Here is a 114,402-nt window from a genome sequence, read left to right as displayed (position 1 = left end):
TGCCTGCATCGTCGCAGAGGACACCAGCGGAAGCACCGGCCAGCGCAGTACCGGCAGGATCAGTGCCCAAGGCCTCAGCAGCGATGAGGCCTGCACCGGCACCGGCAACGCCGCGCTCCAGATCTGACTCAAGGCAGCCAGCAAGGCCCAGAACAGCCACAGCGGCGAGGATGATCGAAGATTTTTGCATTGTTTCTTACCTATTTGTAGATTTTTGATAGCCCCGAACATGGAGCAGTTCGCACGCAACTCAATAGCTAATACACCGTGATATCCAATAACAGCAGTGTTATTGCCCGAAAATAGGCGGAAAAATGAAACCGGCCTGCCCTCTATGGGGGCAGACCGGTTCGGGGAAGGGTAACGGTGTAGACGATTTGCAACAGCGCGCTTGCTGGGACACGCTGCCACGAGACCGACAATGCGCGAACAAAACCTGTCTGAAAAGCGGTCTGATTTATCCGGCCCAAAATGAGCGGTTTCCCGCTTAGATTGCAACGGAATCCCAGAAATCACGCCAAAAGACATCATGTAAACGCCTCTGGAAAGCTGACTCGCGCGACATCTACGTCGATGCGCAGCAGGGCGTCATAGCTCGAGGGGTCGAACGGGTCTTCTGCGGGAATCACCTCGCGTCCGAACAGCCAGCTTAACCGGCCCGCGTCCAGATTACCGCGCACAAAGGGCTGATCCCCAAAGCATTGCCACAGCGCCAGCATGAAACCCGCATCGGCACGCCGGTCCGGCGGACGACGATCCGCAAAGCGCGGGCGTTCAGTCAGTTCAGTTGCGCCCTCTTTGTTGGCGCGTCGGATCAGGAATTGAAAATCTGTGCCGGGCAAACGCCCCGGAAAGCCGCGATGCTTTTCCATTCAAACGCCCCCCTGCAACAAAGGCGTGCGGCGGACGCGCCCGAAGGCCCGCCCGCACAGCAGGTCACTCGATCGTTTAACGCTTGAAGTTGGATGGCTGAGCGTGCGGGGCGTCAGGTGTGAATCCGCCTTCTGCGCGCCCTTGGCTTCCCGACACAGCAACCAGCGCCATAAGCGCTGCCACTGCAAATGCCAAAAGTCCTTGTGCCATTCTTGTTGCCTGCCTCTGTCTGTGCGGGGTCGTAGGTTGGGTGAAACCTGACGATCCTGCGAGGGCGCGATCCCATGTTCGCGTCCTTTAAAGATAAGCGAGACATTTTGATTTAAATATAAGGCGCCGCAACCGCTCCTGCCCTGTGACGCCCTCGCATCATAGGCAAAACTGCGCTGAGCAGCAGACGCAACATCTGGATTCCCGCCCACACGCAAAACAACATTTGGTAGTGGCGCGCGATTCCAAGAGGCGCACGGGATTGCGGCAAATCCGGCAGGCTTTTGCCGTATGGCGGAAACTGGCCGCGCATCATCGTCGCGGCGGCGATCATATGCACAGGCAGTGCGCTGCCCTGCCCCGCGTTTATGCGGCAGATCAAAGTGGAATATTGTCATGTTTCTTCCATGGGTTTTGAAGTTGCTTGCCCCGCAGTGACGCAAAAGCCCGACAGACACGCTTGCGCGTCGAATGCGGCATGATCACCTCGTCGATAAACCCACGTTCGGCGGCGACAAAGGGATTGGCAAAGCGGTCTTCATAGTCTTTCGTATGCTGCGCGATCTTTTCGGCATCGCCCAGATCGCCGCGGTGGATGATTTCAGTTGCGCCCTTGGCCCCCATCACCGCGATTTCCGCCGTGGGCCAAGCATAGTTGAAATCGCCGCGCAGGTGCTTGGACGCCATCACATCATACGCGCCGCCATAGGCCTTGCGGGTAATGACGGTTACTTTGGGCACCGTCGCCTCGCCATAGGCGAAAAGCAGTTTCGCCCCATGTTTGATGACACCACCATATTCCTGACCGGTCCCCGGCAGGAAACCGGGCACATCGACCAGCGTCAGGATCGGGATTTCAAAGGCATCACAAAAGCGGACAAAGCGGGCCGCCTTGCGCGAGCTGTCGATGTCCAGACACCCTGCGAGCACCATTGGCTGGTTCGCCACCACACCAACGGTGGAGCCTTCCAGCCGGATGAAACCGGTCAGGATATTCTTGGCGAAGTCTTCCTGAATTTCATAAAAATCCCCCTCGTCCGCCAGCTTTCCGATCAGTTCCTTCATGTCGTAGGGGCTGTTCGGGTTGTCGGGGATCAGCGTATCAAGGCTGTCTTCAATCCGGTTCACATCGTCAAAGAACGGGCGCACCGGTGGTTTCTGGCGATTGTTCAGCGGCAGGAAATCGACAAGACGCCGCACTTCTGCCAGTGCCTCTACATCGTTTTCAAACGCGCCATCAGCGACCGAGGATTTTTTCGTATGGGTGGCAGCCCCGCCCAGTTCCTCTGCTGTAACAACCTCGTTCGTGACAGTCTTGACCACATCAGGCCCGGTCACGAACATATAGCTGCTTTCCTTTACCATAAAAATAAAGTCAGTCATCGCGGGGCTATAGACCGCCCCGCCCGCACAAGGGCCCATAATCACCGAAATCTGCGGGACAACACCGCTGGCCATGACGTTACGCTGAAAAACCTCGGCATAGCCTGCCAGTGACGCGACCCCTTCTTGAATGCGTGCGCCGCCGGAATCATTGATCCCAATCACCGGCGCGCCATTTTGCACGGCCATATCCATGATTTTGCAGATCTTCTGCGCATGGGTTTCGGACAGCGACCCGCCAAAGACCGTGAAATCCTGACTGAAGACATAGACCATGCGCCCGTTGATCGTGCCCCAGCCGGTGATGACACCATCGCCGTAGGGGCGGCTTTCTTCCATACCAAAATCAGTACAACGGTGGGCGACGAACATGTCGAACTCTTCAAACGAGCCTTCATCAAGCAGCAGCGAAATACGCTCGCGCGCGGTCAGCTTACCTTTGCCATGCTGGGCGGCGATCCGGCGTTCGCCACCGCCAAGTCGCGCCATATCGCGGCGTTCTTCCAGCTCTTGCAACACGTCCATGATTTTCCACCTCCGCCAGTTGTTGGACCTTCTTATCGCGACGCGCACGCCTTAAGAAGAGGGAAGGCGCATATTTGCAAAAACACTGCTTCACCATCAGTCAAAATTGCAAATCTGCAAAGTCGCGCGTGCGGCCGTCCGGGTTATGGACAATGCAAGCAGCGCACCTTACCTCTGGGCAATGACATCTTTGCCAGTCGTCCGTTTTCTGGACCGTACCACACCACCGCATATTCTGACCCTTGTTCTGATCTCGGGTATTTCTGCGTTGAACATGTCGATCTTCCTGCCATCGCTGGCAGGCATGACACAGTATTTCAAGACCGAATATGCGATCATGCAGATCGCGCTGTCGGGCTATCTGGCCACGACCGCAGTGTTGCAGATTTTCGTCGGGCCCTTGTCGGACAGGTTCGGGCGGCGGATCATGGTTCTGGGGTCTCTGGCCGTTTTTGTCGGCGCGACAATCGGTGCGGTCTTGGCGCAGACCGTCGAAACATTTCTGTTCTTCCGCATCCTTCAGGCCGCCGTCGCCACATGTATGGCGCTAAGCCGGGCCATCGTGCGCGACATCGTCCCACAGGCCGAGGCCGCGTCCATGCTGGGGTATGTCACCATGGGCATGGCGCTGGTGCCGATGGTCGGGCCGATGATCGGCGGGGCACTAGATCAAGCCTTCGGCTGGCACGCGACCTTTGTCTTTTTAGCACTGGCAGGTTTCGGGGTGATGGCGCTTTGTTATTTCGACCTTGGTGAAACGCTTTCGACCGGCGGCTTGAGCTTTTCCGAGCAGGTCAAAGGATACCCCGAACTGCTGCGCTCTTTCCGGTTTTGGGGGTATGTTCTGTGTTCGGCTTTCGGGTCGGGGGCATTCTTTGCGCTGCTGGGCGGCGCGTCCTTTGTGGCCGATAGCATTTTCAACCTGACCCCGTTCTGGGGTGGTGTCGCCTTGGGCGCACCTGCGATTGGATATGCCTTTGGCAACTTTCTGTCGGGGCGGTTTTCAGTGGCGATGGGGATCAACAAGATGGCACTGATAGGCACGATCATAACCCTATGCGGACTGAGCGTTTCCACCCTGCTGACATTGACGGGGATTGATCAGCCGCTCACCTTTTTTGGCTTCTGCACGTTCCTTGGGCTAGGCAATGGGATGATGCTGCCTAATGTGATGGCCGGGTCGATCTCTGTCAGGCCGCATCTTGCGGGCACGGCCAGCGGGCTGGGCGGGGCGATTATGATCGGCGGCGGCGCGGGGCTGTCACAACTGGCGGGCAGCATTCTGACGGTGGAAACGGGCACCTTACCATTGCAGCTGCTTATGTTGATCGTGTCACTGCTGGCGATGCTGGCGATCCTCTTTGTTATCTGGCGGGAAAAGCAGATCGCTTGACGCTTTCTTCGCAGCGGCTAATCTTTGCCAGCAAATCTGCAAAGGAACCCGATGGCTGTCCAGAAACTCTATGCCGGTGCCAAGCTGCGTGAATTGCGCGGGCGCGTGGCGCTGACCCAGAAAGCCTTTGCCGATAAGCTGGGTATCTCGCTGCCTTATCTCAACCAAATGGAGAATAATAACAGACCCGTATCCACCACTGTGGTGCTGGGTCTGGCGCAGGAATTTGGCTTTGACGTGACCCAGTTGCAGGCTGGGGACGAGGCGCGGCTGGTCAGTGATATGCGCGAGGCGCTGGCAGATCCGGTCTTTCCCGATGCGCCGCCCGCACTGGCCGATTTACGGCTTGCTGCGTCCAATGCGCCGGGGCTGGCGCGGGCGTTCCTTGATCTGCACGCCGCCTACAGGCAAACCCATGAACGGCTTGCGTCCCTGGACGAGGCTCTGGGGCGTGAGGATGCCCGCCTGCAACCCAGTCCATGGGACGAGGTGCGCGACTTTTTTCATTACTGCGACAACTATATCGACGCGGTGGATCGCAGTGCCGAGCGTTTCGCGACGACACGCAAACCCGGTGAATCCGTGGCAGAGGCCGCGATCCGCGCGCTGTCGGCCCATCAGATCACCACAGTTTTTAGTGAAAACGGCCCGATCCGGCATTATGACGCGGCCAGCAAGACCTTGACACTGTCCCGGCTGGTGCGCCCAGCAACACAGAGTTTCCAGCTTTTGCTACAGGTCGCGCTGGTTACGCATGGCAAGCTGTTGGATGCCACGCTCGACCTTGCACGGTTCCATTCGGAAGAGGCGCGGGGGATCGCAAAGGTCGGTCTTGCCAATTATTTCGCCGGTGCTGCGCTGATGCCCTATGGCGCATTTCACAGCGCCGCGCAGGAAACGCGCCATGACCTTGAGATCCTCGCCACCCGGTTCGGAGCATCGCTGGAACAGGTCGCGCACCGGCTGTCCACGCTACAACGCCCAGGGGCCAAGGGTATCCCGTTCTTCTTTGTCCGGGTCGATCAGGCCGGGACGATCACCAAGCGTCACTCTGCCACGACGCTGCAATTCGCGCGCTATGGCGGCGCCTGCCCGCTTTGGAATGTGCATCAGGCGTTCGAGCTGCCGGGGCAGTTCCTGCGGCAACTGGCTGAAACCCCGGATGGCGCGCGGTATTTCTGCCTTGCGCGGGATGTGAGCAAATCAGGCGGTGCCTATAATGCCCCCACCCGGCGCTATGCCATCGGGCTAGGGTGTGAGCTGCGACATGCCCCGGCGCTGGTCTATGCCGACCACATGGATATCAACGCGCCCGAAGCCTATGAGCCCATCGGGATTTCCTGCCGGATCTGCGAACGCCGAAATTGCCATCAGCGATCCGTGCCCCCGCTGGAACGGCAATTACGGGTCGACCCGGACATGCGAGGCACCCTGCCCTATCAGCTGGATTGAACGGCGCGATTGCAGAATCTGCAAAAATACCTTAAGGTGTATTGTATATTTTATACATTTTGGAGTTGTTACCATGAATTCTTGGTCCATTATTGCGCTCACCGTTTTGGTCATTGCCGGGCTCTCTGTCATTGGGGGGCTTTGGGCGTTGATGAAGCAACAGGTTGTCGTTGACGACAAGGGCAACGTCAGCGCAATTGAAATCCCGTTCTTTGGTAGACTGACAACAAACTATCCGTCCCTTGTCGCCATTTTTCTGGGCGTCGCGCTGTCTGCCTTCGTTTTTAACAAAGTGACGATTACCGTTGATCGTGTTCCGCTGAACGCAAATCTGCGGGTAAATGCGGGGATCAACGGGCAGCACCTGATCGTGGGGGCCATCCCAACCGGCTATATGAAGGTCAGAACCATTGATTTGGGTAGCGATTCGACGTTTCAGATCGATGTCGACGGGGCTTCTGAATATAATATCGTCGCGTTCACGCTAAAATCCATCGAGGATGGCACGCCCGTTTATACGCTGGCGCAAGGTCCAGCACCGCGTGCGCTCGATACGGGCGGCTTTCTGTTCGAAGGTGATCTGGGGGATAAACTGCAATGAAACACTTTGCCTGCATGCTAACAATCGCGGCCGCGCTTTCTCATACCGCGGTCCAAGCCGAGGATATCGGCACCATCGTAACGCCCTCCGGTGACCCCATCGCCGGGCTGCCGGTCGTGATTTCAAAGGTCGGTGCGCCGGGTGATAGCTTTGTCTCTTTGACCGACCAATCGGGCACCATTATTGTCACCGGCATCCCCGATGGCGAATATGAGGTCGCCCCGATCAACGGGTTGGGGACTGCATCCAAGTTTTCCGTCACAAGCACAAAGCGCTGTCTGCTTTTTCAGTCCGTCTGCGCCACGACCTCTACCCAAGTGACTGGTGTTGGTGACATCCAAGTGCCGGAGAACTGGGAGATGAATACACCGATGATGCGATAGTACCGCAGTTCAGGATCAGCTAGACCCGCGCAGCGCCGTTGCGATCTGATCCTTCAATTGCATCCGCTCCTTGCGCATGTCCGCCATATGCAGGTCATCGGTCGGGTTAATATCCGTTTCGGCCCGGTGAATGGCCCGGTTCACAACGTGGTATGCGTCAGCCAACCGGGCAAAATGCGCATCCGTTTCCTTTAGCCGTTGCAGTGTGGCGTGCTGATCGGGGAATTCCTCGGTCAGTTCGTGCGGGGTATGTGTCATTGCGCGCTCCTTTTGCGTTATCTGCGCAACCCTTATCCCGCAGGCGGCAGCGGCACCTTGATGCCAATCAACTCAGGTGCCGCAGGCGTCGATATTCTCAAAAAACTGGACCAAGGCACCTTCTGCGTCGTGATGGGCGCGGTTTAGACGGTATCTTGTAAATTCATCATCCCACTGCTGGACATTCTGCGACTGACGCAGATTACGCTTCGTGGCATGGTATCTTTGCAAAATTTGGCCAAACTGATGATCAACAACCTGTATGGGTGGGTGATCTTGGTCCGCGTCTGTCTCGCAGCGCTTCTGTTGTTTCATCATACTTCAATCCCTCGTTAATATATGTCTTCGTCTTTGCCTTCGCATCGGGTTCGCTTGGGCGTGCAGCTTTGCTGCTTATCGAAGAACGTAAGGCTGGCGCGCCTTACGTCAAAAAAAACTGTAGTGAAGCCTGACCTTTGGCTCTGTGCGAAATATCACTGATGGCTATAGCTATAGATAATTCAGGCTTTTTGCAGAACGCTTTAACGACGCGCCGCACGCCATCCTGCTGCCTCTGCGGCACCTGCAGAGCAGAACCAGCGTTCACCGGCGTCGATATTGATGCTGGTCCGGTCATAATGCGCATTGCCTGGAACGTGGTAAATCCGGCCAGAGGCCGAGATATTCCCTTTGATCACGCAGTTTCCCGTTGGCGCATTCCGTGCCGCTGTCTGGGCCGCGCGGTATGCATCGGGCATCTGCACGGCGACCGCCCAAAGCCCCCGTTCAGCAACCGCAGCCGATTTTTCCTGTAGGTCGTAATCCGACGAATATGCGCGGTAAGCCCAAGCCAGCCCGGATTGTACGATCTGTGCCCCCATATCGGCACCGTTGACGGTGCAGCGCGCAACAATACGCCCGTAACGATCTGTATCGACGCGTGTGCAACTTGCATGGCGGCCTTCGTAGTGTGCCGCGACCGCATCGCGGACCCAAGCCCCGCAATCCCACTGCCGCCCATTCGCACTGCACGGCTGCCCCATTTCAGGCGCATCAATCCCGAACAAGCGCACGCGGGTGCCGCCCACGTCAATCGTGTCAGCATCAATCACATGGATCGTGCCATTCGGCGCAGCTATTGCCGTGCTTGTGCAGAGGCACACTGCCATCAAGGACCAGAAGCGGAACATGAGGCCGGGGTAATCGTTAACAGCGCAGCAAATCAAGCCGCGCTGTTAAGAAAGGTTAACGCTGTGATGTTTCCCAGTTCGCATTGATCCAGGGCTGATCGTTCAACGGGGCCAGCGGGTTGCGCTGCAACACCAGATCCGACACTTTTTCGCCCACCATGATCGACGGCGCGTTCAGGTTGCCGTTGGTGATCCGAGGAAAGATAGAGCTATCGGCGACCCGCAGCCCTTCGACCCCGATCACCCGCGCTTGCGGGTCCACAACGGCCATTGGATCATCTGCCGCACCCATTTTGCAGGTGCCGCAGGGGTGATAGGCGCTTTCGGCATGTTCGCGGATGAAATCATCCAGTTCTGCGTCGCTTTGCGCCGCATCGCCGGGCTGAATCTCATGCCCGCGATATTCTGCGAAGGCAGGCTGCGCAAAGATTTCGCGGGTCAGACGGATGCATTTGCGGAAGTCCTCCCAATCCGAGGGCTCTGACATATAGTTGAATGCGATTTTCGGATTGTCATTTGGATCGCTTGACCGCAGCGTGACCTGCCCGCGCGATTTTGATCGCATCGGGCCGACATGCGCTTGGAAGCCATGCCCTTCCGGGGCCACTTTGCCATCATAGCTGACTGCAATCGGCAGGAAGTGGAACTGGATATCGGGGTAATCGACACCTTTGTCAGACCGGATAAATCCAGCGCTTTCAAACTGGTTTGACGACCCCAGCCCGGTTTTCCACAGCAGCCATTCCAACCCGATTTTCGCTTTGCCGCGCAGGTTCCAATGAGAAAACAGCGTGACAGGTTTGGTCGCGGCTTGTTGGATATAAAGCTCCAGATGGTCTTGCAGGTTTTGCCCAACGCCGGGGCGGTCTGCGACCACGTCGATCCCGTGTTCGGCCAGATGCGCCGCCGGACCGATACCTGAGAGCATCAGCAGTTTTGGTGAGTTCAGCGAGGACGCGGCGACAATTACTTCGACATTTGCTTTGATGACCTCAACCTTATTGCCGCGGCTGACCTCCACCCCGATGGCGCGGCCGTTTTCGATCACGATCCGGCGGGCAAAGGCGCGGGTCAGGGTGCAATTGGGGCGCTTGAGCGCAGGCCGCAGATAGGCCGATGCCGCCGACCAGCGATACCCCTTGTAGATCGTCGCATCAAAGGGGCCGAACCCTTCTTGCTGTTCCCCGTTATAGTCACCGGTGACAGGATATCCTGCTTGGCGCCCTGCCTCGACAAAAGCGCGGGTCAGCGGGTTTTTACGGGGGCCCCGCGTGACATGCAGCGGGCCATCCGTGCCGCGCCATGCCGGGTCGCCGCCATGGCCGCCATCGTGCCAATGTTCCATCCGTTTGTAATAGGGCAGCACATCCGCATAGGACCAACCCTGCGCGCCGCTTTCGGCCCAATGATCAAAGTCACGCGCATGGCCGCGTACATAGATCATTCCGTTGATCGAAGACGATCCGCCAATCACTTTGCCACGTGGCGTGACGAGGCTGCGCCCTCCCAGATGCGGCTCTGGCTCTGTCTTGAGACCCCAATCATACATCGCCATATTCATTGGGTATGACAGCGCGGCTGGCATCTGGATGAACGGCCCGCGATCAGACCCGCCATGTTCGATCACCAGCACCTGCTTGCCTGCCTCGGCCAGCCGGTAAGCCATCGCACAACCGGCAGAGCCTGCGCCAACGATCACATAATCCGCACACATTGTCATGAATTCAAATACCCCAATGTCAGAGAGATAAACGCGCCGAGATGAACAATCATGATTGCCCGGTCTTTCCACATGAGGCCGACAGCAAACCAAAGGATGATGCCCACAACGAATGCGAACACATTCCACGGCACAATGTTCATCCCGGTTAGCCCATAGCCGATCAACTGGACCACGGTGGCGATCCATTTGACATAATCGACAGGCTGCAATGGGAATCGGGTCGTCGTTTCCATGCTATTAGCTTTCTTTAGAATGGTGCTTCGACGTCGCCCATTGCGACATAGACGCCCTTGATCTGGCTGTAATGTTCAATGGCCGCTTTGGAGTTTTCGCGGCCCACGCCGGACATTTTAGATCCGCCAAACGGGGCTTCGACCGGGGCGAGGTTGTAGGTGTTGATGTAACAGGTTCCTGCCTCAAACCCTGCCGCCATCCGATGCGCGCGGGTCAAATCTGCGGTGAACACGCCAGCGGCCAACCCGAATTCGGTTGCGTTTGCGCGGGTCAGCGCCTCTTCTTCGGTTTCGAAATCCAGCACCGCCATGACTGGGCCAAAGATTTCCTCTTTGGCGATTGTCATCTCATCCGTGACATCGGCAAAGACGGTCGCCTCGATATAGAAGCCGTCACCATCAACGCGCTTGCCGCCGGTGACCAGCGTCGCGCCTTCTTCCACGCCCTTGGCGATGTAGCCTTCGACGATATCGCGCTGACGTTCAGAGACCATCGGGCCAAAGTTCACATCCGGGTCTTGCGGGTCACCCATCTTGATCCCCGCCAGACGTTCGGTCAGGCGTTTCAGGAACGCATCCTTGATACCCTTTTGCACAAACACCCGCGTGCCGTTGGAACAGACCTGTCCGGTGGAATAGAAATTCGCCAAGATCGCGCCTGACACTGCGTTTTCCAGATCAGCATCGTCAAACACAACCATCGGGGATTTGCCCCCCAGTTCCATCGTGACATGGCGCATGCCTTCGGCGGCGGCGGCATAAACCTTGCGGCCTGTGGGCACGGAGCCGGTGAGCGAGACTTTGTCCACGCGCGGATCGGTGATCAGCGACGCCCCGACCGCGCCATAGCCTTGCACGACGTTGAAGACCCCCGCAGGCGCGCCTGCTTCAACCAGAATTTCCGCGACTTTCAGCGCGCAAAGCGGTGTCATTTCAGACGGTTTGAACACCATCGCATTGCCGCAGGCCAGCGCAGGCGCGGCTTTCCAGCAGGCGATTTGCGTGGGGTAGTTCCACGCCCCGATACCGACGCAAACGCCCAGCGGTTCGCGGCGGGTATAAACGAAATCGTCGCCCATCTGGATATGTTCGCCGGTGATGCTGGCTGCCAGCCCGCCGAAATATTCCAGCGCATCAGCGCCCGATGTGGCATCGGCCACGCTGGTTTCCTGATAAGGTTTGCCCGTGTCATAGGTTTCCAGCACCGACAGGTCGTGGTTGCGGTCACGCATGATATCCGCAGCACGGCGCAGTACCCGGCCCCGTTCTGTTGCGGTCCAACCCGCCCATTCCTTTTGCGCGCGTTTTGCGGCAGCCAGTGCCTTGTCCACGATAGCGGGGGTTGCGGCGTGCAAAGTTGCGACCACCTTACCGGTGGCGGGGTAGATCACGGGGATGTCGCCCCCTGCGGTGTCTTCGACATATGCGCCGTCAATGAAATGGCTGGCGGTGGGTTGTATATTCATTTTGCGTGCCTCCGGCAGGCGTTTAGGAAGGAAAGGAAGAGGTCATTCGCCGCGCGGGAAGCGGGCGTTTTCCTCGACGGTGTTCAGGTCCATGTGATTGCGCATAAAGCGTTCGGACGCTTTCTTGAGCGGTTGATAATCCCATGGGTAATAGTCGCCGCTGCGATGCGCGTCATAGACGACCCAGCGGCGGGCTTGGCTTTCGCGAACCTGCGCATCGAACTGATCCAGTTCCCAGCGCGCATCCGCCATCTGTGCAAATTGCGCATGGGTGTCAGCATAGGCGGTGTCCGCGGCAAGGTTTGTCAGCTCCTGCGGATCATCGGCCAGATTGAACAGCTGGTCGGGATCAAGCGCGCAGCGATTGTATTTCCAATCGCCCATCCGCAGCGACACCATCGGCGCATAAGATGCCTCTGCCGCGTATTCCATGGCAACCGGCGTGTCACGCTGACCGCCCTGCCCCAAATGCACGAGACTTTCCCCGGCGGTCCAAGGCATCACCTCATCCATTGAAATACCGGCCAGATCGCAAAGCGTTGGCGTCACGTCGATATTCGAGACCGGATCAGTCACCAGCGCCGGCTTCATCGACGGGGCCGAAATCATCAGTGGCACGCGGGCCGAACCTTCGAAGAAGGACATTTTGAACCACAAGCCACGTTCGCCCAGCATATCGCCGTGATCAGAGACCATGATGATGATCGCCTCTTGCCGGGTGCTTTCCAACGTCTCAAGAATCTCACCGATCTTGTCATCCAGATAGGAAATATTGGCAAAATAGGCTTGGCGGGACCGGCGAATGTCTTCTTCGGTGATGTCGAAGTCACGCCAGTTATTCGCATCGAATATACGCTTTGAATGCGGGTCGTGGTCCGCGTAATCCATGGCAGGCACGGCGGGCAGCAGATGTGCGCAATCTTCGTAAAGATCCCAGTATTTTTTGCGCGCCACATAAGGATCATGCGGGTGGGTAAAGCTGACGGTCAGCGCCCATGGCCGATCATCCTTGCCACGGGACAGGTCGCGGATCTTGGCCACCGCTTCGAACGCGACCTCGTCATCATATTCCATCTGGTTTGATGTTTCGGCCACCCCTGCCCCGGTGACAGAGCCCATGTTGTGATACCACCAATCAATCCGCTCCCCCGGTTTGCGGTAATCGGGGGTCCAGCCAAAATCAGCCGGATAGATATCGGTGGTTAGCCGATCCTCAAACCCGTGAAGCTGATCAGGGCCGACGAAATGCATCTTGCCGGACAGGCAGGTGTAATAGCCGGACCGGCGCAGGTGGTGGGCATAGGTTGGGATATCCGCCGCGAATTCCGCTGCGTTGTCATAGACCCGCGTGCGCGACGGCAATTGACCAGACATAAAGCTCGCCCGGCCTGGCGCGCACAGCGGCGATGCGGTATAGCAATTTTTAAATCGGGTCGATTGCGCGGCGAGTTTCTTGAGGTTTGGCGCATGCAGCCAATCCGCAGGCCCATCGGGGAACAGCGTGCCGTTCAGCTGGTCCACCATCAGGATCAGGATATTTGGTTTGCTCATTGCGCCATCTTCTTTAGCTCGCTTTGCAGCAGACACATGACCTGCCCGGCCGCGTCAGACTGTTCGACCTGATCGCGCGCCAAGCCCTGCCGCAGGTACAGACCGTCAATCAACCCGGCGATCTGGCCTGCTGCCCGGTCAGCGCGGTCCCCGATCAGCGGGCGCAGATCATGGACCAGATTGCTGTGCAGCCTGCGCTGATAGATACGCAGCAGCCGGTGCGCATCGGCAGAGCTTTGCGCCAGCACGTAAAAATTCAACCAGGCCGCAATCACTGCGGGCTGAAAATTAGACGATGCAAAGCTGGCCATAACAATCGCCTCAAGCCGTGCCTTGTGCCCGCGGGCTGTCCGCAACGCCGCACGAACCTCTGCACTGTACATGGACAGCGTGTGACGCATCGCGGCGAGGAAAATCTGTTCTTTCCCGCCAAAGTAATGGTGCGCTAAGGCAGAGGACATGCCGGCACGCTTCGCGATCCGGCTCACCGTCACGTCAAGGTTCCCGACCGCCCCGATTTCATCAATCGTGGCTTTCACTAAGGCGGCGCGGCGGATAGGTTCCATCCCGAGCTTTGGCATAAAATCCCCATTGGATGTTGTCATCGCAGGTAAAACGTTCTTTATTGACTCGTCAATCAAGAAAAAACAGGGAGACACCTATGATCTTGAAAACTGCCATTTCGGCCCTTGCCGTCTGTGCCGCACTGCCAGCCATCGCCGATTGCGATACGGTCACCTTCTCTGATGTTGGCTGGACCGATATCACCGCGACCACAGCAGCGACCACCGTCGTGCTGGACGCGCTGGGATATGAGACAGACATCAAAGTTCTGTCCGTGCCTGTCACCTATATCTCGCTCGCCGAAGGTGACGTGGATGTATTCCTTGGCAACTGGATGCCCACGATGGAAGGCGATATTGCCCCCTATCGCGAGGCTGGAACCGTCGACACCGTCCGCGCCAATCTGGAAGGCGCGAAATACACGCTTGCCGTCAACAAAGCGGCTGCCGATATGGGTATCGCCACATTTGCCGACATCGCGGCTAATGCGGATGCGCTTGAAGGCAAGATCTACGGGATCGAGCCCGGCAATGACGGCAACCGCCTGATCATCGACATGATCGCAGACAATGCATTCGGTCTGGGTGATGCGGATTTCGAAGTGGTCGAATCCTCTGAGCAAGGCATGCTGGCGCAGGTTGATCGTGCGTCTGGCCGGGACGAGCCTATCGTGTTCCTTGGCTGGGAACCGCACCCCATGAACGCCAGCTTTGACATGTCCTATCTGGAAGGTGGCGATGACTGGTTCGGCCCCAACCTTGGCGGGGCGACGGTCTATACCAACACCACCGCAGGCTTCGCCGAAAGCTGCCCAAATGTGGGTACGTTGCTGGCAAATCTGGAATTCTCGCTCGCCATGGAAAACGAAATCATGGGCGCGATCCTGAATGACGGCGAAGATCCTGCTGACGCGGCAGCGGTATGGCTGTCTGCCAATCCAGACGCCTACACGGCTTGGCTGGATGGTGTGACCACCAAAGACGGTGGCGACGCTGTCGCGGCGGTCGCAGCTGCGCTGGACATGTAAGCCAGCCCGTTGCGGCAATCATCATCATATGACAGGGGCCGGTTATCCGGCCCCTTGTTGCGGCATCAGTGCGTTGTCTTTTTCGGTGGCGCGCTGCCGGGCCGGACGTGCGTCAAGCCGCGCGATATAGTCCGCAAAACCCGGACGCAGTTCCATCGTTTTGAACCCGACGCTCCACGCGATTTGGGACCCCAGATAGACGTCAGCGGCAGAAAAATCGTCACCCAGCACAAAGCTGCGGCCATCGGCAAAAAGCCCTTCCAATGTATCTGTCACATGCGACAGCGACCCGTAACCAACGGTCTGTTCCTTTTCAGTCGGAAGCGTGAAACCCATCGCGTTGTTGGTCACCGCCGTCTCAACCGGGCCTGCGGCGAAGAACAACCAACGATAATAGGCGCCCCTGTCCGGCAGTGCGGGCGCCAGACCGGCATCCGGAAATGCATCCGCCAGATAGGCGCAGATCGCGGCACATTCGGTGACAACCGTATCCCCATGACGGATCGCGGGCACTTTGCCCATCGGATTGATCGCAAGGTAGTCCACCCCCTTCATCGTGGTGCCGAAATCGAGCAGCACCGCCTCATAATCGCATCCGACCTCTTCAAGCATCCAGCGGGCGATACGCCCCCGGGACATCGGATTGGTGTAGAACGTCACATCGGCCATCGCGGTCATTCCCCCCTGATTGAAAATACAGTTATGAAATTTCCAGAGAAAGCATACAGATGGATTGGCTAACCGAAAACAAGATTCCCATCGGTGCATGGGCGAAATCCATTTTTGACTGGCTAAACAGCAATCTGGGATTTTTCTTTGACTGGCTGTCAGACACGATGGAGGCGCTGATTGACGGCATTCTCTGGGTGCTGGAAACGCCGCATCCGTTGATCATCATTGCAGTTTTTGCCGGGCTGACATGGCTGTTGCAACGTAACTGGAAGACCCCGCTTCTGATCGTCCTAGGCTTTTTGTTCATCATCAATCAGGATTACTGGGAAGAAACCATGCAATCGCTGACGCTAGTACTGTCGGCCTGTGTTGTCTGCATGGGGGTTGGCGTACCCATCGGGATCGCAGCTGCACACCGCCCCCGGCTTTACCGGTTCATGGCCCCGGTGCTGGACCTGATGCAAACCCTGCCCACCTTTGTTTATCTGATCCCGGCCATCGTGTTCTTTGGGATTGGCATGGTGCCGGGGCTGATCGCGACGGTGATTTTCGTGCTGCCCGCCCCGATCCGGCTGACGCATCTGGGCATATCGTCAACACCCACCGCCCTGCTAGAGGCCGCGCAGGCCTTTGGTGCCACCAAGAACCAGGTGTTGTTCAAGGTCGAACTGCCCTCTGCCTTGCCGCAGATCATGACCGGGCTGAACCAGACGATCATGCTGTCGCTGTCGATGGTGGTCATCGCGGCCCTTGTTGGGGCCAGCGGGTTGGGCGTGCCGGTGATCCGGGCGCTGAACACGGTGAACACCTCCCTTGGGTTTGAAAGCGGCTTTGTCATCGTCGTAGTCGCCATCATGCTGGACAGAATGCTGCGAGTGAATTCCAAATGAATGCTGTTGAATTTGATAATGTGTCGATCGTTTTCGGGAGCCGCCCGAAAAGTGCCCTGCCCCTGATGGACGAAGGGCTGGAGCGGCCTGAAATCCAAGAGCAGACCGAACAGGTGCTTGGGGTGCACGACTGCTCGCTCAATGTGAAAACAGGGGAAATCCTTGTGTTGATGGGCTTGTCTGGCTCTGGCAAATCCACATTGTTGCGCGCCGTGAACGGGCTGAACCCGGTGATCCGGGGCGAAGTGCGTATACATGACGGCGATTGGTCATGTGCTGTCGGCACATCCTCGGCCGCTGATCTACGCCGCGTCAGGCGTGAATGCGTGTCCATGGTGTTCCAGCAATTCGGCCTGCTGCCTTGGCGGACTGTGCGCGACAATGTGGGGCTGGGCTTGGAACTGGCCGGGATGACCAAAGCAGAGCGGAGCAAGCGCGTTGACCGCGAGCTGGAAATGGTCGGATTGAATGACCGGGCCGATGCTTTGGTGGGTGAATTGTCAGGCGGTATGCAACAGCGCGTGGGCCTTGCCCGCGCCTTTGCCACGGATGCGCCGATTTTGCTGATGGACGAACCTTTTTCTGCGCTGGACCCGCTGATCCGGACCCGGTTGCAGGATGAATTGCTTGGCCAGCAGAAACAGCGCAACAAGACGATTATCTTCGTCAGCCATGATCTGGACGAGGCCTTCAAGATCGGCAATCGCATTGCAATCATGGAAGGCGGGCGCATCGTGCAAATCGGCACCCCGCGCGAGATTTTTACCAATCCCGCCAATGAATATGTCGCCGATTTCGTCGCACATATGAACCCGCTGGGCGTTTTGACCGCGCGTGATGTGATGACGGAGGGCACCGCTGACGGGCAAAGCTGCGATGTTGAAACCCCGGTGCGCGACATCATTCAGGCGGTCGAAACCGGCCCGCTGACTGTCACCGAAAATGGTCTGCCCATCGGGAAAATCACGCAGGCGTCCGTGCTTGCGCGGCTGGCACCGCAGAGTTAAGCGCGACGCGCCGCCTGCTGTGCCTCAAACCGCGCCCAGACATCCATCCGCCCTTTCTGCCGGGCATCAGCAAGCCAAAGCTTACGGCGCGCATCCGGCGTTTCCAGATACCGATACCGGCCGCCGGAAAACTTGGGCCAGTCCAGTGCCAACCCGCATTTGACCATCTCGGCAGACAAATCTCGTCCATCGGGCAGCGAACAGATCGCGACGGTCCGACCAAAGTGATCTTTGCCTGTCACCTCTGCCCGAATGTGCTGCCCCTTGCAGAGCCACATCAAGGTGCGTTTTGCACGGATGCCGTAGGGGTGGTTCTGTTCAGGGGCGTCGATGCCAAATAGACGAATATTGGCCTTGCGTATGATCAGCCCGTCTCCATCCGTTACATAGGCGGGGCCTTGAATGATAATTGGCGCGGGTCGCGGGGCGGCGACGGGCGGTCTGGACGGTCGCGGGGGTACGAGCGGTCGTCGGGCGGGTCCGTGCGGCACCGGCGGGCGCGGTGGCCCAACAGGTGGTCCGACAAGCACATAACCGATGCGCGGCACGCGACGCACCCTGATGGCAGGCACGGTAAAGCAGATCGCAATCCAGAGCGGCAGAAAAACTTCCATGAATAGGCACCTGAAAAAATCTCACGCTAAAACTGTGTGACAGAAGGTCCTTTATGGCAAGTCCTTGTTTCTTTGTCGTAAAAATACCCCGTTAGGCGCTATCAGACTTTCGTCGCAGGCACGGGCGGTGTCACGCTGCGCCGGGCCACAGCCTCGCGCCATGTGATGAAACTGATCGAGGCCATGATGATTGCGCCACCAAACACGACCCAGCCATCCACCGCTTCGCCAAAGGCCAGCGCGCCTAAAAGGACCGCCCAGACCAGTTGTAGAAAGGTCACCGGCTGGGTGACCGTCAACGGGGCGGCAGCAAAGGCCAGCGTCATCGTGTAATGTCCCGCTGTGGCAAAACAGGCCACAAGGAACAGCCAGCCCAGCTGCGGCAATGTCGGCGTGACCCAGACCGGCAGCGCAAAGGGCGCAAGGCCGATGGTCACTGTGACCGAAAGCATGCCGACGATCACAATGGGCGACACCTCATCCGACAGTTGCTTGGCGATCAGATAGCCCGCCGCGAAACATAGCGCCGTGCCCAGCATGGCGATATGGCCCGGTTCAATCACCTTCACCCCTGGGCGCAGAATGATCAGCGCGCCGATAAGGGCAACGACCACAGCGGCCAGACGCCGGGGGGGCAGTTTTTCACCCAGAAACAACGCAGCGGCGAGCGTCACATAGATGGGCGACAGGTAATTCATCGCCGTAACCTCGGCCAATGGGATGCGGGCCATGGCAAAGAACCACAAGATAACCGCAATCGTATGCGCCATCCCCCTTGTCACGAACAGGCCAATCTGTCGGCGGGTCAGCCGCGCCGCCAAGATCGGCTTGATCATCGGCAACAGAAACCCAAGACCCAGAACATAGCGCAAGAAGGCAGCCTGCGCGGCGGGCAACACATCACCCACATGTTTGACAACGGCGGTCATTGCCACGAACAAAAGCCCGGTGACGACCATCCACATGATGCCCACCACGGGCCGCGCATTCTGAGAAACCTGCATGGCGTCTCCGTTGCATCTGAACAGGGTAAAGACAAGCCACGCCCGTAAAAATCTACTGGCGATCACGCGCGTCACGTCATAACACTATGCCATGAAAATTCTCTTTCTTGGCGACGTCATGGGCCGTGCTGGCCGTGCTGCAATCACCGCAGACCTGCCACGGCTGCGCGCCGAATGGCGGCTGGATTTCGTTGTGGTCAACGGCGAAAATGCAACATCTGGCATGGGGTTGTCCGGCGATCATGCAAAGCTTTTGTTTGATGCTGGGGCGGATGTGGTCACCCTTGGCGATCACGCTTTCGACCAAAAAGACATGCTGACCTATATCGAAAAGGAACCGCGCCTGATCCGGCCGCTGAACTTTTCCAAGGCGGCGCCCGGTGCGGGCGCAAGGATTTTTACCGCAACGGGCGGGCGCAAGGTCCTTGTAGCGCAGGTGCTGGGGCAGGTTTTCATGAAGCGCGCCTTTGATGATCCGTTTTCAGCGCTGGATGCGGTGCTGCGGCAATATCCGATGGGCGGTCAGATCCAGGCCAGCCTGATTGATATTCACTGCGAGGCGACGTCCGAAAAAATGGCCACCGGCCATTTCTGTGACGGTCGGGCCAGCATTGTGGTCGGCACGCATACCCATGTGCCAACGGCAGATGCGATGATCCTGCCCGGCGGGACAGCTTATCTAAGCGATGCGGGTATGTGCGGCGATTACAATTCAGTCATCGGGATGGAAAAGACCGAACCGCTGCGCCGCTTTATCACCGGTATGCCCAAGGCACGTTTCTCCCCCGCAACGGATGCGGCGACGCTGTCGGGGTTCTATGTCGAAACCGACGACCGCAGCGGCAAAGCCACGAAAATCGCCATGGTGCGACAAGGTGGCCGTCTGGCCCCCGCAGGACCTGCATGAGGGCGCTTGCCCTGCACAAAGCAACCCCTAAGATTGCGTGCCATGGGTGAACTGATCCAACTGACACAGATGCAAGAGGCCCTACTGACCATGGCCGTGGTCGCGGGTATGTTTGTTCTGTTCCTGCGCGACAGCTACCCGACAGAGGTTGTAGCGATGATCGGCATGACGATCCTGCTGGTCACCGGCGTATTGCGCTATGAGGCCGCAATCGCAGTGCTATCCAACCCCGCCCCCTGGACCATCGCGGCCATGTTCATCATCGTGGGGGCGCTGGTGCGCACCGGCGCGCTGGATGCGATGACCCGTCTTGCCCAGCAACAGGCCCGCAAAAGCCCGGCACGGGCCATCGGCGGCGGGCTTGTCTTTGTGGCGCTGGCCAGTGCGATCATGAACAACACGCCGCTTGTCGTCGTGATGATCCCGGTCTTTGTGCAACTGGCGCGCACATTGGGCACCTCTGCCTCCAAACTGCTGATCCCGCTTAGCTATGCGGCCATTGTTGGGGGAACGATGACCTTGCTTGGCACCTCGACCAACTTGCTGGTCGACGGGGTGGCGCGGGCATCAGGGATGGAACCTTTTGGCATCCTTGAAATTCTGCCCATCGGCGTTGTCGTGGTCATCTGGACCTTTGCCTATCTTTATATCATGGGGCCGCGTCTGCTGCCCGACCGGTCCAGCATCGCCACGATGCTGTCAGACCGATCCAAGATGCGGTTCTTTTCCGAGGCCGTGATCCCCCCCGGCAGCAACCTGATCGGACGCGAGGTCACCGGCGTGCAATTGTTCAAACGCGAAGGCGTGCGGCTGATTGACGTGATCCGGGGCGATACCTCGCTCCGGCGGAACCTGAAGGGTGTGACCCTGCAACTGGGCGACCGGGTCGTGCTGCGCACCGCGATGGCGGAGCTTTTGTCACTGCAAAGCAATAAAGAACTGCGCCGGGTCGATCAGCTTTCCGCGGTCGAAACCACAACGGTTGAGGTGCTGATCACACCGAACTGCCGCATGGTTGGACGGCGCATGGGATCGCTGCGGCTACGGCGGCGCTATGCGGTCTACCCGCTGGCGATGCACCGGCGGGACGCAAATATCAGCCAGCAAATGGACGATATCGTGGTGCGGGTGGGTGACACGCTGCTGCTTGAAGGCACCCCGGAAGATATCCAGCGACTGGCAGAGGATATGAACCTGGGCGACGTGTCCAAACCATCCCAGCGCGCCTATCGGCGCAACCACGCGCCCTTGGCAATAGGGGTGCTGCTGGGCGTGGTGATCCTCGCCGCGCTTGGGGTCGCCCCGATCCTGATGCTGGCCATGATCGGCGTCACGCTGGTACTGGCGACCGGCTGCATCGATGCAGAAGAGGCGTTTTCCCATATTGATGGCCGCCTGCTCGCACTGATTTTTGCGATGCTCGGGGTGGGGTCGGCGCTGCAATCGTCAGGAGCAGTCGCGATGATCGCCGACACGCTTTCCCCCGTGATGATGACGCTGCCGCCGTTTTTCATCGTGCTTGCGGTCTATCTGCTGTCCAGCATCCTGACAGAGCTTGTGTCAAACAACGCGGTCGCCGTGGTGATGACACCGGTTGCCATCGGCTTGGCAACTGCGCTGGGGGTTGATGCAAGACCACTGGTTGTTGCAGTGATGATCGCAGCCAGCGCCAGTTTCGCGACCCCCATCGGCTATCAGACCAACACGCTGGTCTACGGGCCGGGGGGATATAAATTCACAGATTTCCTGAAATTCGGCATCCCGCTGAACCTGTCGCTCGCGCCCATCGCATCATTCGTGATCCCGCTGATTTGGCCGCTGTGAGGTTGGGTTTAGCGAACGACGATTGAGGCACGAAAGACCTCGTCCCAAACCATCACAGCCGCGCTTTGAGCACATCAACACTCAGATGTGGAACCGGTTAAAGCTCTCTCGGCGCTGCTGAATTTATCACGCAATTACAATTTCTTACCCCTGCTTTCTTCAAAGTAAGAGCAAGGATTGCGCGCAATCTTTCAAAAGACAAAAAGAAAGCCCGCTTATCAGAACGACGAACCCAATTGAAAGCACCTTTGCCAGCGTCCGCCCTGACGGCTCACGAACAAGTCGAATCTGCTTCTATCATGCCAAGCGTTTCCGCCCGAGACGTAGTGCTGGTACGTGAGTGGCCCGTAAGTGTGTTAAGAAAAACCCAATACAGACACAGCGTTGAAAGAGGGTTTTCAAAGAGAGCTATGCCGTTTCTAGGCACGCCGGTTTCTAAAGCTGTTGCTCACCGAGCATCCGCGATCTCTTCTGACTCTGCCAACAAGCGTTTCGCGGCGGCCCCTGGTGCGGTGCCCCAAACGGCGATCCAGCGGTAGAAGATGGGTGTCAGGAACAGGGTGAAGACGGTTGCAAAGCCAAGCCCGCCCACAATGACCCAGCCTACGGCGATACGCGCCTCGGCGCCTGCGCCGGAGGTCAAGATCAGGGGCAAGCCGCCAAAGACTGTCGATACCATCGTCATCAGCACGGGCCGGATGCGCAGCCGCAGGGCATCGCGGATGGCGCTGTCGATGTCCGCACCGGCTTCGCGCAGCTGATTGGCGAATTCGACGATCAGGATCCCATTTTTGGCCATCACCCCAATCAGCATCACAAGCCCGATTTGGCTGTAGTAGTTCAAGGATCCACCGGTCAGCGAGATCGCCAGAATGGCGGCGGCAAGGCCGAAGGGGACCGTCATCATGATAACGACCGCGCTGGCGAAACTTTCAAACTGCGCGGCAAGCACCAAGAGCACCACAATCAAGGCCACGCCAAACACGGCATACATGCCCGTTGCGGTGTCATCCAAGGTTGCGGCCTCACCGGTGAACGTGATCCCCATGCCATCGGGCAGTACGTTTTCTGCGATGACCAGCAGTTGCCCCATTGCGGTCGACAAATCGACGCCATCGCCCAAGTTTGCCTGTAATGAGACCGCCAGTGATCCGCCCAGACGTTCGATCTGCGCTTCACTGACCACCGTAACCAATGAGGCCACTGCGGAAAGCGGTATATAGGCGCCGCTGTCAAGCCGGATCGACATAGAGGCAATGTCAGAAGGGTCGTCGATGGGCGGGCCGCCCGGCACAACATTCACGTCAATTTCGGTGTCATTGAAAAAAACGCTGACAGGGACGTTGCCTTGCACCAAAGCCCGCACAAGGCTTGTCACGTCAGTGCTGTTCAACCCCATGTCGCTGGCCGCGACGTCATCAACTGTGACCTCAAGCTGCGCGTCGACGCTGTCGTTTGAGAGCTGCGGGTTCAGGAAGGTGTCGTCTTGTGACATCGCCGCGACAAGATCATCAGCGGCGGCGGTCATATCGGTGACGTTATTGCCAGTGACGGCAAAGCTAAGCCCGCCACCCGCGCCCCGAATGTTCAGGCTGTTGGTTGACCGTGCGCTTACCTGTACGCCGGGCACCGATGACAACTGGCCACTGATTTCGGTGATCAGCTCTTGCTGGGTGAACTCGCGGTCCTCCCAATCGGGCAGGCGCACCACGATAAAGGCGCTGGTGCCGCCGCCCACGCCAATGATGCTTTGCACTGCGTCAATCTGGCCGTTTTCGATATAAGGCGCGAGGGTGTCCTCGACCAAGATGATCTGCGTGTCGAGGTAATCAACGGTCGTGTCCGAGGCCCCGCGGGCCTGTACGAGGAAAAAGCCACGGTCTTCGGTTGGTGTCACGGTGGACGGCAATGTCATGGCCGCGCCAAATGCAATCATCGCAAAACCCATCGCCACGGCGAGTACGATCATTGGCGTGCGAATGGCGAAATCCATCACCTTGTCGAACCCACGTGCAAGGGAGCCTTGCTTGGCTTCTTGCGCATCGGCTTGCGATTTTCCGGGGTCCAGCAAGGCGGCTAGAACGGGCGCAAGAGTGAGCGCGGTGAATGACGACAATGTCACAGCAAAGGCCAGCACAAAGCCGAATTCGGAAAACACGCCGCCCGCCTGTCCGGGCAAAAAGGAAATCGGGATGAACACGGCAGCCAATGTTGCCGTTGTCGAAATCACGGCAAAGAACACCTCGTTCGTGCCAGCGGCGGCGGCGGCAAAGGCACCCATCCCGGATTTGCGTTTGCGCACGATGTTTTCGATCACAACGATGGCGTCATCCACAACCATCCCTGTCGCCAAAACCAGCGCCAAGAGGCTGATTGTGTTGACAGAAAATCCCGTTAGCCAGATCGCGGCCAGTGTGCCGATCAAGGCCACAGGGATCGTGATGGCGGGGATCAGCGTGGCGCGGGGGGAGCGCAGGAACAGGAAAATCACTGCGATGACAATCACGGTCGCCATTAGGATGGATTTCACAACCTCGTTGATCGAACCTTCGATGAATATCCCGTCATCGGAGGTCACCAATAGTTCTACGCCATCGGGCAGCTGACTGCGCAATTCGTCCACGGCGAGACCGACATCGCGCGAAATTTCGAGCGTGTTGCCGACGGATTGCCGCGTAATATCAAGACCAACGGCCGTAACCCCATTTACGCGCGAATAGACGCTTGTATCTTCGGGGATCAGTTGGACGAATGCGATATCGGCCACTTGTGTTGTATCATTCACCGGCAAATCGTTGATCGTCGCAACGGTGACCTCTTCGTTGCCAACCCGCAATGCAAGGGTCTGGGTTTCTGTGGAAAGTGAACCCAAGGCGGTATCGTCACGCAGTTGCGCCAAGGCATTCGAGACGTCAAAGATCGTCAAACCGCGGCTTAACAACGATGGTATGTTCAGCGAGACACGGAATTCATTGGCCCGATTTCCACGCACGGAAACCTCGGCGATGCCGTCGATCAGGGACAGGCGTTCATAGATCGTGCCCTCGGCGATCTGTGTAAGCTCATCAAAGCTGGCGTCGCCCAGTAGGGCTAGCCGGATGATCGCATCCGCGTTGCTGTCGCTTTTGCTGACGCTTGGGTCGTCGATATCGTCAGGCAGCGACCGCAACGTATTGGACACGATTTCGCGCGCCTCATTCGCGGCCACATCTACATCGGTGCCATCAGACAGATCAATCGTGATCCGGCTTGATCCCGTGCTCGAGGTCGATTCAATATAAGACATGCCCTCAAGCGCGCTGAGCGCATCCTCGAGCACTTGGGTGACTTCGGTATCGACCGTGCTGGCGACCGCCCCGTCATATTGGGTGCGCACCGACAAAACCGGCTGATCCACATCGGGCATTTCGCGAATATCAACGCTGTTCAACGCGGCAAGGCCTGCAATGATAATCAGCAGATTCAAAACGATCCCAAGGATCGGGCGCGCGACGAATGTGTCGGCGAAACCCGCTTTACGCGCGCTCTTTTCGAAGCTCATGCGCCTTCGCCCCTGCCGGTTTGTGTCGTTTCGATCTGCGCCCCATCCCGCAGTTTGGACGCGCCTTCGGTCACGATCTGCGCACCGATGGGCGCGTCCGTTTCAACCCAGACCTGATCGCCGTCGCGGTAACGGATGGTGACAGGCACCCGGCTGGTTGTGCCATTTTCAGCAACCCAAATGCCCGCGCCAGTGCGATCCCAGGTGATCGCTGTGGATGGGACCACTGGCATGGGGGCTGTCTCTTCTGTCATACGCACGGCAAAGGTCATACCGGACAGTAACATGCGATCGGTATTGTCAATTTCGGCCTGTACCGTTGTGCTGCGGGTGACGCTGTCAAGGCGGCTGTCAAAGGACGTGATCGTCCCTTCGAATACGCGCCCCGTGAATGTGGGGGTCGATACGAAAACCGGTTTGCCTTCGGCCAATAACCCGATGGAACGTTCAGGCACTTCGAATTCCGCCAAAAGGGTTGTAGAATCATCAACCGTCACGATCAAATCACCGGTCGATACCCTGTCGCCGACGTTGATGTCACTCAGCCCAAGGCGTCCGGAAAACGGCGCGCGGATTGCGCGGTTCTCAAGCGCGATTTCGGCCAGGCCGACGTTGGCCTCTGCCAAGCGCAAGGCGACTTCGACCTCTGACAGGGCCACATCGGTGACAACAGAGCTTCCATTGCTATGCAACCCTTCGTAGCGTGTGACAGTCGCCTGCGCCTGATCACGGTTGGCCTGTGCAATTTCGAGGGACAGCCGTTCTGACCGGTCATCAAGTTGCAGGATGACATCGCCTTTCGCGACCTCTGCATTCGCGCGCAGTGCGGTTTCGACAACCTCACCGGCCTCTGTAGCGATCACATCGACGCGGCGCAACGAGACCGCGCCGCCAATTGTCCGCAGCACGAGGGTATAACTGCGCTCTTCAAGCGGGGCGACGACAACCGTTGTCGTGCGGCCTTGGCCCCGCGGCCCCGCGTCCGGCCCACCCGTTCGGCGCGCATCCTCGGCCTGTGCGCCGCCCCAGATTTGCGTAATCTGGTCAGGAATGCCGAAAGCCACATTATAGGCACCTGCCAGTACACCCAGTGAAAGAAGGATAACAGTGAATTTCTTCAAAATCTTACAAGCTCCGAAAGTTTTGCCGCTCTGCGGTCAGCGTAGGGTGAATTGAGGTGTCGTCTGGTTCACGCCATGCGTTCCATGACGCCGTCTTTTTGGATCATCCGGTGATAGACGACTGCAAACAAAATATGCCCAAGGATAACAGCAGCGAGGGTCCACCCCAGTTCGCCGTGCCATTCAGAAACGGCCTGCGTCCACGCAATCGCCGTTTCACGGGCGGGGACGATAGACATGCCAAAGTAGCTAAGCCCCCGTCGGCCGCCCGCAGCCGCGACAATCCGGACCAGAGGCACGACGACCATCAGACCGTAAAGAACAACATGACCCGCCTTCGCGGCCCCGCCAATCTGCCCGTCATGCGCAGGCCGGTTACGCAGGTTCCACAGCCCCCACGCGCCGCGCAACACCACCAACACGAAAAGCGTGATGCCGAGATCGGTATGAAAGCTCCATAGCGTTTCGCGCAGAGTGTTCTCACGCGGCAATGCCCAGTGTGCCGCAGCAGAAGTAAATTGAGCGGCGAACAATGCAGCCATGCCCCAGTGAAAGACGCGGCTAATAAGCCCAAACCGATCTGGGCTGTCTGATAAATTGGTCATGCGCGTGTTCACCTAAGGTTGCTTTGGTTGTTCTACGGACGCGTAGACCCTTTCCGTCGCTCTAACCCAACTTTTTTCGAATTTTCTGACCTTACTGCGATGGGCGGAGGTGGTCGCGAAAATTCGGACCAGTTGTGACCACCATTCTTTAAAAATTTTTGCACAATCGAGTTTCTGAAGAGTAGCGGACTGACAAAGAGACATCTCAAGCTTTAACTGAAACGGTAGCCCTTGCCGGCCTGTCTGCGTGTCCAGTTAATCTCTTGGTGCGTCATCCCAACGCTGGTCGAGAATACGGTGACGGTCCCCTTCGGTATCTTCGTACTGTGACGCCCGCATGGTCCACAGAAAGCCGACCAAGCCAAGAAGACCGAGGCTGACGGAGACCGGGATCAAGACGACAAGGACGTTCATCGAAATTTCCTCAGGGCGTTGAGTGAAACAGTCACCGAGGACGTAGACATTGCAATGGCTGCGAGAAAAGGGGTCGCGAGCCCCGCGAGTGCGATAGGCACGGCGATGATATTGTAGACAGCGGAGAACCAGATGTTCTGCCGCATTCGCCGAACGCCCGCTCGGCTGACCCGCAACAGGTCGGCCAGCTTCGTCAGTTCTGCTGTCAACAGAACCACGTCTGATGCTGCTCGCGCGGCATCAAGCCCCGAACCGATCGCAGCCGAGGCATGCGCGACTGACAGCGCGCCGGTGTCGTTCAACCCGTCGCCCACCATCAAAACGCGACGCCCTGCAGACCGCTGGGCGCGAACCCATGTTGCCTTGCCATCGGGGGCCAACGCGCATTCGACCGCATCAAATTTCAAGTTTCTGGCGACCCGGCGACAGGGTTCTTCGCTGTCGCCTGACAGTAGGGCGACCGCCAGACCTGACTGGCGCAGCTGAGCGATAGCAGAGGCTGCATCTGCGCGAACTTCTTCACGGAATGCGAAGAGAACAGTATTGCCGTCGCCCTTGTCCAATCCCACACCGTCGCCCGTGACCCCAATCCAGGAAGGGCGACCAAGGCGGACCTTTCGACCCGCAAAGGCCGCTTCGATCCCAAGGCCGGCCTGCTCGACGATATCGCTGGCGTCGACCGGCGCGATGTTCCGGGCTTTCGCTGCAGCGACAAGCGCTTTGGAATAGGGGTGCGCCGATGTTGCTGCCAGTGTGACCGCGAGCGCCAGATCTGCATGGTCGTATGTCCCCTCCAGACGGGCTTCACCTGTCGTCAGCGTGCCTGTCTTATCGAACGCGACCAAGTCGATCTCTGCCAGTCTTTCGAGCGCCGTCCGGGACTTAACCAGCAGGCCCTTGCGGAACAGGCGCCCGGTCGCAACGACGGATACGGCCGGAATGGCAAGGCCCAATGCGCAGGGACAGGTGATGACCAGAACGGCAATGGCCACGTCGGTGGCATGCCATATGTCGCCGGTCAGGTGCCACCAAACGGCAAAAGCACCGAGACCCATAATGTGGACAAGTGGCGCATAGGCCCGCGCCGCCCGGTCAGCGAGCCCTTTAAAGCGGGACCGCTGCATCTCGGCGGTTGCGACCAGTTCGGCTAACTGGCTGAGCGTGGTGTCATTGCCGGCACGGAGAACCCGGACCCTGAGAGGGCCTGACAGGTTCACCTCGCCCGCAGATACCGTGGCACCCTTGGTCACCGAAAAGGTCACGGACTCGCCTGTCAGCGCGGATCGGTCGATGTCACTTAGCCCGTCCACGACGGTGCCGTCCGCCGGAAGCCGGTCGCCGGGGCGGACCAGAATCATGTCACCAGCGCACAGGCTGTCCGCACGCACCACGCGTTGTTGATCCACCGCCAGCAAGACGGCTTGCGGAACATTTAACGCGGCAAGTTCGGCGGCGGCGGAGCGTGCGGCGCTTCGCCCGGCATGATCAAGGGTGCGACCGATCAGCAAAAAAAAGGTCAGCGCCAAGGAGGCGTCGAACCAGCTGTGTCGGTTCGCCCCTTGCAGCGCACCGATGAGAGAAACGATAGCCGCAAGAAGTATCGCGAGCGAAATAGGGACGTCCATGTTGAGACGCCCATGCCTGAGCGCCCCAAGCGCAGAGCTGAAGAATGGCCTTGCAGAATAGACGACGGCGGGCAAGGCGATGGCGGCCGAGATCAAGTGAAACAGTCGCTCGGTCGCATCGGCCGCACCCGACCAAACCGCCACTGACAAGAGCATCACATTCATCATCGCGAACCCTGCCACACCCGTGCGCAGGACAAGGCCACGCATCTCGTCGCTTTCGCCTGCGAGCAAGCCCTCGTCGAGGGTTTGCGCCCGATGCCCGACGGCGGCAAGGCCCTCAATAAGTTCGGCCGCGTCGAGCGCCGCCCCCCGGACCAGCGCTTGCTTGCGAGACAGGTTGACCCGCGCATCATACACGCCGGGCAGCGTTGCAAGAGCGGTTTCAACCGATGCAATACACCCGGCACAGTTTATGTCGGGCAAATGCAGCAGGATGCTTTCGGACGGCGCCTGCGCTGCGATTTCGACAGCCATATCCGCGGCACCAGCGCAGGCGGGACAGGCGGCGGTCATTGCGCGACCTCGAAAAGCAGGGATTGGGCGAACGGTGCTGCGCCGGATGACGTCCGCAAATCCAAACGCCAGCGTCCTGGCGCCAAAGCAATTTGCGCTTCGCCCAGTGCGTCAAAGGCAAGGTCAGCGTCGTCGGCCCGTGTGGTGGGCCGACCAATGATCGCGCTGAATTGTGCGGGGTCGATGCGCGTGCCGTCCTGTTGTTCTACTCTGAGCCGCAGAATTCCACTGTCATAAGCGGCATGTGTTTCCCACCCAAGCGCATCTTGTGCGGCGCGGCGGGCATCGAAACTCTGGCTTGCCACATATGAATTGGCAACTTCGAGACCAGGGAAGGTGCGAACTGCGTTGACGGCCAGCGTAACATTGACGCCGATGATGACGCCAAAACCGCCGATGAACATGGCAAGGACGTGCAATCCGCTGAGTGGTCTGCCGGTCATCGTGCATCTCCATTAAAACTTGTCGCGACCGAAGCGGTTTCGCCTGTGGTCGGATCCGTTACGACAAAGTCGATCTCTGTCCGGTCGATACGCGCGGCGGGCACGTCCGCTGGGGCGGTGACGTAGACCCGGATCAGACGTTGCGTGTCAGCCTGTACAGTGAAGGTCCCTATGTCCTCGCCTTCGACATCAAGGGTCAGCCTATCCCCGCTATTGAGGCTTAGCTCTATTTCATGCGCCTCGCCAAGACGGTTACGCACCCGCACGTCATACGCGTTGCGGATGCTGCCGTCTGACAGTGTGACAAAGGACGGGTTACGGACCGGCGAGACGGTCAATTCCAGCATCGGGCGCAGAAACAGCGCCACGAGCAGTGCAACGCCGATGGCGGACCACAAACCGAAATAGATCAGGTTGCGCAGCCGCAGCACGTGTCGCCAAAGCGATTGTGGGGCACCTCCTGCCCGTTCGCGCGGGGCGTCGGATAGCGCGAGATAGTCGATCAGTCCGCGCGGGCGGCCGACCTTTTCCATCACTTCGTCGCAGGCATCGATGCAGAGCGCGCAGGTGATACAGGCCATTTGCTGGCCATCGCGGATATCAATACCCATCGGGCAGACATTGACGCAGGCGTTACAGTCAATGCAGTCGCCCGGACCCTTGCCTGCCTGGGGTTCATCCGGACGAATGACGCCCGTTGCGTCGCGATACTGCATCGGGACCACCGGTGAGCGCCCGCCGATCTGCGGCCCCGCAGCGTTGGTGATTTCCGTCTCGGCGCTCTGCCGCTTGAGCCCCTTGCCTCGCGGCTCTCCGCGCCAGTCGCGATAGGCGACCGTCAGTGTGCCGTCGTCCATCATTGCGCCTTGGATGCGGGGCCAGGGGCACATGTAGATGCAGACTTGTTCCCGCATGAAGCCACCAAAGACAAAGGTCGTAGCCGTCAGGATTGCAATCGACGTCCACGCGACGGGCGCGGCGCGCAAGGTCAACAGATCACGCAACAGCGTCGGCGCATCGGCAAAATAGAAAACCCAAGCGCCCCCTGTCGCGATGGAAATTGCCAGCCAGATCGCCCATTTCGTGACCTTCAGCTGCCACTTCCGCGCGCGCCAGGGCGCCTTGTGCAGGCGCAGCCGTGCATTGCGGTCGCCCTCCACCCAGCGTTCAACTGCCAAAAACAGATCGGTCCAGACCGTTTGCGGACAAGTATAACCGCACCAAACCCGGCCAAGGGCCGCCGTAAAGAGAAACAGGCCGAGCCCGGCCATGATCAGCAGGCCCGCGACGAAGTAAAATTCGTGCGGCCAAATCTCGATCCAGAAAAAATAGAAGCGCCGGTTAGCAAGGTCGATCAGCACCGCCTGATCCGGGAGCGACGGTCCACGGTCCCAGCGTATCCAAGGTGTGACGTAATAGATGCCGAGAGTGAGGACCATGATTTGCCATTTTAGGCGCCGGAAGGCACCCGAAACCCGCCGGGGAAAAATCGGTTCGCGCGCGGCATAGAGGGAGTTTGGCTGATCGCTCATGAAAGATGGGTTCCTGTTCGCTTGGGCGTTTCTGCCCGATCGCAAAGAAAGGCGCGTTGACCTGTATCAATTGACTCCCTGAAACGGTTCGGGCGGCAACAGTGCAAATGCCGCCCGCGCATGCACCATCGGCATCTGGCGCGAAAAGAGGCGATGGCGCTACTCTTGCGCGCCATCCTCCGGGGCGGCGTCGGTCGCGACTGGTGCCTCTTCTATCGACGTATCGGTCTCGCCCTCTCCGCCGCCCAGTTGGTGGACATAGGCAGAAAGCGCACGCACGCCCGGCTCGCCCAGCCGGTCCCCCCAGGGCGGCATGACGCCATACGGCCCATCCGAAATCAGTCTGGTCAGGCTTTGGTCGTCAGAGGCATAGAGCCAGATAGCATCGGTCAGATTGGGCGCCCCGAGATCACGATTGCCCAGTCCGTCGTCTCCATGACAGGATGCGCAGTTGTCGCCAAACAGCGTTCCGCCTTCGCCGCCAAGAGGGGCAACCCCATTGGGTAATGCCTGAACATGCGCCACAAGGGTGGCAATCTCGGCGCGTTCCAGTAGGTCGCCGAAAGCTGGCATTTGACTGAACCGCGCGTCGGGATCTTCCTCATTTCGGATGCCGTGCCGTACTGTCAGGGCGATATCCTCGATGCGTCCACCCCACAGCCAGTCATCGTCCAGCAAATTCGGATATCCGACTGCACCCGCCGCACCGGATCCGTGACATTGGGAACAATTGTTACGAAATAATGCGGCACCGGCCTGCACTGCGTAGCGATGCAGCGCCTCGTTCTCGGCCAGCACGCGAAGATCTGTCTCGACCAGCGCGGCACGCAGTTCGGCATGGCTTGCTGTCACCGCATCTATTTGCGCCGCGACATCCGCCCGCTGTGACCATCCCAGAACACCGCCGGTCGCGCCCTTTACCAGCGGCAAGGCCGGATAGAGGATCGCGTAGATCAACCCCCATACGATCGTGGCATAGAACGTCCAGAGCCACCAACGTGGAAGCGGGTTGTTGTACTCCTCAATCCCGTCCCAACTGTGGCCGGTCGTCTCGACATTGCGAGGGCTGTCCTTCTTATCAACCATTAGAGCCCCTCCTTTGCGGTGTCCGCGCGTCGCTTATCGCAATCCAAATGGGTGAGCCGGGGCGGCCCCGCCGTTTCGCGGAAGATGGACCGCGCGGCATCATCATGAAGCGGTCGGCTGCCCGGTCTCCAGACCCACAGAAAAGCGCCGACAAAAAACGCGAACAGGATCAAAAGCGCCCAGCTGTCGGCGAACGCGCGCATCAGAGTGTAGGTATCATGCATCGCATTGTCCTTAGCGGCTGGCATCGGCGATGAAGGTCGAAAAATCGACCGTCGTGCCGAGCATCTGGAGATAGGCGATCAGGGCATCCATCTCGGTTAATTGGGGCTGACCATCGAAGTTGCGCACCTGCGCGCCGGGGTAGCGTTCAAGTAATCCATCCCAATCGCCGAAGGGATCGACCTGAACGCGGAAATCCGCAGCCGCTGTGTCGATCATTTCATCGGTGTAGGGCACGCCGACGAATGCGTGAGTCTGCAGCAAATCCTCGATATATTCGGCGTCGATGGAGGTGCGCAGCAGGTAGTCATATTTCGGCATGATGCTTTCGGGCACCACGCTTTGTGGATTGATGAAATGATCGACATGCCATTCATCCGAATAGCGCCCCCCCACACGGGCGAGATCCGGTCCGGTACGCTTGGAGCCCCACTGGAAGGGGTGGTCGTACATGGACTCGGCGGCGAGGCTGTAATGGCCGTAGCGCTCCACCTCGTCGCGCATCGGCCGGATCATCTGGCTGTGGCAGACATAGCATCCCTCGCGGATGTAGATATCTCTGCCCGTCAGCTCCAACGGGCTATAGGGGCGCACACCCTCGACGTCTTCGATGGTATTTTCCAGCCAGAAAAGCGGCGCGATCTCGACGATGCCGCCAATCGTCACGACGAGAAAGGAGAACACAAGAAGCAGCGATGCGTTGCGCTCAATGGTGCCGTGCCTGTCGAGAAGGGTCGTGTGCTGCGGTAATTCATTGGGAATGCCGCCATCGCCCAGTTGAACAACCTTCGGGTCATCTTGGGGGGGGGCGATGCTATCGTTGTGCTTTGTCATTATCTTACTCCGCAGGTACGGCGGTGGTTGTGGCGCTTAACGCTGGCCCGCGGATCGTCATCCACATGTTCCAGACCATCAGAAGCGCCCCGGTCAGGTAAAAGACGCCGCCTATGGCGCGGACCACATACATCGGGAACTTGGCGGCGACAGTGTCAGCAAAGGAATTGACGAGGAAACCCTGATCATCAACTTCGCGCCACATAAGGCCTTCCATGATCCCGGTGACCCACATCGAGGCCGCGTAGAGAACGATGCCGATCGTCGCGAGCCAAAAGTGCCAGTTGATCGCCGCGACCGAATACATCCTGTCTCGGCCCCAAAGTTTCGGGGTCAGGAAATAGAGGCAGGCGAAGGTGATCAGACCGTTCCAGCCAAGCGCACCAGAGTGCACATGCCCGATGGTCCAATCGGTATAGTGGCTGAGCGAATTGACGGCGCGGATCGACATCATCGGACCCTCGAACGTACTCATCCCATAGAAGGCCAGTGAGGCCACGAACATGCGGATGATCGGATCGGTCCTGATCTTGTCCCAGGCACCTTCGAGCGTCATCAGCCCGTTGATCATGCCGCCCCATGAGGGCATCCATAGGATTATCGAAAATACCATACCAAGCGTCGATGCCCAGTCGGGCAGCGCAGTGTAGTGCAGATGGTGGGGACCGGCCCAGATATAAAGAAAGATCAAGGCCCAGAAGTGGATAATCGACAGCTTGTAGCTGTAGATCGGCCGGCCTGCCTGCTTGGGCACGAAATAATACATCATGCCAAGGAACCCAGCCGTCAGGAAGAAGCCTACGGCGTTATGGCCATACCACCACTGCGTCATTGCATCCTGCACACCAGCAAATACCTGCACCGATTTCGCACCAAAGATGGACACGGGAATCGACAGGTTGTTGACTACATGCAGCATCGCCACAGTGACGATGAAGGCGAGATAAAACCAGTTCGCGACGTAGATGTGCGGCTCGCGGCGTTTGACGAGCGTTCCGAGGAAGACGGCAAGATATGCGACCCAGACGATGGTGAGCCAGATATCGACGTACCACTCCGGCTCGGCGTATTCCTTCGACTGCGTCGCGCCCAGAAGGTATCCAGTGGCGGCAAGCACGATAAAAAGCTGGTAGCCCCAGAAAACAAACCAAGCCAAATTGCCACCCCAAAGCCGCGCGGCACTGGTGCGCTGAACCACATAAAAAGATGTGGCGATCAAAGCATTGCCGCCAAAAGCAAAGATCACTGCGCTGGTGTGCAATGGCCGCAGGCGCCCAAAATTAGCATACCCTTCGGACCAATCGAAGTTGAGCTCGGGGAAGGCGAGCTGGAAGGCGATAAAGGTCCCGACAAGAAATCCGGCGATACCCCAGAAGGCCGTCGCGATAACGCCCGCGCGAATTGGCCCATCCATATAGCCGGACAAGTCTGGATTCGGGGTAGGCTCGTCGAAACGACGAATCTCCCAAATGCAAAGTGCCGCCGCGATGACCATCACCAGAAGCGCGTGAAACGAATAGGCCAAGTCGCGGCCCCAATCCGCAGCAATTGCAGCCAGCAGGGCCACAATGGCCAATGAAATCATCCTGAAAACAGCCATACAACCCTCGCTCCGGTGCGCGCGCCGCAAACAAATGGGAGCGCCTGTCGACGGGGTTCTGCCATGCAGCGGACTGGTTAGCTTTGATTTGGATCAATTCATGCGACCGTGTCGCCACCAAGCGTTACAAAGGCAGGAGCGCATCGTGCCCCGAGAAACGATAGCCAACCAAGTTTAGCTGAGACGAAAGCGATCCTACCTTCCGCCAAACTGGTCGAGTGCGAAGCGACCCTGCACCATATGACAAGCCGGCCCGCAGGATCAGGCAGCGTTCACTTCTTGATCGAAGTAGTGCAGACTTGGTCTAAATTTCCGATCACTGCCAAGTGCAATCATGTACGCTTCGGCCGCAAATAAAATTAACCTGAAAGTACAAATCGAATGACTCCAGTCGCCTTATGAATGCAAACGACAACCGAGTATCAAAGTTCGAACAGGCTGTCTGTCCGCCCAGCTTGTCGCGCCATTGGAGGCCTATCAAAATTGCTCTGCCCCTGAAAACAAGTCGGAATCCTAAAATGCGATATATCAGCGACCCGCAATCACGCACGGTTGAAGTGTGGCGCTATCGGCATCATGTTCCTTTTGATCAAACGTGACATTGGTCGGCTGATACAGCGGAAAAGCGACATGAATATAGATTTTGATTCTTGGCCCATCAGCCGCACCACGGCATTCACCCATGTCTATGGCTTCGATACACAATCACTTTCCCTTTTATGGACGCGCGGGCAATCAGACGGTGATATGCAGCCTGATCTCGCAGCGGCGGCTTTACAGATTTGGCGACAGCTGCCCGCAGCCGGGAATATCTGCACGCTTGCTGTGCATGGCAAAGAATACTGCCACGTTGTGTCCAGTCAGGGGAACCTCGTTATTCAAGGTACCGCATCGCTGAATCTTGGGCTGCTTCTGCCGCGATTGGTGAAGCTTCCGACCCATCCTGTTGCGGCCCCTGCCCTGCCCGATACGACAACCATGCAGAAAGAACGCACCGTTTTATGGCGCATTCTGGAACGGATCGGTTGCTGTGAAATCCCTCGCCGTATCGCACTGGATATCGGTGGTGCGATCACGATCATTGACGCCGCGCCGTGCGGGTTCAACTTGGTAGAAGGATGCCGCAACCTGACGGAGCTTTGCGATATGGTTTGTAAAGCGGTCGAGGCCGGAGCGGTTGTACAATACAGCCTGCGCGATGATCCCGCGAATGGCGACATGACCTGGCAAATCGCCGACTTCGTGACTGCGGCGAATGGGGCGCAACGGAACGCAGACGGCGGCTGGCGTTTTTCGCCTGACACCTGGCCGCTCTCTTGCCCGCAGGATGCCCGGTTCGACCAGCTCAATACTGCGCGTGGCATCGCCACAGCATGCCTGCAAGGCGCGGGTAAGACAGGTGCGACCAAGATGACTTTGTTCGGGTCAGCAGGCGACACATTGGTTAAAATTCAGTTCCGGAGTGACGAAACATCGCTAACCTTCGCGAATTCCAATGTCGCGACTGTCCTTTAAGCCAGCCCAGCTTGAAATCGCCATAGTATGACCACAAATAACTGCGAGCACAGCCGTGTGTGTGAACGGGTGTCTTTTGTGAGTGTAGGTAGTAAGTGTCTTTCGATTATTCTCTCGGCGGTTTTCAACAACCGACCGATCAGCCGTTGCCCATTGCGGCCAAGCAAGTACGTAGTGAGCTTGATTCCCTTTCTTTGATCTTGTCACGCATGCAGCAGTATGTTGTCCCGGATGCGCTTCCGGAAATTGCGGCACTGCAGAGTGAAATCCGGGATTTCGCCGTCAGGGTTTCACTGGTCGGTCAGGTAAAGGCGGGCAAGACTGCGCTGACCAATGGTCTGATCAACCGGCCAAAGCTGCTGCCCTCGGATGTGAATCCGTGGACCAGCGTCATCACGTCCGTGCATATCAACGCGGCCAAATCCACGCCTGACAGCGCCATTTTTACATTCTTCACCGAAGAGGAATGGAAGAACATGGTCGAAATCGGCGGGCGCCTTGGTGAAGCAGCGCAGCGTGCCAATTTTGAGGATGAACTGTCCGACATCCGTGCGCAGATTGAACTGATGCAATCAAACGCGCAGCGGCGACTGGGCAAGAATTTCACTTATCTTCTTGGCAATTCGCACAAATTCGCAGGCATCAATGCCAAGCTAATCAAGCGCTACGTCTGCCTTGGCGAGGAAGAGGAAGGCCTGACCACATCTGAGGGTCGGTTTGCCGATCTGACCAAATCGGCGGACATCTATATCGCCGATCCGCGCTATGATCTGCCAACCGTTATCCGGGACACGCCCGGTGTCAACGACCCGTTTCTGGTGCGTGAAACAGTCACGCTGGACAGCCTGTCGGATTCCGACATCTGTGTGATCGTGCTTAGCGCGCATCAAGCCTTCACCACTGTTGATATCGCATTGATGCGCATTCTGATGGCGCTCCGCCAAGAGCAGATTGTCCTGTTCATCAATCGCATTGACGAACTGTCCGACCCGGAACGCCAAGTCCAGGAAATTGAAACTTACATCCGCTCCGCCCTCGCCGATCAAGGCTTGCAAAAAGACCTCCCGATCATCTTTGGCAGCGCCCGTTGGGCACGCGATCAGCATGAGGCGAAAGAAGAGCAACAAGACGCCAACGCGCAGGACATGTCGGGTCTGAATGCGCTGCGCCAGATCATTGAATACAAGGGCGCAGAGACTGTCGGCATCCCCCTGCTGAACAAAATCCAACAAAGCGCGCTGGACACATGCAGGCAGTCCATCCTGCTGTTGCAGCAATCGCGCGACAATGCGACGCCAACGCGCGCAGATTTGAACCGTGAAGAGCTCGCCAAAGATTTGGCCTATCTGGTGACACAGAGCAAAGCATCCTTTCAAGCAATCGCCAAGCAATGTCGCCAGCAGGTCCTTTACGATATGTCCGCCGCCTATCTTGCTTTTATCAGCGACGAAAAAAGGGCGATTGACGCGATCGTATCAAAAGGCGGCAAAACCGGCGACTGGTCTGCCGACACTGAAAAACTGCGGCGCGCACTGAACTCGGCCTATGCAGCTTTTGATACGGCGGGTCGTGACGCGGTGAAGGCCGTCTTTGCGGATAGCGCCAAGATGATTTCGAAGTTCTATGACCGTATTCTCGACGCTGACAGTCAGTTTCTGACAATCCTGGCCCCTACCCCTGCCCCGGCACCAATGCCGACATTGCTGATGCAGTCGATGACCATCGACATCACTAGCAACTGGTTCGAGACGTGGTTTTCAAAGGGGCGCGGCAAAGATGCGTTCGTCAAACGCTTTGAAGACGTGGCCGGCGATGAAATGCGCGCAACAATCAAAGACATACAAGACATCTACATCGCAGATTTCATCAAGGCGGCCAGTGATCAATTGCACGGCTTCATCGCCGCGCATGTCAGAACGCTGGAAAACCTTGCCGAAATCGACGGCCCACAGCAACGATCAGAGATCCGCAACCAGCTTGGACTCAACGATGAAATCAAGGCGCGCCTCGATGGGCTAAATGCGATTGTCGCAGAGCTTGATATCGAGAAGGTCGACTGATGCCGGATCACACCGACGGGACGGACCGCCTTGCGCTGCAGATGGGGGCGTGGTTCAGCCAACGCCCGGTCTTTGCATTGATGGGCGAGTTCAGCGCTGGGAAATCGACCCTGCTCAACGTGCTGCTTGGGCAGTCGTTTCTGCCCGCGCGGGTGACCGCGACAAAGCTGCCGCTGATCTGGCTGACCCATGGACCCGCGCTGTCATGGCAGGGTTTCGGGGCGGATGGTCACGCCGATCCTATTGCACATAGTGCACCCAGTTGGGACATGCTGGAAAATTATGCGCTGGTGCGTATGACACATGACAGTCCCCTGCTGGAACGGTGCGACGTGGTGGATACACCCGGCATATCCGATCCGCGCATCGCGGTTGGATCACTACGCATCATCGAAGATTTCATCGACTTTGCCGTCTGGTGCACTGCGGCCAATCAAGCATGGCGTCAGTCAGAAAAAGCCGCGTGGAAGATGCTGCCAGAAGGGCTTCGTGAAAACAGTTTGCTTGCAGTGACGCGCACCGACCAGCTGGATGACCCCGCCAGCATCGGCAAGGTTATCAAACGGCTGCAAAAAGAGACCGGCCCGCTTTTTGGCGGCATCCATCCGGTGTCATCAACACGCGCATTAAGCGCAAATGCAGCAGGCGCGACAACCGATATGCAGGTCTGGCGCGATAGCGGTGCTGCCGAGTTGCTTAAGGCGATCAGGGCGGCCGTTGCGCGTGCTCAAACAGCCTGTGACGCACGCGATACGGTTGAAATGGAGCCCGCAACAGGTGATCCGAAAGCGGTCGCTCCGGCCACAGAACTGTCGGAAGATGACGCAAAAGCTGACTTACGCGCGCAGCTTTCAAAGCTACAAGCTGACATTGCATCATCAGACACAAAAGCCAAACTTTTAGCCACAATTGAACACGCTGTGGACTTATTGCGCGCAAAGAAGGGCGTCGACGACACGCATCTTCGCGTGCTCGTTGCGGGTTTATCGACGCGTAGTTTGAGTGACCTCGCTTTTGAGCGAGTGAAGATTCAGTTGGAGCAAGAAGTTGCGGATTTTACAAAAGGTGCTTGGTGTCGGCTCAACGAAACCGAAACAAGACCGGGCGACTGACGAAAACGCGGCGCTAACACACGAAACCAACCCCAAGTTAACGAGTAAGGAACACACCATGGCAATTGATATTTCTGGACTGAGCGACATCGGCGGCTTCATCGGCGCATGTATGGTCGATAGTGAAACCGGCCTGATGATGGCGTCTGAAGGCGGCGGCAAATTCGATCTGGAGGCAGCCGGTGCCGCCAACACAGAAGTCGTAAAAGCAAAGCTTTCCGCGATCGAAATGCTTGATCTGGATGATCATATCGACGACATCCTGATCACCCTCGGCAAGCAGTTTCACTTGATCCGCCCGCTTGAAAAATCCCCGAAAGTCTTCCTTTACGTCGCATTGGACAAGAAAGCGGCCAATCTGGGTATGGCACGCGTTCAGGTCAAAAAAGTCGAGCAATCCATTAGCCTTTAATTGGCGCTATGGCATCTGGTGCGGGCGAATTTCGCCCGCATCCATAGGGTTTTCGATAAGAACACCGCGGGTCGCTAAAGCCCAAAGATGTCCGAATAGGATATAGCGCGCCCAGTAAGGGCCTTCCCCATCCACAGAACAGACCACCCATTGGAACCCTGATTGCCTCAGGACAGTTCCTTTATCAGTCTGGTAACATCCCGTGGATACGAAAATATGAATCATGCCAAGTCAGCCCCGCGCATTGCCATTATCGGCGTCGGACCCAGAGGCTTGGGCGCGCTGGAGGCATTGGCAGAAAAATTACCCCCCGACGACGCCCCATTGACTATAAATCTTTTCGATCCGTTTCCGGCCTGCGGGGCTGGGCCGAATTTCGACCCGCAAGAAAGCCCGAGCTGCCTGCTGAATATCCCGATCCGCGACATCGCGATCCGCGCACCGACGTTCTTGCGCTGCGGAAATTTCGCCGAATGGCTAAGTGAAACACCCGATCCCGACAGCTTTCCGACGCGCGCCGATCTGGGCCGCTATTTAGAGGCCCGTTTGGAGGATGTGCTCGATCACGACAGTCTGCATGTCAGCCGCTCTACAAAGCCGGTGGAGGCGATTGATCATACTGACGATGGTTGGATGCTGCGCGTCGATGGCCAGCAACACGGCCCCTACGCCGAGGTTCTGCTAACACTCGGCCAACCCGATGTCGTCCCGGATGACCAATGGGCGGAATGGCAGGATCATACGCAAAATGCGGCGGGTACGCTCGCCAATGCGTATCCCGCGTGGCAATTGCAGGACGCTGCGGCGGGTTGGTCAGGACAGGTCGTGGCGATCCGGGGTCTGGCCTTATCCGCCTTTGATATCATCCGCGTGCTGACACAGGCGCAGGGCGGGGTGTTCGCGGATGGGGGGTATCAACCGTCAGGCCGCGAACCGGCCAGCATCCTGCCGTTCTCGCTCGACGGCAAGCCCCCCTTTCCAAAACCCGCGACAGAGGCGCTGGACGCAAGATTCACCCCCCGCCCCGAAGAAACTGAAGCGTTCTCTGTTGCGATCACCGAAGCCGCAAATGTGACACCTGATAGCGTTCCCTACCTGATCAATACAGCGCTGATCCCGGTGGTGACACGCATCCAGCAGGAATGCGGCGCACCCACCGATCCTCAGGATGTGGCAGACTGGCTAGACACAGAATGGTCAGCACCCGGCGATCAGGAAACTGGCGGCGCCCATGCCGTTCTGCAGCAAGGCATCGCGCTGGCCGAAGGGGCAACCCCTCCCACCATCGGATACACGATCGGGCAAATATGGCGGAAATGGCAGGATCAGCTGCGCGTCGGCTATAACCCCGCCGAGACACCGCCCGAAACCGCGAAAGTCATCGTTGGATTCGATGAAGGGATGAAACGCTACTCTTATGGTCCACCGCTATCATCCGCCCTCGAATTGGCCGCGCTGAACGATGCAGGGATTGTCGACCTAGACTACACCGCTGATCCCGATATCGCGCTGGTAGAGGCTGGATGGACGCTGACCTGTGATGGGCAGGTTCAGACAGCGTCGGTTATGATTGACGCCGTGATGCCCGCGCCCGATCTGGAAAAGATCACCGCACCGCTGGTGAACGCGCTCCTGAAGAGCGGACAGTTACACCCCATTTCAGAAGGGTTTGGTGCAAACATCGCGGCGGATGGCAGTCTCATCGCAGAGGACGGAAACATCGCGCCGGGGCTGTGTTTGTTGGGACGGCTGGCGCTTGGCAGCGTGATCGCTGTGGATTCACTGCATGATTGCTTTGGTGCGGCCAGTGACCGCTGGGCCGAAGGCGTGGTCGGGCGGCTGGGAAATTAGTAACAGGCGGCGGGCTGTACCCGCCGCCCATTGCGGTTAGTCGGCCACTTCCAACGGTGTATCGTCCGTGACCGGCAGCGATGGATCGCCATGATTGCCAGTTTCCAACGCTTGACGCACACCCGCCTCGTAATCCGGGTGGACCTTCTTCAGCACCGCCAACCAGCGTTCTTTCACACTGTCTGACACTGGTGCCATGCCGCCCGCCATATTCTTGTGCAGGCGGTCACGCTCATCGTTATTCAGCACCTCGGCATAAAGCGCGCGCGGCTGGACGTAATCAATATCTGATTCTTCCTGCTTAAAGCGGGCGGCCACAGCCTCTGGATCGATCCGCAAGGGCGGCTCTGTCACGCTTTCATCCGCCACCGGGCCGTCATACTGGTTCGGCTCATAATAGGCGTTCGGATTGCCAAAATCATTGGTGAAGAACCGCATTGACCCGTCTTTGTGATAGTGGTTCACCGGTGCATTCTTGGGTGCATTCGCTGGTAGTGCCTCGTAATGGGTGCCGATGCGATAGCGGTGCGCATCCGCATAAGAAAAGACCCGCGCTTGCAGCATTTTGTCAGGCGAAAACCCAATGCCCGGTACGATGTTATTGGGGTTAAAGGCCGCGTTTTCGACAAGCTGGAAGTAGTTTTCAGGAACGGTATCCATCGTCACCTCGCCGACCTCAATCAGGGGGTAATCCCCATGCGGCCAAACCTTCGTCAGATCGAACGGGTTGAAAGGTGTTTCCATTGCCTCTTCTTCGGTCATGACCTGAATGAACAGAGTCCATTTGGGAAAATTGCCCGCCTCGACCATATTCCACAGCTCTTCCGAATAGCTTTCGCGCGTCTGGCCAATAATCTCGGCCGCTTTGGCGTCGCTGTACCATTCATGGCCCTGATGCGTGCGGAAATGGAACTTGACCCAGTGGCGTTCACCTGCGGCGTTCCACATCGAAAACGTATGGCTGCCGTAGCCATTCATATGGGCAGGGCTGCGCGGAATGCCCCGGTCAGACATCAAGATCGTGACCTGATGCACACTTTCCGGCTGCCCGGCCCAGAAATCAAACATCGCTTCGGGGCTGCGCATGTTGGTTTTGGGGTGGCGTTTTTGTGTGCGGATGAAATCAGGAAATTTGAACGCATCGCGAACGAAAAAGACGGGTGTGTTGTTGCCAACCATATCCCAATTGCCTTCTTCGGTGTAGAATTTCAGGCTAAAGCCCCGCACGTCACGTTCCGCATCAGCAGCACCGCGTTCGCCCGCGACAGTCGACCAGCGGGACAGCATTTCAGTCTCTTTCCCGATTTCGGAAAACATCTTGGCGCGGGTATACTTCGTGACGTCATGTGTGACGCGGAATTTTCCCTGAAGACCCCAGCCCTTAGCGTGAACCACACGTTCCGGAATACGCTCCCGGTTCTGATGAGCCAGCTTTTCCATCAGGTAGTGATCTTCCATCAACAGCGGACCACGCGCCCCGGCCGTCTGCGAGGTTTCATTTGTGGGATATGGCTTACCCGAGGATGAGGTGAGAGTTGGCTTCTTTGTCATGAGGCTACCTTTTTTCTGAAAAATGGGTGGCCGGCCTTGGACCGGAACGCAAAAACCAACACGCACACATTGGCAAAAGTTCCGAGATCAGCCCCATTCCGTGGGGTACGATCGCACTATCCCTGCTCGGGAATAGGCGCTTAGCCTGCATATTCACCCCCATAGCCACGGTTGTTCCCTTCCGGATCATCGTCTATGGCCAGATCACCGTGCAAAGGCCAGTTGAGGGCATGACAATGAATATCCTGATCCTTGGAAGCGGCGGGCGCGAACATGCGCTGGCCTGGGCGATCAAGCAGAACCCGAAATGCGACCGGTTGATCGTCGCCCCCGGAAATGCAGGCATCGCCATGATCGCCGAATGCGCGGATATCGACATACTGGATGGCGGTGCCGTCGCTGTCTTTGCCGAAGAAAATGCCGTTGATTTCGTTATAATCGGGCCAGAGGCACCACTTGCCGCAGGCGTCGCCGACCGGCTGCAGGCGGCGGGCCTATCTGTTTTCGGCCCCTCGCAAGCGGCCGCACAGCTTGAAGCCTCCAAATCCTTTACCAAGGCGATCTGCGATGCAGCAGGCGCGCCCACTGCGGCTTATGCGCATTTCACCGATGCCGCCGCCGCGCGCAGTTATATCCGTGCACAGGGCGCCCCGATTGTCGTCAAGGCTGATGGGCTGGCCGCAGGCAAAGGGGTCATCGTCGCGATGACCGAGGCAGAGGCGCTCGCCGCGATTGACGACATGTTTGACGGCAGTTTCGGCGCAGCCGGGGCAGAGGTGGTGATCGAGGAATTTATGGAAGGCGAGGAAGCTTCGTTCTTTGTCCTGTGCGATGGCAAAACGATCCTGCCAATCGGCACGGCGCAAGATCACAAGCGCGCCTTTGACGGCGACACCGGGCCGAACACAGGTGGCATGGGGGCCTACTCCCCTGCCCCGGTCATGTCAGATGAGGTGACGCAAAAGGCGCTGGATGAAATCATTCAGCCCACCATGGATGAAATGGCCAAACGCGGCATACCGTTCCAAGGGGTGTTGTTTTGCGGGCTGATGATCGAAAACGGACAGCCACGGCTGGTTGAATACAACGTCCGCTTCGGCGACCCTGAATGCCAATGCCTGATGATGCGACTTGGCGGGCAGGTGCTGGACCTATTGCAGGCCTGCGCCGAAGAACGGCTATCAGAGGTGCAGATCAACTGGGCAGAGGACCACGCCCTGAGCGTCGTCATGGCCGCCAAAGGGTATCCAGGCAGCTATGAAAAGAATACGGTCATCAAAGGATTAAAGACGCAGCCTCAAGACAGTTTCCACATGATCTTTCACGCGGGCACGTCCAAAGACAACGGGCAGATCACCGCCACGGGCGGACGGGTCCTGAACATCACCGCACGCGGCGCGACGCTGGCAGAGGCGCATCAAAAGGCCTACGCCATGGCACAGCAGGTTGATTGGCCCCAAGGCTTCTACCGAAACGACATCGGCTGGCGGGCGCTGTAAGAAAGTAGCCCCGCTTGGGCGATTGGTAATGCCCCGGGAATTTCGTGAATTACCATAATCGCCACAAAAAAGCCGCATCGCCTAGAATGCGGCCTTTTTCTCGACATCTGTCGTTATATCAGGCAGCCCGCCCAACCAGCACGCTGTCAATTTCAGCAGCAGCGGCGTTTTCGTCGTTGCCTGCCACGGCAGCGATCTCACGTGTCAGACGCTCAAGAGCGGCTTCGTAAAGCTGGCGTTCGGAATAGCTCTGCTCGCGCTGATCGTCCTGCCGGTGCAGGTCGCGAACCACTTCTGCAATCGCAATCAGATCACCAGAGTTGATCTTTTGCTCATATTCCTGGGCGCGGCGGGACCACATGGCCTTTTTCACCTTCGCCTTGCCCCGCAGGGTTTTCATCGCATGGGCAACAACGTCTGGCGTCGCAAGTGCACGCATACCGACGTCTGTGGCCTTGTGGGTTGGCACCCGCAGGGTCATCTTGTCCTTCTCGAACGAGATAACGAACAGTTCCAGTTCAAAACCGGCAACTTCCTGCCTTTCGATAGATACAATCTTGCCAACGCCGTGCGCAGGGTACACAACAAAGTCGTTAGGGCTAAACTCGTTCTTCTTCTTGCTCATGATCGTCCTTTCATGGGAGATCCGCCTCAATAGACGACACAAAGACCGTCGGTGACCGCATGGCCTCCGCCGGACTGTTTCGTATACATATCTGGATCAACTCGTTCGCAGCATTAAGCTAAGTATATCACAAAAACGGCGTGCAAGAAAGCGCCGCGATGAAGCACGATAAATCCGTTATAAATAAAGAATTTGAACCGCGTCAGCCCCCGCTGGCTTGCAGAATCACCCGCCCTCGCCGGGGGTTTCGGAAAACAGCTCCATCTTGCCGTCCTTGCCGTCCATCTCGTCGGCATTCGGCAGCGGATCTTTTTTGGTGATGATGACAGGCCACATCTCGGAATACTTGCGATTGAACTCCACCCATTTTTCCATGTCCGGCTCTGTGTCCGGACGGATGGCATCGGCGGGGCATTCAGGTTCACAAACCCCACAATCAATACATTCGTCGGGATGAATCACCAGCATGTTTTCACCCTCGTAGAAGCAATCTACGGGGCACACTTCTACGCAATCAGTGTATTTGCAGGCGATGCAGTTATCGTTAACGATATAGGTCATGAGGTCATCCGGGTAGTTGTTGCAGCCTAGCTAGAATAGACAGCAGGGTCATTCAAGGTCCAAAGCCCCGCCCGGGTTGCGGTGCGTCATCATATCCCTGCGATCTTTCTTTGTTGGGCGTCCCTTCCTGTCACCGCCCGGATTATAGGGACGATGTTCCGCAGGTGCAGGCGACAAATCTTCGTAAAGCGCCTGCGCTTCGGGCGCTGGTCCACGCCTTTCGCCACATGCAAGGATTCGCACGACCCGTGTGTCACGCGCCTGAATGAAGGTCAGCACATTCCCCGCACCAACCGCACGTGCAGGTTTGCTGACGGGCTGGCCGTCCACCCTCACCTTGCCCGCGCTCACAACCCCGGCGGCCAAGCTGCGCGATTTGAAAAACCGCGCCTGCCACAGCCATTTGTCCAGCCGGATTGTGGGTCTGTCGGTCAATCCTTCTTGAAACCCGCCAAAGCAGCGGCGAAGGGGTTGTCGGGATCAATCTGTTTTTCCCGCTTCGGCTTGGCCTGATACGTCTGCGGCTTCTGCTGACCCTCTGGCTTTCCACGTCCCTTGGGCTTGCCCTTGCCGCGTGGCTTGGCACCCTGCGGTCGGCTGTTCTGACGCGGTGCGCGACCACCCCAAGTGAAGGTATAGAAGATCTCGGCTTCGGGCACATCCGGTTCGGATGGCGGCACAGGGATTTCCTGTGGTGCGTCGGCCGGGCTTTCTGCGGGCGTATCAACCGGCAGTTCCCGCGGGATATCATACGGTGTCTCGCTCGGTGTCGTATCCGGGATTTCCGACGGCGTATCATCCGGCACACCCGCCGGGGCGGTATCCGGTGCAGGCGTTTCCGGTGTCTCAGGCGGACGCGCGGCTTTGGTTTTTTCCCGCTCACCCTTCTCGGCCTTGTAACCCAGCCCCTGCATCAGGTCGGCGAACTGGTCCAAAGTCATCCCGGTGATCGACAGCATATCCGGGTTCGCCTCAAATCCACTGCGGCTGTCCTTGTCGCGCAGCATGTCAGCCAGCCGTTCCAGCATGTCGATCCGGATCGCCCGTTCACCCGCCGCACGATAGCCCGCCATGGCATAATAGCCTTGCACCGCATCTTTCGAGGCAGGCACAGTCACCAGACCCGCCGGCGGGCTTTCAGGGAATTCAGACAGCCCTTTGGCCAGCGACCACAGGATCAGGCGCAACCGCGTGGGGGCAGGCTTCAACAATAGTGGCATGAACACCGTGAACTGTCCAAAGCGGATACCATGCTTGCGCAGCGCACCGCGGGCATCCTGATCCAGCGCCTTGACCTCGTCCGCGACCTCGCCGCGCGGGATAACGCCAAAGTTTTCCGCCATGCGATAGGCAAACCCTTTTGCGCCGCCTGTCAGGGTCTCATCATTCTTAAGCGCCAACAGCGGTTCAAAACCGGCAGCAATCTTGCGGTCGATGAAATGCTGCAAGCGGCGCTGCACCTTGGCGGCCACATCTGGGCCTGCCTCATCATCAACAAAAACCTCGATCCCCGGCTTATAGGGGTCAGCGCCGGTCACAAGCTTGCCAACGGCCTGCTCGCCCCACATCAGGCCACCTTGTTCGGTGAAATCAATCTCGGGGTCGGGCGCATTATAGAACCTGTCAGCGCGCAGATGGAACTGCGGCACCAAAGCGGCCACTGACGCCTGACGCAATGTCTTGGCCTCATCCGGGCTGCCCGCTTTATCCATGCGGAACCGGAATCCCTCCAACCGTCCGACGAATTCGCCCTCTACGGTTACTTCGCCTTTGTCATTCACGTCGGCCACAAGGCTCTCCTTCTGTCTGAGTCGGCGAAGCAGAATACTGGTCCGCCGATCCACAAATCGCTGCGTAAGTGCACCATGAAGTGCATCTGATAAACGGTCTTCTACCGCGCGGGTTTCCTCGCGCCAATGCGATTCGTCAACAAGCCAACCTTTGCGCTGTGCAACATAAGTCCAAGTGCGGATGTAGGCGAGCCTCTTTGACAGCGTATCAATGTCCCCGTCGGTGCGATCAATGCGGCGGACCTGCAACCCGAACCAATTGGCGGAAACATGCCCAAGCTGATGCAAATCGTGATAGATCTGGGTCAACAGGCCAGCATGTTCGCCTGCGGAAATCCCCCGGAAATCGGGAATGCGGCACACATCCCAAAGCAAACGCACCGACGGACCGTCAGTGGCCCGCGCTGCAACCTCGGCATCCCCGGCAAGCGCCTTGAGCGCGCGCAGATCGTCGCTTTCACGCACGCGGGTCAGCCAGAAATCATCGGTCCGCTGTTCCAGCGTATTGATCAGGCGCTTGACCGATCCGAACTGCAGATCGCTGTTACGCCAGTGCAGTTTTTTGACCGGGCTGAACCGGTGATCACAGATCGCCTCAGCCACAGCCTCATCCAGCGGGGCGGCTTCGCCTGTCACGCCAAAGGTGCCGTTATCGGTGTGGCGGCCAGCCCGCCCGGCGATCTGGGCAAGCTCTTCGGGCTGCAACGGGCGCATGCGCCGCCCGTCAAATTTGCTCAACGCCGAAAACGCAACATGCGAAATATCCAGATTAAGCCCCATACCGATAGCATCGGTCGCAACAAGGTAATCGACATCCCCGTTTTGATACATCTCAACCTGCGCATTGCGGGTGCGCGGGGATAAAGCGCCCATAACAACCGCCGCCCCGCCTTTGGTTCGGCGCAGCAGCTCTGCGATTGCGTAGACATTTTCGACCGAAAACCCGACAATCGCCGCGCGCTCTGGCATCCGACTGATCTTTTTCGATCCGGTATAGCTCAGCAGCGACATCCGCTCGCGGCGCATGAATTGCGCCTCTGGCACCAGCGCCGCGATGGCGCTGCGCATGGTTTCGGCCCCCAGAAACAGCGTCTCGTGCAAGCCGCGCGCATTCAACAGCCGGTCGGTAAACACATGTCCGCGTTCCGGATCAGCACAAAGCTGAATTTCATCGACGGCAAGAAAATCACAGCCCATCCCGTCAGGCATCGCCTCGACCGTGCACACCCAATAGGCTGCGCGAGGTGGGACAATGCGTTCTTCGCCCGTCACCAGTGCAACAACAGACGGGCCACGGATCGCGACAATTCTATCATAGACCTCGCGCGCCAAAAGCCGCAGCGGCAAGCCAATAATGCCACTGCGATAGGACAGCATGCGTTCAATCGCATAATGCGTCTTACCGGTATTCGTCGGGCCCAGAACAGCCGTCACACGCGAAGCTAGCATCGCAAACCCTCAGGCCGGGACCAGACGTCAGAGCGCCTGACCTTCCAGTTCCATACGCAGAAATTCCAAAGCCTGTTTTGCCTCAGCCGACTGCGGACTGATTGCCAGAACCATCTCGTAAAGTTCCAGCGCATTATCGGGCTGCTCCATCTCTTGCAAGATCATCGCCAATGCGCGCATCGCCTCGAAATGGCGTGGATTCAGGCGAAGCGTCTCACCAATATCCGCCAAGGCAGGGCCGATCATCCCAAGAAGATAATAGCCGGTGGCACGCCCATAATAGCCTTCTGAAAACTCAGGTGCGTGATCCACAAGTGCCGAGAAATGCTCAACCGCCGCATCGGGGTGACCCGACTCCAGCGAATCCTGTCCACGGCGCAACAACAGGTCCATCGCGGCTGATCCGCTCTTTTCCCATTCGGTCACGATCTGGCGCTCTACCCGTTGATAGGTTGCCTCATCCGCCGCTTGAAGATTCTGGTAAAGCTCATCCAGCGTCGCCTCCTGCGCGAGCGCAGGTAAGGAAAACCCCACTCCCAGCAGAAATGCCGTAACGGTACATTTGAAGTGATGTGTGTGCATAACCATAAAGCCAATGTAGCGCACTTGGCGGTCAGCACCAGAGGGTCTGTCAGCCACATCGAAATAAAGGACGAAAAACATGAGCGACGTTGTAACCGAAGCCGTAGCCGCACTGAACGCAAAGATGAACGGCCAGGGCTTTGACGGAAACGCCAAATTCATCATCGAAGATGAAGGCGCGATCATCATTGACGAAAACGGTGCCCGTGCGGGTGACGACGACGCAGATGTCTCTCTGACGGCAAGCACGGAAACGTTCAAAGCGATTTTGGATGGTGAATTGAACCCAACGACCGCCTTTATGACGGGCAAGCTCAGCGTGGACGGCGATATGGCGCAGGCAATGAAACTGTCAGGAGTTCTATCCTAAGATATGGAAACAGCCCCCTATTATGACGACATTGCGCGCGCCGCCGAAGGTGGCGCCGCCCATTGGCTGACAACATCCGATGGCCTGCGCATTCGCGTGGGTCATTGGAAGCCTGAGAATGCCAAAGGCACAGTCCTGATCTTTCCCGGACGGACCGAGTTCGTCGAAAAATACGGTCAGACCGCGCGCGCCTTGCACGACCAAGGCTATGCCAGCATCGCCATTGACTGGCGCGGTCAAGGCATTGCCGACCGCATGACCCCTAACCGGGCCGTAGGCCATGTTGGCCAGTTTGCCGACTATCAAAAAGACGTCGAAGCAGTCATGGCATTCGTCAAAGCCATCGACCTGCCGCGCCCCTATTTCCTGATCGGGCATTCGATGGGCGGCTGCATCGGGCTGCGGTCTTTGCTGGAAGGGCTGGACGTTAACGCGGCCATGTTCTCGGCCCCGATGTGGGGGATCCAGATGTCCACCGCCTTGCGTCCGGTCGCGTGGGGGCTGTCGGCTGTCAGCACGTCTTTGGGCTTCGACCAAAGCCTTGCGCCGGGTCAATTCGAACAATCCTACGTCCTGCGCGCGCCCTTCATGGGCAACACGCTTACCACCGACGCAGAAATGTATGACGTCATGCGCGACCAGCTCAAGGCGCATCCCGATCTTGCGCTTGGCGGGCCGTCGCTGCGCTGGCTGAACACATCCCTGCGCGAAATGCACGGCCTAAGCACGCGCCCCGCCCCCGCAGTCCCCTGCACGACGTTTCTGGGCCGTGATGAAGGTATCGTGGACCCGGTTCGCATCCGCGACCGCATGGGCGCATGGCCCGACGGCACGCTGCGGGTCATCTCCGGCGGACGACATGAAATGCTGATGGACACCCCGCAGATAAGGAACCCGATCATATCCGAAACTGTGGCCCTTTTCGACGCTAACCGCAAAATATCAAATGCAGCATAGCCACTAAGAAGGCCTCACGAAGTGCGTTCGGGCTCGGTCAGCGCGGCGTCAGTTCACTTCAGTATCTGCACGCAGCGTGAACCCTGCCGCGCGCAGTGTGCTCACGGTGTCGGTCACATGCGCCTTGTCGCGGGCCTCAATCACGATTTCCAGTTCGGCCTGCTTCAAAGACACGCTTTGCATCATCCGCTGATGAATGACCTCGACCACATTAGCCCCGGCCTCTCCGATGATCCGCGAAATCTCGGCCAGCTGTCCGGGGCGGTCATCAATCTCGAATGTCAGCCGCGCGATCCGGCCGTCGCGCACCAGACCGCGCAGGATCAGCGTCGACAAAAGCCGCGAGTCGATGTTGCCGCCACAGACCACAAGTCCGACCTTTTTCCGATGAAAGTCCGACGCCATTTTCTGGATCACCGCAAGCCCTGCACCGGGCGCACCTTCGGCCACGAGTTTCTCAAAGGACAGCAGGTCAAACACCGCGGCTTCGATCTCTGGCTCACTGGCAGTTTCGATCCGATCCACATAGGTCCGGATGATTTCCAGATTGGCGGCAGAGGGTTCGCGAACCGCAATCCCCTCGGCCAATGTGGCCCCGCTGAAATGGGTGGGGGCCTGATCGAAATCAGCCTTTACCGCATCAAATCGATCCGCCTGCGCACCAATAATCTGCACATCAGGTTTCACCGATTTCGCTGCAACGGCCATGCCCGCAATTAATCCGCCGCCACCGATCGGAACAACAATACAGTCCAGATCAGGCTGATCTTGCAGCATTTCCAACGCGATACTGCCCTGCCCTGCGGCCACGACGGGGTCATCAAACGGGTGAATAAACGTCAGCCCCTTATCCTGCGCCATATCCAGCGTGAACTGCACGCTTTCATCAAATCCCGCCCCATGCAGGATCACATCCGCGCCAAGCTCTTTGGTGCGCTGGACTTTGTTGAAAGGTGTGCCTTCGGGCATGACAATCGTGGCCGGTATGCCCAAACGGTTCGCATGATACGCAACCCCCTGCGCATGGTTGCCCGCACTACAAGCAATCACCCCGGACGCACGCGCTCGATCCGACAAAGTCAGTAATTTCGCCAGCGCCCCCCGCGCCTTGAACGCGTTTGTGTGCTGTAGATTTTCCAGCTTCAGATAAAGATCAAACCCCAGTTGCAAAGACAGCCGCGCAGCATGCACCAATGGCGTGCGGATGATGGATGGTTTGATCGCATCATAGGTTTTGTTAATCAAATCAATATCAAGAGCCATGCATCACCTCACATATCCGGCAGGCCAGTTTACCGCAGACGCGGGCAAGGCGAAACCAACGAAACGCCGCTCTGGCACCCATGCAAACGCTGTTTGCCCGGCCAATTGATCCAGCGCAATCGATAGTCCCGCGTGATGTGCTAGGCTTCATTGGAAACAAGGGGGTTTACATGCAAAATCAAACGATACTCGTCCTTCAGGGGCCCGATGGAACAGATCATGATCTGTCATATCTCGCCGATACGGCAAGATCACAAAACGCACATTTGTCGGTTCTGCACATCGGTCCGGTGCAATCCATTCCGGCCTACGCCTATGGCGGGATGCCTTATGGCGCGGTCGCTATTCCGCAAAACTGGATACAGGACCGGCATGATTTGACAGAAGCGATGGAGGCCAAGCGTAAGCAAAGCAATGCGTTTTTCGACAAAGAGGGGCTGTCAGGTGAAGCGGGTGTTATCTGTTCTTTCCCTGCATCACTCGACGATGATGTGGCGCCGCGCGCCATGCTCTGCGATATTGCTGTGCTGCAACATGATCTGCGCGCGCAAGAGGAAGCCTATGACAAGCTGCTGTACGGGCTGCTGTTCAAATCGCCTGTGAGCGTGATCATCAACCCGCATCAATCCCGCGCACCGCTTTCCCCGGAAAGGGTCTTTATTGCGTGGAATGCCAGCGACCCTGCGGCGCGCGCGGTGCATGAGGCTTTGCCAATGCTCAAATCCGCGCAGCAGGTCACCATCGGTATTTTCGACGCCAAGCCGAAACGTAACGGCGAAAGCGAAGACCCCGGCGCGGATCTTGCCAAATGGCTAAGCCACCATGGATGCCATGTTACGGTGGATCAATATGAAAGCGAGGGCGCCAGTCTTGCCGCCGCGATCTGCGCAAAAGCCAAATCAGCAGGTACAGACCTGATCGTGATGGGCGCGTATGGACATACACGGCTACGCGAAGCCGTTTTTGGCGGCACCACAAGAGAAATGATCGCGCAGCAAGATAGCGCCGTGCTCATGGCACATTAAGACCGTGCGAGGTCTAACGTTCGAATGTGATCGGTAGCGCGAAACGATAGCTTGGCGCTGCCAATTCGGCTGGCGCGGCAGGAAAGCGCCCGGCCCGTGAAACAGCGCGCAGCGCCGCCTGATCGAAGGCCGCAACGCCTGATGACTGACGGATGCTGACGCTCAGTAATTGCCCCTCCCGCGACACGTTCAGCGCAACAACAACTCGTCCGCCCCCGCGCGCGCCGGACGGGCGTCGCTTTCGGTTTTCAATCCGCGACCTGATCTGCGCGCCCCAGACCGCCTGCAGCTCTGCCGCACGTCCGCTGGACACTGTGGTGGCTGCGGACTGGCCAGACTGCCCCGCCTGTGCGCCACCGCCCGTGCCCGCCGCGCGCTGCTCTTGCCGCGCATCCTGCTGTTCCTGCCTACGCTGCACCGGACGGGCCTGCGGGCGTTGCGAAGATGTCAAAGCGGTTTGCGACGGCGGTTCGGCAGGCGCGGTATCCACAGTGGGTGTGCTGACAGCATCGGGCGATTGTGGGATCATCTGCGGCAGTGCGCGCGGGGCTAATGGCGCCTCGGGCATGGTGAGCGTTGGCAATGTGTCTGCGACGGGGGGCGGTGGCGGCATCACCTCTGTCACCGATTCGGTCACATCAGGCGGCGTTTCCCATTCCGCGACCATCTGTTCCACCTGCGCTGACGCGCCTGCCAGCGACACAAGCGTTTCCCCGCCCGCCCCCTGGCTTTGCGCACCGCGCTCTCCGGCAGTGGCGAAGGCGGCGATATGCAGTGCAATCGCCAACGCCGCAAAGACGGCTATTTCAAGCATCCGTCTCATCGGGGTGTGACCACAAGTGCGACATCGGAAAACCCTGCGCGGGTCAGATCGCCCAAGGTGACCGCCAGCAGGTTTGCCTCTAGCCGTCCATCGGCTTTTACCGTCAGCGTGGTTGTCGTCGCCGCGATCGCTGTCAATTGGTCCAGTGCCGCGGCACCCGTCACCCCGTCGAAAGACAGGGTGCCCGTAGCGTCGATGTAAAGCACCGCGTCGGACTCGGCCTCTTGTTCAGATTGCGCCTGTGGCACCTCGACCAGGAAGGGTTCGGGCGGTGCGATTTGCGAGGTCATCAGGAAGAAAATCAGCAGCAGGAACACCACATTGATCATTGGCACAATGGATTCAGCACGTGGTTTGCGGGGGATATCAGACAGGTCCATCGCCGTTACTCCACCAGTACCAGCGCCGTCAGCCCTGCCGTGCGCAGCACCTCTGTCACAGTAATCACCCGTTGCAAATTCGCACCGTCCTGACCACGCAGGATAACCGTGTCCGCAGGGCTTTGCATCAACGCGCCCAGTTCGGCCGTCAATTGGGCGACCGAAACAGCAACGCCATTCAATCGGATTTCCGTCGGACCGATATCAACCAAACGCGGCGGGCCGCTGTATTCACCGCCGCCACCCGCCGCCAGAGGCAGCGGAAGGGCCGCATCCATCCCAAAGCGCGACGCCAGCATGAAAAAGACCAGCAGCAAAAACACCACATCAATCATGGGTGTCAGGCTGGGCTTGCGCCGGGGGCGGGCTGGCGGGGCAAATTGCATGGTTATTCAGCAGCCATTTGCAGTTTCGCGGGGCGCGGGCTGAGGAAGATACGGCTCGCGTGATCCTCCAGGTCGCGGCGGATGCGGTCGATAACGGATTCAAACCACGTCAGCGCGACAGAGGCCGGAATGGCGACAGCCATACCTGCGGCGGTGGTTAGCAATGCTTCCCAAATGCCGCCGGCCAGCAGCGCGGGATCAGCCTTACTGCCTGCCTCTTGCAATGCCTGAAAGGCCGCGATCATACCAAGCACCGTGCCCAGCAAGCCCAGGAGCGGCGCGATGGTCGCAATCAATTCGAGCGCACGCAAGCCTGTGGCGGCATTGGCCAGCTCGCGCTTGGCAACGCGCATGGTTTCTTCGCGGGCCTTTTCCTCTGGCATTGTGCTGACCGCACGAATGGCCGCATGGGTGACTTTGGACCGGATACCGCGTCTCCCTGCAACGGTTTGCTCTGCCGTGTCAGCCTGCCCCGCTGCGAATGCATCAACAGCCCGGCCCGCCTTGCCGCGCGACCACGCCCCGATCAGCGCCAGCCGCCATATTTTCCACAGGATCAACGCCACCGTGATCACTGACAGTGCCGCAATCGCCCAGATCGTCGGGCCACCATCGCGCAGGAATTGCAGCGCCTGCACATGTGCTTCTGCGGCGATGATAGCCACATCGTACGAAATCGGCGCTGGCGTGTCGGCGACCAGTACCGGTGCTTCTGCGGGTTGCGCTTCGGGTATCTGAACGGTCGCCGTGTCATCCGTCACGGGTATTTCCGGTTGGGCGGGTGCCACGGGCTGCACCGGCGCGGTTTCCTGCGCCATAGCGGGCTGCATCGTGCCCACAGCCAGCATCACGGCCCCACTCTGCAAGATGCGCTTCATGATGATTTGCCCCAATAGGTTCCGGCATAGCTACCGGTCGTGGGAATCCCCGCGGCTCTCAGTGCTTTCTGCACCGGCTGCACCTGCGTTTTCTCGGCGGCGAACCACAAGAAGTGATCTGGCATTGCAGCCAAATCGGCCAGGGCGCTTTCGGTCAGGGATTGGCCCGCAGGCAGCCAATCAACGGTCATGCCTTTTGGCGGTGTAAAGGGATAGTCGCGGGCGGCATCATCTTGGGGTGACAGCACCACACGCCCGGTCACATGGGGCGGCAATGTTTCCACAATCCGCGCGATGGCAGGAAAGCCGGTTTCGTCGCCATAAAGATTGATCTGATCGACCGCCGGAACACCGCCACCGCCGGGGCCAACGATGGCTGTGGTGTCGCCGGGTGACAGCTGTCGCACCCAATCGGTGACACGCCCCCCGTCATGCAAAAACACATCAAATTCCAACAACCCGTTTTCATGATCGACGCGGCGGGCCGTATAGACGGGTTTGTGCAAGGCGGCGTCACCCTTGGGCCAGATCGTAGCACCGTTTGCGCCAACGCTGGGCCAGACCACATTGGTTTGCTCCGGCTGAGGCAATACCACCCGAAAATGCAGTGATGTGTCATCATAGCTGGTCAGATTGGCGACCTTCAACTGCACCCGTATGAAACTGCTGCCCACAGGCTGCACCGACTGCACTTTGACGAATTGAAAGTTCGGTGGCAGCGCGCCAACCTCTTCCGCATCGGACCAGCGCAGCCCGGCAATCGCGTCAGGGACAACATGCACCAGATGTTCGACCATGCTTTCCTTGAGCATGAACAACCAGTCGGGTCGCGCCGCCGACACCCGCAGGCACAAGCCGGAGTCCGTGGCCACAGCGCCCAGATTTCCAAAAGGAGTGCCGCAGATGATTTCCTGATCGGAATTGGTCAGCAATGGAAGTTCATGTTCCTCTGCCTCGTGCAGCATCGCCAGACGCATGGCGGCAAAAGACAGGTCGGGCATCTCTGCTTCGCTTTGTAGATCGAAGCTCTGTGCAATGGTCATGGGCAGCATCCTTTAGGCAGGAATGATAAGGGGGTGGTCGTGCACTGGGCTTCGGATCACGGTGCAGGGCAGATTGAAAATCTCTTGCATGATCTCCGGCGTGATGACCTGATCGGGTGTGCCCTGATGGCGCACTGCGCCGTCTTTCAGGGCGATGATCTGATCCGCAAAGCGCGCGGCAAGATTGATATCATGCAACACCATGGCCACGGTGCGCCCGGTTTCACGGTTAAGCCGTCTGACAAGGCTCAGCAGCTCGATCTGGTGGGCCAGATCAAGGTAGGTTGTGGGTTCATCCAGCAGCAAAATGTCGGTATCCTGTGCCAGCGCCATCGCGATCCATGCGCGCTGACGCTGCCCACCTGACAGCGTGTCCAGCGCCCGGTTAGCGCAATCGGTCAGACCCGTCATCTGCAAGGCCTGATCAACCATATGCGCATCGCGCACCGACCATTGCCGCAGTGGCGACTGATGCGGCGTCCGCCCCCGCGCAACCAGATCGCGCACGCGCAGCCCCTCGGGCGCCACCGGAGTTTGTGGCAGGATCGCCAGTCGTCGCGCTACGGATTTGCTTGATTGATTGTGAATAGACTTACCGTCCAGCACGACCTGATCCGGACCGGGCCGTTCCAATCGCGCAAGGCTGCGCAGCAAGGTGGATTTGCCACAGGCGTTCGGGCCGACGATTACAGTCATCTGCTGGTCAGGGATACTGACCGACAGGTTTGTCAGCACCGGAACACTGTTAAAACCGACATTGAGTGCTTCGGCGCGCAGGCGGGCGGGCTCGGCCATCAGAACTTTCCTTTGTTGAATTGAACAACCAGTAGCCACATCAAGACAGGCGCACCGATCAGCGCCGTGAACACCCCGGCAGGCAGTTGCACCATTGGCACCGACCGGGCCGCCGTATCGGCCAGCAGTGTCACCAGCGCACCGACAAGCGCCGCTTGCAGCAATGCAGGCCGCGCGCCCTTGACCAGACGTCGCGCAATCGGGCCGGATATAAAGGCGACAAAGGGCAGCGGACCGGCAACGCTGACTGCAAGCGCGACAAGCCCCACGCCAGTGGCGGTGACGGCCAGCCGCAACGGCGACAGGGCCAGCCCCAGCCCGTGCGCGATATCATCATCCATCGCGATCCGGGACAACGCGAACTCTAGCCAGATCGCGATGGGTGCAAGCACGATCAGCCCGGCGCAGATCAAGGTCACATCGGACCAGTTGCGCGCATGCAGCGTGCCCACCAGCCATTTGGCCGTGTCGGCAGCGGTCAGCACATCAATCCGCGACATCAGCAGATCGGCCCCCGCTGCCAGCGTCATGCTGACCCCAAGACCGATCAGGATCAAACGGTAGGGCTGTAATCCCCGATGATATGACAGCGAAATCACCGCCGCCGCTGTTAGCAAGCCGCCCAGCAAGGCCCCCGGCAGAATAAAGGCGCTGCCGAACAGCAGGATCGCGGCCAGCCCGCCGCAGCTTGCCCCGGTGCTGAACCCGATCACATCGGGAGAGGCGAGCGGGTTGCGCAGCATCGTCTGGAACATCGCCCCGGACAGGCCGAAAGCAGCCCCTGCCCCAATCGCGGTCAGGATGCGCGGCGCACGGTGGTCGGCTACGATCATCTGCACGATCTCATCTTTTTGTCCGGCAAAGGCGGCGAGGATATCATTCAGGCCAAGTGGATACCGTCCGATTTGCATCACAATTGCTGTCACCGTGATGAGCAGCAGCAGCAGGATGACCGCTGCAAGCATCGCCCGCCAGTACAGCAGGACTGAAAAACGTCCGAAACGAAGTGCGGCCTGATTGGTCATAGCTTGCGGACCCCATAGCGCCGTACCAGCAAGATCAGTACCGGCCCGCCGATCAGCGCGGCCATGACACCGGCCTGCATATTGCCGCCGAAAATGCTCAACCGGCCAAGCAGATCAGCCGCAATCAACAGGCAAGCCCCGAAACACGCCGAAAACAGGATCATCCACCGCATGTCTGGCCCGGCAACCCAGCGCGCAACATGCGGGACAATCAGCCCGACAAAGGCAATCGGCCCGGCCATGGCAACGGTCGCGCCACATAGGGTAACAATGGCCAGCCCGGTCAGCAGTTGCACCAGCCAGACACGCAGCCCAAGACCGCGCGCCGTATCTTCGCCAAGCATGACAACGTTCAGTGAAAAAGACCCCAGCACCGCCAGAAACAGCCCAGCCCCATAGAATGGAAGCAGCGTGCCTATGGTCGCAAAGCTGATCCCATCAAGCCCGCCCAGCACCCAGAAGCGATAGACATCCAAGGCTTGCTGGCTGACCAGCAACAACCCACGGGCCAGAGCGATGCACAAGGCGCTGACCGCAGCCCCCGCAAGGATCAGACGCGCCGGGCTTCCTTTTCCGCCACCCCCCAGAAAAAAGACGGCGAGTGCGGCGAGCAGCGCACCCGTTAGCGCTATCCAGATGAACTTTGCCGGGTCCGTGATGCCCAGCACCATGATGCACAGCACCACGCCCAGCGACGCGCCTGCGTTCACACCCAACAGCGCCGGATCAGCCAGCGGGTTACGGGTCATGCCCTGCATCAGCGCCCCGGCAATCCCAAGCGATGCGCCCGCAAGCACCGCCCCGACAAGGCGCGGCAAACGGATTTCACGGATCACGATTTGGCTGCCGCTTTTTGTGTCAAAATTGGTCAGGCTACCCCAGATATCGGCGAAACCCGTGGGGCGCAGACCAAAGCGCAGCGCAAGAATGGCCAGAACGACCATCCCGGCGAATGAAGCGAGCAGCGCAAAAAACCGATGGTCAATCACCGGAAGCACATGCATGGCATTGGTATCAGCGCGCATTCCTAACCCTCTACCTCTGGTGGCAAAATTCCGGCATCCCGCGCACTGGGCACCACCGTCGCCGGGTCCCCGTCAGCCGCCGCTGCAATCAAAGGGACAAGCCGGTCCAATGCGTAGTTGATGCTGAGCGGACTGGAATGCGACAGGGCGGCTGACAGCATGGGGTCGGCATAGACCTCGCGCCCTTCGCGGTAGGCACGCATCAGCGGGCGTAGCGGCATCCGCTCCAACTGTCCGATGGAACCACCCCCATCAATCCAGACCAGAACATCGGCATCAATTGGACTGATATCCTCGGGCGGTATGATGGCGTAAAAGTTTTCGAGAGTGCCCATGTCATTGACCGCTTGCGGCACCACGAAGCCCAGTTCGTTTAGAAACTGCCCGCGAATGTCACGATCTGTGTAAGCCCCCGTCTGACCGGCCCAGACCATCACAGCACTGGCCCCTTGCCAGTCAGGATGCGCGGCGCGGATTGCGGCAAAGCGACCATCCAGTTCTGCGATGATCGTATCTGCCTTGTCTGTCGTGTCTGTAGCAAGGGCAAGCGTTCGCAACATATCCTGCCACGACATGCCGTAATCGCCTGCGCCGGCGGCCGGAGCGATAGTAGGCGCGATCCGGGACAGTAGCGCATAATCGCGCGCGGACATGCCCGACCATTGCCCGACGATCAGGTCAGGCTCTAGCAGGGCAATCCTTTCGATATCAATCTCACCCTGCATGACAATCGGGGTGGCATCGCCCAATGCATCGTGCCCCCAAGGCCAGACACCATATGGGTCTGAGCCATACCATTTACGCAAAGCCACCGGCACCACTTCCAGCGACAGCAGGAAATCATGGCCGATATAGCTGAGCGAAACAACGCGGGTCGGCTTTTCGATGATCTGCGCCGTGCCATAACGATGCGTGATCTCGACCGGGTAGGCATCGGCAAGGCAGATGTCGCCCAGAGTCATCGCAACAGCGGTCAGGATCGAAAAGGCGCAACGGCGCATGTCATGGCTCCTTGAATGGCCCGTGCCCATGACAGGCACGGGCCGTTTGGTTAGAACGTGCGGGTGAGCGACAGCGTGACCGTGCGGCCCTCGCCCAAGGCGCAGCCGCCAGCCTCTTCGGTATTGTTCCCCGCCGGCACGAGTGCGACGTTCCCTGCGGTGCAGAAAGTGACCTTACTTTCATCAGCTAGATTTCTGGCTGCCAGCGTCGCATTCCAGTCACCCCAATCATATGATACTGACGCATCAAGCAACGTACTTGCAGGAGCTTTGCGGCTTTCGGTATTGGCCGAGTCCGAATAGCGATCACCCACATAGCGCGCGCCGACCCCGAGCCGAAGACCTTCAAGCTGTGCGGTCTGGAACGCATAGCCCAGCCACAGTGCCGCCGTTTCCGAGGGCACACGCGCCAGTTTGTTGCCCTCATTTGTTGCATCTTCGGTGATTTCAGCATTCAGAAAAGTGTAACTGCCCAGAACCGATATGCCGTTGTCGAAGCGGCGTGTCGCACCCAGCTCTAACCCGCGCGATTTGACCTCACCGATCTGCTCGTATGTGCCCGCGACACTTGGCGATGGTTGAAGCGTGTTCTTTTTCGTGATGTTGAATACTGCCAGCGTAAATAATGAGCCCGTTCCGACCGGTTGGAAACGTGCGCCCAGCTCGAAGCCATCAGATTCTTGCACGTCCAGCGTGTTACCTTCGCTATCGACACCGGAGGGTGGCAAGTTAAACGAACGCGCGGCGTTGCCATAGAACGTCATACCGTTGACGAAATTATACGACAATCCGAGGCTCGCGCTGGTGAAGTCGACTTCGTTCGACTGCTCTTGAGAGCCGAAAGCAGAGTTGCTGGCGATATCGGTCCGCACATCATCGTAGCGCAGGCCGCCATTCAATACCCAGTCTGTACCGATTTCCGCCTGCCCAACCAGATATACGCCGGTCTGCGCGACATCTTGAGCAATTGATGATGCACTTGCTGGACTAGCTTCGGAGGTATCAAGCGTGCCGGATTCGAGATCCTTATGGCCCGCAATGGCACTGCTACGGTCATAGTCCGAAGTAACTTTATAATAATCGACACCAGCAATCAGCGTTGCCGCAACATTGCCGAAGCTCAGCTCCTGCTGCACACCATTGTCGAAACTAATCTGTTCCAGCTCTTGATCGACATCGAAATCAATCATGATAGCCGTATCGACCTCGCCGGGCTGGGCCGATGAGGCATAGAAAGCACCGACATAAGACGTTTCATTATACCAGTCGTTGGTTGCGATCCGCGCGCGCGATAGTAAGGTTCGACCGCCACCTATATCCTGTTCAAATTCGTAGCCGAGATAGGATTGCTCGCTTTCAATCGTATTACGGTCAGGATTCCCTGTGTAGAAATCGTTGCCATACTGACCCAGCGGGTTGGTATGCTGTGTCCCGTATTCCGGCAGCAACACGTAAGTATCGCCGATATCGTCCTTTTGGTACTGACCGTAAATCGTCAGCTTGGTCGCATCGCTCGGCTGCCAAGTGACCGATGGCGCGAAGAAGATACGACCCTGATCAACCTCTTCAAAGGCCGTACCAGATTCGTTGAAGACACCGGTCAGGCGATAGGCGAAATCGTCAGAGACAGGGCCCGTGACGTCCAAAGCCAGCTCTCCGCCGCCTTCACCAAAAAGACTGCCACGCGCCGTGCCGCTTTGTTCAAATTCCGGACGCTTGGTAATGGCGTTGACCAAGCCGCCGGGTTCGTTTGCACCGTAAAGGTCGGCGGTTGGACCGCGCAGAACTTCGATCCGGTCAAGCAAAAATGGCTCTGTACGCCATGCAGCATAGCCGAATGTGCGCAGTGGCAGGCCATCGCGGTAATAACCCGCATTCTGAGCATCGAAACCACGAATAGCATATTGGTCGTAGCGCCCATCCGAACCGAATGTTTGCGGCATAACGCCGGGTACATAGCCAATCGCCTGCTCAATCGACCGCGCACCCTGATCTCTGACTTGATCTTCTCCGATGACGGAAACGGAACGCGGTGTGGTCCGCAGGTCGCCGGGTGTACGGGTGGCAGATGTGGCGGCTTCGGCGGTATATCCGTCAAAGTTATCAAGGCTATCATCGTCTGCGCTGGCGACGACAATCGGATCCAGCACGGTTTCTGCTTCTGCGGTTTGGGCAGAAACAGCGGATGCTGACAGGGCAAAGGTCAACGCAACGGGGCCAATGCTCAGCACGTAAGTTCGGTATAACAAGGCAGGTCTCCAGCCGCTGCCGATTTGGCAGCATATCAAGTTTGAAAGGCCCCGCGCGATATGCGTGGAACCTTTTCAGAATTATTTTGGCTGGCCGCAAAGCTTGCTATGACGAAGTGTTAACGTCGGGACGGGCGATATTAAACCTTACAATTTTTGTCAACCAAGCCAATTTTTGAGGCCTATCCGCATTATGCGGCGCTCTTTATGCAGGCCGCTTCGATATCCCGAATCATGAAATTGACAAGAGTGCATGAGACGGAAAGGTCTTGTGCAATCTTGTTCTGGGGCTCTCCGCCGACCCGGTGCCGCAGAAAAGTATCCTGGCTGCGCTGCGGGAAGGTGGCGATGGCGTCCATTGCCTGCGCAAGCGTTTGCTTGCTCTCCAACGCCCGAAAACCGCAGCGATCATCCATACCCGCCGTGGCAAGCTTGCTTTCATCTTCGAATGGTTCGCTGATTTCATTGCGGTGCTTGCGTATATAGTCCAATGCAGCATTTCGGACCATTTTGGACAAATAGCTGCGCATTTTTTCGGGCCGCGCGATTTCTTTTGAAGACAGGCATTTTACGGCTGTATTTTGCAAAACATCTTCTGCCGCATCAAAGGAACCAACAACTTTTAGCGCCTGGCACAAGTGCATTTTACGATGTGTCATAAGCTCTTCCAGCAAAGCACGTCGAGTCGTCTTATCTGGTTGCTTGGTCATAGCGCCCAACCTCTTTTGACCGGCACTGCGATGCCGGATTTTCTATGTGGTAATAAGGGGATGACTGCCGATGTCGTACATGCGGACATTCGGTGGCTGATAAGGTCGTAGCGCCATTTGGTGCCGCCTACAAGAACGCGAATACAATTTATACGATTACGTTGTTAAATTTTCTGTATCACCCAGCGTCTTATTATAAATAGCGCAATCACCTGACTGTACTGGAAATAAAGTGTCGCACCCGCAAATGGCAGATCCCCGCCTTCTACGTTTAATTATTCGGCTGGGTGTCCCTGCAATTTTTGGACTTTCAGCCAATGCGATCAATCAATTCATCGATGCGCTCTGGATTACGCGCCTGTCGCCTGTTGCAATGGCGGCAATCGGTGTGACCTTTCCTGTGTTCATCGTGGTCATGGCTGCAACCGCAGGGATCGGCGTTGCCTGTGCCGGCGAAATCGGGCGGCGGCTGGGACGCAAGGATGTGGATGGCGCCCAGAACATCGCGCTGACCGCCTTTTTCGTGGCAATTGGGATATCCGCCTTTGTCGCCTTGGTCGTGGGGGCAATGTCATTGTCCATCCTGCCCCAAATCGGGGCATCCGCCGAGACGTTTCCCATGGCGCAGCGCTATATGCTGGTGCTGCTGTGCGCCGTACCGATGGCAAGCTTTCAGATCATCTCTGATTTCGTGGCGCTGGGGTCCGGCAACAGCAAGCGGTCGATGCAATCGCTGTTCGCATGCTTTGGATTGAACATGCTGCTTGATCCGATTTTCATTTTCGGCTTTGGCTGGGGGGTGACCGGCGCGGCGCTGGCCACGGTTGCGGGGCAGATACTGGCCTGCACGCTTTATATTGTCTGGTTCCGCAACGGCACATTGGGGCTGCGTCCGTTAAAGGGCCACCACAGCCGTGAAAATCTGAACGTCCTGTTGCGCTTTTCGCCGCCCGTCGCGATGGTCAACCTGTTGATGGCGCTCTCATTCCTCTTGCTAATCAGCGCCACCGCGCGCTTGGCCGATGATATCTATTTGGCCGCGCTGACGTTTGAGTTGCGGCTTGCCTCGCTGATTATCATCCCGATGCGGGGGCTATCACTTGGCGCGCAGGCCGCCGTCAGCCATGCCTATGGCGCGCTTGATGAATTGCGCGCCAATCGCCTGATTCATCGTATCTTTGCCCTGTCCATAGGGCTTGGGCTAGCGATGACAGCGCTGATCCTGATGGTGGGGCCCGCACTGTTGCCATCGCTGATCCCCGCCCCCGCAATGCGAGAGGCCAGCGCAGCCATGTTCCCATATTTTGCAGCCTTCATCATCGGCAGCTGCGCCTACATCCCGCTTTTGGCGGGCTTTCAGGCCACTGATCGCGCGCTTTACGCGGCCATCGTGGCGCTGGCACCAAACGGTTATGCCATGGTCCCACTTGTGATTTTCCTACCGATGATCTGGGGGTTTCAGGGGCTGCTGTTTGCAGTAGCGCTTTCTGGTGTTGTAACCGCGCTGATCGCGGGCGGGCTGCATATCATGTCGCTTTCCCGGATTTCGACCACGCTTAGCCCGGCACCGGCTGAAACGCCGTAAGCCAAGGCACCCCCGGAAAACATTTGCACGCCGACACTGCGCGCTGCGCGGCCACCCCAGCGAATTTGCTGCTCTGCCGTAGGATTTGCAGGGTGAAACGGCACAGGCAATGCTTCAATCGCGGGCAGGCCCAGCCCGTGTGATTTTGCACATGCCTCTGACGCTACCCAGAGCGACAGCATCTGCCCCGTGTTTGCCGCTTGATCGGAACCGAGCAAGTCCGCCACATCCGCCCAGACCGCGGCGCTGTGTTCCTGTTCGATATCAACACCAACAGCACAGGCGTGACCGACAGCGGCAGCCACGCCGATGTGCGAATGCGCCAATGAGACAGACAAATCGGGTTTGGCTGGCAGGTAAGGCTGACCGGAAGAATGCCGCGCGACAATGCTGTCCATTGGGGCAACGCCACTCTGCCGCATCGCGTAACGCAGCAACCCATAGGCCGCACAGCGCATTTGCGCAGCATCAGCATCCTGAACCTGACGCGCGCGGGCGATATCTTGTGTGGTGCACAGCCGCGCGCAAGCTTTCAGTACGTCTTGATCAGTTGCCCAATAGATATTGGCCATCATCTAAAACGTCGCCAGCCAGTCACTAATCCGACGCTTTACTGCATCCATAGCTGTCTGGACAAAGAAATGCCCGCCAGGAAAGCATGTCACCTGCATATTGGGACAATAGCGATCCCAGGCGGCCAGAGACTCTTGGGACACCGTATCGTCGTCAGCCCCGCCCAGCACCAGCACCGGACCTGCATAGGTCTGGCCGGTTATTGTTTGAGACTGCAACAACATGTAATCGGCGCGCATGGTTGGCAGCAAAATGTCGAGCAATTCCTGACATTGCAGGATTTCCGCCAGGGTGCCGCCATAACGCATCAGGCGTGCCGTCAATGCCGCGTCGGATAAATCTATGGGCAGCGGCTGACCCAAACCGGGTGCTGCGCGTCCGGACAGGATCAACGGCAGATGGCCACCAAGACGCAAGCCGACCTCATAAGCCAGGGTCGCCCCCATCGAATGGCCCATCAGGACGAGCTGCTGGCCATCGACGCAAAAAGGGCGCAGATCCTCCGCGATTTGATCGACCAGTAATGCACGGTTGGTGACACATCCTTGGCCAAATCGCGCACCGCGTCCGGGCAGCTCGTAAGGTAGAAAACCGGCCCCCAACACAGGATCGTCGCACCACGCCGTCCAAGCGATGGCACTGCCCCCGGCGAAGGGGAAACAGACGATCCGGGTTGGATTGTCGGTTCCCATCGCCGCCCAGCTGGGAAGCCAATCTTGCCGCAGGGCCGTCAGACTGTCCTTCATTCCGCCGCTGACATCATAAGTGCACCCGGTGCGTGATCATGCAGAATATCTGCCGCAATCTCATCGGCCCGGATCGCGAGAACCGACAAAAGCGTGTCGCTTAGCCCGTGGGTGTCCTCGCAATAGCCTTGCAAATAAATACGCGGCGCGAAATCTTCGGTGGTATCAAGCCGGTAGGTTCTGCCGGCTTCCTCTCCGGTGATGTAATGCTGCAGATCGGCCATGATCGTCTCGCCCAGCCGTCGGCGAAAGCCGGTGGCCAGAATGACAAGATCATATTCCTGCTCTTCGCTGCGGTTGTGATGGCCGTCCTGCAGCGCAAGCCTGATCTTTTCATCATGCATCCGGGCCGACGTGACCTCTGTATTGCGGCGCAGCGCGTAATGCTGACTGCCCACGACGTCCTGCTCATAAAAGACGGCGTAGATTTGCGCGATCAGATCGCCATCCACGACCGCGTAATTGGTATTGGAATATTCAGTCATCAGGTCGCGCCGACGCGCCCTTGACTGCTGAAAAACATGATTGGTGAAATCGGCGTCAAAGATTTCGTTCACAAAGGGGCTGTCATCAGAGGGCTTCAAGGCATGGCTGCGGAAAATGAAATCGACCTGTGGGTGGCGGGGGTCATTCACCAGATCATAGAAAATCTCTGCCCCGCTCTGCCCGGAGCCGATCACCGCGATTTTCAGCGGGCGGTCTGCTTTGGCAAGCCGCGACTTGATCTCTTTCAGGTAGCGGGAACTGTGATGCACTAGCGGGCTTTGCGCGACATCAGCAAAGACATCGGGGATAAGGGGGTGACCGCCAATCGCCATGACAAGGTCGCGGGTTTGTCGCTGTGTCTGCTCACCCCGGCTATTTTCGGACACGACCGACAAAAGGTCGACCTGCCCGCCCGCCTTTTTCAACGGTTCCACCCCAACAACCCGCTGATCATAGCTGGACAGATGCGCCATCTGCGCCGCAGCCCATGACAGGTAGTCGTTGAATTCATGCCTGCTGGGGTAAAAGCTTTTGCGATTGATAAAACGTTCCAGCCGTCCGTTGCCATGCAAATAGCTGAGAAAGCTTAACGGGCTAGTTGGATTGCGCAGCGACACCAGGTCCTTGATGAAGGACACCTGCATATCGGTCCCATCCAGCAACATGTTCGGATGCCATGCAAAGCTTGACTGCGCCTCAAGAAAAACTGTTTTCGGAGCGGCAGCACCTGCCGCGGCACGCTCTTCCAGCGCGATGGCCAACGCGAGGTTAGAGGGTCCGAACCCGACACCAAGGATGTCATACGTGTCGCGCAGTAGGGTCATATCGTTGCTCCAGTTTTATATAGGGAGGACAGGGAGAGTTGTAGCGGCTTGCCAGGGTCCGCAGGGTCAGGGCGCGCCCACAGCCGCGATTTAAAGAAATAATCGCGATCAAGCTGCACCAGCGTGGCGCGTTTGTGCGGAAAGTCGAAATCCTTGATCTTGGCAAAGCCGGAACGTGTCAGATTGCGGATTTGTTGCGTGTGGCTAGCGGCTGGTTCACCCACCAACACCTGCGTGCGTGGCTCTGCCAGAAACATGAAATGCATCAGCGAGGGCAGCCATGCTGTGATGTAATCCGCCCCGCGTTTGGTGGGATCGCCCACCAAGACATGCCAACCCCGGTCCCAGGCCCCGGCGTCGTAATGCGCTCCAATTCGATTTTCGCGCGCCCAGTAAAGCTCAAAATAACAGAAGGGTTCATCATCAAGGCAGCCCAGCACCGGCATCATATGCGGGTCAGCGGCCATGCGCGCCAAATAAGCGCGGTGTTCATCCAGCGTGCCTGCCTCATCAAAAAAGGCAGCCACCCGTTCGTCATTCATCCAGCGATGAAACAGATCAAGGTCGCGGGTTTGGACCAAAGCGCGCAGGCTGAAACGCTGATCAAGCCAGGGGATGTACCGGCGATACATCTCGCCCTGCGGTTTCGCGGGCCGATGCGGATGGCGCCCATGCGGGCCGGGCATCATCGTTTGTGGATGATTGCTGGTTTGGCCAATCAACCATAGCGCGCTGATTTGCCACAAAAGTTCGGGGAAAACGCCCAATTCTGTTTCATTCAGCGCAACGGCTGCCCCGATCTGCACCAACGCCGCGGCATGTTCGCCCCAATCCGCAGGCTTCAGAATGATCAGCACCTCTTCTGCGTTCCAGTTCGTCAACGCTTCGCAGGCTTTGAGAACCGCCATCAACGGGATCGGTTCCGCAGGTGCTTTTAATTCCATGCGACCGTCACCACGATCAAATACCGGCAGGCTGACCTCTCTCCCGTCGATCTGCACAATCACCTGATCGCCGCGCCAACTCGCGCAGGACGCGAGCGCGTCCAAATGTGTGTCATCACGTGGCATTCATCGGTCCTTCCCTGCTGGGTCTCAAAGGGAAAACGTGCGGCATACTGAAATATTTAGGAAAAACTTTCCGTCAGGCTTAAATTTTTTCACCCGTGGTCCGTCTTCGACAGGTGAGCAGCACAAAATCCGCGAGGACATCCATGACCACCAACGCCCAGTTCCATGTTGTCATAAACGACCTGAACGAGCACGCGCTCTGGCCAAAGCACCTGCCGGTGCCCACTGGCTGGCAGCATGAAGGTTTTTCAGGCTCAAGGGCCGACTGCATGCAGCATATCGACAAAGTCTGGTCCGACATGACCCCCGCCACGCTCTCCTGACCGCCCCCACAGAGGCCCTGATCATGACCCGCCAAGACACACATCTTTCTGCCCTGCAAAACGCGCCGCTTCTGCTTGATATCCTTGCCAAGCATGCGCGACAGCAGGGCGCGGCGACCGCCTTTGTCTTCATCGGCAAAGACGGGACCGAAACGACAATGAGCTTTGCAGAGCTTTTTGCCGCGTCGAACAAGTTTGGTCACTGGCTCAGCACGCTGGCTGCACCGGGTGACAGGGTCATTCTGGCGCTCGATTCCGGGCCTGACTATGTGTGTTCCTTTCTTGGCGCCCTCGCCGCCGGGATTATTGCGATCCCGCTTTTCCCACCGGAAAGCGCGCGCACCCACCATATGGTCCGCTTGCGCACTGTGATTGCCGATGCGGACCCTGCCTGCATCCTGACAGAGCGTGACGCCGCAAATGACTGGGGAGATTTAACAGAGGTGCCCGTTCTGGCCGCCGCCGACTGCCCCGATGACGACACGTCCTTCGTCCCGACAGCCGTCGCAGCAGATGATCTGGCCTTTCTGCAATACACCTCCGGCTCCACCTCTGCCCCCAAAGGCGTGATGGTCAGCCACGGTAATATCATCGCGAACACCCATGATATCATGAAATCAATCGCGCTTACGGCTGACGATGTCTGTGTCAGCTGGCTTCCGATCTACCACGATATGGGTCTGATCGCGACCGTACTGACACCTATCGTGATGGGGATGAAAACGGTTAACATGTCGCCCAAACGGTTCCTCATGCGACCGGAACGCTGGTTACAGGCGCTTAGCGATCATCGCGGCACGATGACCGGCGCACCAGATTTCGCCTACCGGCTGTGCACCGAGGTGATCCGAGACAAGACAATCGAAACCCTTGATCTGTCGCATTTGCAGGTCGCATTCTCTGGTTCGGAACCTGTGCGGGCACAGACGCTTGACCGCTTTGCTTATCGCTTTGCACCCGCAGGGCTTGCGAGAGAGACCCTGCTGCCTTCCTACGGCCTGGCCGAGGCGACGCTTGGCGTCAGTGTCTGCGCCCGGGGCACGGCCCCCACAACGTGCACATTGCCGGACAGTGACGCCGCCCATGTGGATTGCGGCATCCCGATGCCGACAAGCGAGGTCCGCATCGGCGGTCCCGATTTCGCCTTCGACAACCGGTCGGATATTGGCGAAGTTTATGTCAGCTCCCCCTCTGTCACTTTGGGCTATTGGGGCAAGCCTAATGCCACCGCGCAGACCTTTCGCACAATCGACGGGCAGCGCTGGCTGCGCACCGGCGATCTGGGTTTTCTGTCAGACGGACACATTGTCATCACCGGGCGCGCCAAGGATCTGATCATTCTGGACGGGCAAAATCTCTTTCCACAGGATATCGAAATCCATGTGGAAGAAACCCAACCCCATGCCCGCAATGGCCGGGTCGCCGCCTATCCCACGCAAAGCAGCGAGGGCGAAGGCTTCGGGATTGCGCTGGAACTGACCGGCGCGGACGTCAATGCGCAAGACCTCGGACAGGTGACGGTAGACATGGCCGGCAATCTTGCGCAGACGTTTGGCCGCGCCCCCACCGAAATCCTGCTGATCAACCCCCGCAGCCTGCCCCGCACCTCCAGCGGCAAGCTTCAGCGTGGGCAGGCCGCACAAATTAGCCTGAAACAGCCCGAAATCATTGTGCATCGCTACGATGGCACCCGGACCGAAGCCACACGCCCGCTGACCGAGATGGAAACAAAACTCGCCACCCTTTGGGAGGGCCTTTTGAGCAAGCCCGTCACCGATCCCTCCGCCCATTTCTTCATCCAAGGCGGGTCATCGGTGCAGGCCAGCCGCCTTGTGGCCATGATCGAAGCCCAGTTTCAGGTGAGCCTGTCGCTGGGTACCGTTTTTGCAGCACCGACACTGGCGCAGATGGCCACGCATATCGCAGAAGCCGCCCCGGCCAGCACACTGCCTGTAGCACGCCCCCAAGGGCCTCTTCGTTTGAGCGGTTTATCGTCGTATTTTTGGCTTTTGGATGGTTTTGGTGTTGGTGGGTTGACGCATGTTGCGGGTGGTCTGCGCTTTTCGGGGGGGGTGGATGTTGCGAGGTTGGCGGCGGCTTTGGCGCAGGTTGTTGCCCGGCAAGAGGCGTTGCGCTTGCGATTTGTGCCGCTGGCTGATGGCGGGCTGGCGGCGACGGCGCGGTCGCCAGAGGAGGGTTTTGCCGGGCTGCGCCAGATGGATTTTGCCGCGATGCCTGCGCAGGTGGCGGCGGCCCGGCTGGATCATTTCTCGGCCCAGGATGCAGGCGATGCGCTTGATCTGCAGGACGGCCCGGGCTGGCGTGCGACCCTTGTTCATCTGCCCGGTGATGAGCAGGTGCTGCTACTAACTTTGCATCACATCATGTGCGACGGCTGGTCGATGGGTGTGTTGCAGGCGGATCTGCTGGCGGCCCTCGCCGGGCAGCTGGACCCCACCCCGCTTGCCCCAAGCTATCTGGATGTGCAGCACTGGCAGGCCGCGCTGGCTGAGGCGGATGCCGGGTCCGATGACCTTGGCTGGTGGCAGGACCGCTTGGGCCATGCTGGCCCGCCGCCGCTGGAATTGCCCACCGACCGGCCCCGCCCGGCGCAGCGGTCCTGGCGCGGCGGCCGCGTGACGCTGGACATTCCCGCGCCGCTGGCCGACCGGCTGCGCCTGCTGGCCACAGCGCAGGGGGCCACGCTGCAACAGGTGTTGATGGCCGGTTGGGCCGCGCTGCTGCACCGGCTCAGCGGGGCAGAGGATCTGTGCATCGGCCTGCCTGTCGCAGGCCGCGACCGGGCTGTCCAGCAGCAGATGGTCGGGCTGTTTGTCAACACGCTCCCCCTGCCTGTGCACCCTGATCCGCAAGCGGGCTTTGCCGCACTGCTGGATCAGCTGCGTGACAGCGCAGGCCACGCGCTACAGCATCAGAATGTGGCGCTGGATGCCCTGACCCGTGCCCTGCGCGGAGATGAGGCCCAGGCCGCCCGCCCACTGTTTGATGTGGTCCACGCCCATCAGCCTGGCGGCTTTGCCCCTGTCACCCTGCCCGGCGGGCAGACCGTGACCCCCTTTGCCCGCGCGACCGGCGCGCAGCAGTTCGATCTGGCGCTGGAAACGGTCGAGGCCGCCAGCGGGCCAATCAGCACGGCGCTTGGCTATGACGCCGATCTGTTTCTGGAAGACACCGCCACCCGCTGGCTGCAAGCCTATCGGGACCTGCTGGACGCGGCCGCCGCTGATCCCGCACAACCGCTTGACCTGCTGCCGCTGATGCCGCCTGCCGCACAGGCGCAGCTGACCGCCCCCTGGCCGGACAGTCAGGTGCAGGCGACAGTGCTGGTGCCCGCGCAGATCGCCGCCCAGGACCCTGCCCGCACCGCCATTGTGTTTGCAGGCACCGAGACCAGCTATGGTCAGCTGAACGCGCAGGCCAATCAGGTCGCACAGGCGCTGCTGGCCCGTGGGATCGCCCGCGAAGACCGCATCGCCATCTGCCTGCCCCGCGGCCCGGCGGCCATTGCCGCCTGTCTTGGCGTCCTGCGCGCCGGGGGGGCCTTTGTGCCGCTTGACCCGGGCCATCCCGCCGACCGCCGCGCCCATATTATCACCGATTGCGGTGCCGCGCTGGTCATCGGCGAAGGCCCCGCAGAGAGACCCGCGCTCACATCCGCAGAGATCGCGCAGGCCTCTCAGACGCCCCCTGATCTGACCTTGCATCCTGACCAGCTGGCTTATGTGATCTACACCTCTGGTTCCACCGGCACGCCCAAGGGCGTCGCCGTGAGCCATGGCCCGCTTGCCATGCATGTGGCCAGCACTGCCGCCGCCTATGAGATGGGCCCCGCGTGCCGCGAGCTGCACATGCTCTCGCTTGCTTTTGACGGGGCGCATGAACGCTGGATGGTGCCTTTCTGGCTCGGTGGGGCGATCGTGCTGCGCCCTGATACGCTTTGGTCCGGGCAGGACGCGCTTGACGTGATGGCCGCCCAGCAGGTCACCAATGCAGGCTTTCCGACAGCGCTGCTGCAACAGGTGGCCGAGGCCGCCCAAGGGCAGACCCCGCCGCCGGTGCAGATGTATTCCTTTGGCGGCGAAGCCATGCCCGGCGCGGGCTATGATCTGGCCCGCCAGACCCTGCGCCCGGATCTGATGATCAACGGCTACGGGCCGACCGAATGCGTCATCTCGCCGATGATCTGGAAAGGCCGCGCCGGGGACAGCTGCGCGACACCGCATCTGCCCATCGGGCGGCCTGTTGGCGCGCGGCGGGCCTATGTGCTTGATGATCGGCTCCGCCCGGTGCTGCCTGGGATGCCCGGCACGCTTTACCTATCCGGCGGGCTGGCGCGCGGCTATCTCGGTCGGCCCGGACAGACCGCCGCCGCCTTCCTGCCTGATCCCTTCGGCGCGCCAGGGGATCGGATGTATTGCACCGGCGACCGGGTGCGCCAGCGGCCCGATGGGGTGATTGACTATCTCGGCCGGGCTGACCGGCAGATCAAGCTGCGCGGCTACCGGATCGAACCCGGCGAAATCGAAGCCCGGCTGGGCGCCTGCGAAGAGGTCGCCCGCGCCCATGTGGCCAAGGTTGATACCGACACAGGCCCCCTGCTCGCCGGCTGGATCACCCCCGCGCAAGGCGCGCATCCCGACGAGACAACCCTACAAAACCACCTGCGCCGCGACCTCCCCGGTTACATGATCCCCGCCCAGATCGAAATCATCAACAGCTTCCCGCAAACGCCCAACGGCAAAACCGACACAGCCGCACTCAAACTCACAGAGCGCAACAGCCCACAAACCACAACCGAAACACTCACCCCAACAGAAACCAAAATCGCAACAATCTGGGAAAACATCACTCAACAAAAACCAAACAAAAACACAAACTTCTTCAATCAAAACAATGACTCCATTAAAGCTATGCAGATGGTCACCCGGATGCGGCAGGCGGGGTTTGATATTTCTCTGCGCCAGTTTTTCGCGGTCCAGACGCTCGAAGGGATTGCCGCCCATGCGACGCCGCTGGCGCAGTCCAGCGTGCAGACGCCAACCGGCCCTGCCGCATTAACGCCAATCCAAAAATGGTTCTTGCATCGCGATGATCCCACGCCAGATCACTGGAACCAATATGTCTGCGTGACACCCGGCACCGACATCACGGCGGATCAGATGACAGAGGCGCTGCAAGCCCTGACGCAAGCACATGATGTGTTCCGCACAGCCTTCCGCCAAGGCGCGGACGGGTGGCGGGCGATTATCCTGCCAGACGCTACGCCAGTGCGGCTGGTCACCTGTCATGCCGCCGATCTGGACACCTATCTGGCGCGGGCGCAGAAAAGCCTTTCGCTCCAGAATGGCGATCTGTTCCGTGCGATCTGGAGCATGGGCGAGACGCCAGAGCTTTACCTGATTGCCCATCACATGATCGTTGATGGCGTGTCATGGCGGGTCATACTGGATGACCTTGAACAGCATGTATCCGGCCAGCCGCTGATGCGCGGAGGCGCACCAGCCCGCTGGGCAGCAGAACTGGACGCGCTGGCGGTCCCTGAAACACAAACCGCCACATGGGCCGCACAGCAAGCGCAGATCAGGGACCTGCCCGTGGATAACCCGCAAGGAGACAACACCGCCGCAAAAATCTGCCACTATCGTCACGCATTTGATCCGGCGATGACATCGGCGGCGATCAGCGCGGGCCGTCCTTACAAGATCGACTTACAGAGCCTGATGCTAACTGCACTTGCTCAGGTGCTTTGGACATGGACAGGTGAGCGCGAGAATGTTGTCGCTCTTGAAACCCATGGCCGGATGGGGCGGCTGCCTGCGCCGGATCGCGCCATCGGCTGGTTCACCGCTGTTGTGCCCGTGACCCTGTCCGCCGGGGCCGCGGCCGACTGCTTGTGCAAAACAAAGGACACATTGGCAGAGGCAGCCCAAAACGCCAGCCAGTATAACAACTGGCGGCACGCAACGGGGGCAACCGGCCCCAAGATCGCCTTTAACCACTTGGGCCGCAACGGCGAGACGGGCGCAAAGCTACAGATGGATATGCGCCGCTCTGGCCTGTCCACCGGTCCGAACTCTCCGGTCGAACCAGAGATCACGCTTCTGTCGTATATCACCGACGACCAGCTGCATATTGATTGGGAATATGCGGGCGCCCGGATCACCGACGAGACGATCACACGGCTGGCGAGGCATTTTACTGATGCGCTGGCCAACCTAATTGACCACTGTCGCAACGCCCGCCCGCGGGCCACACCATCCGATTACCCGCTTGCGCCGCTGACGCAGGTGGCGCTTGATCGGATTGATCCCCTGTCGCGCGGTATCGCGGATCTTTATCCAGTGACACCTTTGCAGGCGGGCATGCTGTTTCACGCCGATCTAAACCCCGGCCACGGCGCTTATGTCAACCAGATGCGGATGACATTGGAGGGGCTTACCGCCGCCCAATTGCAAGCGGCCTGGGTCAGCACCTGCGCACGGCATGACATGTTCCGGACCGGCTTTGCCATGGCCGGTGCAGCGGGTGAGCCGCTGCAAATGCTCTATGACACCGCCGCCCCTGATATCCGGATCATCACCGGGGCTGAGCCGGATATCCATGCCGCAATGCAGTCCGATCGCGCCAAAGGGTTCGATCTGACCCGCCCGCCACTGTCGCGGCTGACGATTGTCGAAACCGGCCCCCAGCGGCTGTGCCTGATCTGGACCTGCCACCACCTGTTGACCGACGGCTGGAGCCTTGGAACATTCCTATCCGAGGTGCTACAGATCGCCCAAGATCCGCAGGCGACACTGGCACAAGCGTTGCCTTTCAAAACCCATGTCAGCGCCTTGGAAGAACGGCCCTTTGATCAGAACTACTGGGCGCACCAACTGGCTGAACTGGAAAGCCCGACACGGCTGGCGGATGCATTTACCGTGCCCGGTGCTGCACCTGCCGAACGCACAACATCCCTGCCCGACCAACTGGCCGAGGCGCTGACGAGCCGCGCCAACGCGCTTGGGGTCACCCTGAACACCTGCTTTCAGGCCGCCCTTGCACTGACCATGCGGCGATATCAGCGCGACAAGACAGTTTGCTTTGGCATGACCACATCGGGCCGCAACCATATCGCCACGGACCAGCCCGCGGTCGGGCTTTATATCAGTACGCTGCCAGTGATCTGCGATCTGGATGACCAGCCTGTCGATGACTGGCTCCGCCAGATTCAGCAGCGTAGCCTTGAACTGCTGGACCATGAAGGCGACGCCCTGACGGCCATCGCCGCGCAGGCCCCGCAACGGGGTGGAGAGCTGTTTGATACGCTGCTTGCCTTCGAAAACTATCCGCTGGATATGGCCTTGAAGAACGCACCCTTCGACCAACCGGTCACCATCAAAGATTACACATTGGAGGAGCAAACCAACTTCCCGCTTGCCGTCGCCGTCCTGCCCCATGACGGCTTGACCCTGCGGCTGAATAGCGGCGCGGATGCATTTGGGGCGGATGGGCTCAAAGTGATTGAAACCACACTGATACAGGCGCTGACATCCCTCGCCACATCTGAGTACAACACGATCAGTGACCTGCGGCGGGCTTTGGGCACGGATCTGCAACTGTCCGATTTGCCCGTAGCGCCCACGGGCACGCTGACGGAACGGTTTGCGCAGATCGTCACGCAATATCCCGATCATTATGCCCTGCGCTATGGCGAAACGCGCCTGACCTACCAAGAACTGGATCACTGGTCCAATGCGCTGGCCCATCGGATCATCGGGCAAACTGGCAAAACAAGCACGCGCATCGGGCTTGCCTGTGACCGATCAATCAATCTGGTGATCGGTATTCTGGCCATTTTGAAAGCAGGGGCGGCCTATGTGCCGCTCGACCCGGCCAATCCGGCAGACCGACTGCGTTACATCGCCGACGATGCAGAACTGTCTTTCGTTGTGACCGACCAGCACCTGCCTTCGGAATTTGGCGGCATCATTTCGTTTGATGGGCTGAAACCCTGCACGCAGCCCCCCCAAACGCCACCCGGACAAGCGGCCTATGTGATCTACACCTCTGGCTCTACGGGAAAACCCAAAGGGGTCGAGGTCACGCATACCAACGTGCTGCACCTGTTGGAACGCACCCGCTTTGGTTTTGACGCCAGCGATATATGGACCTTTTTCCATGCATATAGTTTCGATTTTTCCGTATGGGAAATCTTTGGCGCGCTTCTGTCGGGGGGCGAATTGGTGATCGTGCCTTATCTGACCAGCCGGGATCCTCAGGCAATTGCGGCGCTGTTGCGGGACACGAAGGTCACCGTCTTTGGCCTGACCCCCACGGCCTTTCATCACACCCTGCCAGAGCTGCTGCGCAGCCCATCTTCGGACTATCGGCTGCGCCATTTGCGTTTGGGGGCAGAGATGCTCGAACTTTCCAGTCTGGCCCCCGTGTGGGATCATTTCGATGGTCTGACGGTGCATCACACCTATGGTCCGACCGAAACGACCGTTTTTGTGACCCACCACATTGTCACGCCAGACGATATGCAGCATCACAAAAAGGCCCCACTGGGGCAGCCGACCAGCGGGGTCGCCCTGTACCTGCTGGACGACCTGATGCAGCCTGTGCCTGACGGGGTGCCAGGCGAGGTGCACATCGCAGGTCCCGCTGTGACCAATGGCTACCTCAACCGCGCTGAATTGAACGCAAAGGTTTTTCCTGAATGGAACGGGCAGCGTGTTTATAAAACCGGTGATCTGGCGCGGCGTGGCGCGCATGGGCGTCTAGAATTCATCGGGCGGGCCGATCAACAGATCAAACTGCGCGGTTACCGGATCGAATTGGGAGAGGTCGAAACAGTCCTGCGCAGCCTTCCCGGTGTCACGGATGCAGCGGTCATCCAACACAGCGCAGACGGCCAGTCCGATCTGGCGGGCTACTATGCCGGGCAGCCAGAGGATGATCTGCGCGCGGCGCTGGGGCAAATGCTGCCCGCGCATATGGTGCCCCGCTGGCTGACCCAGGTCACAAAACTGCCGATAACACCCAACGGCAAACTGGACCGGCGCGCCTTGCCGCGACCTGCATATGAACACCGCAGCGGTCCGGCCCTGCAAACAGAGACCGAACAAAAGCTCGCCGCCATGTGGCAAGAGCTGCTGGGCACCGGTGAGATTTTTGCAGACGATGATTTCTTTGCGCGCGGCGGGCATTCGCTCCTGGTGACACGGCTGCGGACAAGGATTGAACAGGAATGGGGCCAATCCATCCCGCTCAAGACATTCTTCGACCTGCGGCAACTTGCGCAAATCGCGGCCTATCTCGACGCGTCAGGGCAACCCGCCGACAGCTTTGATGACCTCACCGCACTTCTGGACGAACTGGAAAACTAGATGAATGACCCCCGTATCGATCTGGCCAAACGTATCCTTGCTTTGCCTGCCGACAAGCGCCGGACTTTCCTTGCCGCGCTGACGCAGTCGGGCCGCACCGTGTCCGAATTGCCCGTGCCTGTAACGGACCGTTCTGGGCCTCTTCGTTTGAGCGGTTTATCGTCGTATTTTTGGCTTTTGGATGGTTTTGGTGTTGGTGGGTTGACGCATGTTGCGGGTGGTCTGCGCTTTTCGGGGGGGGTGGATGTTGCGAGGTTGGCGGCGGCTTTGGCGCAGGTTGTTGCCCGGCAAGAGGCGTTGCGCTTGCGATTTGTGCCGCTGGCTGATGGCGGGCTGGCGGCGACGGCGCGGTCGCCAGAGGAGGGTTTTGCCGGGCTGCGCCAGATGGATTTTGCCGCGATGCCTGCGCAGGTGGCGGCGGCCCGGCTGGATCATTTCTCGGCCCAGGATGCAGGCGATGCGCTTGATCTGCAGGACGGCCCGGGCTGGCGTGCGACCCTTGTTCATCTGCCCGGTGATGAGCAGGTGCTGCTACTAACTTTGCATCACATCATGTGCGACGGCTGGTCGATGGGTGTGTTGCAGGCGGATCTGCTGGCGGCCCTCGCCGGGCAGCTGGACCCCACCCCGCTTGCCCCAAGCTATCTGGATGTGCAGCACTGGCAGGCCGCGCTGGCTGAGGCGGATGCCGGGTCCGATGACCTTGGCTGGTGGCAGGACCGCTTGGGCCATGCTGGCCCGCCGCCGCTGGAATTGCCCACCGACCGGCCCCGCCCGGCGCAGCGGTCCTGGCGCGGCGGCCGCGTGACGCTGGACATTCCCGCGCCGCTGGCCGACCGGCTGCGCCTGCTGGCCACAGCGCAGGGGGCCACGCTGCAACAGGTGTTGATGGCCGGTTGGGCCGCGCTGCTGCACCGGCTCAGCGGGGCAGAGGATCTGTGCATCGGCCTGCCTGTCGCAGGCCGCGACCGGGCTGTCCAGCAGCAGATGGTCGGGCTGTTTGTCAACACGCTCCCCCTGCCTGTGCACCCTGATCCGCAAGCGGGCTTTGCCGCACTGCTGGATCAGCTGCGTGACAGCGCAGGCCACGCGCTACAGCATCAGAATGTGGCGCTGGATGCCCTGACCCGTGCCCTGCGCGGAGATGAGGCCCAGGCCGCCCGCCCACTGTTTGATGTGGTCCACGCCCATCAGCCTGGCGGCTTTGCCCCTGTCACCCTGCCCGGCGGGCAGACCGTGACCCCCTTTGCCCGCGCGACCGGCGCGCAGCAGTTCGATCTGGCGCTGGAAACGGTCGAGGCCGCCAGCGGGCCAATCAGCACGGCGCTTGGCTATGACGCCGATCTGTTTCTGGAAGACACCGCCACCCGCTGGCTGCAAGCCTATCGGGACCTGCTGGACGCGGCCGCCGCTGATCCCGCACAACCGCTTGACCTGCTGCCGCTGATGCCGCCTGCCGCACAGGCGCAGCTGACCGCCCCCTGGCCGGACAGTCAGGTGCAGGCGACAGTGCTGGTGCCCGCGCAGATCGCCGCCCAGGACCCTGCCCGCACCGCCATTGTGTTTGCAGGCACCGAGACCAGCTATGGTCAGCTGAACGCGCAGGCCAATCAGGTCGCACAGGCGCTGCTGGCCCGTGGGATCGCCCGCGAAGACCGCATCGCCATCTGCCTGCCCCGCGGCCCGGCGGCCATTGCCGCCTGTCTTGGCGTCCTGCGCGCCGGGGGGGCCTTTGTGCCGCTTGACCCGGGCCATCCCGCCGACCGCCGCGCCCATATTATCACCGATTGCGGTGCCGCGCTGGTCATCGGCGAAGGCCCCGCAGAGAGACCCGCGCTCACATCCGCAGAGATCGCGCAGGCCTCTCAGACGCCCCCTGATCTGACCTTGCATCCTGACCAGCTGGCTTATGTGATCTACACCTCTGGTTCCACCGGCACGCCCAAGGGCGTCGCCGTGAGCCATGGCCCGCTTGCCATGCATGTGGCCAGCACTGCCGCCGCCTATGAGATGGGCCCCGCGTGCCGCGAGCTGCACATGCTCTCGCTTGCTTTTGACGGGGCGCATGAACGCTGGATGGTGCCTTTCTGGCTCGGTGGGGCGATCGTGCTGCGCCCTGATACGCTTTGGTCCGGGCAGGACGCGCTTGACGTGATGGCCGCCCAGCAGGTCACCAATGCAGGCTTTCCGACAGCGCTGCTGCAACAGGTGGCCGAGGCCGCCCAAGGGCAGACCCCGCCGCCGGTGCAGATGTATTCCTTTGGCGGCGAAGCCATGCCCGGCGCGGGCTATGATCTGGCCCGCCAGACCCTGCGCCCGGATCTGATGATCAACGGCTACGGGCCGACCGAATGCGTCATCTCGCCGATGATCTGGAAAGGCCGCGCCGGGGACAGCTGCGCGACACCGCATCTGCCCATCGGGCGGCCTGTTGGCGCGCGGCGGGCCTATGTGCTTGATGATCGGCTCCGCCCGGTGCTGCCTGGGATGCCCGGCACGCTTTACCTATCCGGCGGGCTGGCGCGCGGCTATCTCGGTCGGCCCGGACAGACCGCCGCCGCCTTCCTGCCTGATCCCTTCGGCGCGCCAGGGGATCGGATGTATTGCACCGGCGACCGGGTGCGCCAGCGGCCCGATGGGGTGATTGACTATCTCGGCCGGGCTGACCGGCAGATCAAGCTGCGCGGCTACCGGATCGAACCCGGCGAAATCGAAGCCCGGCTGGGCGCCTGCGAAGAGGTCGCCCGCGCCCATGTGGCCAAGGTTGATACCGACACAGGCCCCCTGCTCGCCGGCTGGATCACCCCCGCGCAAGGCGCGCATCCCGACGAGACAACCCTACAAAACCACCTGCGCCGCGACCTCCCCGGTTACATGATCCCCGCCCAGATCGAAATCATCAACAGCTTCCCGCAAACGCCCAACGGCAAAACCGACACAGCCGCACTCAAACTCACAGAGCGCAACAGCCCACAAACCACAACCGAAACACTCACCCCAACAGAAACCAAAATCGCAACAATCTGGGAAAACATCACTCAACAAAAACCAAACAAAAACACAAACTTCTTCAATCAAAACAATGACTCCATTAAAGCTATGCGTCTTGTTGATGCGCTGCGTAAAGCCTTCCCCGACCGGCAGTTAACCGTCGCAGATATGTTCAATGACCCCACCCCCGCAGGGCTGGCGCGCTGTCTGGAACAGGATGACCACGGCAGCCTGTCTGTTGTGAACCTGCATAACGGATCAGGCGGCGCGCCAGTGTTCCTGTTCCCCGGGCTGATGGTGAACACCCGCGAATATGCGCCTCTGGCACGGCACCTTCAGACCAATGGGCAGGGCGACCATCCGATCACGGGGTTCGTGTGCTATTCGCTAAACGAAAACCGACGTAATGGCCTTTCGATCAAGACCCTGGCCGCAGATTATGCCCAGTATATCAAGGACAACGCACAGGGGCCCTGCAGCTTTCTTGGCTGGTCCTGGGGCGGGGTGCTGGCCTATGAAACGGCGCAGCTACTGCAATCAGATATCGATCTGAACTTCGTCGGCATGCTGGATGTTTGCAATCTGGATGTGAATTTCGCCACCAAAACCTTGGTCGAGATCAAGCCGGTGCAGGAAAAAGCGTTAACCAAACTGGTGGCCGATTGGATGCCCCGCACAAAGCTGCGACCCAAATGGGAAGCCCTGTTTCGCAAGATGGACGCGGATGTATACCGGCAATTCCTGCGCTTTGTGCAGGCCACGGCCGGGCAGCTTCCGACCGACGGGCCGGGGATCGGCAGCAAGGAATACGAGCTTTGGACTTTTCTGGATAACACACTGATTTATCGCAAACATCAGACACAGCCCGCCGACATTCCGATTCATGTCTGGCAGGCAGAGGATTCGATCCGGCGACAACTGAGCCTCGTTGATTGGACCCGCTATTCCAACCGGGTCGAACGCACCGTCGTGATCCCCGATGTGACCCATCGGGAGATCGTCGACAGCACCGCATTTCACCAAAGTTTTGCCGACAGCCTGTCCGGCCTCTGGAAGGAGAAAGACCATGCGTGACCCCGCGATTGACGCCATGCGTTCACTTGCCCTGTGGGGTATCATTATCGCCAATCTGCCCTTCCTTGCCATGCCCGGCGGATACGGGCTGTCTTGGTGGTTGATGGATGCCAGCGGGGCCGATATTGGCGCGGGTTTTCTGATCCGCGCGCTGGTTGAAGGCAAATTCATTGGGGTCTTTTCACTGCTCTTTGGCTACGGGATCGCGCGGCAGTTGGACACCCGTGATCGCGGCTATGTTTACCGGCGGTTGGGGGTGCTGGCAGTGCTGGGTGTGGCGCATGGTATCCTGTTGTTTCCGGGCGATATTTTGCTGCCTTATGCAATCTGCGGATTGGCTTTCATGGTACTGCAGCGGCGGGGCGAAACGACGCTGGCACCGGCGCTGGCGGGGCTTGCATTGGCGAGCGTCGGGATGGTTGTATTGTCGATCCTTGCGTTGCTGCTTGCCCTGCCTGAACCGGATGTCGCGGCAGTCATCACAATCGTGCGCGACGGTAGCCTGAGCGCTTATCTATCGCTGAATTTTGCGGTGTGGGTCGGTGCGCTGATGGAGCTGCCTTTTCAGCTTATTTTCCAGATATTTGCCGCCTTTGCACTGGGGGCATGGGTCTATCACAGGTATGCGAATTACGGCGATTTCATTGCCCAGCTTCGCCCGTACCGGCGGCTGCTGTGGAGCGTTGGGCTGATCGGCAACTTGATTTATAGCGGCTTTGTCATTCTTGGGCAGGTCCAAGATATGCCGTCGGTCAGCTATCTGGCGGCGACATTGCGGCCTGTTTTTGGGGTTGTTTTGATGCTGGCGATCCTTTCGGACTTTTATCGGATTTGCGTCGGACTTTCACAAACGCGGGTCGTCGGATGGCTGCGCCAGACAGGGCGTGCCTCGCTCAGTCTTTATCTGCTGCAATCGCTGGCCTGCGTGCTGTTGTTCCGCGGATTTGGGCTCTATGCGGTGCTGTCGATGTGGCAGGCATTGGTGCTGGCGGTGATCCTTGGCGGGGTGCTGCAAGTGCTGCTGCTGGGCTGGCTGCGGGTGTTCGGGATTGGACCGTTTGAATATGTGATGCAGGCGGTGATGCGGTCCGGCAGAGGGCGCGAGGTGGTGGCAGAGTAGCGGCGCTGCATTTGGGTGCGGAGGTTACGCGCGTCCACAAAAGCGCCCACCCCGTGAGGGAGGGTTGGCGGCGTCCCGGAATTGATCCAGTGGATCAATTCAGCCGACAACGGGCGGAGCCCCGGCCCGGGTGCGTTTTCGCGCAACGGAAGCCTCAATGAAGATAGCGACACGGCTGGTGCGGCGCGTAACAGAAGGGCAGCGCCCGGACCTCGGGGATGGCGCTGCTTCGCTTGTGCTTGGCGATGCGGTCACATCACATGCAGCGGTCGTGCGGGGTGTAAGGTTGCAGAAGCGCCCTCCCCGTGGGGGAGGTCCGGGCGCTGCCCGGCGATGCCGGGCAAGATTACCAAATCCATTGTGTTAAAATTCTAACCAATTCTGGGGGGTTGCACTCGTGCGTCTGAGAACATCTTTTCGATTGCTGGCTCAAACCTCATCATACCAATATCATGGATAAACTTAATTCCTGATCCAATTGGGCAACCGTTTTCATCGCCTGCAAATCGAGACGATAATTCTACAAAATACCTAGGTTCAGGAATATTGAAGTTCGCTTCCGTCGAATTGGAGCACTGGAAGACGGCATGGGCGACGAAATCTGAAATCTCCAACATTTCGCTTTCACCCTTTTTCAAAGTTGAGATACCAAATGGATTTAGAATCGACAGTGATTTAGATTGCGGGTAAATTGGCTTAGATTTCACCTTACCCAAAAATCTACGCATGGCGTCATAGTCATGGTTCATTTTCTCAAAATATACAGCTAGATCATCATCGGATTCGACATGCGGCGCCAAGTAGGTACAAATATTTTCAAGAAGGTATTGTGCGCACTTATTGTAGAATTTGTGCGCATTTCCGTTAATATCTATTTTGTAGTCTCCTAGGGTCGCCTTATTCGAAACAACAGTAAAAAACCGAACGGGAAGTCTATTTAACTCACGGGCGAGAAAAACCTTTTGGGAGTGGCCGAGCTCGGTTGCATGCTTCCAACTCTTCTTTCCGATACGATCCTTAGCGTCTCGAAATGCATTTTTTGCAAGAACTTCGGCAGTAGGCTGGCATACGACCCCTGCCATAACAAAGTACGGAGATGCACCGCCCGACGAAGTACTCCGTACTTTTGCAATTCCTGCTTCACCACTTTCATCAATGTATATATTAAATTTCAAGCGATCCCTTCAATCACCCAACAACCTCCTCAAACTCCCGCCATTCCCCCTTGGACATCCCGGAGGTCTCCTGCGTCACCTCTTCACCTTTGAGCATCCGGCGCAGGCAGTCAATCGCCTTTGACGAGAGTGTCGCGCCGCCCATGCGGTAGTCCTCGAACGCTGCGTAGGCTGCGGGGACCCAGTCGGCGACGACTTTGCAGATTTCCTCGGCATAGACCCGGATTTCGTATTGCGCATGGGCATCCGCCCGCAGCCGCAGGAAGTGGAAGAGGTTGTGCAGGTCCACTTTCCAGTACCATTGGGTGTAGATATTGGCGGGCAGGTTCATGCGGGCGAGTTCGCGGGCGAGCCCTTGTTGACCCTCCCCTTCTGGCGTCGTGTCAGAGATCATCTCGGCGTAGTGGTCATAGGCGCGCGCGGCGTCGCCTTTGAGGTATTCCAGCACGCGGGCGGCTTCTTCGCCGGTCAGCGCTTCCCCCCTGCCCTGATTGTTGATCACCGATTGCGCGGCGAGCTTGTCAGGCTCCGGAATGTAGAATTCCCGATCAAGGATCGAGTACCGCGCGGAATATTCGTTCACATTGGCGGTCCGGTGCCGGATCCATTGCCGTGCCACGAAGACGGGGAGTTTGACGTGCAGCTTGATCTCGCACATCTCGAACGGGGTGGAGTGCCAGTGCCGCATCAGGTAGCGGATCAGCCCGGCATCGTTGGATACCGATTTGGTCCCCTTGCCATAGGACACGCGCGCGGCCTGACAGATGGCCGCATCGTCGCCCATATAGTCGATGACCCGGATAAACCCGTGGTCGAGCACGTCATAAGCTTTGTAAAGATGCGTCTCCATCCCTTCGGACACGGCCCGCAGGGTGGGTTTCGCGGCAGCGCGCAGCGCGTCGATTTCGGCCTGTTGCTCGGTCGTGATGGGCATTGTGTCCTCGCCTGTATGTGAGTCTTTTGCGGGACTATAGGGAAAGCGGCGGGTCGGCAAAACCTTGTTTGCGAGGATGGTCGCAACGGCCTGATATTGAATAACAGTTTGAACCTGTTATTTCGGTCCGACTATATTTATCCATCGTCATTACAGGACCTTCACTTTGCAGATCACCAAAAGACTTCGCCGGCTTATCTTTGCCGCATGCATGGCAGCCCCCGTGGCCCACGCCCAAACATCGGTTGACATACCGGTCGCTGATGCGCGGGTGATTGCGACCCGTGCCCTGATGGCCGGTGATCTGGAGCTTGCCTTGCAGATCGCGCGCGTTCTTTTGGCCCGCGACCCTGATGACCGGGTCGCCTTGGTTGTTTTGGCGGCCGCCGCCCCCCGCCTAGATGATCCCGCCGAGGGACGCCGCGCCGGGGTGCGTGCTTGGCGGTTGTCCGAGACAGACGCGCAGAAGTATGAGGCCGCAAGGCTGACAGCGCTGGCCGCCGCCGCCGAGGAACGGTTCACACTGGCGACTTTCTGGCTGCGCCGCGCCCTGACCGTCACCCCCAATGACGCCGAGCAAGAGCGCACCTTGCAGGATGCCCGCGCCGTGACCCGCCGGAACCCGTGGTCGACCAATCTGATCTTTTCGCTGGTCCCATCGAACAATGTGAATGGCGGCGCGTCCGAGGATGAGACCGGGAGCCTCTCGCTGTCGCGCGATGCGCAGGCGCTGGCCGGGGTCCGGGCCACGCTTGGGTTTTCTACCGCCTACCGTTTGCATGAAACCCGCACCGATCGCAGCTCTGTCAGCTTGCGCTATCAGTTGTCGCGGGTGGCGTTGGAAGATGCGGGGGAGCCACGCGCCGAGGGCAGTGATGACAAAATCCGCAACGAAGATTTCGCGACGGATTATTTCGCCCTGTCGTTTGATCACATGCATGCATTCGAGAATGGCACGCTGGGTGTGAACCTGAGCTTTGGCAGCTTCGCATATGGGTTGGAACCCCATTACGACTTCAAGCGGATCGGGTTGAGCCGCGCCCTGTCTTTGAGCGACGCGACGACCCTGCAGCTTTCTGTTCAGCGCGAGATTCAGGATTATGAAAGCACCGGGATCAGGGAAACCCGGCGCACGACGCTTGGCACCGCCCTTGCCTATCGCCGCGAGAATGGCGACCGGATCACTGGATCGCTGAGCCGTTTGCGCAGCGACAGTTTTTCAAACAACCATACGTTCGAGGAATGGACCTTGCAGGGGTCCTATAGCTGGAGCCAGCCCATCGGACCAATTTCGCTGAGCATCAATGCGGGTCTGAAATATGCCGATTATCCAGAGTATTTCTTTTTTGGTGATATTGGGCGCGAAGACAAAACATTCCTTTACGGCGCGAATATCGGCCTGCCGGATGTGTCCTATGCAGGGTTCAGCCCGATGCTGCAACTGTCGGGCAACATCGCAGAAAGCACTGTGAACCGTTTCACCCGCGATGGTTTCTCAATGGGGTTTGTGCTGAACTCGACTTTTTAAGGCACTATTGGCGCGTCGCTGCCACGCTCTATACTCACCCTTATGGCCGAGGTACTGACATTCACGGATCGGGGCATTTACTGCCCGGCGGGCGATTTTTATATCGACCCGTGGCAACCTGTTGATCGGGCACTAATCACCCACGGCCACAGCGACCATGCCCGACCCGGCATGGGCCGCTATCTGGCGACAAATGGCTCTGCCCCTGTGATGCGTCACCGGTTGGGGGATATCACGTTGGAAACTATCCGCTATGGTGAAGAACGCCGGATCGGTGATGCGACGGTCTCTTTCCATCCTGCGGGCCATGTGCCCGGCTCGGCGCAAATCCGGGTCGCCGTCGCGGGCGAGGTTTGGGTTGCTTCGGGCGATTACAAGACAGTGGCCGACGGCCTTTCAGAGCCGTTTGAACCTGTGCCGTGTCACGCATTCATCACCGAGTGCACTTTTGGTCTGCCGATTTTCAAATGGACGCCGCAGGATGTGTTGACGCGCCAGATCAACGACTGGTGGGCGGCGAATGCGGCGGCTGGCAGGACGTCGATCCTTGGGGCCTATGCCTTGGGCAAGGCACAGCGGCTGCTGACCACAGTGAACCCGGATATCGGCCCGATCCTGACCCATGGCGCGATAGAGAATACAAACAGGGTCATGCGCGATGAGGGGATCGCGTTGCCGGACACGATCTATGCAGATGCAGATGTCAGCGCCAAAACGCATCCCGGCGCGCTGGTGCTGGCCACGCCCAGCGCGCTTGGCACCCCTTGGGCGCGGCGGTTTGGCCCTGCCTCGACCGCCTTTGCCAGTGGCTGGATGGCCTTGCGCGGGGTGCGACGCAGGCGCGCGGCGGACCGAGGGTTTATTGTATCCGACCATGCCGATTGGGACGGGCTGAACAGCGCGATCAAGGCGACCGGGGCGACCAAGATTTTTGCGACCCATGGTTATACATCGGTCTTTCAGCGCTGGCTGACGGATCAAGGTTACGACGCCCATGTGGTGAGCACCGATTATCAGGGTGAAAACCTTGATACAGAGGATGCCGCCGAATGAAAGATTTTGCCGCTCTTTTTACCCGCATTGACGAGACAACGAAGACAACCGTCAAAACCGCCGCGCTGGCCGATTATTTTCGGACCGCCAGCGCGGATGACAAACTGTGGACTATAGCGCTGTTCACCGGGCGACGCCCGAAACGCACGATCACCGCGACCCGTCTGCGGGAATGGGCGGCAGAGGTCGCAGGGCTGCCTGACTGGTTGTTTGAAGACAGCTACAGCATTGTCGGCGATCTGGCAGAAACCATCGCGCTGGTGCTGCCGGAACCGCGCGACACCAGCGATGAAAGCCTGACCCATTGGATCGGCATCATCAAAACCCTTTCAGCGCTGGAGGATGATGAACGCAAGGCGGGTATCCTGCGCGCATGGGACAGCCTGCCCGCGACAGAGCGTTTTCTATTTACAAAACTGCTGACAGGCGGCTTTCGGATTGGCGTCAGCGCCAAGCTGATTACCCGCGCCCTTGCCCAAGCGACAGGCCAGCCAGAGCCAGAGCTGACCCATAAGCTGATGGGCAATTGGACACCCGACACCACCACATGGGACACCCTGATTGAGGCGGATGACCCGACCGCCGACCAATCGCGCCCCTACCCGTTCTATCTGGCCTATCAGATGGAAGACATCGACGCGCTCGGCCCTCCCGCTGACTGGAACGCAGAGCGGAAATGGGATGGTATCCGGGGGCAGTTGATCATCCGCGGCGGCGATCACTACCTATGGTCGCGGGGCGAGGATCTGATGACAGACCGCTTTCCTGAACTGGCGCGGCTTAAGGATTATTTGCCCGACGGCACTGTGTTGGATGGCGAGGTGCTTGCCTTTGTTGATGAAAAACCCTTGTCTTTCAATGCGCTGCAAAAACGTATCGGGCGCAAGACAGTCCCCAAAAAATTGTTGACCGAGGCGCCGGTGATCCTGATGGCCTATGATCTGCTGGAAGACAGCGGTCAGGACATGCGCAATACGCCCTTGCGCGACCGACGCGATATGCTAGCGGCGTTGATCGCCGATGTCCCGTCTGACACCCCGATCCGCCTGTCGCCGAGCGTGCCGTTTGACACATGGGACGATCTGGCCGACGCGCGCGCGCAGTCTCGCGCTATCGGGGCCGAGGGGCTGATGCTGAAACGGCTGGACAGCCCCTATCTGTCCGGGCGCAAAAAAGGCGATTGGTGGAAATGGAAGATCGACCCGCTGACCATCGACGCGGTGATGATCTATGCGCAATCGGGCAGCGGACGCCGGGCGAACCTGTTCACCGATTACACATTTGCCGTGCGTGATGGAAATGAACTGGTGCCCTTTACCAAAGCCTATTCCGGCCTGACCGACGCGGAATTCCGCCAGATCACCGCATGGGTCCGTCGGAACACGCTGCAACGTTTCGGCCCCGTGCGTCAGGTGCCACCCGAACATGTGTTTGAAATCGCGTTTGAAGGCATTCAGGCCAGCCCCCGTCACAAATCAGGCGTCGCGCTGCGGTTCCCGCGCATGCTGCGGTGGCGCAAGGATAAACCGGTGGATGAGACAAACACGCTGGATGATCTCAAGGATATGCTTGCAACCTACGGCTAAGGCTTTCCCCCGGCGCACGGCGCGCCTATGTTGGCCGAGAGCGAATATGGGGGCTATGATGAATTTCCAAGAACGCGTCTTTGACGCGCATACAAGCGGCGGCAAAGAATTGGGCAATCTGCCCGAATGGGACCTGACCGATCTTTATGCCAACCCGGAGGCGCCAGAGCTGAACCGGGACATGAAATGGCTAGAAGCGGAATGCGCCGATTTCGCCAAAAGCTATGAGGGCAAGCTGGCCGGTCTGGACGCTGCGGGTCTGCTAACCGCTGTGCAGCGCTATGAGGAAATTGATATTATCGCCGGGCGCATCATGTCCTATGCGGGCCTGCGTTATTACCAGATTACCACTGACAGTGAGCGCGCCAAGTTCATGGCCGATTGTCAGGATCAAATCACCACTTTCACCACGCCGCTGGTGTTTTATGGGTTGGAATTCAACCGGCTGAACGATGCGCATCTTGATGGGCTGCTGGCAGCAAATGCCGATCTGGCGCGCTACAAGCCCGTCTTTGACCGCATGCGCGCGATGAAGCCGCACCAGCTGTCGGATGAGCTGGAAAAATTCCTGCACGATCAGTCCACCGTTGGGGCCGCTGCGTGGAACCGCTTGTTCGATGAAACCATGGCAGGGCTGGAGTTCGATGTTGATGGCGAAACGCTCAGCCTTGAATCCACGCTGAACCTGCTGACCGAACAAGACCGCAGCAAACGTGCCGCCGCGACCCATGCTCTGGCTGCCGTGTTTCAGGACAACATCAAGCTGTTTGCGCGCGTGCACAACACGCTTGCTAAAGAAAAAGAGATCGAGGACCGCTGGCGCAAGATGCCCACCCCACAGACCGGCCGCCATCTGGCCAACCATGTGGAGGCCGAGGTCGTCGAGGCGCTGCGCAATGCGGTTGTCGCGGCCTACCCCCGTCTGTCGCATCGCTATTATGCGCTGAAAGCGAAATGGCTAGGGCTGGAACGGATGCAGGTCTGGGACCGCAACGCGCCGCTGCCGATGGAAACCACCCGCACCGTCGATTGGGACGAAGCCCAAGACACGGTGATGAACGCCTATGCCGGTTTTGATCCGAAAATGGCTGAGATCGCGAAACCGTTCTTTACCGATGGCTGGATCGACGCCGCCGTAAAGCCCGGTAAAGCCCCCGGTGCCTTTGCCCATCCCACGGTCAGCACGGTGCACCCCTATGTGATGCTGAACTACCTTGGCAAACCGCGCGATGTGATGACGCTGGCGCATGAGCTGGGCCATGGGGTGCATCAGGTGCTGGCGGCGGATCAGGGGGAGCTGCTGTCGTCCACCCCGCTGACACTGGCCGAAACCGCCTCTGTCTTTGGGGAAATGCTGACCTTCCGCAAGATGCTGGACGGTGCCAAAACCCAAGAGGAACGCAAGATCCTGCTGGCAGGCAAGGTCGAAGACATGATCAACACGGTCGTGCGCCAGATCGCGTTTTACGATTTTGAATGCAAACTGCACGCCGCCCGCGCCGAGGGTGAGCTGACGCCGGACGACATCAACGCGCTTTGGATGTCGGTGCAGGCGGAATCGCTAGGACCGGTCTTTGACTTTGCGCCGGGATATGAAACCTTCTGGTCCTACATCCCGCATTTTGTGCATTCGCCATTCTACGTCTATGCCTATGCCTTTGGCGACGGGTTGGTGAACGCACTTTATGCGGTCTACGAAGAAGGCGACGCCGATTTCCAGAGCAAATATTTCGATATGCTGCGCGCAGGCGGCTCCAAGCACCACAAGGAATTGCTGGCCCCCTTCGGGCTTGATGCCTCTGACCCGAAATTCTGGGACAAGGGCCTGTCGATGATCGAAGGCTTCATTGATGAGTTGGAGGCGATGGAGGATTGAGCGCGGTCACATTGACCCGCCTGACCCCGGCGCTGGCAGATGATCTGCGCCGGGTGACGGTGACGGATGATCAGGTTGTTTTTTCGGGGCAACCTGCGGAAGTGATCGACTTGGCTGATCCGCTGATCGACGTGCATGTGATCCTGTATGACGATCAGGTCGCGGGGATGTTTCGCATTGATCGCGGCTTTCACCAGCACCACCGCTTTGCCGCCAGCACCCAGTTAGGCCTGCGGACGTTTTTGATCGACCAGCGGTTTCAGGGGCGCGGCATCGCCAAGGCATGCGCGGCGCAACTGCACAGCTATCTGTCGGCGCAATATGGCGCGGCAGAGGCAATTGTCCTGACGGTCAACCTGCGCAATCCCGGCGCGCGCCAAGTCTATTTAAGCGGTGGTTTTATCGACACTGGCGCGCAATATATGGATGGGGGCGCGGGGCCGCAGAATATCCTGACATTGCCGCTTGCTACTCCAACTGACGCAGAAACGCACTGAATTCAGGGTTATCGCGCGCGCCGGGCTGGATCAGCGCGCGCAACAACTGGATCGCGGCGGGTGCGCTGACGGCGACCAGATGGTCGCGCTTGCTGCCATCAGCCAATGTGGTCAGATCAAGCACCACGACATTCAGCCCGCTCAGTTTATCCGTACCGCTGACCAGCCCCACCTTACTGCGCCCGCCGATAAGCCACGACGCCACGCGTAACGCCTTGTCGCTTTCGCTTACCAACAGCACATAGGGTTCATCGCGATCCCCGATCACCTGCGCCTGTCTGCGAAAGATATCGGGATCAATATCGGGGGCGATAAAGATCAGCCCGGACACACGGTCGAGCGTCCGTTGTTCGCCCGCCAGTGCCAATTGCCGCAGGCTTTCCATGACCAATTGTGCCCCCATGGAATGCGCCACCAAGGTGACGGGCCGCGTATCATTGCGGATCAGCAGATCGAGTAAAGCAACCAGATCATCGCGCGCGTAAAGCACGCTGTCACGATCATAAATATAAGCCCCAGCGCGCGCGGCAGACGCCCAAGCGAAGACGATCATCGGGTCCGTTGCGCCGAAATCATAGCGCATCTGGGCCAGCCGAAAAATGGACTCCGGGGTGGTAGTGTTGAATCCATGAATGAAAATAACGATCTCATCGCCCGGCGCGTCTGCAATCGCGCGTAAATGGGCCGTACGCTCTTGCTGTTGGTAGTCAGCCATCACAAACCCGCGGGTCGGATCATGTGGATATTCCACGCGTCCCGCCGTGTGACCGGGTGGGACGGCGACCTTTGCGATCGCGTAAGACGGCGCATCGCGCCGATCAGGCAGGCCTGTACCACCCGACCGGGATAACACCTGATGGTCCACCACATAAATCGTTTCGATCTGAGCGTTTGGCGCGGGCGTGCCGACGATAATTTGTTGCGGGCGCGTGCACCCGGATAGAGCAAGGCACAACAAAAGCCCGCTCAGAAGCCAGACCGTCGAAGACCGCATTTGGCTGATTGCGGTAGTGCGATGTTGCACAAAACCTAGCGCATTTCGCTTTAGTCGAGCTCTGTCCAGGGCCAGGGTTTCACCTCGCTCGCGGCGGTTTGGTAGCGTGCGGCTTTTGCCATCCAGACACCCATTGTGGTGCCGATTTCGGCCAATTGGTCGTTCGGCTCGCGCTTGTTGAACAGCATGATCACGAATTGCGCGACCGTCAGCAGCCCCAGCAAGCTGCTGGCCGCGCTCATCAAAACGGCGATAAGCACCATATGTACCAACCGTAGCCAGATGCTTTCGAAATCCGCGTCTTTGGCAGCTTCAGACGGCGTTTCTTGATCTTTGACCATCATTCAATCCTGATTTGTTTTTGCACCCGCCGCAAAAACCATATCCATCATTTTCTGCGTACCGCGTGAAAATTCGAGTGGGCACGGATAGGCCGCACCCTCTTGCGCGGATTTGCAGAAGTTTTCGACTTGAAGCACATAGTGGTTCTCTGCCGGCCAGCGTTCGCTGATCATGGTTTGCCCGTCATTTTCCAGCGTCAGCTGCGCGATATCCTGGACGTTGGCATTAAAGGGGCAGGTCAGCCGCAAAACGCCTTTGTCCCCGTGAAAGGTGACCTGCTGGCGCGGATGCATCCGCATCGACACAATCGCGGAATAGCTGAAGGTCGGAAAATCCGCAGCAATCTGGGCAAAGACATCAACATCGTTTTCGTAGCGTAGCTTGGCGTAAGGGATTTGTGTCGGTTCCGCGCCAGTCACAAACCGGGCTGCGCCAAAGGTATAAACGCCAATGTCCGGCAACCCGCCACCGCCCGTGCCCGCCTGATTGCGGATGTTGTCGCTATCGTCGTTGAAATAGCTGAATGTCGCGTCCACATGCACAAGATTGCCGATGGCCCCGCCTTGCACCAATTCCCTTGCGCGGGAAAACTGCGGGTGGTGCACAATCATAAACGCCTCTGCCGCGAGCTTGCCTGATGCGTCACGTGCGGCGATCAGCTGATCGAATTCTTCCGCCTGTAGCGTCATCGGCTTTTCGCAAAGCACATGTTTGCCTGCCTCAAGCGCTTTGATCGACCACGCGACATGCAGGTGGTTGGGCAGCGGGATATAGACGGCGTCAATCTCCGGATCAGCCAGCAGCGCGTCATAGCTTTCGTGCAGTTTGATACCGGGTGCAAAGGCTTGAAAACCCGCCGCTTTGTCCGGATGCGATGTGGCCAGCGCCACCAGTTCTGCCCCTTTTGCAGCGTGAATGGCCGGTGCCATATGCGCCCGCGCGAAATTGGCTGCGCCCAGAATACCCCACCTTAATACTGTCATGTCTTATCCCCCCGTTTCGCAGATGTTAGCGCCAACGCGGATCGAAGGAAACGCCCCGGCAACATATGCATAAAAAAATCCCCACCGAGCGGGCCGACGGGGATTTCGTTTCAATGTGCATGGGGGGTCAGGCTGTCGCCAGCATGCCCTTTTCCTTGGCCAGATCCTGCATTTTCTTTTGCAGTTTCTCAAAGGCGCGGACCTCAATCTGGCGGATCCGTTCACGGCTGACATCATATTGACCGCTCAGGTCTTCCAATGTGACCGATTCCTCGGACAGGCGGCGCTGGACCAGAATGTCCTTTTCCCGGTCATTCAGCACAGCCATGGCTTCGGCCAACAATTCGCGGCGCGCGTCCAGCTCATCATGGGCTTCATAATCAGCGGCGGTATTGGCGCTTTCATCTTCCAGCCAGTCTTGCCACTGCATGGAACCTTCACCGTCAGAGCCGACCTGTGCATTCAACGACGCATCCCCACCCGACAAACGCCGGTTCATAGAGATCACCTCATCTTCGGTCACGCCCAGATCAGTTGCGATCCGTTTGACGTTTTCGGGGCGCAAATCGCCATCTTCCAGCGCGCCAATGCGGGATTTCGCCTTGCGCAGGTTGAAGAACAGCTTTTTCTGCGCCGAAGTTGTGCCCAGTTTCACCAGCGACCATGACCGCAGGATATATTCCTGAATCGAGGCGCGGATCCACCACATGGCGTAGGTCGCAAGACGAAAGCCTTTTTCAGGGTCAAAGCGTTTGACCGCCTGCATCAGGCCGACATTCGCCTCTGAAATCACTTCGGCCTGCGGCAGACCATAGCCGCGATAGCCCATGGCGATCTTGGCGGCGAGACGCAGGTGCGATGTGACCATCTTATGCGCGGCTTCGGTGTCCTCATGGTCCACCCAGCGCTTGGCCAGCATATATTCTTCCTCAGGCTCCAGCATGGGGAACTTGCGGATTTCCTGCATATAGCGGTTCAGACCCTGTTCCGGTGACGGGGCTGGTAAATTTGTATAAGTGCTCACTGTCGTGCCCTCCTTATGTTTAAAGGCTTAACATGGATATGGTGTGGTTGACGCTACGTTTCAAGGCAAGCAGTTAACTTTTCGTAAGCTCAATATGAACTGATCCGTTCAGTTTGAAAAGTGGCTTTTAAGTGCACTCACGCACATGTAACTGTTTATTTCAGACCAATACCGCCAAGGGCGCGCAATAAATCCTGCATATCCACAGGTATCTCTGCCTCAAATGACATTTTTTCACCGCTGACGGGATGGGTGAATCCCAGACTTGCAGCATGCAAAGCCTGCCGATTAAAGCCTGCCGCCGCCACGGCGCCCGCTTCGCTAACGGCTTTTGGCGATAACTTGCGCCTGCCGCCATAGACCGGGTCCCCGATCAGAGCGTGACCGCAATGGGCCAGATGCACCCGGATTTGATGGGTGCGCCCGGTTTCCAGCCAGCATTCGATCAATGTGGCAACGGGTGGATTGCCCAGTGGTTCCACAATCCGTGACCGTGTCACCGCGTGCCGTCCGGTCGTAAAGGACACTGCCTGCCGCTGCCGGTCGGTCTTGTGCCGCCCGAGGAAGGTTTGCACCTTCAAAATATTTCCCGCCTCGAAAGAGGCACCTTTGATCCCCCGCAGCCGTGGATCATTGGCGTCCGGCACACCGTAACAAATCGCCAGATAGCGCCGGTCAACGGTATGGGCCGCGAATTGGTCCGCCAGAGCGTGATGCGCCCGGTCAGATTTCGCAGCGACCAGCAGGCCTGTCGTCTCTTTGTCGATCCGATGCACGATGCCGGGGCGTTTCATGCCGCCGACACCGGAAAGGGTTTCGCCGCAATGGTGGATCAGCGCGTTTACCAATGTGCCGCCGGGCGTGCCCGGTGCTGGATGCACCACCATCCCCGCAGGTTTGTTGACGACGATCAGATCGTCATCCTCGTAGACCACGTCCAGCGGGATATCTTCACCGCCGATGTGGCTTTCCTCGGCCAGTGCGACCGTCACCGCGACCTCTGCCCCTTCGGCGATCCGGAAGCGCGGATCGGTGATGACAACACCATCAACCGTCACAGCACCTTCGCTGATCAACCGCGCCAGTCGCGAACGGCTGAGCGCGGCATCCTCGGGAACGTCACGCCCCAGTGCCTTATCAAGGCGCGGTGGCGGGTTGGGGCCGATATGAAAGGTGATGCAGGTGGTCATGACTGGTACGTTACTCCGATTGCCACCGGCTGTGGCCACGTTTGGGTGCACCAAACGTTTTCCCATATGCTTTCAAATTTCGGGAAATTTTGCGGTGGTACCACCTCCTGGTCTCGAACCAGGGACCTCTTGATCCACAATCAAGCGCTCTAACCAACTGAGCTAAGGCGGCACATCGCGGGATTTAGCGCCATGACCGTCCGATTGCAAGACCTTCAAAGGCTAATCTCCCATGTCTCTTCCACCAAATCGACACCGAAAGAGCGGACGGGCTTGGATGCGACGCGGGTGAACCCGTTGCGTTTGTAAATTCGGCCTGCCGCGACATGGCTTTCATGGGTCCAGAGCGTCAATTTCTGATAGCCCGCCCCGCGCGCAAATGACAGGCATTGATCCAGCAGCGCCTGCCCTGCCCCGGTGCCCCGCGCGTCGGGTATAAGGTAGAACAACCGCAGCTTGGCTGTTTTATCGTTTAGCGCGACACAGAAGATCGTACCAAGCCGCTTGTCCCCGTCATGGGCGAGCCAGCCCATTTCACGGGCCGGGTCATGGTTTTGCAGGAAGTTATCGACGATGCTGGCAACAAGCGGGCCAAAACTAGCGTCAAAACCTTCAACAATTGCATAATGCTCCGCGTGCTGGGAAATCAGCCATGCGGCATCATCGGCGGTAAAAGGACGTATGGCAAAATTCATCATACGCACCCTGCCCGCACCGCCCTTGCCAATCAAGCCCGCAGCGCTGTAGGACATACAACAAAGACAGAGGACACTGTGATGGGTATCAACAGCGAACGCGATATCGAAGCCAATTTGCAGATCGGCCCGACGGATCAGGGCATGGTTCGTATCTTTATCGAAGCTGACGGCGTTGAAATCCCGATGGATTTCCACCCGGAAGAAGCCGACGATATCGCAGAGGAAATCAAGGCTGCCGCGATGGCCGCCCGCAGCGTGAAAACCCGCTGATCTTCAATAGATGTGAACAAAGCCCGGATCGCGTGCGGTTTGCGCGCGTATTGCGGCGTGGCGCGCGAATTTCTGGACCATCACCCTGCGGCGCGCTGGTGCCAGTCGCGTCTCTGGCCCAACACGGATGATTTCGGCATCATAAGCATCGGCGAGGATCAATCCGGTATCATCGGGCAAAAGCTCTGTCGGGAAGTCACTATCCACCGCCCAGAAAAACCGGTCGCACCATTCAAGATAGCCCTGCCATTTTCGATCCGACTGAAAATCGACACGGCTGGATTTGCATTCCACGATCCAGATTTCGCCCTTGGGGCCAAGCCCCATCACATCGACGCGCAACCCTTGTGACGGGACGAGCTCTTCTACGCTGACAAAATCATGGCTGCGCAAATGACGGCTTACGCCGCGTGCGAGCAACTGGCCGGGCATCAGGCTGGATTCAATCAGGTCACTGGTCATGGCAAAACCATGAACAATAGGTGAACAAAATACAAGCCACAATAAGATACACGATCGGTGCGGCCCTTATTTTCAAGGCCACATCACCGCCACAATCCGCCCAAATCTTCAGAGCAAAACCGCCAGTACCTGCGCATATATTGCCGATTACGGCAAAAGCACTGCGAAACACGGCTTGTGACTACGTCCGAATCATAAATGCGGCAGTCAGAGCGACGATGATCGACGTCTCAAAAAGCTTAAAAATCCGGTAAAAATCGACTGTTAACAATTTATCTTAGGAATTTTCTTTTACTTTCAACAGTTAAGCGGAAATCTGCCGAAAAGCCGTTCATCGAAAACGTTCAACAATGTGGCAGCAATGCGGCGCAGGCCAGCAAAGAGCCATATCGGAAACCTTGCCCGCGTCACGATTTGGTCTGTTTTGCGCGGCACAAAGTAAGTGTAGTGATTATCAGGAGTAAAGCGTGTGTTGCTGATTACCGACGTGACCTTTTTTCAAGTTTGCATGGCACTTTTGGCAGTCGGTCTGACAGAACGCGTCTTACTCGCCTTCGCACCAGTAGAAATGGTTGGCCGCAACGGATGGCTGATCAAGGGTGACATCGAAGAATAACACTCACGAAGACCTTGCCCTGTGGGCCAAAGGCTCCTACCTGTATCAACGGCGGGTTCCTGCGCCTCTCGTAGTGATAAGGTACAAATCCAGTGGCCTTAAGCAAATCCGAGGGAGCTGGCTCTGTTCAGACCCTGGTCTGATTACCCGGCGCCCACCTGTATACACAGGTCCTCGGGGTTAGTTACCTTTACGGCCGTCGTGGTGCCCGCCACCCATCACTTTTCTGTCGAATGCAGCCTGCGTAGTCCGGGCAGCATTGCGAAAAAACGGCCCAATCTGCGCATCACAGTCTGGTCATCATTCAGGTTATGATCGGCCTGTAGGGATTCATCGTTCGCACCAATGAGGTCCTCATAGGCGGTGCGATCCTGCCGCGGATCCGCAAAGGCGGTATAGTTGTTCTGATGCGAGTCCAAACTATCTGCTTTCTCGATCAGGTCTTCGGCGTCTATCGGCTTAAAACGTTCTTGCGGCATGATGATCCTTTTATTTTTCACGCCAAACGGGTGCGTAAAAACTGGTAAGAATGCCTCTTTCGAGGAACGACTCGTTACTGAGGAAACCCGTCAATCTTTCACGACTACTAAAAGGTAACAGAAATTTGTCAATAAAACAAAGACTTATGATTCAGCGACCCTTGCAACGGTACATGTTTGCCTGATGACCATAACGCGAAAGATATGGTTGAGCCTTATAAACCTTGGGTATTGCCCATGTTCAGCAATTAAATGCCGACCTGAAAGTGCTGGTCTGAGATTGATCCGATCACATCACCCAATCGGAGGAAATTATCCCCCGGATGCATGGTTGTCGGATGTCGCGGCAGCGCAAAACACCACCCGCTAAGACAGATTTATCGCGTCGCGATTTATCACGCACCTGGCCCGACACGTGCAGGCCGCGTCTATACGGATTTTATCGCATCCTTTTTCAACGCCACGTTTACCTTAGCGTTGTTAAAGGCAGGTTAAAGCATGTCGATTTTTACTTGAATCACAATTCGCTGCCCATCCCTATCGGTCGAACGCGATTTGTGACGCCTGCTGCCTTAAGTTAGAATCGAAACGTTGTAATCAAAATGCGTCTGGCTGCGCCTCGCGCGCCATGTGGTCGAGCACCGCATTCACAAACTTCGGCTCTTTCCCGTCATTGGAAAATGCCTCTGCCACGGCGACGAATTCGCTGATCACCACTTTGGGAGGGGTCTGTTTGACGACAAGCTCGGCCCCGGCGGCGCGGAACAATGCGCGCCAAGTCGGGTCGATCCGCGCAATCGGCCATTTGGCGACCAGCGCGCGGTCGGTCATCTGGTCGATGCTGGCTTGGTTATCCACCGCCTTTTCCATCAGCAGACGGAATGTATCCACGTCGCCTTCGGCCATCTCGCCTTCGTCATAGGTCGCGCCGAAGCGGTGATCTTCAAACTCGGCAATGATGCCATCGACGGTCTGGCCAGAGGCTTCCATCTGGAACAGGGCCTGCACGGCATAAAGCCGGGCGGCGGATTTCATCTTGCGGCGCTGGTTGTTCGAAATGGTCATGTCACGGTCTTGCTGCCGGTCTGACCGGCAAGCAGAATTTCCCTTGTAAAGCCGACCCCCTTGGTCGCGCCGCCCCACTTACGGGCGAGTGCGATCAGGTGCAAGGCCGCCGCTGCGGCGCCGCCGCCTTTGTTCATTTGATCAGGGTCGGCGCGCACCGCCGCCTGATCGTAATTTTCCACTGTCAGAATGCCATTTCCGATACATAACCCCTGCATGCCAAACAATTGCAGCGCGCGGCTGCTGTCGTTGCAAACCGTGTCGTAATGGGTCGTCTCGCCCCGGATCACGCAGCCAAGTGCCACATAGCCGTCAAAATTGCTCATCCGTTCGGCGATACCGATCGCGGTGGGCACTTCCAGCGCGCCGGGCACGTCGATCAGTTCATAAGTACCGCCCGCCTTTTCGATTTCAGCCTTTGCGCCTGCTACAAGATGATCGGCGATATCCTTGTAGTAAGGCGCGACGACGATCAGCAGCTTCACCGGTTTGTCAAAATCCGGCAGCTGCAGAATGTGGTGTGAGGGTCCGGCCATTATCCGAGCTCCGAGATTTTGCGTGTGCCGATGATTTCCAGCCCGTAAGCGTCAAGGCCGACGATCTTTGGCTGCGGTGAGTTTGTCAGCAGCTCAATGTCATGTACGCCAAGAGAGCTCAGAATTTGTGCTCCAAGCCCGTATTGGCGCAATGTCCGTGGCGCGGCATCTTCGCCCGTGTCGAGCTGCATATGCACGTCGCGCAGCAAGACCAATGCGCCCCGCCCTTCGGCGGCGATCAGCTCCATCGCGTCGCCGAATTCATTGCGGCGGCCCTTCGCACCGGTGCCCACCACATCCAGCAGCGGATCCAGCGCGTGCATGCGTACCAGCACCGGCTCTGGCGTGGAAATATCGCCTTTGATCAACGCGATATGTTCGGCCCCTTGGGTTTCATCAGTGTATATCCGCATTTCCCAGTCACCACCAAATTCAGACTGAACTGTGCTGACGTCTCGGACCCGGACAAGATTGTCGTGCCGCCGCCGATAGGCGATCAGGTCGCTGATCGTGCCGATTTTGAGCCCATGCAGCTGCGCAAAGGCGATCAGGTCTGGCAGGCGGGCCATTTCGCCGTCTTCTTTCATGATCTCGCAGATCACGCCGGACGGGTTCAGCCCGGCGAGCCGGGAAATATCGGTGGCGGCTTCTGTGTGACCGGCACGAACCAACACGCCGCCATCGCGGGCGCGTAGGGGGAAGACGTGGCCGGGGGTGGCGATATCAGCCGCACCTTTGCTGCTATCAATTGCCGTGGCGACGGTGAGCGCGCGGTCATGGGCAGAAATGCCAGTGCTGACGCCTTCGCGGGCTTCGATACTGACGGTAAAAGCTGTTTCATGCCGCGAGGAGTTATGCGAGGCCATCAGCGGCAACCCCAGCGCGTCGATCCTGTCACTGCTGAGGGTCAGGCAAATCAGCCCGCGCCCGTGGGTGGCCATGAAGTTGATTGCATCCGGCGTGGCCATTTGGGCGGGGATCACCAGATCGCCTTCGTTCTCACGATCCTCGTGATCGACAAGGATGAACATGTGGCCATTGCGGGCATCATCGATGATGTCTTCAATCGGGCTGACTGCGTCGGAATAGTCACGCTCGACCGGGCCGGGGGTTTCGAAAGTCTGGCTCATGCGCATCCTCGGGTGATGTCTGTGCTGCCAGATAGCCCAGGTGCTGCCATTTGAAAAGGGCGGTGGATCGGGATCCACCTTACGTCGTTGTATGCGCAACGCCCGGTGGGGTGCGTGGCGTGTTTGGCTGGTGATGCTCCGAAAACCGTTAATGTTTAGGTTTCCCAGCGAAATTCGAGGGTAGGTCGGTATCGGAAACGCGTCGGACTTGCGTCGGACTTCACAGTGCGCATCCTGTGATTAACCCTGCGTACGGTCAAAATGTAAATGCGCCGTTCAGGATTCGTAAGGTGGGTCTTGACCCACCCTAGCCGAAGAATTGCGCGGCATTCAGATAGCCTGCCATATGGGCAGCCTCGGCCCATTCCGCCTCGAACGCTGTGTCGCCGACAAGCACGTAGCGGTCGCCCGGCTTGCCTTCGGCCTGTAGAATATCCTGCATCCGGTCGCGCATTGCCGACCAGCTTTGCGTGAAATGCGGTGCGGGTTCTGCCCGGTCGATCACCGCAAGCCCCGCCAGATGGGTGGGCGTGACTGGTCTGTGCACGATGGCCGTCCGGCTGGTTGCGATCAATTTGCCCAGCTTAGCTGCCCGGTCCGCAGGCAATGCCTGCCCGTCCCGCAGCACGTGCAGCGCGTTGTTTGAGAACATGAAGCCGATTAGGTCATGCCCGCTGCTGGCCCGAATCCCGGCATAGGTTCGATAGGGCAGACCGAGTTGCGCGGCACGGCGGACGCGCATGCGCACGACCTCGACCGGGAGCGTCGGCATCAGGTCTTTGCGCGCGCGGGTCCAGACGTGTTTGCGCCAGCTTTTGCCGGGTTCATCAATCCGTCCGGAGTTATGTCCGATCCCTGCCATCACGCCGCATCCTTTACTTTGGTCTTTCGCCGCCCAGCGTTCGCCATTGCGGCGCCGGTGTCAAACCCCAAACGGGTGCAGGGTCACGCCCGCATGACCCGCCGCGCACAGAGCGGAAACGCGGTGAGCAGCAGGGCGAGCAGCCAGAATGCGGCGGGCAGGCTTGTGGCCTCGGCTGCGAAGCCGATCAGCGCAGGGCCCAGCAGAATCCCCGCATAGCCGGTGGTTGTGACCGCCGCGACCGCAAGCCCGGCTGGCATCAGCGTTTGCCGCCCGGCCGCGCTAAACACGATGGGCACCAGATTGGCGAGCCCCAGGCCGATCAGCACAAAGCCTGACAACGCCCCTGCCCGCCACGGACAGGTCAGGATCAGTACCACACCCGCGATTGCGATCAGCCCGCCCCAGACCAGCAGCCGGAAGCCACCCAACCGCTGCACCACGTAATCACCGCTGAGCCGTGCGATGACCATGGCGATGGAAAACAGGATATAGCCAAGCCCGGCGCTTGTCGGGCTGACAAGATCCAGATCAATGATCAAAAGCCCGCTCCAATCAAGCACGACACCTTCGGATAAGAACGCGATCCCGGCGAGAATCGCCAGCAACAGTACGATGCCGCGCGGGCGTACCAGTGGTTCTGCCGCGCCGCCGCGGGCGCGGAGCAGACCATTGCGCGTGGCCACCATAGCGGCCCCCACGCAAAGGGCACCGCAAAGCGTGGCGAGGAAAAGCCCCAGCCCCGCCAAAAGCGCCAGCGTCATGAACCCGGCCCCCAAGAGCGCACCGACACTATAAGAGGCGTGAAAACCGGACATGAGCGCGCGGCCTTCGCGTTGTTCTACTTCGGCCCCGTGTACGTTCATCGCCACATCCAGCGTGCCAAGGCAGGCACCAAAGACAAAGAGCACCGCACCGGCCATGACTGCGCTGCTGCTGAGCGGCAAAAGCGGCAAGATCAGCGCCAACCCCAAGCCAGACGTCAGGATGATTGGGCGCGCGCCTTTGCGCGTGGCCACTACCCCCGTCACCGGCATCGCGATGACAGAGCCAAGCCCAAGGCACAGCAGTACCATGCCAAACACGCTTTCGCTGGCCCCGATCTGTGATTTTACAAAAGGAAAGAGCGGTGCGCAGCAGCCTGTTGCGGCCCCTGCGGCCCAAAAAGCCAGCCGCGTGGCAAGCCGCGCTGGTGCGGTGGTGGTGGTATCGGTCATGGGGTGATCTCAACTTCGGTGATGCGGGTGGTCCGGCGCGCTGATCTGCGCCCCGGCGGCGGCAAGCGCGGCGGAGTGGTCGCCACGCGTGTTGGTGAAAATATGGTCGATCTGATGTAGGTGCAGCGTGTGATGCCGCGCTTTGCGTCCGAGTTTTTGCGCATCGGTGACCACTATGGTCTGCGCGGCGGCGTGTTGCATCGCCTGTTTCATCAACGCCTCTGCGTGGTCATCGCTGCTGAGGCCAAAGCCCGCGTCCAGCCCGCAGGCACCGAGCACGGCGATATCTGCGGCAATCCCATCAACCTCGCGAAGGGCTGCCGCACCGGTGGCGATCCCGCCCCGCGCGCTGAGCGTGCCGCCGAGCAGGAAAACCCCGATCCCCCGTTCCTGACAGGCAATCGCCACCCAAGGCGACGGGGTGATCACCAGCCGATCCGGCCTGACGGTCAGCGCGGGCACCAGCGCAAGCACCGTAGTGCCCCCGTCCAGCAACAGTGTGGGCGCATCGTCAATATGAGTAGTCACAAGGGCGACAAGCGCGGTGTCAACAGGCGCGCTGTCCCTTTGCCGGACGTGCAGCGGGGCTGCGGGGGGCACGGCACCGCCCCGGACCCGGTGTGCCTGCCCGATGGCGGCGAGCGCCAGAATATCCCTCCGAATTGTATCGACCGAGATCCCAAATTCCGCCGCCACGTCCTGCGCCACGATCTGCTGCCCCGCCCGCAACCGGTCGGCCAGCAGCGACTGGCGGATTTCCGGGATATTGAGGTCCATTGCGGCATCCTGCATAAAGCTGCAAGATCATGCATAATCCTGCAAATTCATGCCGTCAAGCACGCGTGGCCTTGCGACGCTGCTTAACCGTATTCGCGCAGCCGTGCGACGTAGCGGGCCATTGTGTCGATTTCCAGATTGACGGTATCGCCCAGCACCACATCGCCCCATGTGGTGGCCGTTTTGGTGTGCGGGATGAAGTTGATCCCGAAATCGCAGCCATCCACCGCGTTCACGGTAAGCGAGGTGCCGTTAAGCGCGACGGAGCCTTTGGGTGCGATGAACTTTGCCAGATCATCGGGCGCGCGAAAGGTGACGCGGGTGCTGTCGCCGTCATCTGCGATGCCCACCACCTCTGCCACGCCATCGACGTGGCCCGAAACGATATGCCCGCCAAGCTCATCCCCGACGCGCAGCGCCCGTTCCAGATTGATGCGCTTGCCGGTGGCCCAGCCGCCCAGATTGGTCTTGTCCAGAGTTTCGGCAGAAATGTCCACGTCGAACCAGTTTTCCGGGTCGCTGCCCAGCGCGACCACGGTCAGGCAGACCCCGTTGCAGGCGATGGATGCCCCAATATCAATGCCGGTCACATCATAGTCTGTCGTGATTCGCGCGCGTAAATCCCCGCGCTGATCAAGTGAAGCGATTCGCCCGATGTCAGTGATGATGCCCGTGAACACTGTTGCTCTCCTGCCTGTGTATAATCGGCTTACCGATTGAAAATACAGCTTTCAAGGCGAAAACCCTTGCAAATGCGCGCTAAGATTGAGCAGTATAACGTCGTTAACAGTTTGTAAGTGTAAATGGTTTCAGGAGTATCCGGTATGTCCGGACACTATTTGTTTCTACAGGGGCCTCATGGTCCCTTCTTTCGTCATCTTGGCCAAAAGCTATGCTTGGCAGGAGCGAAAATTCATCGCGTGGGTTTCAACGCAGGCGACGCCGCTTTCTGGCGTGGTCTTTCAGGATATATCCCCTATCACGGGCCACCTGAAGCATGGCAGGCCACGCTGGCAGAGATTTTGCGGGAACGCCAGATCACGGATATCGTGCTTTATGGCGATACCCGCCCGATCCATGCAGAGGCCGTTCGCCAAGCCAAAGATCTGGGTTTGCGGGTGCATATCTTCGAAGAAGGCTATCTGCGTCCCTATTGGGTCACCTATGAACGCGGCGGCAGCAATGGCTATTCCCGCCTGATGGATTTTTCGGTGGCGGATATGCGTGACAGGCTCGCCCGGTCCGAAATCGACATGCCCACCCCCCCGGCCCATTGGGGTGATATGCGCCAGCATATTTTCTACGGTGCCCTTTATCACTGGTTCGTCATGTTTCGAAACCGACGCTATGCCGGGTTTCGCCCGCACCGAGCCCTATCGGTCCGCAAGGAGGCCGCTCTTTATACCAAACGCCTTGCGTTGATGCCCTATGTGGCGCTGGAACGGGCCTGGACCACAGGCCGGATCAAGGCGGGCAGCTTTCCTTATCATCTGGCGCTGTTGCAGTTGGAACATGATGCGAGTTTTCAGGTCCATTCCCCGTTTAATAGTATCGCGGATTTCCTTGAGCCGGTGATTGCAGGCTTTGCCAAAGGTGCGCCCCGTCATCATCATCTTGTTTTCAAGGCGCACCCGCTGGAAAATGGTCAGTCGCCCCTGCGTCGCTTGATCGCTGACTTTGCCCGTGCACATGGCATTGCCGGGCGGGTGCATTATGTGCCGGGTGGCAAGCTGGCGCATTTGCTGGATGAGGCCCGGTCTGCCGTGACCGTGAACTCTACCGCAGCGCAGCAGGTCCTATGGCGCGGCATCCCGCTGAAGACATTCGGCGCATCGGTCTATGACAAGCCTGAATTCGTCTCGCAGCAGGCGCTGTCCGATTTCTTCGCCCGGCCCGGACGCCCGGATGCGCAGGCGTATCGCGCATATCGGCAGTTTTTGCTGGAAACCAGCCAGGTGCCGGGGGGGTATTATTCGCGCAAGGGCCGGCGGCAGTTGTTGCGCCATATCGTGGATATGATGCTGGCTGAGCCAGACCCCTATGACGCGCTTTTGACCAAGCCGGAGGGCCGGCGATCGGGTACTCTGGTCAAGCTGCGGGGCATCGCATAGCGTGCGCGCATGAATGATCGGCGACGCGCACAGCTCTATGTTTATAATGGTGGGTTTCTAACCCAAGGGCGGGTGCGGCGCATTCTTGATCTGGCCGGATTTGATATCCGGCTGGGCGCCCCGGGCGATGGTGATCTGGTAGGTGTTTGGGGCCAAAGCCCCACCGCCCCGCGGGGCGAAGCTGTTGCCGCCCGCCGCGATGCCCCTGTGGTGCGGGTGGAGGATACATTCCTGCGCTCTGTCCGGCTGGGCCGCGATGGTGATCCGCCGATCGGACTGAATATTGACCGGCGCGGTGTGCATTTCGACCCTGCTATGCCGTCTGATCTGGAAGTGATGCTGGCCGAGGATCCGCTGGACGATACGGTCCTGCTGGACCGGGCGCGGGCTGGGATCGCTGCGCTGCGTGCAGGCCATCTGTCGAAATACAATGCGTTCGATCCGACCCTGCCCGCCCCCGCGCCGGGCTACGTGCTGCTGATCGACCAATCCCGCAAGGATGCATCAATTCGCGCCAGCGGGGCCGACAGCAATACGTTCCGCGAGATGTTGTTTTATGCCCGCACCGAACATCCCGGTGCGCGGATTGTAATCAAGACCCATCCTGAAAGCGTCGCAGGTCACCGCGACAGTTATTTCGGGCCGGATGATGCTGATGATCTGATCAGTATCAGCACCGCCCCGATGTCACCTTGGGTGCTGTTTGAAGGGGCGATTGCCGTTTACACGGTCAGTTCGCAGCTAGGGTTTGAGGCGATTTTGGCGGGGCATAAGCCGGTGATTTTTGGGCAGCCGTTTTACATGGGATGGGGGCTGACCGATGACCGCGCGCCCTTACAACGCCGCCAGCGCAAGCTGACTCGCGCGCAACTGTTTGCAGCGGCGATGATCCGTTATCCTACGTGGTATGACCCCTATCATGATCGGGTTTGTTCTTTTGAAGAGGCCGCCGCCACGATGAACGTAATGGCCCGTGCCTGGCGCGATGATCATGCGGGCTGGGTTGCCGCCGATATGCGCCTGTGGAAACGCGCGCCGCTGCAGCGGTTTTTCGGGGCGTATAACAAAGTGCAATTCATGGCTGACAGCGGTGCCTTCGCCAAGGCAAAGGCCACGGGGCGGCCTCTGATGCGCTGGGGCGGCACCGGCGCGCATGATGCGGTGTTGGTCGAGGACGGGTTTATACGATCCCGCGGGTTGGGGGCTGATCTGATCGCACCGCTGAGTCTCGTGCTGGATGATGAAGGTATTTATTACGATGCGACCCGCCCGAGCCGTTTGGAAGGGTTGATCAATGCGAGTGGCGATCTGGAAAGCGGCGCACGTGCCCGTGCCACCGCGTTGATCGCACAGATCACCGATGCCCGCCTGTCGAAATACAATCTATCGGATCGTGTGCCGCTGCCGGACGTGCCCAAGGGCCGCCGTATTCTGGTGCCCGGACAGGTGGAGGATGATGCGGCGATCCGGTTGGGCACAGAGGCGGTGAAGACCAATCGCGCCTTGCTTGAGGCGGTGCGTGCGGCCAATCCGGCGGCTATTGTCCTGTATAAACCGCATCCGGATGTGGAAGCAGGGTTGCGTCCGGGTGCCGTGCCGGATGCGGATGCCTTTGCGGATGTGATATTGACTGGGGCTGACCCTGTTGCCGCGATCGAGGCGGTGGATGAGGTTTGGACGATGACTTCACTGCTTGGGTTCGAGGCGCTGTTGCGCGGAAAGCGGGTGGTTTGTCTTGGCTCGCCTTTTTATGCGGGTTGGGGGCTGACCGATGATCGTGCGATGCCGATCACCCGCCGTGTGGCACGCCCTGATTTGACCGCGCTGGTGCATGCCTGTCTGATTGATTATCCCCGCTATTTCGATCCCGTGACCGGCCTGCCCTGCCCGGCAGAGGTGATCGTGGATCGGCTGGAGCATGATGACATTCCCGCGCCGGGGCGGATGAACCGGCTGGTGGCGAAATTGCAGGGGCTGTTTGCGAGCTATGCGTTTTTGTGGCGGTAGCGCGTGTCCGCTAGCGTCCCCAGCATTGCATCACATCGTCGCCAACCTGCCGCAAGCTGTCTAGCCGGAAACGTGGCGCATTCGTCAATCGGTCAATGCCCATTGCGGCGAGTGACGGGGTGCCTTCGGCCCCGATGGCCATGCCCGCAGAGAACACCACCAGCGCATCGACAAGATCCGCCGTGAGCAGCGAGGCGGCGAGCATGCCGCCCCCTTCGCAGAAGACGCGGGTAATCCCTTTGTCTGCCAGCGCCCGCAAGGCCGCGTGCGGGTCGACCTGCCCCGCCGTCGTTGCACAAGGCAAGCTGACAGCCCCCTGATTGGTCCAGCGATCCACATCTGCCCCCTGCCCGTGGCAAAGCCAGACCGGCACATCGCGCGCGGTGCGGGCCAGTTGTGATGTCTCGGGGATTTTCATGCCCCGCGAAATCACGACGCGCACCGGCTGCGGCACATCGCCCATGCCGCGCGCCGTCAGCGATGGATCATCGGCCCGGACCGTTCCGGCACCCACCATGACTGCATCGTGGCGCGCGCGCATTGCGTGCACCGCTTGCCGGGCGGCGGGGCCGGTGATCCATTGGCTTTCGCCGGATGCGGTGGCGATGCGCCCGTCCAAAGTGCTAGCGAGCTTTAGCGTGACAAAGGGGCGGTTTTGCGACCGGTTCAGCAGGAAACCTGCGTGATCCCGCGCGGCGGCGTCCTGAAGGATGCCAATGTCCACAGTGATCCCCGCATCGCGCAACATCGTAAGGCCCCGCCCCGCCACGCGGCTGTCCGGGTCGCCGATGGCCACCACAACCCGTGCCACGCGGGCGTTGATCAAGGCCGCCGCACAAGGCGGGGTCTGGCCGTGATGCGCGCAGGGTTCCAGCGTGACATAGGCGGTGGCACCGCACGCGCGGCCACCGGCCTGCGCGAGCGCGCCTGTTTCCGCATGGGGCCGCCCGCCGTCCGCTGTCCAGCCGCGCCCGACGATCTGGCCGTCCTTGACGATGACACAGCCCACCGCCGGATTTGGCCAGACACGGCCCATGCCGCGCCGCCCCAGTGACAGGGCGAGCGCCATGAAGCGGGCGTCACTGGTGCTGCTCACTCTTCCGGGACGTCGGGGCGCAGTTCGCTGACGAATTTGTCGAAATCATCAGCGGCCTGGAAGTTTTTGTAGACGCTGGCAAAGCGCACATAGGCGACAGTGTCGATCCGGGCGAGGCTTTCCATCACGATCTCGCCGATTGTGCCAGAGGGGATATCGGTTTCGCCCATGCTTTCCAGACGCCGCACGATGCCGCTGATCATCTGATCTATCCGTTCGGGTGCGACAGGGCGTTTTTGCAGGGCGATGCGGATTGAGCGTTCCAATTTGGGCCGATCAAAATCTTCGCGCCGCCCATTGGTCTTGATCACTACCAGATCGCGCAGCTGCACCCGTTCATAGGTCGTAAACCGCCCCCCGCAGGCCGGGCAGAAGCGACGGCGACGGATCGCAGCGTGGTCTTCTGCCGGGCGAGAATCCTTTACCTGGGTGTCAACATTTCCGCAAAAGGGGCACCGCATTTATCGTCCTTATCTATCATTTCGGGGTCTATGCATTGTGCCTGCCCCCCAGTTATCCACAGATACTATATGCAGGCGGATAGGTTTTGGGTAGAGGTCAATTTGCGCCGCTAGATCATGGGACGTGACCCCCCCTTCAGTCGGGGACGGTGACCCATCTTTGCGCGGCCCGGTCCCATTCCTGATCAGCCGCCTGCTTGGCGGACCATAAGCCTTCGCCCCACGCGAAATCTACAGTTTCAGGGTCACACTGCAGCTCTGCCACGATTGTTTCACCGCGGCGCACGGTGACGTTTCCGAAATGGCGGGACACATCATCAGCGTCACTTTCATCATCGAACATACGGTCGAAACCGCCCGCAACGGTGTAGCTGTAGGCGTCGTTGTGAAAGGTGACGCTTTCCCAGATGGCACGGCCAACGCCGGGCCACGGGGTGTAGTGTAGCGTGGTGATCGGTTCGTCCAGCGTCAGTTCCGGTTTGCCTGCGGGGCCAAAGCTATAGTGGGCCGTGGCCTCATCGAAGCACACCGACAGCAGCCTGTCGTCCCCTGCAATCTGACAGGACATGAATGTCTGTTCGCCAGCGTCGCAGGCAGCTTGCGCCGCAGAAGTCATACCCAGTAAAAACAATGTTGCCCGTGCCAGCATTTGCGCCACTTCCCAATTAATTGCGAACCACCCCTTTGGTATCGGCGGGCCGTAGCGCAGGCAAGGCTGATCACCCCAGATGCGCAATCACAGTCCGCTGATGCGGGTTGTCCCTGTGTTCAAAAAGATAAATCCCCTGCCAAGTGCCGAGCGCCAGACGCCCTTCTGTCACCGGGATACTAAGATGCGTTGGCAGCAGCGCCGCCTTGATATGGGCGGGCATGTCGTCGGGGCCTTCGTAGGTATGGGTCAGATAGACCATTGACGGGTCGGTGGTTGATGGCACCAACCGGGCAAAGAAGTTTTGCAGATCGCTGCGCACCTCTGGATCGGCGTTTTCCTGAATGACCAGACTGGCCGATGTGTGCTGAATGAATAGTGTCAACAGACCGGTGCCTTGCACCCAATCCGCCACATCGCGGGTGAATTCATAAAGGCCGGGGCCGCGCGTCGAAATCTGGAAACGGGTTTGCATGCGCCGTTTTTGCGCGGTCTTACCGGCTGACGCAAGCCTTGGCCTGCTGTGCCTGCTTTGCAGGTACACCATATTCCCGTGCCAGATATGGTGGCAGGCAAGTTGGCCTGTCTGGCACGGTCAGGATTTTCGTATTTTGGAAAAGACTACCGGGCTGGACAGCATAGGTATGTCCAGCCTCCGGGACAATACAACCCATCAAGAACGCCGAGAGGGCGCTGTACATCTTTACCATTTCATAACCATTTTCACGTTTGCGTGTGTCACGACGGATAGGCGTAGAAGGTTATGAAAGTGTAAAAACAGATCAGCTGCTGAGGCAGGCCTGAACTTCGCCTGTTGCGCTTTCAGGCGTGGATGGAGTCGGCGCGATCGCGGCGAGATTGCGATCAAGTGGCATGATGCAGATACCGCTATCTGGTGTGATTTGCTGCTCATTGCTGACCATATCAGCAATCGTTTCAACTGGCAGGGTGGCGTAGCCTTGCGCGGTGGTGGCGAAAGCCACGAAAGCGAGCAGTGCTGCAAGCGTTGTCTTGTGGGTCATGATCGTGTTCTCCTTGCATGCAAACGCATATGGCCACGCAAAGTTCCCAATCAATCTGCAAAATAGCCCTCTGACTTGCGCGCCGCTGCACAGTCAGTTGGCATCAAAAACATCGCGCGCCTCTTGAATTGGCGAAAAGTGCTTTTCCGCCCAGTCGAGCAGCTGTCCGAACGGCCCCATAAATGAATGTCCAATGGCGGTCAGTGCGTATTCCACGCTGGGCGGTTTTGTGTCGTAGACGGTGCGCGTGACCATCCCGTCACGTTCCAGATCACGCAGGGATTGGGTCAGCATCCGCTTGGAAATATCGGGTAAAGCACGGCCCAGCGCGTTGAACCGCTGTGGCCCACGGGCAAGTTCCAGCAGGATCAGCGAGGTCCATTTCGCGGCCACATGATCCAGCACCATGCGTACCGGGCAGTTGCCCGGATCAAAGCCTTGTGCCTGCCATTGCGCCAGCCGATCCATCCTACCATCCCGCATGGTGGTTCCCCTTATGTTACCTTTGCACAAAAACCTGCCTCCTTACGCGGATCGGATCAGGTCTCTATCTGAGACCTATATTCGATTCGAAACTAAAAGGACACGAAGATGACAACATACATGGTCACAGGAGCCTCTGGTCAATTGGGCGCGCTGGTGGTGGATGCACTGGCAGCCCATGTGCCTGCCGCCGAGATCGTCGCATTGGTGCGCAGTGATGAAGCCGCCGCAACCTATGCCGCCAAGGGCCTCGCGACCCGCAAGGGCGATTACGACGACCGCGACAGCCTGCGCGCGGCCTTTGACGGGGTGGACCGGCTTTTGCTGATTTCCTCGTCCGCCGTGGGTGAACGGGTACGCCAGCACGGCAATGCGGTCAGCGCAGCACAAGACGCGGGCGTTGGCTTTATCGCCTATACCTCGATCCTGAATGCCCAGGCGTCGCCAATGGCGCTGGCCGCCGAGCACAAGATCACCGAAGAAACGATACAGGCCAGCGGCATTCCCTACACGTTTCTGCGCAACGGCTGGTATTCAGAGAACCTGACAATGACTCTGGCGCAGGATCTGGCGCTGGGTCAGCATTTTGGCGCGGCCGGGGCGGGCCGCTTGTCCGTCGCACCGCGCGCGGATTACGCAGAGGCGGCGGCAATCGTGTTGGCGGGCGGGCATGATGGTGCGGTGCTGGAATTGGCTGGCGATACCGGGATCACCCTGGCGGATTATGCGCAGGTGGTCTCGGCGGCGGCGGGCAAGCCCGTGGCCTATACCGACATGCCGGAATCGGCATTCGCCGCAGCGCTGCAAGACGCGGGCCTGCCCCCGGCCTTTGCCGGTATTCTGGCAGACAGCGATGCAAGGGCGGCAGATGGCGCGCTGTATGACGATAG

102 protein-coding genes and 1 tRNA gene (2 of these 103 cut by a window edge) are annotated in these 114,402 nt (G+C 58.9%); 33 read left to right on the top strand and 70 right to left on the bottom strand.

Annotated elements, in window-relative coordinates; genetic code table 11:
* From ACJ5NV_RS06005 to ACJ5NV_RS05995, 3 genes are all read right to left on the bottom strand, one after another.
* Window positions 1–531, bottom strand: partial view of a hypothetical protein gene (locus ACJ5NV_RS06005; RefSeq protein ID WP_411642726.1) — the 5' portion only. Its footprint begins 111 nt before the window's first position; only the first 531 of its 642 coding nucleotides appear in the window; its start codon is at window positions 529–531; its stop codon lies beyond the left edge, outside the window.
* On the bottom strand, window positions 528–872 hold the full coding sequence (locus ACJ5NV_RS06000; RefSeq protein WP_411642725.1) for a hypothetical protein: 345 nt from the start codon (window positions 870–872) through the stop codon (window positions 528–530). The genes ACJ5NV_RS06005 and ACJ5NV_RS06000 overlap by 4 nt, the downstream gene beginning before the upstream one ends.
* 589 nt (window positions 873–1,461) lie before the next feature.
* Window positions 1,462–2,994, bottom strand: coding sequence for an acyl-CoA carboxylase subunit beta (locus ACJ5NV_RS05995; RefSeq protein WP_411642829.1), 1,533 nt, complete (start codon window positions 2,992–2,994; stop codon window positions 1,462–1,464).
* A gap of 178 nt (window positions 2,995–3,172) precedes the next feature.
* Here ACJ5NV_RS05995 and ACJ5NV_RS05990 point away from each other — a divergent pair, with 178 nt between their 5' ends.
* From ACJ5NV_RS05990 to ACJ5NV_RS05975, 4 genes are all read left to right on the top strand, one after another.
* Complete coding sequence (locus tag ACJ5NV_RS05990) at window positions 3,173–4,384, top strand: multidrug effflux MFS transporter (protein WP_411642724.1); 1,212 nt, start codon at window positions 3,173–3,175, stop codon at window positions 4,382–4,384.
* Window positions 4,385–4,435: 51 nt separating this feature from the next.
* Window positions 4,436–5,836 (top strand): helix-turn-helix domain-containing protein, encoded by a 1,401-nt coding sequence (locus ACJ5NV_RS05985; RefSeq protein ID WP_411642723.1) that lies wholly within the window; start codon window positions 4,436–4,438, stop codon window positions 5,834–5,836.
* A 73-nt stretch (window positions 5,837–5,909) separates the two neighbouring features.
* The gene (locus tag ACJ5NV_RS05980; protein WP_411642722.1) at window positions 5,910–6,437 is read left to right on the top strand and encodes a hypothetical protein; all 528 of its coding nucleotides are present in this window, start codon (window positions 5,910–5,912) and stop codon (window positions 6,435–6,437) included.
* Window positions 6,434–6,820 (top strand): peptidase associated/transthyretin-like domain-containing protein, encoded by a 387-nt coding sequence (locus ACJ5NV_RS05975; RefSeq protein ID WP_411642721.1) that lies wholly within the window; start codon window positions 6,434–6,436, stop codon window positions 6,818–6,820. Before ACJ5NV_RS05980 ends, ACJ5NV_RS05975 begins: the two co-directional genes overlap by 4 nt.
* 15 nt (window positions 6,821–6,835) lie before the next feature.
* On the opposite strand, the gene ACJ5NV_RS05970 is transcribed toward ACJ5NV_RS05975, so the two are convergent.
* The 8 genes from ACJ5NV_RS05970 to betI form a co-directional block, all read right to left on the bottom strand.
* A complete protein-coding gene (locus ACJ5NV_RS05970; RefSeq protein ID WP_411642720.1) occupies window positions 6,836–7,078 on the bottom strand; it encodes a YdcH family protein in 243 nt (80 codons plus the stop codon).
* 72 nt (window positions 7,079–7,150) lie between these two features.
* The gene (locus ACJ5NV_RS05965) at window positions 7,151–7,396 is read right to left on the bottom strand and encodes a hypothetical protein (RefSeq protein WP_411642719.1); all 246 of its coding nucleotides are present in this window, start codon (window positions 7,394–7,396) and stop codon (window positions 7,151–7,153) included.
* Window positions 7,397–7,599: 203 nt separating this feature from the next.
* Window positions 7,600–8,226, bottom strand: coding sequence for a thermonuclease family protein (locus ACJ5NV_RS05960; protein WP_411642718.1), 627 nt, complete (start codon window positions 8,224–8,226; stop codon window positions 7,600–7,602).
* Between the two features lie 76 nt (window positions 8,227–8,302).
* A complete protein-coding gene (gene betA, locus ACJ5NV_RS05955; protein ID WP_411642828.1) occupies window positions 8,303–9,961 on the bottom strand; it encodes a choline dehydrogenase in 1,659 nt (552 codons plus the stop codon).
* Between the two features lie 2 nt (window positions 9,962–9,963).
* Entirely contained in the window at window positions 9,964–10,203 is a 240-nt protein-coding gene (locus ACJ5NV_RS05950; protein WP_411642717.1) for a DUF6552 family protein, read from the bottom strand.
* Window positions 10,204–10,217: 14 nt separating this feature from the next.
* Window positions 10,218–11,669, bottom strand: coding sequence for a betaine-aldehyde dehydrogenase (gene betB / locus ACJ5NV_RS05945; RefSeq protein WP_411642716.1), 1,452 nt, complete (start codon window positions 11,667–11,669; stop codon window positions 10,218–10,220).
* A 42-nt stretch (window positions 11,670–11,711) separates the two neighbouring features.
* Complete coding sequence (gene betC, locus ACJ5NV_RS05940) at window positions 11,712–13,220, bottom strand: choline-sulfatase (protein ID WP_411642715.1); 1,509 nt, start codon at window positions 13,218–13,220, stop codon at window positions 11,712–11,714.
* A complete protein-coding gene (betI, locus tag ACJ5NV_RS05935; protein ID WP_411642714.1) occupies window positions 13,217–13,801 on the bottom strand; it encodes a choline-binding transcriptional repressor BetI in 585 nt (194 codons plus the stop codon). The genes betC and betI overlap by 4 nt, the downstream gene beginning before the upstream one ends.
* 80 nt (window positions 13,802–13,881) lie before the next feature.
* Between betI and choX the strand changes: the two genes are divergently transcribed.
* Entirely contained in the window at window positions 13,882–14,811 is a 930-nt protein-coding gene (gene choX / locus ACJ5NV_RS05930; protein ID WP_411642713.1) for a choline ABC transporter substrate-binding protein, read from the top strand.
* 42 nt (window positions 14,812–14,853) lie between these two features.
* On the opposite strand, the gene ACJ5NV_RS05925 is transcribed toward choX, so the two are convergent.
* Window positions 14,854–15,489 (bottom strand): glutathione S-transferase family protein, encoded by a 636-nt coding sequence (locus ACJ5NV_RS05925; protein WP_411642712.1) that lies wholly within the window; start codon window positions 15,487–15,489, stop codon window positions 14,854–14,856.
* Window positions 15,490–15,539: 50 nt separating this feature from the next.
* Here ACJ5NV_RS05925 and choW point away from each other — a divergent pair, with 50 nt between their 5' ends.
* Both choW and choV read left to right on the top strand, forming a co-directional pair.
* Window positions 15,540–16,373, top strand: a complete 834-nt coding sequence (gene choW, locus ACJ5NV_RS05920) for a choline ABC transporter permease subunit (protein WP_411642711.1) — start codon at window positions 15,540–15,542, stop codon at window positions 16,371–16,373.
* A complete protein-coding gene (gene choV, locus ACJ5NV_RS05915) occupies window positions 16,370–17,380 on the top strand; it encodes a choline ABC transporter ATP-binding protein (RefSeq protein WP_411642710.1) in 1,011 nt (336 codons plus the stop codon). Before choW ends, choV begins: the two co-directional genes overlap by 4 nt.
* Here the strand turns inward: choV and ACJ5NV_RS05910 are convergent.
* Together ACJ5NV_RS05910 and ACJ5NV_RS05905 are read right to left on the bottom strand one after the other, a co-directional pair.
* Window positions 17,377–17,994, bottom strand: coding sequence for a thermonuclease family protein (locus tag ACJ5NV_RS05910; protein WP_411642709.1), 618 nt, complete (start codon window positions 17,992–17,994; stop codon window positions 17,377–17,379). The two genes, choV and ACJ5NV_RS05910, sit on opposite strands and share 4 nt — an antisense overlap.
* A gap of 101 nt (window positions 17,995–18,095) precedes the next feature.
* Window positions 18,096–18,998, bottom strand: a complete 903-nt coding sequence (locus ACJ5NV_RS05905; protein WP_411642708.1) for a DMT family transporter — start codon at window positions 18,996–18,998, stop codon at window positions 18,096–18,098.
* A 91-nt stretch (window positions 18,999–19,089) separates the two neighbouring features.
* Here ACJ5NV_RS05905 and ACJ5NV_RS05900 point away from each other — a divergent pair, with 91 nt between their 5' ends.
* Both ACJ5NV_RS05900 and ACJ5NV_RS05895 read left to right on the top strand, forming a co-directional pair.
* The gene (locus ACJ5NV_RS05900) at window positions 19,090–19,905 is read left to right on the top strand and encodes a TIGR00282 family metallophosphoesterase (RefSeq protein WP_411642707.1); all 816 of its coding nucleotides are present in this window, start codon (window positions 19,090–19,092) and stop codon (window positions 19,903–19,905) included.
* A gap of 42 nt (window positions 19,906–19,947) precedes the next feature.
* Complete coding sequence (locus tag ACJ5NV_RS05895; RefSeq protein WP_411642706.1) at window positions 19,948–21,729, top strand: SLC13 family permease; 1,782 nt, start codon at window positions 19,948–19,950, stop codon at window positions 21,727–21,729.
* 448 nt (window positions 21,730–22,177) lie between these two features.
* Here the strand turns inward: ACJ5NV_RS05895 and ACJ5NV_RS05890 are convergent, their stop codons facing one another.
* The 11 genes from ACJ5NV_RS05890 to ccoN form a co-directional block, all read right to left on the bottom strand.
* Window positions 22,178–25,270 (bottom strand): efflux RND transporter permease subunit, encoded by a 3,093-nt coding sequence (locus tag ACJ5NV_RS05890; protein WP_411642705.1) that lies wholly within the window; start codon window positions 25,268–25,270, stop codon window positions 22,178–22,180.
* Window positions 25,267–26,391: an efflux RND transporter periplasmic adaptor subunit gene (locus tag ACJ5NV_RS05885; RefSeq protein ID WP_411642704.1), complete on the bottom strand. Its 1,125-nt coding sequence runs from the start codon at window positions 26,389–26,391 to the stop codon at window positions 25,267–25,269. The genes ACJ5NV_RS05890 and ACJ5NV_RS05885 overlap by 4 nt, the downstream gene beginning before the upstream one ends.
* 68 nt (window positions 26,392–26,459) lie before the next feature.
* On the bottom strand, window positions 26,460–26,996 hold the full coding sequence (locus tag ACJ5NV_RS05880; protein WP_411642703.1) for a cytochrome b: 537 nt from the start codon (window positions 26,994–26,996) through the stop codon (window positions 26,460–26,462).
* A 255-nt stretch (window positions 26,997–27,251) separates the two neighbouring features.
* Window positions 27,252–27,410, bottom strand: a complete 159-nt coding sequence (gene ccoS / locus ACJ5NV_RS05875; protein ID WP_411642702.1) for a cbb3-type cytochrome oxidase assembly protein CcoS — start codon at window positions 27,408–27,410, stop codon at window positions 27,252–27,254.
* The gene (locus ACJ5NV_RS05870) at window positions 27,407–29,551 is read right to left on the bottom strand and encodes a heavy metal translocating P-type ATPase (protein WP_411642701.1); all 2,145 of its coding nucleotides are present in this window, start codon (window positions 29,549–29,551) and stop codon (window positions 27,407–27,409) included. Before ACJ5NV_RS05870 ends, ccoS begins: the two co-directional genes overlap by 4 nt.
* Complete coding sequence (locus ACJ5NV_RS05865) at window positions 29,548–29,994, bottom strand: FixH family protein (RefSeq protein WP_411642700.1); 447 nt, start codon at window positions 29,992–29,994, stop codon at window positions 29,548–29,550. Before ACJ5NV_RS05865 ends, ACJ5NV_RS05870 begins: the two co-directional genes overlap by 4 nt.
* Window positions 29,991–31,526 (bottom strand): cytochrome c oxidase accessory protein CcoG, encoded by a 1,536-nt coding sequence (gene ccoG / locus ACJ5NV_RS05860; protein ID WP_411642699.1) that lies wholly within the window; start codon window positions 31,524–31,526, stop codon window positions 29,991–29,993. Before ccoG ends, ACJ5NV_RS05865 begins: the two co-directional genes overlap by 4 nt.
* A gap of 159 nt (window positions 31,527–31,685) precedes the next feature.
* Window positions 31,686–32,612, bottom strand: a complete 927-nt coding sequence (gene ccoP / locus ACJ5NV_RS05855) for a cytochrome-c oxidase, cbb3-type subunit III (protein ID WP_411642698.1) — start codon at window positions 32,610–32,612, stop codon at window positions 31,686–31,688.
* The gene (locus ACJ5NV_RS05850; protein ID WP_411642697.1) at window positions 32,612–32,836 is read right to left on the bottom strand and encodes a cbb3-type cytochrome c oxidase subunit 3; all 225 of its coding nucleotides are present in this window, start codon (window positions 32,834–32,836) and stop codon (window positions 32,612–32,614) included. The genes ccoP and ACJ5NV_RS05850 overlap by 1 nt, the downstream gene beginning before the upstream one ends.
* Before the next feature lie 10 nt (window positions 32,837–32,846).
* On the bottom strand, window positions 32,847–33,668 hold the full coding sequence (gene ccoO, locus ACJ5NV_RS05845; protein WP_411642696.1) for a cytochrome-c oxidase, cbb3-type subunit II: 822 nt from the start codon (window positions 33,666–33,668) through the stop codon (window positions 32,847–32,849).
* Window positions 33,669–33,672: 4 nt separating this feature from the next.
* Window positions 33,673–35,268 (bottom strand): cytochrome-c oxidase, cbb3-type subunit I, encoded by a 1,596-nt coding sequence (gene ccoN, locus ACJ5NV_RS05840; protein WP_411642695.1) that lies wholly within the window; start codon window positions 35,266–35,268, stop codon window positions 33,673–33,675.
* Window positions 35,269–35,898: 630 nt separating this feature from the next.
* Here ccoN and ACJ5NV_RS05835 point away from each other — a divergent pair.
* The 5 genes from ACJ5NV_RS05835 (at window position 35,899) to ACJ5NV_RS05815 (ending at window position 42,218) form a co-directional block, all read left to right on the top strand.
* Complete coding sequence (locus ACJ5NV_RS05835; protein WP_411642694.1) at window positions 35,899–36,783, top strand: hypothetical protein; 885 nt, start codon at window positions 35,899–35,901, stop codon at window positions 36,781–36,783.
* A gap of 209 nt (window positions 36,784–36,992) precedes the next feature.
* Window positions 36,993–38,843 carry a dynamin family protein gene (locus tag ACJ5NV_RS05830; protein ID WP_411642693.1) on the top strand — a complete coding sequence of 617 codons (1,851 nt, stop codon included), beginning with the start codon at window positions 36,993–36,995 and terminating at the stop codon, window positions 38,841–38,843.
* A complete protein-coding gene (locus ACJ5NV_RS05825) occupies window positions 38,843–39,955 on the top strand; it encodes a dynamin family protein (protein WP_411642692.1) in 1,113 nt (370 codons plus the stop codon). Before ACJ5NV_RS05830 ends, ACJ5NV_RS05825 begins: the two co-directional genes overlap by 1 nt.
* Window positions 39,956–40,013: 58 nt before the next feature.
* Window positions 40,014–40,367, top strand: coding sequence for a roadblock/LC7 domain-containing protein (locus tag ACJ5NV_RS05820; RefSeq protein WP_411642691.1), 354 nt, complete (start codon window positions 40,014–40,016; stop codon window positions 40,365–40,367).
* A 216-nt stretch (window positions 40,368–40,583) separates the two neighbouring features.
* Entirely contained in the window at window positions 40,584–42,218 is a 1,635-nt protein-coding gene (locus ACJ5NV_RS05815) for an FAD/NAD(P)-binding protein (protein WP_411642690.1), read from the top strand.
* Window positions 42,219–42,254: 36 nt separating this feature from the next.
* Here ACJ5NV_RS05815 and ACJ5NV_RS05810 read toward each other — a convergent pair whose 3' ends face one another.
* The gene (locus tag ACJ5NV_RS05810) at window positions 42,255–43,769 is read right to left on the bottom strand and encodes a catalase (RefSeq protein WP_411642689.1); all 1,515 of its coding nucleotides are present in this window, start codon (window positions 43,767–43,769) and stop codon (window positions 42,255–42,257) included.
* A gap of 236 nt (window positions 43,770–44,005) precedes the next feature.
* On the opposite strand from ACJ5NV_RS05810, the gene purD reads away from it, so the two are divergent.
* A complete protein-coding gene (gene purD, locus ACJ5NV_RS05805) occupies window positions 44,006–45,268 on the top strand; it encodes a phosphoribosylamine--glycine ligase (RefSeq protein WP_411642827.1) in 1,263 nt (420 codons plus the stop codon).
* Window positions 45,269–45,386: 118 nt separating this feature from the next.
* Here the strand turns inward: purD and ACJ5NV_RS05800 are convergent, their stop codons facing one another.
* From ACJ5NV_RS05800 to ACJ5NV_RS05780, 5 genes are all read right to left on the bottom strand, one after another.
* Window positions 45,387–45,893, bottom strand: coding sequence for a CarD family transcriptional regulator (locus tag ACJ5NV_RS05800; RefSeq protein ID WP_411642688.1), 507 nt, complete (start codon window positions 45,891–45,893; stop codon window positions 45,387–45,389).
* Window positions 45,894–46,118: 225 nt separating this feature from the next.
* Window positions 46,119–46,454: a ferredoxin FdxA gene (fdxA, locus tag ACJ5NV_RS05795; protein ID WP_411642687.1), complete on the bottom strand. Its 336-nt coding sequence runs from the start codon at window positions 46,452–46,454 to the stop codon at window positions 46,119–46,121.
* 48 nt (window positions 46,455–46,502) lie between these two features.
* Window positions 46,503–46,889 carry an RNA-binding S4 domain-containing protein gene (locus ACJ5NV_RS05790; RefSeq protein ID WP_411642686.1) on the bottom strand — a complete coding sequence of 129 codons (387 nt, stop codon included), beginning with the start codon at window positions 46,887–46,889 and terminating at the stop codon, window positions 46,503–46,505.
* Window positions 46,886–49,693 (bottom strand): helicase-related protein, encoded by a 2,808-nt coding sequence (locus ACJ5NV_RS05785; RefSeq protein WP_411642685.1) that lies wholly within the window; start codon window positions 49,691–49,693, stop codon window positions 46,886–46,888. The genes ACJ5NV_RS05790 and ACJ5NV_RS05785 overlap by 4 nt, the downstream gene beginning before the upstream one ends.
* A 27-nt stretch (window positions 49,694–49,720) precedes the next feature.
* On the bottom strand, window positions 49,721–50,356 hold the full coding sequence (locus ACJ5NV_RS05780) for a tetratricopeptide repeat protein (protein WP_411642684.1): 636 nt from the start codon (window positions 50,354–50,356) through the stop codon (window positions 49,721–49,723).
* Between ACJ5NV_RS05780 and ACJ5NV_RS05775 the strand changes: the two genes are divergently transcribed.
* Together ACJ5NV_RS05775 and ACJ5NV_RS05770 are read left to right on the top strand one after the other, a co-directional pair.
* Entirely contained in the window at window positions 50,355–50,645 is a 291-nt protein-coding gene (locus ACJ5NV_RS05775) for an SCP2 sterol-binding domain-containing protein (RefSeq protein ID WP_411642683.1), read from the top strand. The two genes, ACJ5NV_RS05780 and ACJ5NV_RS05775, sit on opposite strands and share 2 nt — an antisense overlap.
* Before the next feature lie 3 nt (window positions 50,646–50,648).
* Window positions 50,649–51,602, top strand: coding sequence for an alpha/beta hydrolase (locus tag ACJ5NV_RS05770; protein ID WP_411642682.1), 954 nt, complete (start codon window positions 50,649–50,651; stop codon window positions 51,600–51,602).
* A gap of 48 nt (window positions 51,603–51,650) precedes the next feature.
* Here the strand turns inward: ACJ5NV_RS05770 and ACJ5NV_RS05765 are convergent, their stop codons facing one another.
* Window positions 51,651–52,865, bottom strand: coding sequence for a threonine ammonia-lyase (locus ACJ5NV_RS05765; protein ID WP_411642681.1), 1,215 nt, complete (start codon window positions 52,863–52,865; stop codon window positions 51,651–51,653).
* A gap of 170 nt (window positions 52,866–53,035) precedes the next feature.
* On the opposite strand from ACJ5NV_RS05765, the gene ACJ5NV_RS05760 reads away from it, so the two are divergent.
* Entirely contained in the window at window positions 53,036–53,890 is an 855-nt protein-coding gene (locus tag ACJ5NV_RS05760) for a universal stress protein (RefSeq protein ID WP_411642680.1), read from the top strand.
* Between the two features lie 13 nt (window positions 53,891–53,903).
* Here the strand turns inward: ACJ5NV_RS05760 and ACJ5NV_RS05755 are convergent, their stop codons facing one another.
* The 11 genes from ACJ5NV_RS05755 to ACJ5NV_RS05705 all read right to left on the bottom strand — a co-directional run bounded on the left by ACJ5NV_RS05755 (window position 53,904) and on the right by ACJ5NV_RS05705 (window position 64,205).
* On the bottom strand, window positions 53,904–54,704 hold the full coding sequence (locus ACJ5NV_RS05755) for a cell envelope integrity protein TolA (RefSeq protein WP_411642679.1): 801 nt from the start codon (window positions 54,702–54,704) through the stop codon (window positions 53,904–53,906).
* Window positions 54,705–54,709: 5 nt separating this feature from the next.
* Window positions 54,710–55,093, bottom strand: coding sequence for an ExbD/TolR family protein (locus ACJ5NV_RS05750; RefSeq protein WP_411642678.1), 384 nt, complete (start codon window positions 55,091–55,093; stop codon window positions 54,710–54,712).
* A 5-nt stretch (window positions 55,094–55,098) separates the two neighbouring features.
* Window positions 55,099–55,479: an ExbD/TolR family protein gene (locus ACJ5NV_RS05745; protein ID WP_411642677.1), complete on the bottom strand. Its 381-nt coding sequence runs from the start codon at window positions 55,477–55,479 to the stop codon at window positions 55,099–55,101.
* A 2-nt stretch (window positions 55,480–55,481) separates the two neighbouring features.
* Window positions 55,482–56,357, bottom strand: a complete 876-nt coding sequence (locus tag ACJ5NV_RS05740) for a MotA/TolQ/ExbB proton channel family protein (protein ID WP_411642676.1) — start codon at window positions 56,355–56,357, stop codon at window positions 55,482–55,484.
* Window positions 56,354–57,400: a siderophore-interacting protein gene (locus ACJ5NV_RS05735; RefSeq protein WP_411642674.1), complete on the bottom strand. Its 1,047-nt coding sequence runs from the start codon at window positions 57,398–57,400 to the stop codon at window positions 56,354–56,356. Before ACJ5NV_RS05735 ends, ACJ5NV_RS05740 begins: the two co-directional genes overlap by 4 nt.
* A gap of 12 nt (window positions 57,401–57,412) precedes the next feature.
* On the bottom strand, window positions 57,413–58,195 hold the full coding sequence (locus tag ACJ5NV_RS05730) for an ABC transporter ATP-binding protein (protein WP_411642673.1): 783 nt from the start codon (window positions 58,193–58,195) through the stop codon (window positions 57,413–57,415).
* On the bottom strand, window positions 58,195–59,220 hold the full coding sequence (locus tag ACJ5NV_RS05725) for a FecCD family ABC transporter permease (protein ID WP_411642672.1): 1,026 nt from the start codon (window positions 59,218–59,220) through the stop codon (window positions 58,195–58,197). Before ACJ5NV_RS05725 ends, ACJ5NV_RS05730 begins: the two co-directional genes overlap by 1 nt.
* The gene (locus ACJ5NV_RS05720; protein WP_411642671.1) at window positions 59,217–60,245 is read right to left on the bottom strand and encodes a FecCD family ABC transporter permease; all 1,029 of its coding nucleotides are present in this window, start codon (window positions 60,243–60,245) and stop codon (window positions 59,217–59,219) included. The genes ACJ5NV_RS05725 and ACJ5NV_RS05720 overlap by 4 nt, the downstream gene beginning before the upstream one ends.
* 2 nt (window positions 60,246–60,247) lie before the next feature.
* Window positions 60,248–61,246 carry an ABC transporter substrate-binding protein gene (locus ACJ5NV_RS05715; protein WP_411642670.1) on the bottom strand — a complete coding sequence of 333 codons (999 nt, stop codon included), beginning with the start codon at window positions 61,244–61,246 and terminating at the stop codon, window positions 60,248–60,250.
* Window positions 61,247–61,296: 50 nt separating this feature from the next.
* Entirely contained in the window at window positions 61,297–63,495 is a 2,199-nt protein-coding gene (locus ACJ5NV_RS05710) for a TonB-dependent siderophore receptor (RefSeq protein WP_411642669.1), read from the bottom strand.
* 191 nt (window positions 63,496–63,686) lie between these two features.
* Complete coding sequence (locus tag ACJ5NV_RS05705) at window positions 63,687–64,205, bottom strand: sigma-70 family RNA polymerase sigma factor (protein WP_411642668.1); 519 nt, start codon at window positions 64,203–64,205, stop codon at window positions 63,687–63,689.
* A gap of 247 nt (window positions 64,206–64,452) precedes the next feature.
* On the opposite strand from ACJ5NV_RS05705, the gene ACJ5NV_RS05700 reads away from it, so the two are divergent.
* A complete protein-coding gene (locus ACJ5NV_RS05700; RefSeq protein ID WP_411642667.1) occupies window positions 64,453–65,790 on the top strand; it encodes an MATE family efflux transporter in 1,338 nt (445 codons plus the stop codon).
* A gap of 575 nt (window positions 65,791–66,365) precedes the next feature.
* Here ACJ5NV_RS05700 and ACJ5NV_RS05695 read toward each other — a convergent pair.
* The 3 genes from ACJ5NV_RS05695 to ACJ5NV_RS05685 are packed head-to-tail and all read right to left on the bottom strand — an operon-like array spanning window position 66,366 to window position 69,489.
* A complete protein-coding gene (locus tag ACJ5NV_RS05695; protein ID WP_411642666.1) occupies window positions 66,366–67,109 on the bottom strand; it encodes a thioesterase II family protein in 744 nt (247 codons plus the stop codon).
* On the bottom strand, window positions 67,106–68,419 hold the full coding sequence (locus tag ACJ5NV_RS05690) for a lysine N(6)-hydroxylase/L-ornithine N(5)-oxygenase family protein (RefSeq protein WP_411642665.1): 1,314 nt from the start codon (window positions 68,417–68,419) through the stop codon (window positions 67,106–67,108). Before ACJ5NV_RS05690 ends, ACJ5NV_RS05695 begins: the two co-directional genes overlap by 4 nt.
* Window positions 68,416–69,489: a GNAT family N-acetyltransferase gene (locus tag ACJ5NV_RS05685; RefSeq protein WP_411642664.1), complete on the bottom strand. Its 1,074-nt coding sequence runs from the start codon at window positions 69,487–69,489 to the stop codon at window positions 68,416–68,418. The genes ACJ5NV_RS05690 and ACJ5NV_RS05685 overlap by 4 nt, the downstream gene beginning before the upstream one ends.
* A gap of 143 nt (window positions 69,490–69,632) precedes the next feature.
* On the opposite strand from ACJ5NV_RS05685, the gene ACJ5NV_RS05680 reads away from it, so the two are divergent.
* From ACJ5NV_RS05680 to ACJ5NV_RS05665, 4 genes are read left to right on the top strand one after another with little or no spacing between them, the layout of a single operon-like run.
* Complete coding sequence (locus ACJ5NV_RS05680; protein WP_411642663.1) at window positions 69,633–69,812, top strand: MbtH family protein; 180 nt, start codon at window positions 69,633–69,635, stop codon at window positions 69,810–69,812.
* Between the two features lie 23 nt (window positions 69,813–69,835).
* Window positions 69,836–79,204, top strand: coding sequence for an amino acid adenylation domain-containing protein (locus ACJ5NV_RS05675; RefSeq protein ID WP_411642662.1), 9,369 nt, complete (start codon window positions 69,836–69,838; stop codon window positions 79,202–79,204).
* Entirely contained in the window at window positions 79,205–83,269 is a 4,065-nt protein-coding gene (locus ACJ5NV_RS05670; RefSeq protein WP_411642661.1) for a non-ribosomal peptide synthetase, read from the top strand.
* The gene (locus tag ACJ5NV_RS05665) at window positions 83,262–84,389 is read left to right on the top strand and encodes a DUF418 domain-containing protein (protein ID WP_411642660.1); all 1,128 of its coding nucleotides are present in this window, start codon (window positions 83,262–83,264) and stop codon (window positions 84,387–84,389) included. Before ACJ5NV_RS05670 ends, ACJ5NV_RS05665 begins: the two co-directional genes overlap by 8 nt.
* A 371-nt stretch (window positions 84,390–84,760) precedes the next feature.
* On the opposite strand, the gene ACJ5NV_RS05660 is transcribed toward ACJ5NV_RS05665, so the two are convergent.
* Entirely contained in the window at window positions 84,761–85,564 is an 804-nt protein-coding gene (locus ACJ5NV_RS05660; RefSeq protein ID WP_411642659.1) for a DUF3800 domain-containing protein, read from the bottom strand.
* Window positions 85,565–85,577: 13 nt separating this feature from the next.
* The gene (gene thyX / locus ACJ5NV_RS05655; protein WP_411642658.1) at window positions 85,578–86,498 is read right to left on the bottom strand and encodes an FAD-dependent thymidylate synthase; all 921 of its coding nucleotides are present in this window, start codon (window positions 86,496–86,498) and stop codon (window positions 85,578–85,580) included.
* A 223-nt stretch (window positions 86,499–86,721) separates the two neighbouring features.
* Here thyX and ACJ5NV_RS05650 point away from each other — a divergent pair, with 223 nt between their 5' ends.
* Genes ACJ5NV_RS05650 through ACJ5NV_RS05630 form a run of 5 tightly spaced genes read left to right on the top strand, consistent with a single transcriptional unit; the run spans window position 86,722 to window position 93,038 of the window.
* A complete protein-coding gene (locus ACJ5NV_RS05650) occupies window positions 86,722–88,026 on the top strand; it encodes a surface lipoprotein assembly modifier (RefSeq protein ID WP_411642657.1) in 1,305 nt (434 codons plus the stop codon).
* A 42-nt stretch (window positions 88,027–88,068) separates the two neighbouring features.
* Window positions 88,069–89,079, top strand: a complete 1,011-nt coding sequence (locus ACJ5NV_RS05645; RefSeq protein WP_411642656.1) for a ligase-associated DNA damage response exonuclease — start codon at window positions 88,069–88,071, stop codon at window positions 89,077–89,079.
* Window positions 89,076–90,665: an ATP-dependent DNA ligase gene (locus ACJ5NV_RS05640; RefSeq protein ID WP_411642655.1), complete on the top strand. Its 1,590-nt coding sequence runs from the start codon at window positions 89,076–89,078 to the stop codon at window positions 90,663–90,665. Before ACJ5NV_RS05645 ends, ACJ5NV_RS05640 begins: the two co-directional genes overlap by 4 nt.
* Window positions 90,666–90,720: 55 nt before the next feature.
* The gene (locus ACJ5NV_RS05635; protein ID WP_411642654.1) at window positions 90,721–92,541 is read left to right on the top strand and encodes a M3 family oligoendopeptidase; all 1,821 of its coding nucleotides are present in this window, start codon (window positions 90,721–90,723) and stop codon (window positions 92,539–92,541) included.
* Window positions 92,538–93,038: a GNAT family N-acetyltransferase gene (locus ACJ5NV_RS05630; RefSeq protein WP_411642653.1), complete on the top strand. Its 501-nt coding sequence runs from the start codon at window positions 92,538–92,540 to the stop codon at window positions 93,036–93,038. Before ACJ5NV_RS05635 ends, ACJ5NV_RS05630 begins: the two co-directional genes overlap by 4 nt.
* Here the strand turns inward: ACJ5NV_RS05630 and ACJ5NV_RS05625 are convergent.
* From ACJ5NV_RS05625 to ACJ5NV_RS05595, 7 genes are all read right to left on the bottom strand, one after another.
* Window positions 93,010–94,062 (bottom strand): alpha/beta hydrolase, encoded by a 1,053-nt coding sequence (locus ACJ5NV_RS05625; RefSeq protein ID WP_411642652.1) that lies wholly within the window; start codon window positions 94,060–94,062, stop codon window positions 93,010–93,012. The genes ACJ5NV_RS05630 and ACJ5NV_RS05625 overlap by 29 nt on opposite strands.
* Window positions 94,063–94,082: 20 nt before the next feature.
* On the bottom strand, window positions 94,083–94,376 hold the full coding sequence (locus tag ACJ5NV_RS05620; protein WP_411642651.1) for a DUF4389 domain-containing protein: 294 nt from the start codon (window positions 94,374–94,376) through the stop codon (window positions 94,083–94,085).
* Complete coding sequence (locus tag ACJ5NV_RS05615; protein WP_411642650.1) at window positions 94,377–95,357, bottom strand: Gfo/Idh/MocA family protein; 981 nt, start codon at window positions 95,355–95,357, stop codon at window positions 94,377–94,379.
* 127 nt (window positions 95,358–95,484) lie between these two features.
* Window positions 95,485–96,381 carry an RNA polymerase sigma factor RpoH gene (gene rpoH, locus ACJ5NV_RS05610; RefSeq protein WP_411642649.1) on the bottom strand — a complete coding sequence of 299 codons (897 nt, stop codon included), beginning with the start codon at window positions 96,379–96,381 and terminating at the stop codon, window positions 95,485–95,487.
* Between the two features lie 155 nt (window positions 96,382–96,536).
* The gene (locus ACJ5NV_RS05605) at window positions 96,537–97,571 is read right to left on the bottom strand and encodes an RluA family pseudouridine synthase (protein WP_411642648.1); all 1,035 of its coding nucleotides are present in this window, start codon (window positions 97,569–97,571) and stop codon (window positions 96,537–96,539) included.
* 95 nt (window positions 97,572–97,666) lie between these two features.
* Window positions 97,667–97,743, bottom strand: a tRNA-His gene (locus ACJ5NV_RS05600).
* Between the two features lie 43 nt (window positions 97,744–97,786).
* A complete protein-coding gene (locus tag ACJ5NV_RS05595) occupies window positions 97,787–98,269 on the bottom strand; it encodes a GNAT family N-acetyltransferase (RefSeq protein WP_411642647.1) in 483 nt (160 codons plus the stop codon).
* 78 nt (window positions 98,270–98,347) lie between these two features.
* On the opposite strand from ACJ5NV_RS05595, the gene ACJ5NV_RS05590 reads away from it, so the two are divergent.
* Entirely contained in the window at window positions 98,348–98,539 is a 192-nt protein-coding gene (locus ACJ5NV_RS05590) for a DUF6324 family protein (RefSeq protein WP_411642646.1), read from the top strand.
* 3 nt (window positions 98,540–98,542) lie between these two features.
* Here ACJ5NV_RS05590 and ACJ5NV_RS05585 read toward each other — a convergent pair whose 3' ends face one another.
* Entirely contained in the window at window positions 98,543–99,001 is a 459-nt protein-coding gene (locus tag ACJ5NV_RS05585; protein ID WP_411642645.1) for an MmcB family DNA repair protein, read from the bottom strand.
* A 469-nt stretch (window positions 99,002–99,470) separates the two neighbouring features.
* On the opposite strand from ACJ5NV_RS05585, the gene ACJ5NV_RS05580 reads away from it, so the two are divergent.
* Window positions 99,471–99,617, top strand: a complete 147-nt coding sequence (locus tag ACJ5NV_RS05580) for a hypothetical protein (protein ID WP_411642644.1) — start codon at window positions 99,471–99,473, stop codon at window positions 99,615–99,617.
* A 218-nt stretch (window positions 99,618–99,835) separates the two neighbouring features.
* On the opposite strand, the gene ACJ5NV_RS05575 is transcribed toward ACJ5NV_RS05580, so the two are convergent.
* The 8 genes from ACJ5NV_RS05575 to ACJ5NV_RS05540 form a co-directional block, all read right to left on the bottom strand.
* The gene (locus ACJ5NV_RS05575; protein WP_411642643.1) at window positions 99,836–100,096 is read right to left on the bottom strand and encodes a hypothetical protein; all 261 of its coding nucleotides are present in this window, start codon (window positions 100,094–100,096) and stop codon (window positions 99,836–99,838) included.
* Window positions 100,097–100,693: 597 nt separating this feature from the next.
* A complete protein-coding gene (nusB, locus tag ACJ5NV_RS05570) occupies window positions 100,694–101,161 on the bottom strand; it encodes a transcription antitermination factor NusB (RefSeq protein WP_411642642.1) in 468 nt (155 codons plus the stop codon).
* A complete protein-coding gene (locus ACJ5NV_RS05565; RefSeq protein WP_411642641.1) occupies window positions 101,158–101,697 on the bottom strand; it encodes a 6,7-dimethyl-8-ribityllumazine synthase in 540 nt (179 codons plus the stop codon). Before ACJ5NV_RS05565 ends, nusB begins: the two co-directional genes overlap by 4 nt.
* Window positions 101,697–102,827: a 3,4-dihydroxy-2-butanone-4-phosphate synthase gene (ribB, locus tag ACJ5NV_RS05560; protein ID WP_411642640.1), complete on the bottom strand. Its 1,131-nt coding sequence runs from the start codon at window positions 102,825–102,827 to the stop codon at window positions 101,697–101,699. The genes ACJ5NV_RS05565 and ribB overlap by 1 nt, the downstream gene beginning before the upstream one ends.
* 307 nt (window positions 102,828–103,134) lie before the next feature.
* A complete protein-coding gene (locus tag ACJ5NV_RS05555; RefSeq protein WP_411642639.1) occupies window positions 103,135–103,689 on the bottom strand; it encodes a hypothetical protein in 555 nt (184 codons plus the stop codon).
* 83 nt (window positions 103,690–103,772) lie between these two features.
* Window positions 103,773–104,906 (bottom strand): MFS transporter, encoded by a 1,134-nt coding sequence (locus ACJ5NV_RS05550; protein WP_411642638.1) that lies wholly within the window; start codon window positions 104,904–104,906, stop codon window positions 103,773–103,775.
* A gap of 9 nt (window positions 104,907–104,915) precedes the next feature.
* Entirely contained in the window at window positions 104,916–105,683 is a 768-nt protein-coding gene (locus ACJ5NV_RS05545) for a DeoR/GlpR family DNA-binding transcription regulator (protein ID WP_411642637.1), read from the bottom strand.
* A gap of 83 nt (window positions 105,684–105,766) precedes the next feature.
* Window positions 105,767–106,363, bottom strand: a complete 597-nt coding sequence (locus tag ACJ5NV_RS05540; protein ID WP_411642636.1) for a riboflavin synthase — start codon at window positions 106,361–106,363, stop codon at window positions 105,767–105,769.
* Between the two features lie 144 nt (window positions 106,364–106,507).
* On the opposite strand from ACJ5NV_RS05540, the gene ACJ5NV_RS05535 reads away from it, so the two are divergent.
* Complete coding sequence (locus ACJ5NV_RS05535) at window positions 106,508–107,794, top strand: capsule biosynthesis protein (protein WP_411642635.1); 1,287 nt, start codon at window positions 106,508–106,510, stop codon at window positions 107,792–107,794.
* 9 nt (window positions 107,795–107,803) lie between these two features.
* Window positions 107,804–109,801, top strand: coding sequence for a capsular polysaccharide biosynthesis protein (locus ACJ5NV_RS05530; RefSeq protein WP_411642634.1), 1,998 nt, complete (start codon window positions 107,804–107,806; stop codon window positions 109,799–109,801).
* A 10-nt stretch (window positions 109,802–109,811) separates the two neighbouring features.
* Here the strand turns inward: ACJ5NV_RS05530 and ribD are convergent, their stop codons facing one another.
* From ribD to ACJ5NV_RS05500, 6 genes are all read right to left on the bottom strand, one after another.
* Complete coding sequence (ribD, locus tag ACJ5NV_RS05525) at window positions 109,812–110,897, bottom strand: bifunctional diaminohydroxyphosphoribosylaminopyrimidine deaminase/5-amino-6-(5-phosphoribosylamino)uracil reductase RibD (protein ID WP_411642633.1); 1,086 nt, start codon at window positions 110,895–110,897, stop codon at window positions 109,812–109,814.
* Window positions 110,894–111,358 carry a transcriptional regulator NrdR gene (gene nrdR, locus ACJ5NV_RS05520; RefSeq protein ID WP_411642632.1) on the bottom strand — a complete coding sequence of 155 codons (465 nt, stop codon included), beginning with the start codon at window positions 111,356–111,358 and terminating at the stop codon, window positions 110,894–110,896. The genes ribD and nrdR overlap by 4 nt, the downstream gene beginning before the upstream one ends.
* A gap of 136 nt (window positions 111,359–111,494) precedes the next feature.
* Window positions 111,495–112,007 carry a hypothetical protein gene (locus ACJ5NV_RS05515; RefSeq protein ID WP_411642631.1) on the bottom strand — a complete coding sequence of 171 codons (513 nt, stop codon included), beginning with the start codon at window positions 112,005–112,007 and terminating at the stop codon, window positions 111,495–111,497.
* A gap of 70 nt (window positions 112,008–112,077) precedes the next feature.
* On the bottom strand, window positions 112,078–112,482 hold the full coding sequence (locus ACJ5NV_RS05510) for a secondary thiamine-phosphate synthase enzyme YjbQ (protein WP_411642630.1): 405 nt from the start codon (window positions 112,480–112,482) through the stop codon (window positions 112,078–112,080).
* 307 nt (window positions 112,483–112,789) lie between these two features.
* On the bottom strand, window positions 112,790–113,029 hold the full coding sequence (locus ACJ5NV_RS05505; RefSeq protein ID WP_411642629.1) for a hypothetical protein: 240 nt from the start codon (window positions 113,027–113,029) through the stop codon (window positions 112,790–112,792).
* 93 nt (window positions 113,030–113,122) lie between these two features.
* Window positions 113,123–113,512 (bottom strand): winged helix-turn-helix transcriptional regulator, encoded by a 390-nt coding sequence (locus ACJ5NV_RS05500; protein WP_411642628.1) that lies wholly within the window; start codon window positions 113,510–113,512, stop codon window positions 113,123–113,125.
* Between the two features lie 108 nt (window positions 113,513–113,620).
* Between ACJ5NV_RS05500 and ACJ5NV_RS05495 the strand changes: the two genes are divergently transcribed.
* A protein-coding gene (locus ACJ5NV_RS05495; protein WP_411642627.1) for an SDR family oxidoreductase crosses the window boundary here: on the top strand, window positions 113,621–114,402 show its 5' portion. 76 nt of this gene lie beyond the right edge of the window; 782 of the gene's 858 nt are visible here — the first part of the coding sequence; it begins with the start codon at window positions 113,621–113,623; its stop codon lies beyond the right edge, outside the window.

This window comes from Loktanella agnita (genome assembly GCF_046640325.1).
Classification (GTDB): domain Bacteria; phylum Pseudomonadota; class Alphaproteobacteria; order Rhodobacterales; family Rhodobacteraceae; genus Yoonia; species Yoonia agnita.
The sequence above is the reverse complement of the archived record's forward strand: the minus strand, read 5'-3'. Positions and strand labels throughout refer to the sequence as shown.

What these genes read in the sequence shown, in the direction of transcription:
- ACJ5NV_RS06000 (WP_411642725.1), bottom strand. Translation starts at nt 872, where the DNA reads ATGGAAAAGCATCGCGGCTTTCCGGGGCGTTTGCCCGGCACAGATTTT.
- ACJ5NV_RS05990 (WP_411642724.1), top strand. Translation starts at nt 3,173, where the DNA reads ATGACATCTTTGCCAGTCGTCCGTTTTCTGGACCGTACCACACCACCG.
- ACJ5NV_RS05985 (WP_411642723.1), top strand. Translation starts at nt 4,436, where the DNA reads ATGGCTGTCCAGAAACTCTATGCCGGTGCCAAGCTGCGTGAATTGCGC.
- ACJ5NV_RS05980 (WP_411642722.1), top strand. Translation starts at nt 5,910, where the DNA reads ATGAATTCTTGGTCCATTATTGCGCTCACCGTTTTGGTCATTGCCGGG.
- ACJ5NV_RS05975 (WP_411642721.1), top strand. Translation starts at nt 6,434, where the DNA reads ATGAAACACTTTGCCTGCATGCTAACAATCGCGGCCGCGCTTTCTCAT.
- ACJ5NV_RS05970 (WP_411642720.1), bottom strand. Translation starts at nt 7,078, where the DNA reads ATGACACATACCCCGCACGAACTGACCGAGGAATTCCCCGATCAGCAC.
- ACJ5NV_RS05965 (WP_411642719.1), bottom strand. Translation starts at nt 7,396, where the DNA reads ATGATGAAACAACAGAAGCGCTGCGAGACAGACGCGGACCAAGATCAC.
- ACJ5NV_RS05960 (WP_411642718.1), bottom strand. Translation starts at nt 8,226, where the DNA reads ATGGCAGTGTGCCTCTGCACAAGCACGGCAATAGCTGCGCCGAATGGC.
- betA (WP_411642828.1), bottom strand. Translation starts at nt 9,961, where the DNA reads ATGTGTGCGGATTATGTGATCGTTGGCGCAGGCTCTGCCGGTTGTGCG.
- ACJ5NV_RS05950 (WP_411642717.1), bottom strand. Translation starts at nt 10,203, where the DNA reads ATGGAAACGACGACCCGATTCCCATTGCAGCCTGTCGATTATGTCAAA.
- betB (WP_411642716.1), bottom strand. Translation starts at nt 11,669, where the DNA reads ATGAATATACAACCCACCGCCAGCCATTTCATTGACGGCGCATATGTC.
- betC (WP_411642715.1), bottom strand. Translation starts at nt 13,220, where the DNA reads ATGAGCAAACCAAATATCCTGATCCTGATGGTGGACCAGCTGAACGGC.
- betI (WP_411642714.1), bottom strand. Translation starts at nt 13,801, where the DNA reads ATGCCAAAGCTCGGGATGGAACCTATCCGCCGCGCCGCCTTAGTGAAA.
- choX (WP_411642713.1), top strand. Translation starts at nt 13,882, where the DNA reads ATGATCTTGAAAACTGCCATTTCGGCCCTTGCCGTCTGTGCCGCACTG.
- ACJ5NV_RS05925 (WP_411642712.1), bottom strand. Translation starts at nt 15,489, where the DNA reads ATGACCGCGATGGCCGATGTGACGTTCTACACCAATCCGATGTCCCGG.
- choW (WP_411642711.1), top strand. Translation starts at nt 15,540, where the DNA reads ATGGATTGGCTAACCGAAAACAAGATTCCCATCGGTGCATGGGCGAAA.
- choV (WP_411642710.1), top strand. Translation starts at nt 16,370, where the DNA reads ATGAATGCTGTTGAATTTGATAATGTGTCGATCGTTTTCGGGAGCCGC.
- ACJ5NV_RS05910 (WP_411642709.1), bottom strand. Translation starts at nt 17,994, where the DNA reads ATGGAAGTTTTTCTGCCGCTCTGGATTGCGATCTGCTTTACCGTGCCT.
- ACJ5NV_RS05905 (WP_411642708.1), bottom strand. Translation starts at nt 18,998, where the DNA reads ATGCAGGTTTCTCAGAATGCGCGGCCCGTGGTGGGCATCATGTGGATG.
- ACJ5NV_RS05900 (WP_411642707.1), top strand. Translation starts at nt 19,090, where the DNA reads ATGAAAATTCTCTTTCTTGGCGACGTCATGGGCCGTGCTGGCCGTGCT.
- ACJ5NV_RS05895 (WP_411642706.1), top strand. Translation starts at nt 19,948, where the DNA reads ATGGGTGAACTGATCCAACTGACACAGATGCAAGAGGCCCTACTGACC.
- ACJ5NV_RS05890 (WP_411642705.1), bottom strand. Translation starts at nt 25,270, where the DNA reads ATGAGCTTCGAAAAGAGCGCGCGTAAAGCGGGTTTCGCCGACACATTC.
- ACJ5NV_RS05880 (WP_411642703.1), bottom strand. Translation starts at nt 26,996, where the DNA reads ATGACCAATTTATCAGACAGCCCAGATCGGTTTGGGCTTATTAGCCGC.
- ccoS (WP_411642702.1), bottom strand. Translation starts at nt 27,410, where the DNA reads ATGAACGTCCTTGTCGTCTTGATCCCGGTCTCCGTCAGCCTCGGTCTT.
- ACJ5NV_RS05870 (WP_411642701.1), bottom strand. Translation starts at nt 29,551, where the DNA reads ATGACCGCCGCCTGTCCCGCCTGCGCTGGTGCCGCGGATATGGCTGTC.
- ACJ5NV_RS05865 (WP_411642700.1), bottom strand. Translation starts at nt 29,994, where the DNA reads ATGACCGGCAGACCACTCAGCGGATTGCACGTCCTTGCCATGTTCATC.
- ccoG (WP_411642699.1), bottom strand. Translation starts at nt 31,526, where the DNA reads ATGAGCGATCAGCCAAACTCCCTCTATGCCGCGCGCGAACCGATTTTT.
- ccoP (WP_411642698.1), bottom strand. Translation starts at nt 32,612, where the DNA reads ATGGTTGATAAGAAGGACAGCCCTCGCAATGTCGAGACGACCGGCCAC.
- ACJ5NV_RS05850 (WP_411642697.1), bottom strand. Translation starts at nt 32,836, where the DNA reads ATGCATGATACCTACACTCTGATGCGCGCGTTCGCCGACAGCTGGGCG.
- ccoO (WP_411642696.1), bottom strand. Translation starts at nt 33,668, where the DNA reads ATGACAAAGCACAACGATAGCATCGCCCCCCCCCAAGATGACCCGAAG.
- ccoN (WP_411642695.1), bottom strand. Translation starts at nt 35,268, where the DNA reads ATGGCTGTTTTCAGGATGATTTCATTGGCCATTGTGGCCCTGCTGGCT.
- ACJ5NV_RS05835 (WP_411642694.1), top strand. Translation starts at nt 35,899, where the DNA reads ATGAATATAGATTTTGATTCTTGGCCCATCAGCCGCACCACGGCATTC.
- ACJ5NV_RS05830 (WP_411642693.1), top strand. Translation starts at nt 36,993, where the DNA reads ATGCAGCAGTATGTTGTCCCGGATGCGCTTCCGGAAATTGCGGCACTG.
- ACJ5NV_RS05825 (WP_411642692.1), top strand. Translation starts at nt 38,843, where the DNA reads ATGCCGGATCACACCGACGGGACGGACCGCCTTGCGCTGCAGATGGGG.
- ACJ5NV_RS05820 (WP_411642691.1), top strand. Translation starts at nt 40,014, where the DNA reads ATGGCAATTGATATTTCTGGACTGAGCGACATCGGCGGCTTCATCGGC.
- ACJ5NV_RS05815 (WP_411642690.1), top strand. Translation starts at nt 40,584, where the DNA reads ATGAATCATGCCAAGTCAGCCCCGCGCATTGCCATTATCGGCGTCGGA.
- ACJ5NV_RS05810 (WP_411642689.1), bottom strand. Translation starts at nt 43,769, where the DNA reads ATGACAAAGAAGCCAACTCTCACCTCATCCTCGGGTAAGCCATATCCC.
- purD (WP_411642827.1), top strand. Translation starts at nt 44,006, where the DNA reads ATGAATATCCTGATCCTTGGAAGCGGCGGGCGCGAACATGCGCTGGCC.
- ACJ5NV_RS05800 (WP_411642688.1), bottom strand. Translation starts at nt 45,893, where the DNA reads ATGAGCAAGAAGAAGAACGAGTTTAGCCCTAACGACTTTGTTGTGTAC.
- fdxA (WP_411642687.1), bottom strand. Translation starts at nt 46,454, where the DNA reads ATGACCTATATCGTTAACGATAACTGCATCGCCTGCAAATACACTGAT.
- ACJ5NV_RS05785 (WP_411642685.1), bottom strand. Translation starts at nt 49,693, where the DNA reads ATGCTAGCTTCGCGTGTGACGGCTGTTCTGGGCCCGACGAATACCGGT.
- ACJ5NV_RS05775 (WP_411642683.1), top strand. Translation starts at nt 50,355, where the DNA reads ATGAGCGACGTTGTAACCGAAGCCGTAGCCGCACTGAACGCAAAGATG.
- ACJ5NV_RS05780 (WP_411642684.1), bottom strand. Translation starts at nt 50,356, where the DNA reads ATGTTTTTCGTCCTTTATTTCGATGTGGCTGACAGACCCTCTGGTGCT.
- ACJ5NV_RS05770 (WP_411642682.1), top strand. Translation starts at nt 50,649, where the DNA reads ATGGAAACAGCCCCCTATTATGACGACATTGCGCGCGCCGCCGAAGGT.
- ACJ5NV_RS05765 (WP_411642681.1), bottom strand. Translation starts at nt 52,865, where the DNA reads ATGGCTCTTGATATTGATTTGATTAACAAAACCTATGATGCGATCAAA.
- ACJ5NV_RS05760 (WP_411642680.1), top strand. Translation starts at nt 53,036, where the DNA reads ATGCAAAATCAAACGATACTCGTCCTTCAGGGGCCCGATGGAACAGAT.
- ACJ5NV_RS05755 (WP_411642679.1), bottom strand. Translation starts at nt 54,704, where the DNA reads ATGCTTGAAATAGCCGTCTTTGCGGCGTTGGCGATTGCACTGCATATC.
- ACJ5NV_RS05750 (WP_411642678.1), bottom strand. Translation starts at nt 55,093, where the DNA reads ATGGACCTGTCTGATATCCCCCGCAAACCACGTGCTGAATCCATTGTG.
- ACJ5NV_RS05745 (WP_411642677.1), bottom strand. Translation starts at nt 55,479, where the DNA reads ATGCAATTTGCCCCGCCAGCCCGCCCCCGGCGCAAGCCCAGCCTGACA.
- ACJ5NV_RS05740 (WP_411642676.1), bottom strand. Translation starts at nt 56,357, where the DNA reads ATGAAGCGCATCTTGCAGAGTGGGGCCGTGATGCTGGCTGTGGGCACG.
- ACJ5NV_RS05735 (WP_411642674.1), bottom strand. Translation starts at nt 57,400, where the DNA reads ATGACCATTGCACAGAGCTTCGATCTACAAAGCGAAGCAGAGATGCCC.
- ACJ5NV_RS05730 (WP_411642673.1), bottom strand. Translation starts at nt 58,195, where the DNA reads ATGGCCGAGCCCGCCCGCCTGCGCGCCGAAGCACTCAATGTCGGTTTT.
- ACJ5NV_RS05725 (WP_411642672.1), bottom strand. Translation starts at nt 59,220, where the DNA reads ATGACCAATCAGGCCGCACTTCGTTTCGGACGTTTTTCAGTCCTGCTG.
- ACJ5NV_RS05720 (WP_411642671.1), bottom strand. Translation starts at nt 60,245, where the DNA reads ATGCGCGCTGATACCAATGCCATGCATGTGCTTCCGGTGATTGACCAT.
- ACJ5NV_RS05715 (WP_411642670.1), bottom strand. Translation starts at nt 61,246, where the DNA reads ATGCGCCGTTGCGCCTTTTCGATCCTGACCGCTGTTGCGATGACTCTG.
- ACJ5NV_RS05705 (WP_411642668.1), bottom strand. Translation starts at nt 64,205, where the DNA reads ATGACCAAGCAACCAGATAAGACGACTCGACGTGCTTTGCTGGAAGAG.
- ACJ5NV_RS05700 (WP_411642667.1), top strand. Translation starts at nt 64,453, where the DNA reads ATGGCAGATCCCCGCCTTCTACGTTTAATTATTCGGCTGGGTGTCCCT.
- ACJ5NV_RS05695 (WP_411642666.1), bottom strand. Translation starts at nt 67,109, where the DNA reads ATGAAGGACAGTCTGACGGCCCTGCGGCAAGATTGGCTTCCCAGCTGG.
- ACJ5NV_RS05690 (WP_411642665.1), bottom strand. Translation starts at nt 68,419, where the DNA reads ATGACCCTACTGCGCGACACGTATGACATCCTTGGTGTCGGGTTCGGA.
- ACJ5NV_RS05685 (WP_411642664.1), bottom strand. Translation starts at nt 69,489, where the DNA reads ATGCCACGTGATGACACACATTTGGACGCGCTCGCGTCCTGCGCGAGT.
- ACJ5NV_RS05680 (WP_411642663.1), top strand. Translation starts at nt 69,633, where the DNA reads ATGACCACCAACGCCCAGTTCCATGTTGTCATAAACGACCTGAACGAG.
- ACJ5NV_RS05675 (WP_411642662.1), top strand. Translation starts at nt 69,836, where the DNA reads ATGACCCGCCAAGACACACATCTTTCTGCCCTGCAAAACGCGCCGCTT.
- ACJ5NV_RS05670 (WP_411642661.1), top strand. Translation starts at nt 79,205, where the DNA reads ATGAATGACCCCCGTATCGATCTGGCCAAACGTATCCTTGCTTTGCCT.
- ACJ5NV_RS05665 (WP_411642660.1), top strand. Translation starts at nt 83,262, where the DNA reads ATGCGTGACCCCGCGATTGACGCCATGCGTTCACTTGCCCTGTGGGGT.
- thyX (WP_411642658.1), bottom strand. Translation starts at nt 86,498, where the DNA reads ATGCCCATCACGACCGAGCAACAGGCCGAAATCGACGCGCTGCGCGCT.
- ACJ5NV_RS05645 (WP_411642656.1), top strand. Translation starts at nt 88,069, where the DNA reads ATGGCCGAGGTACTGACATTCACGGATCGGGGCATTTACTGCCCGGCG.
- ACJ5NV_RS05640 (WP_411642655.1), top strand. Translation starts at nt 89,076, where the DNA reads ATGAAAGATTTTGCCGCTCTTTTTACCCGCATTGACGAGACAACGAAG.
- ACJ5NV_RS05635 (WP_411642654.1), top strand. Translation starts at nt 90,721, where the DNA reads ATGATGAATTTCCAAGAACGCGTCTTTGACGCGCATACAAGCGGCGGC.
- ACJ5NV_RS05620 (WP_411642651.1), bottom strand. Translation starts at nt 94,376, where the DNA reads ATGATGGTCAAAGATCAAGAAACGCCGTCTGAAGCTGCCAAAGACGCG.
- ACJ5NV_RS05615 (WP_411642650.1), bottom strand. Translation starts at nt 95,357, where the DNA reads ATGACAGTATTAAGGTGGGGTATTCTGGGCGCAGCCAATTTCGCGCGG.
- ACJ5NV_RS05605 (WP_411642648.1), bottom strand. Translation starts at nt 97,571, where the DNA reads ATGACCACCTGCATCACCTTTCATATCGGCCCCAACCCGCCACCGCGC.
- ACJ5NV_RS05595 (WP_411642647.1), bottom strand. Translation starts at nt 98,269, where the DNA reads ATGATGAATTTTGCCATACGTCCTTTTACCGCCGATGATGCCGCATGG.
- ACJ5NV_RS05590 (WP_411642646.1), top strand. Translation starts at nt 98,348, where the DNA reads ATGGGTATCAACAGCGAACGCGATATCGAAGCCAATTTGCAGATCGGC.
- ACJ5NV_RS05585 (WP_411642645.1), bottom strand. Translation starts at nt 99,001, where the DNA reads ATGACCAGTGACCTGATTGAATCCAGCCTGATGCCCGGCCAGTTGCTC.
- ACJ5NV_RS05575 (WP_411642643.1), bottom strand. Translation starts at nt 100,096, where the DNA reads ATGCCGCAAGAACGTTTTAAGCCGATAGACGCCGAAGACCTGATCGAG.
- nusB (WP_411642642.1), bottom strand. Translation starts at nt 101,161, where the DNA reads ATGACCATTTCGAACAACCAGCGCCGCAAGATGAAATCCGCCGCCCGG.
- ACJ5NV_RS05565 (WP_411642641.1), bottom strand. Translation starts at nt 101,697, where the DNA reads ATGGCCGGACCCTCACACCACATTCTGCAGCTGCCGGATTTTGACAAA.
- ribB (WP_411642640.1), bottom strand. Translation starts at nt 102,827, where the DNA reads ATGAGCCAGACTTTCGAAACCCCCGGCCCGGTCGAGCGTGACTATTCC.
- ACJ5NV_RS05555 (WP_411642639.1), bottom strand. Translation starts at nt 103,689, where the DNA reads ATGGCAGGGATCGGACATAACTCCGGACGGATTGATGAACCCGGCAAA.
- ACJ5NV_RS05550 (WP_411642638.1), bottom strand. Translation starts at nt 104,906, where the DNA reads ATGACCGATACCACCACCACCGCACCAGCGCGGCTTGCCACGCGGCTG.
- ACJ5NV_RS05545 (WP_411642637.1), bottom strand. Translation starts at nt 105,683, where the DNA reads ATGGACCTCAATATCCCGGAAATCCGCCAGTCGCTGCTGGCCGACCGG.
- ACJ5NV_RS05535 (WP_411642635.1), top strand. Translation starts at nt 106,508, where the DNA reads ATGTCCGGACACTATTTGTTTCTACAGGGGCCTCATGGTCCCTTCTTT.
- ACJ5NV_RS05530 (WP_411642634.1), top strand. Translation starts at nt 107,804, where the DNA reads ATGAATGATCGGCGACGCGCACAGCTCTATGTTTATAATGGTGGGTTT.
- nrdR (WP_411642632.1), bottom strand. Translation starts at nt 111,358, where the DNA reads ATGCGGTGCCCCTTTTGCGGAAATGTTGACACCCAGGTAAAGGATTCT.
- ACJ5NV_RS05515 (WP_411642631.1), bottom strand. Translation starts at nt 112,007, where the DNA reads ATGCTGGCACGGGCAACATTGTTTTTACTGGGTATGACTTCTGCGGCG.
- ACJ5NV_RS05510 (WP_411642630.1), bottom strand. Translation starts at nt 112,482, where the DNA reads ATGCAAACCCGTTTCCAGATTTCGACGCGCGGCCCCGGCCTTTATGAA.
- ACJ5NV_RS05505 (WP_411642629.1), bottom strand. Translation starts at nt 113,029, where the DNA reads ATGACCCACAAGACAACGCTTGCAGCACTGCTCGCTTTCGTGGCTTTC.
- ACJ5NV_RS05500 (WP_411642628.1), bottom strand. Translation starts at nt 113,512, where the DNA reads ATGCGGGATGGTAGGATGGATCGGCTGGCGCAATGGCAGGCACAAGGC.